We start from the raw sequence: 112,969 nt of genomic DNA, 5'->3' as shown, positions 1-112,969 counted from the left end.
GACCTTGACGTCCGGGTGACGTTCGCCCTGGCCCGCCAGGGCCTCGGCCAGCGCGCGCCGTTCCCGCTGGGCCGCCTCCTCGGCGTCGGCGAGCGCGAACGGCCCGCAGCCCACGATGGGCCGGCTCCAGGCGTGCACCGCGTGCAGCTCCGCGCCCCTGGCCTCGGCCTCGGCGAAGGCGAAGGCCACGGCGTCCGCCCCCGCCGGGGAGCCGTCGACGCCGACGACCACCCGTCCGCGCGGCTGGACGGGCGCACGCCGTACGACGGCCACGGGGCAGGGCGCGTGCCCGGCGACCCCCAGCGCGACCGAGCCCAGCAGCATGCCCTCGAATCCGCCGAGCCCGTGGCTGCCGACGACCAGCAGCCCGGCGTCCGCCGCCGCCTCGATCAGGGCCCGTCTGGGGTCGCCACCGGGCAGCAGCTCCGACGTCACCTCCACGTCGCCGCCCGCCTCGCGGATCCGGCCGAGCGCGTCTTCCAGCGTGGACTCGGCGCCCTCGCGCATCCACCGGCCGACCTCGGCGTGCGGGGTGCCCTCACCCGCCTCCAGGGGCCAGGAGGGCATGACGTGCACGACCCGCAGGCCGGTACGGCGCAGCCCGGCCTCCCGTACGGCCCAGCTCACGGCTTCGAGCGCGGATCGTGACCCGTCGACTCCCACCAGGATCAATGGTCTCTCCTCACACGTGCGGATGGGTCTTCGGGGTTCAGGAACGGACGACCGCGACCGGGCAGCGCGCGTGGTGCAGCACTCCCCTGCTGACCGATCCCAGCAGCGCGGCGGCGACGGCCCTCCTGCCGTGCGAGCCGACCACGACCAGGTCCGCCGTGGCCGAGGCGTCGACGAGGGCGTCGACGGGGTGGGCGCTCTGGACGTCCTCCAGCACGGTCACCTCGGGGAACTTCTCCTGCCAGGCGCCGACCCGGTCCTTGACGACCCGGAACTGCGCGCGGCGGATCTCGTCCATGTCGTAGACGATCTCCGGCGCGAAGGCGTGCACCGGAAGCTGCCAGGCGTGTACGGCGCGCAGCGGGCCGCCGCGCAGCGCGGCCTGCTCGAAGGCGAAGGCCAGCGCGGGCTCGCAGTGCGGATCGTCGTCGACGCCGACGACGACCTCGCGGCGCGCCCCACCGCCGGGGTGGACGACGACCACCGGGCCGTGGGCGTGCACGGCCACCCGGGTGCTCACCGAACCGAGCAGTGCCCCGGTGAAACCGCCGAGCCCCCTGCTGCCGAGCACGATCTCCACCGCGCCCGCGGCCTGTTCGGTCAGGGACCGGACGAGGTCACCCTCGATCAGTTCGGTGCCCACCTCCACCGACGGCTGGCGTTCGCGCGCCTCCCGTTCTGCCTCCTCCAGGATCTTCCTGCCGCTCAGGACCAGGGGTCCCGGCCATTCGAGGGTGGAGAAACGGGGGATGTCATAGGGGCCGCGTTCCACGACGTGCACGATCCGCAGCGGCACGTGCCTGCGGAAGGCGTCGTCGGCGGCCCATGCGACCGCGTCCTTCGCCCCCGCCGAGCCGTCGGCCGCGACGACGACGTCACGGGTACCCCTGGCCGGGAAGTCTGTCATCTCGTCCTCCTCATGGGCGTGCGGATTCCTGCCTCAGGTCAAGTCTCTGCCGGGGGAACGGGACCCCCCCAGAGGCGGCGGACCCGTCCGTCCCGGGACTTTGGACCCGGCCGGGCCTTCGGCGGGTGGGCACGTGGGGAGGCGACGGCCTCAGGGGCGGACCACGGCGACCGGGCAGCGGGCGTGCTGGAGCACGTCCCGGCTGACGGACCCCAGCACAACCGAGCCGACCGCGCCCAGTCCCCGGGAGCCGACGACCAGCAGGGCCGCCCGGCCGGAGACGTCCGTCAGAGCCGAGACCGGATGGCCGTGGGTCACCTCCTCGACGACCTCGATCCCGGGATACATCTCCCGCCACGGGGCCAGCCGTTCCGAGACCACCCGCTGCTGTTCCCGCTGGATCCCGGTGACGTCGTGGGCGCTGTCCGGCATGACGGTGCGCAGCGGCACGTGCCAGGCGCACAGCGCCCGCAGGACGGCGCCGCGCAGCCGGGCCTGCTCGAAGGCGAAGCCGAGGGCCGCCGCGCCGTCGGTCGAGCCGTCGACGCCGACGACGACCTCCTCGCCGGGGCCGTCCTGCCCGGCCCTGACGACCACGACGGCGCCCCTGACGTGCCCGGCCAGCCGCAGGACCGTCGAGCCGAGCAGCGCGCCGGCGAAACCGCCCGTCCCCCGGCCGCCGATGACGAGCTCGGTCGCGGTGGCGGCCCGCTCACGCAGGACGTCGGCGGGCGTTCCCCCGGCCAGCTCGGTGGTCACGTCGATGCCCGGCGTGCGTTCCGTCGCGGCCTGCGCCGCCTCGGTGAGCACCCGGTCACCGGCCTCGGCCATCGCGTCCTGCCACCCCTGCGGGGGAAACGCCGAGATCCCGTACGGCCAGCGTTCGACGACGTGCACGATCAGCACGGGCAGCGCCCTGCGGGCCGCGTCGGCGGCGGCCCATCGCACGGCGGCCGTGGCCGACGGTGAGCCGTCGGTCGCGACGACGACGGGTGCGGTGGGTTCGGGCATGCTCTTCCCCCTTCGTGCGGGCCGGTCCGCCCCGGGTGCCGCTCAGAGGCGGGCCGAGGAGGCGCTCAGCACGTCGTCGCGGTCGTAGGCGATGTCGGCCTCGACGTCGACGACCCCCTCGATCCTGCGGCCCGCCTCCACGAGCGCGGCGATCTGCGAGCGTCTGGCCACACGTCCCTCGACGCGGACCACGGACCCCTCGATCGTGATCGTCAGGCCGCCCGTGTTCAGCCCCAGATCGGCGACGGCGTCGGCCATCTCCGTCAGGATGTCGGCGGCGGGCCTGGTGAAGACCTTCAGCAGGTCGGCCTGGTGCACGGTCCCGGCGATCTTCCCGCTGGCGGCGTCGACCACCGGCAGCTGCTTGATCCGGTTGGCGTGCATCAGCCGGGCCGCCTCCCGCACCGGGGTCTGGCGGGTGACGGTCAGCGCGGGCCTGCTCATGAGCTCCCCTGCGGTCCTGCCCGGCTTCTCGCGAACGTCCTCCCCGCTCGGCGGCCCGCTCTGGGCGGCGATCTCCTTCAGCAGCAGATCGGCCTCGGACACCACCCCGACGGGGCGCCCCTCGGCGTCGATCACCGCGACGGCCCCCACCTTGAAGCGGCGCATCGTCGCGACCAGCTCGGCGAACGTCGCCTCGGGGCGGACCGCGATGGCCACCAGCCCCATGACGTCCATCACCCGCACCGTCATGACCTGTCTCCCCTTCCTGCCATGCTCCCCCGTACCCAGGGAACGGCCGGGCACGTGTGTTCCTTCCCCGGCCTCCCCGGCCTCACCAGGGCCGGGGCGACCGCGGCAGGGCTCGGCGCCGTGCCGCGGGAGCGCCCCGTCCGTCCCGGAGAGGCCGGTGCCGACGACGACATCGTGGTCTCCGGCCATCGTGGTCACCTCCCTCTTCATGGTCGGCGCAGGACCGTGGGAAGCGGCAGGGCGGAAAGTCCCACCCCGCCGGGACCTTCCGCCTGCTTGCCCGGCTCCCGGCCCCCGCCGCCGGTTCCCGTGGGACGTTCGCCCCTACCCCGCAGGTCGGAGGACCGGGGAGCATCTAGGAAGGGGAACACGCGAGCGTGGCACGGACGGAGCAAGGTGATGACCATGACAGAGCCCGTCGTCGCCGGCGTCGACGGTTCCGAGGCCTCTCTCGACGCGACGGCCTGGGCGGCCACGGCGGCCGCGTTGCGGCGGGCGCCGTTGCGCCTGGTGCACGTCACCCTGCGCTGGGCCTACGACGTCCCGCTCGTCCCGCAGCCCGCGCACTGGGGGCCCGCGTCGCAGGCCGCCTGCCGTGAACTGCTCGCCCGGGCCGCCGAACGGGCGCGCGCCGAGGCCCCCTCCACCGAGATCACCACCGAGGTCCTCGACGGCGCCGCCGCGGAGGCGATCGCCGCCGCCGCCGGGACCGCGCAGCTCGTCGTGGTCGGCGGCCGGGGACGCGGCGGGTTCACCGGGCTGCTGCTCGGCTCGGTCAGCCGTGACCTCGCCGTCCGCTGCCCCTGCCCGCTGGTGGTCGTGCGCCCGCGCGAGGAGGGCGGCGGGGAGGTCGTCGTCGGCGCGACCGGGGAACCCGGGCAGGAGCACATCCTGCGCTTCGCCTTCGAGGAGGCGCTGCTGCGCCGCCTGCCGCTGCGGGCCGTACACGCCTGGACCCACCCGGTGGCCGCGTTCCCCGGTGACATGCAGCCGCTGGTCTACGACGTCGAGGGCGTCGGCCGCGAGGAGGAACGGCTGCTGGCCGAGTCGCTGGCGGGCTGGCGGGAGAGGTTCCCCGACGTCCCCCTCGTCGAACAGGTGGTGCACGGGCACCCGGCCGGAGTACTCGCCGAGGCCTCGGCCACCGCGGAGCTGGTCGTCGTGGGTGCCCCGGGACGGGCCGCGCTCCTCGGCTCGACCGTCCACTCCCTGCTCGGCCACGCCCGCGGGCCCGTGGCCGTCGTCCCCCGTCCGCCAGGCCACCGGCCGCCTGGTACGGCGCCGCCGGCATGACCGGTTTGGGATCTTCCCGATAATTGGCCATCTCATGACCGGGACTCGGTCGGATGGGATGGCCGCCCCACACACCGCACATGTTACTCTCTGTCACGATCTGATTACCTTGCGGTGCAACGGGAGTCCATGTGAAGGTCGCCTGCGTCGGCGGTGGACCCGCCAGCCTGTACTTCTCGATTCTGATGAAGCTGGTTGACCCGTCTCACGACATCACCATCTACGAGCGCAACCCCGCCGGTTCGACGCACGGCTGGGGCGTGACCTACCTGGACGAGCTCTTCGGCGACCTGCACAACGTGGACCCCGAGTCGGCGCGCGTCATCGGCGAGAACTCCGTCCGCTGGGACACCGAGGTCGCGTACTTCGACGGCCACACGACGGTGGCGTCGCAGCCCGGGACCAACGGCTACGGCATCGGCAGGCAGCGGATGCTCGACATCCTCACCGAACGCGCCTGCTCCCTCGGCGTCCACGTCGAGTTCGAACGGGAGATCGCCGCCGAGGAGGAGGTCGCCGGCGCCGACCTGGTCGTGGCGGGCGACGGCGTCAACAGCGTGATGCGTGAACGCCACGCCGACCACTTCGGCACCAAGGTCGAGACGGGACGCAACGTCTACATGTGGCTCGGCACGACCAAGGTCTTCGAGACCTTCGTCTTCGCCTTCGTGGAGACCGCGCACGGCTGGATCTGGTGCTACGGCTACCGGTTCGACCGCGGCCACAGCACCTGCGTCGTGGAGTGCTCCCCCGAGACCTGGCGGGGGCTCGGCCTCGACCAGACGAACGAGGCCGACAGCCTCGCCGTACTGGAGAAGCTGTTCGCCGACACCCTGGACGGGCACCCGCTGGTCGGCCGCTCCCAGCCAGGCGGCACCGCGCACTGGCTGAACTTCCGCACCCTGACCAACAGGAGGTGGCAGCGCGGCAACCTCGTCCTGGTCGGGGACGCCGCGCACACCACGCACTACTCCATCGGCGCGGGCACCGCCCTGGCGCTGGGGGACGCCGCCTTCCTGGTCAGGGCGTTGCACAGCGGGTTGCCGCTGCAGCCCGCCCTGGTCCGCTACGAACGTGAGCGCAAGGCCGTGATCCTCCCCGCCCAGCGCACGGCCCGCCGCAGCGCCCGGTGGTACGAGAACCTGCCGCGCTACATCGGCCTGCCCCCGGAGCAGGCGTTCACGCTGCTGTGCCAGCGGCAGTCCGCGCTGCTCCCGTACGTCCCGCCCCGGCTGTACTACCGGGTCGGCCATCTGGCCGAACTGGCCGGCCGGGCCCTCGCGCGGGTACGGCCGGAGCCCGCCGAGGAGTCCGGCCTGCCGCACAGCCCGGCGCGTGACCTGGCGCACGGCCCGGGAGACGACGCCGGGCATCCACACCGCTGAGGCGCCTCCCGTACGCCCGGGGACGCGTTAACCGTTCGCGTCCCCGGGGAAGCCCGGCTACCATGGCCGGACGCGAGGTTTCGCGAATTCCGCGACAAAGACCGAAAGAGTGGACATGGCAGGGGACGACGACATCTCCGGGTGATACCCGGGATGGCAGGCCGCGAGCAGGAGCGCGTGATGCGCCGCCGTGGTCGTGCCGTCGTTTCCTTCGTTCCCCTTTTCTCCCGCCACAGGGCGGCACGGCACGCCCTGCGCACATCTGAGGTCTTCGTCATGTCCGACGCGTCGTTCATCGTCTTTTCCAACGTCTCCTTCTCCTGGCCCGACGACACCCCGCTCTTCGAGGACCTGTCCTTCACCGTGGGCGGCGGCCGTACGGGACTCGTCGCGCCCAACGGCGCGGGCAAGAGCACGCTGCTCAAGCTCGTCGCGGGTGAGCACCGGCCGGCCCGCGGCAGCGTGTCCGTCGAGGGCGTGCTCGGCTACCTCCCGCAGAACCTGCCCCTGACCGGCGGCCTTACCGTGGCCGAGGTCCTGGGCATCGCCCCGGTGATCAGGGCGCTGGACGCCATCGAGTCCGGCGACACGAGCGAGGAGCACTTCACCACCGTCGGCAACGACTGGGACATCGAGGAACGCACCCGCGCCCAGCTCGACCGGCTCGGTCTCGGCGACATCCCCTTCACCCGGCGCCTGGGCACCCTCAGCGGCGGCCAGATCGTCTCCCTGGGCCTGGCGGCGCAGCTGCTCAGGCAGCCGGACGTCCTGCTGCTGGACGAGCCGACCAACAACCTCGACCTCGACACACGCCACCGGCTCTACGGCGTGATCGAGAACTGGAACGGCTGCCTGCTGCTGGTCAGCCACGACCGGGCGCTGCTGGACCGCATGGACCGCATCGCCGAACTCGACCGGGGCGAGATCCGCTTCTACGGCGGCGACTTCACCGCCTACGAGGAGGCCGTACGGGCCGCCCAGCAGGTCGCGGAGAAGAACATCCGCACCGCCGAGCAGGAGGTCAAGCGGGAGAAGCGGGAGATGCAGCAGGCCAGGGAGCGGGCCGAACGCCGGGCGGGCAACGCCGCCCGCAACCTCAAGAGCGCCGGGCTGCCGAAGATCTTCGCCGGGACGATGAAGCGTAACGCCCAGGAGTCGGCGGCACGCTCCCAGGAGACGCACGCCGCGCGGGTCGGCGACGCCAAGGCCCGCCTGGACGAGGCGGGCCGTGCCCTGCGCGACGAGCAGAGGATCACACTGGAGCTGCCCGGGACCGACGTCCCGGCGGGCCGCACCGTCTTCCTCGGCGAGCGGATGCAGGTCCGTTACGGCGAGCGCCCCGTGTTCGCCGGCCACGGCCTGGACCTGACCGTCCGCGGCCCGGAGCGGATCGCCCTGACCGGCCCCAACGGCACCGGAAAGTCCACCCTGCTACGTGTGCTCAACGGCGACCTGGAGCCGGAGGGCGGCACGGTCAGGCGGGCCGAGGGCCGCATCGCCTACCTGTCCCAGCGGCTCGACCTGCTGGACCCGGACCTGACCGTGGCCGAGAACCTGGCCGCCTCCGCGCCCGGCATGCCGCAGGCCGAGCGGATGAACCTGCTGGCCCGCTTCCTGTTCCGCGGCGCCCGCGCCCACCTGCCCGCCGGGGTGCTGTCCGGCGGTGAGCTGCTGCGCGCCACCCTGGCCTGCGTCCTGTACGCCGAACCGGCCCCCCAGTTGCTGCTGCTTGACGAGCCGACCAACAACCTCGACCTGGTCAGCGTCGGTCAGCTTGAGGCGGCGCTCAACGCCTACCGGGGGGCGTTCGTGGTGGTCAGCCACGACGAACGGTTCCTGGCCGAGGTCGGGGTCGGCCGCTGGCTGCGCCTGTCCGAGGGGCGGCTGACCGAGACGGCCCCACCGGCGGTGTGAGCACCGCCTCAGGGCTCGCGTTCCTCCAGGTGCTCAAGCACCGGGGGAACCGGCCCGGGGTGCAGCACGGCCAGGCGTTCGGTGGCGCGGGTCAGCGCCACGTACAGGTCGTTGAGACCGTGCGAGGAGCCGTCGAGCACGGCCTGCGGGTCGGCCAGCACCACCGAGTCGAACTCAAGCCCCTTGGACTGGCGGGCCGTCAGCACCACGACGCGTCGTTCCAGGTCGGGCTCACGCCCCCAGGAGGCGTCGGGGACGGCGGCGCGGACGGCCTCGGCCAGCCGTGCCAGGTCCTCGCGTGGCGTGATCACCGCGACGCTCCCCGTCCCCGCCGCCTCCCGCGCCGCCAGGCCGGCCAGCCTGGCGGGCAGGTCGTCCGCCTCGGCCCGGGCGCGCCACGGCCGGACGCCGCCCGCGCGTACGGCGCGCGCCGGTTCGAGATCGGGATGGATCGCCGTGAGCACCCGGTCCGAGGCGGACATGACCTCGGCCGAGGTCCGGTAGTTGACGGTGAGCCGCTCAAGCCGCCAGCGCGTCCCGAAGAACGGCTCCAGCGCCTGCGTCCAGGAGCGCGCGCCCGCCGTCTGACCGCTCTGGGCCATGTCGCCGACCACCGTGAACGAACGGGTCGGGCAGCGCCGTACCAGCAGGCGCCAGGCCATGGGCGGGACCTCCTGGGCCTCGTCGACGATCACGTGGCCGAAGGCCCACGTCCGGTCGGCGGCGGCCCGTTCGGCGACCGTGCGCAGATCCTGTCCTTCATGGCGGCCGGCGAACAACTCGGCGTCCAGCAGGTCGGCGGCACTGAGGAGTTCGGCCTCGTCGTCGTTCTCGTCCTCGCCGGAGCGCGAGCCGCGCGCGATGTCCAGGACGCCCTGGGCGTACTCGATCTGCCTGGCGCGCTCCCTGGCCTGCCTGGCCCGTTCGGCGCGGCGGTCCTCACCGAGCAGTTCGGCCGCCTCGTCGAGCAGCGGCACGTCGGCCGGGGTCCAGCCGCCGCCGGGTTCGCGCAGCAGCAGTTCCCGTTCGGCGGGCGTCAGCTGCGGCGCGGCCTCGGCCAGCCCCCTGGGATCGGCGAACAGTTCCTCAAGCAGCCGCTGCGGGGTCAGCGCGGGCCACAGCCACTCCAGCAGCGCGCGCACCTGCGGATCGTACGGCAGCGCCTTCAGCCAGGCCCGTTCCGCCTCCTCGAACTCGGCGTGCTCCCGCTCGTGCCGGTCGACCGGCGGCGCGTCCTGCCCGAAGAGCCCGGCCAGGTCCTTGGCCACGGCCTGTTCCAGCGCGGCGGAGTCGATCCGGCCCGCCAGGTCGGCCTCGATCTGCTCCTCCATCCCGGCGACCACGCCCGCCATGCGGCGGGCCAGCTCCTCGATGACGATCCGGCAGAAGACGGGCCTGGCGAGGTTGTGCGGCAGCCCGTCGGCACGGGCCCGTTCGGCCGCGTCGATCAGCAGCTCCGGCTCCAGGCTCAGCGGCTCGCCCTCGACGATCACCTCGACGGGCCCGCCCACCTCCGCCTGGCGTGCCCGTACGGCGGCGGCCAGCACCTCGGCCATCACCAGCCGTCCCTTGACCTCGGCGACCGCGGCGTCCTCCCGTTCGAGGGCCGTGACGCCGGGGAACAGCTCCCCCACCGTGGACAGCAGCACACTGGTCTCCCCCAGGCCGGGCAGGACCTGGCTGATGTAGCTGAGGAACACCGGGTTCGGGCCGACCACCAGCACTCCGCGCTCGTCCAGCCGGGGGTGGCTGTAGAGCAGGTAGGCGGCGCGGTGCAGGGCGACGACGGTCTTGCCGGTGCCGGGGCCTCCCTGCACGACCATCACCCCGGCGTGCGGGGAGCGGATGATCCGGTCCTGCTCGGTCTGGAGGGTGGCCACGACGTCGCGCATGCGGCCGGTCCGCTCGGCCCGCAGCGCCGCCAGCAGCGCGGCCTCCCCGCACAGCTCCATGTCCGCCGGGGCGGGGGCGGTGCCGTCCAGCAGCTCGTCGTCGACCCGGACCACCCTGCGCTCCCGGGTGTGCAGGTGGCGGCGCAGCCGTACACCCTGGGGGGCGGCGGCGGTCGCGGTGTAGAAGGCGCGCGCGGCGGGAGCCCGCCAGTCGATCAGGAGAGGCTCCTCGTCTTCCTCGGCGCCGCGCACCCCGATGCGGCCCAGGTAGCGGCGGCCGCCGTCGACCGAGTCGAGCCTGCCGAAGCACAGTCCGTGCTCGGCCGCGTCGAAGGCGGCCAGCCTCCGGTTCAGACGGCCGACCGCCGCGCCGCGTTCGGCCTGGGCCTGGGCCGTCTCCGCCGGTTCGCGCAGCACCTCGGCCAGTTCCCGCGCGAGTTTCTCACGGTGGATGTTGACCTGGGAGTGCAGCATGGCCAGGTAGGCCTGCTCGCGTTCGATCTCTGACTGCTCTGACTGCACCGGCACGGAAGAGGACAAGACTGCTCCAAGGCCAGGGGACGGGGTTCGGCACCGGGGAATCCTCGGGGTGCGCCCCACAGGTTCGCACGCTTCAGCCATAAATGCGAGCCGCGGGGAACCCCGTCGATCGCCCTGGGAGGGAGGCGGCTGTGGCCTGGGCGGCGACGTCCGTGGCGGAGTGTTCCGCCTCCCGCGCCAAAAGCAGGGAAAACGCAATTCAAAGCCACCCAGGAAAGGCCGGTTAACATTATACCACGCAATTAACGCCGCTTACGGTTTTTGCGCTTCCAGGAAAAGCGCAGAACACATTGCCGCTTTTCGAATTCCCTGCCGCTCCCCGAACGCGACCGCCGGCAGTGGCGCGGACCCTGCCAACGGTTGGGGGGTCCGCGTCGTCGTCCCGGCGGCCGGTGCGCTCGTACGGTTCTGACCGTGGCCGCCAGGCCACCTCCGTACCGTTACGACGAGGAAGAATCGTGCCTCTCTTGTCTTGTCCTCCATGACCCCGTTGGCTCCGTTGCGCCGTACGGCCGCGGCCCTCGCGCTCACCGGAACCTGCCTGGCCGTCCCGCAGGCCATCCACGCCCGCCGGGCTCCCCTGCCGGCCCCGCGTTGACCATGCTCCTCCAGCGGACACGCGGGTGGCCACCGGGGAGGCCCCGCCCCGGCCCCGCTGGGCTGATCCGATTGCCACGGTGACCGCCGGAGACCTCTCACGGGGCGCGTGACGCTCGCGTGTCAGGCGAGATCCCTAGACTCAAAATCGACTGAGTCATTACGAACGGGGAATCGCAGTGATCGATCGTCTTTCGCGTGCTTTAGCAGGGTTTTTGGTGTTATCGGCCCTCGGGGCGTGCTCGGCACCGGTTGCGGACCCGGTGCTGAAGGACCCGGCCCAGTGGCCGCTGGCCAAGCTGAAGCGCCTGCCCGACGACGGGGAACTGCCCGAGGGGGCGGACCGGGTACTGGCGCGGATCAAGGTCGGCTCCCACAAGCTGACCGCGTGGATCCATCCCTCAGGCCAGTGCGGGCTGGCCGGCTCCAGCAAGGACATGGAAGCCGACTGGAGCATGAGCAGCGACATGACCAGGTCCTCCAGGGATCTGATGCGGGAGGAGGGATTCTCCGGGCCGCTTGAACCTGCGACGACCGTCTCCACCGAGAGCACCTTCATCCTGGTCTGCACCCCCACCAGGATGCTGATCACCGTCAAGGGGCAGACGTCGAAACCCTCCGTCGAGGGCAACGCGTCCGCGCAGATCTACGGCGGCGGCCTCAACGCCGTCGTCGGCCCGCCGGAGGTCAGGAAGGAGTCACTGCCCGGAGCGACCGTGACCCCCGGCGGGTAGACGTCAGCGGGCCGGGACCCGGGGAAGCACCGGTACCAGGCGGAACATGCCCGTCATGAGCTCCGGTGGCTCCTGGTGCTCGGGGAGGAGTCCCGCCACGGCCCGCAGCACGTCGGTGACGGTCACCATCCCCGCGAGCCTGGCCGAGTCGTTCAGGACCGGGATCGCGTTCACCCCGGCGCCGACCATGGCCGCGGCGGCGTCGGCCAGGCTCGCGCCGAGTGTGGTGCGCGGGCAGCGGCGCCCGGCCACCAGGGCGCGGACGTGGACGTGTGACTGCTCCATCGGGCCACCGGACCAGTGGGCGGCCAGGTCCTCGCGGGTCAGCACGCCGTACAGGCGGCCGGTGTCGTCGACGACCGGCAGGTGGTGGACGTCGGCGCGGCGCATGATCTCCCAGGCCAGCAGGGGCGACTCGTCCGGCGGGACGGCGACGAGCGTGCGGCTCATGATCTGCGCGACGGTCAGGACGGTGATGTCGTTCATGCCTCACCCCTGGGACGTACGACGGCGACGGGGCAGCGGGCGTGGTGCAGCACGCCGTGGCTGACCGAGCCCAGCACGGCCGCGCCGACCCTGCCCAGCCCGCGTGAGCCGACGACGAGCAGGTCGGCCGTCTGCGACGCCTCGCACAGGACGGCGACCGGGTGCCCGATGACCACCGTCCGCCTGACCTCGACCTGCGGGTAGCGTTCCCGCCACGGTTCCAGCGTCTCGGCGGCCACGCGTTTCTCGGTGACGAAGGCGTCGTCGATCAGCGAGGTGTAGGCCTCGGCGTACGGCCCCAGGACGGGGGTCTGGACCGTGTGGACGACGTGCAGGACGGCCTTGCGCATCACGGCCTCCTCGAAGGCGTACCGGAAGACCGCCTCCGGCGCCGGGGGACCGTCGAGGCCGACGACGATCTCGTCGTGGACGTGCCTGCGGGGTTTCCTGACCACGACGACCGGGGCGGCGACGTGACCGGCCAGGGCGAGCGAGACCGACCCGAGCAGCAGCCCGGTGAACCCGCCGAGTCCCCGGCTGCCCACCACGACCTCCTCGGCGTCCTCGGCCTCGCGCCGCAGGACCTCGCCGGCCTTACCCCGCTCGCGCACGGTCTCGATCTGCAGGCCGGGGGCGTGCGAGCGGGCCTGGGCGAGCGCCGTGTCGAGGATCTCCTGGCAGTACTCGGTCATCGAGTCGCGGAATCCGGGCGGGGTCTGCAGCGGGATGTCGTAGATCCAGGGCGCGCACACGTGAACGATCCGCAGCGGGCGTCCGCGGCGCACGGCGTCGTCGGCGGCCCACTCGACCGCGGCCTGTGAGGCGGGCGAGCCGTCCACGCCCACCACTACATGTGCTGTCATGTCTCCTCCTCGGTTCCCTCCTCCATCCGACCGCTTCGGCCCCGGTGGGCGCAGCGGCCGAAAGACCCGACCGTGAGGGACTTCCGGCCCGCCGGCGCCGCAGGGCCCCGCGGCTCACCCGAAGCCGACGCGGTCCAGCCAGAAGTCGAGCAGCCGTTCGTCGCCGAGGATCTCGACGCCGCCGCCCCGGGCGGGGCGGCGGCGGTAGACGACCAGCAGCAGGGCGGTCAGCGGGCCGTGCAGGGTGACGGCCGCCGCCCCGCGCCCCCTGCGGCAGGTGACGGTGTCGCCGGTGAGGTCGACCAGCCACTCCGTCCCGGCCGACGGCCCGGTGTCGGTGGCGTGCAGGCCGATGGTGCGGCCGGGGCCGAGCAGTTCGCGCTGCCTGGGGTTGACGTCGAGCATCTGCGGCAGGGACGCCAGTTCCATCCACTCGTCGAGGGCGTCGACGACGACCTCCCGCCCGGCGGTGAAGTCCCGCCCGGCGGCCAGGGCGGCGTCGGCCCGGTGCACGAGGGTCTCGTGAGCGAAGCGGCGGGCCCAGAATCCCGAGGTCTCCGTCTCGACGGGCACCCATGTCCGCGCGTCGGGCCCGGCCTCGCGCAGGGTGTCGGCCAGCAGCCGCGCGCCCTCGGCGAGCCAGGCGTCGATCTCCGCGGGGTCCTGTCCGGTGTCGGCGGGCAGGTCACGCAGCTCCGTGTCCGGAGGTGGCGTGGTGGCCCTGGTGCGCACGATCGTCTCGGCCCAGCGGTGGCCGTACCCGACGTGCCGCAGCAGCTGGGCGAGGTTCCAGTCGGGACAGGAGGGCACGGCGGCCGCCAGGTCCGCCCCCGCCACGACCGCTCTGAGCTGGTCGGTCTGCGCGACGATCTCGGCGCAGTGGCGGTCGTGGCCCAGCGGGACCGGCTCGTGGACGGCGGTGCCGCCCAAGGGGGTCGGCTTGTTCATGGGTGTCGCTTTCTGGTCGCCTGCGGTGGGCCGCCCGGACGCCCGTGCCGCGATCCTCGCCGACACTCTGTGCGTCCGTTCGGTGACGCAAAGCTATCGACCGTACCGCCATGACGGCCCGCACCCACGTCACGGCGGCGCGGCGCGGCCGTCGCGACGGTGGTGCTCAGAAAGCGGGAAAGGCCGGGCCCCCGGGACAGAACGGCTCCCCGGCGCCCCGGAAGGCCGCCGACGCGCGGGCCAGCGCGCCGGGCCGCAGCTCTTCGACGCGCCCGGCGCGGGCCAGTGTCTCCAGGGTCGTCCCGCCGAGGAAGGCCGCGCCCAGCTCGGCGGGAGTGAGGCGCAGGTCGGGGGCGGCGGCCGTACGCTCGCAGCCCGCCGTCCCGGTCTCGGCCCACAGCCGCAGACGGCCGGTGTTCCACGGGCAGAAGTCGTCGCGCACGTCCAGCACCACCTCAAGCGGCAGGGCGTAACGCCGTCCGGCCAGCGCCCGGGCGACGTCGACGAGCCGCACCCAGAGCCGGTCCACCTCGTGCGCGCGCACGGCGCGGGGGTCGGCCAGCAGGTACGGCAGGGCCTCGTCGGCCGCCCCCTCGTACTCGATCCACGGCACCAGGTCGATCCCGGCCAGGAAACGCCACAGCGCGGCATAGGCCCGGCGGGTGACCGCGACGAGTTCCACGACCTGTACGGCGCGCCCGCCGTCGCCGTGCCCGTCCTTGATCCGGTAGAGGGCGTATCCGTCGGCCCGGCCGCCGCTTTCGCGATGCACGGCGTGACGCAGGGCGGTGGCGCCCTGCCGGTCCTGCGGGCCGTCCGCCAGCCGTATGTCCCAGCAGTTGCCGGGGCGGTCGGGCCAGCCGACGGCGCCGGGGCGGACGCGCTCGTAGACCTCCTCGACCAGGGGCCGCGCCTCGTCCCGTTCCAGCAGCCGGATCCGCCCGTCCCCGAAGTCGGTGCCCGGCAGGAAGGCCATGGAGCGTTTCTCGCAGCGCAGCAGGGCTCCGCGTGAGGCCGGGCCGTAGCCGTACCGGCCGTAGATCGGGGCCTCCGAGGGGCGCAGCGCGGCGATCGGCTCGCCGCCGCCCTCGTACAGGTCGGTGAGCTGCCTGCGCATCAGGCAGGTCAGGACGCCGCGCCTGCGGTGGGTGGGGGTCACGCCGACCCAGGTGATCCCGGCCGTCGGCAGCACGGCTCCGGGAACGGTCAGCACACGGGTGCAGGCCGCGGTGCCGCCGATGATCCGGCCCTCGTCGAAGGCGGCGAGGGTGCGTTCCAGCTCGGTCGCGGACCGTTCGACGGCGAGGTCCTCCTCGGTCCGGTCCTCACCGTAGGTGTCGGAGACGACCCGGGCCCAGGTCTCGAACTCCTCGCCGGTGACGGGACGGATCGGGTAGGTGTCGGACACCGGACCTGTCTAACGGATCGGGGCGCCGCGGCGCGACCGCTTTTCCCGGGGTACGGCCTCAGGGTGTCCCGGCGGGGCCGGCCAGTCCGTACAGCAGCAGGTCGGTGAGGGTGTCGACGACCGTGTCGTCGCCGACGGGCTCGGCGCGGGTGAGCATCGAGTATCCGAGCATGGCGAGCATGGCGCCCATCGCCGCCGCGACCAGCTCGGGGTCGCCGGGCAGCCGGTGGCCGCGTTCGCGCAGATACTCCAGGTGGTGGCGGAAGACAGCCGTCTCGGAGGTCAGGTCGTCCCATGCCCGGCCGTCGCCGGGACCCGCGCCGACGCGGGACTGGAACAGGGCCACCATGACGGCCCGATGCTCGCGGAAGACGCTCCAGGCGATCCGCAGGTGCTCGCGCAGCTGGTCGCGGTCGGTCAGGTCGTGCTCGCGCGGATGGCCGGCGCGCGCCACCTCCCGGTCGGCGCTGTCCTCCATCTCGGCCAGCAGTGCTCCGAGCAGCTCCTCCCGGTCGGCGAAGTGCTCGTAGAAGGAGCCGGCCGAGCGTCCCGCCGCCGCCGCGATGTCGGTGATCTTGGTGTTGAGGAAGCCGCGCTCGGCGAACAGTCTCCTGGCGGCCTCAAGCAGCGCCGCCCTCGTCTCGGCCGCCTTCGCCTTGCGCACACCCGCCACCGTCACGCTCCGCCGTCTTCCCGCCCGCCCCCTCCGGGCGGGGTTGACAGCGGTCATCCTACCGAACACACTTTCACCAAATTCAGATTCAGTGAATCAAAGTTCAGTGAATGAGTATTCGGAGGTTGACGATGCGTGTCATCGTGATCGGAGCGGGCGTCGCGGGCTCCGCCGCCGCCCTGGCCCTGCGTCACATCGGCGCCGAGGTGACCGTGTACGAGGCCTACGCCGACCCCGCGGGCGACGTCGGCTCCTTCATCAGCCTGGCCGCCAACGGGCTGCGCGGCCTGGAGGCCCTCGGCTGCCTGCCCCGGGTCCAGCGCCTGGGTGTCGCCCTGCCCCGCCAGCGCATGTGGTCGGCCTCGGGCAGGCTCCTCGGCGACGTCCCCCGGGGCCGTCGCGGCGACGACCCGCTGCACAGCGTCACCCTGATGCGCGGCGCCCTGGTGGAGGCCCTGCGCGCCGCGGCCGCCGAGGCGGGCGCGGAGATCGTCACCGGGGAGCGCCTGACCGGCGTCACCGAGGCCCCCGGGGCCGTCACCGCCGGTTTCCTCGACGGCCGCCGCGACAGCGCCGACCTGCTCGTGGCCGCCGACGGCATCTGGTCGCTCGTGCGCGGCGTCCTGGACCCGGCCGCGCCGCGCCCGCGCTACGCCGGCCTGTACTGCGTGTCCGGTGTCTCCGCCGACGCGCGGGGCCTGGGTGTCGAGCCCGGCGTCTTCAACATGACCTTCGCCCGCAACGGGGCCTTCATCCACCTGGCCGCGGGCGACGGCACGGTGTGGTGGTCGGCCCAGATCGCCGACCCGCGACAGCCCCGCCTCGACGACGCCGCCGGAGCCGGATGGCTACGTGAGACCGCCGCGCTGTACCGGCGCGAGCCGGTCCCCTCGGCGGTCCTGGCCGCCGCCGTCGGCACCCACCCCACCGTGCTCATGCACGCCCTCGGCCCGGTCCCCATCTGGCACGGCGGCCGCAGCGTCCTCATCGGCGACGCCGCCCACCCGGTGGGCGCGGGCCAGGGGGCCTCCATGGCCGTCGAGGACGCCCTGGTCCTGGCCGCCGCGCTGCGCGGCCGGGCCCCGTCGGACGTTCCCGGGGCCCTGGCCCGCTACGACGCCGCCCGCAGGCCCCGCGTCACCAGGCTCCTGGGCGCCGCCAAGGACAACCGCGAGGCCAAGAAGGCCGGCCCAGTGGCCCGCCGGGCGCAGGCCGCCGCGATGCGCCTGTTCCTGCCGCTGTTCTACGACAGGAGCACCGCCTGGCTCCACGGCCACGACCCCGCCGCCGTCGTCGTCGGGTGAACGCCGCGTCAGGACGGGGAAGGACGGTGCCGAGGATCGTCTCGCGGAGCCGGCGACCGGGGGTTCGTCTTCGGGTGCCGCGCCGGTCAGCCGAGGCCGGCGTCGTGGACGAGGATGGCCGCCTGTACCCGGTTGGCCAGGCCCAGCTTGGCCAGCACCCGGCTGACGTGCGCCTTCACCGTCGCCTCCGTCAGCCGTAGCTCCCGCCCGATCTCGGCGTTCGACAGGCCACGCGCCACCGCCCTGATCACGTCCTCCTCCCTGGCGGTCAGCGCCGCGAGCCGCCCGCGCGCGGACTCGGCCCGCGAGGGAGCCCTGTCGACGAACGAGCCGATCAGCCGCTTGATGACCGTGGGGGACAGCATGGCCTGCCCCGCCGCGACCGTGCGGACGGCGGCCGCCAGATCACGCGGCGGGGTGTCCTTGAGCAGGAAGCCGACGGCGCCCAGCCGAAGCGCCTCGTGGACGTGGTCGTCCAGGTCGAACGTGGTGAGCATGATCACCTTGGGCGCCTCGGGGGCGGCGAGCACACGGGCGGCGGCGCTCAGCCCGTCGGTGCCCGGCATGCGCACGTCCATCAGGACGACGTGCGGCCTGAGCCGGGCCGCGGCGCCCACGGCCTCGTCACCGTCACAGGCCTCGCCGACGACCGCCATGTCGCCCGCCGCCTCAAGTATCATCCGCAGCCCGGCCCTGACCAGTGCCTCGTCGTCGGCGATCAGCACGCGGATCATGCCGTGGGGATCCCGGCCAGCACCTGGAAGCCGCCCTGCGCCCGCGGCCCCGCCTCCAGCCTGCCGCCGACCAGTTCGACGCGTTCACGCAGCCCGACCAGGCCCCATCCGGAGCCGGGCAGGCCGCCGTCCGCCGTGGAGGGCCGGTTGCGGACGAGGACCTCCAGCTCGGTGGCCCGGTAGCGGAGGCGAACCTCGGTCTCGGCGCCGCCCGCGTGCTTGTGCACGTTGGTCAGCGCCTCCTGGACCACCCGGTAGGCGGTGCGCTCGGCGGTCGGCGCAAGCGGGCGCGCCTCGCCCTCGTCGTGGCGGCTGACCACGATGCCCAGGGCCCGCGACTGGTCGAGCAGCCGGTCCAGGTCGGCCAGCGTGGGCTGCGGGCCGCGTACCGGATCGGATGAGCGCAGCACGCCGAGCACCTCCCGCAGGTTCGTCAGCGCCTGCCTGCCCACTCCGCCGATCAGCGCGGCGGCCTCCGCCGTACGGGCGTCCGGGGCGTTGACCTCCAGCGCGCCCGCGTGCAGGACCATCAGGGAGACCCGGTGGGCGACCACGTCGTGCATCTCCCGCGCGATGCGGGCCCGCTCCTGGTCGCGTGCCTGGCCGGCGCGGAGCACCTGCTCGCGCAGCAGTTGCTCGGACTGCTCGCGCATCGCGTCGAACACCTGCCGCCTGGCGCGCACCCACAGCCCGGCGAACAGCGGCAGCCCCATCATGGCGCCGCCCAGGATCAGCACGTTGACGACCGTGCCCGCGACCAGCGCCCGATACCCCTCGCTCCGGTACGACACGAACCCGCCCAGCGCCTGCAGCGCGACCGCGCCACCGGCGTAGAGCCACAGGCCGCGGCGGCCGAGCCGCGTGCCCGCGTAGTACGAGGCGGCGACGGCGGCGGGCCACATCACCAGCCACGCGTAGGACAGCGCGCCCGCCGCGGCCAGCGGCCACAGCCACCGCCTGGCGAAGGCCGCGGCCACACCGCAGCACGCCGCCACGGCCGTGAGCACCGGCACGGGAAGCGCCGAGCGCACCCCCATCGAACCGGCCGTCGCCGCCATGGACAGCAGGAACACCGCCACGCCGAGCGCCCAGGGCGCGGCCCGGTCGACGATCCTCGATGCCCGGTCAATCATGGTGAGAGGCTACAAGCCCGCCCGGACGGGACACCCCCTACGAAAGTCGCAGACGCCGTGTGACGTTCGCCGGGGACCGTACGGCGGGGCCGCGCGGCACGGTTGACCGCGTGAAGAAGATGCTGGCCGCGAGCGTGCTCGCGTTCTCCGTTTCACCGGCGCCCCTGAGCGCGCCCCCGGCCGGGGCTCCCACGCCCGTGACGGCCCCGCCCTCGGCCGCCTCCCCGGTGACCGCTCTCCCGGCGCCGACCGGCGCCTATCCGGTGGGCGAGACGAACCTGCACCTGATCGACTCCAGCCGCCCTGACCCCTGGGTCGCCGGCCGGGACGTACGCGAACTGATGGTCTCCGTCTGGTACCCGGCGCGCAGGGGCGGCGGCAGGCTCGCCCCCTACGTCACGCCGCGGGAATCGGAACTGATCATCAGGGCGGTGCCGCAGCTCGACGGCGTACCGGGCGACACCCTCGCCAGGACCACCACACACGCCCGCGCCGACGCCCCGGCGCTGAGACGCAAGGGCGGATGGCCTCTGGTGGTCCTGTCGCCCGGCATGTCGCTGCCCCGCGCGACGATGACGTCGCTGGCAGAGGAGTTCGCCAGCCGTGGCTACCTGGTGGCCGGGATCGAGCACACCTACGAGTCGGTGGCCACCACGTTCCCCGACGGGCGGACCGTCACCTTCGAGGCCGGCAAGGCCGGGCAGACCGCCGAGACCGGCGCCAAGGTGGCCCGGGTCAGGGCCGCCGACACCGAGTTCGTCCTGGACCGGCTGAGCAGGAGCAAACGCTGGAACCGGCTGATCGACGAGCGGAACATCGCGATGGTGGGGCACTCGGCCGGCGGCCAGAGCGCCGCCCACCTGCTTGCCGTCTCCAGGCGGATCAAGGCCGCGGTCAACCTCGACGGCACCTACAACCCCAGGACGCCGGCCCGGCCGCTGGACAAGCCCTTCATGATGGTCGGCACCCCGAGGCACCAGCCGCGAGCGGGCGGCCGGGACTCCTCATGGGAGGAGTTCTGGCCGCACGTGACCGGCGGCTGGAAGCGCTGGCTGACCGTGACCGGCGCCGAGCACATGAGCTTCGTCGACTACGCGGTGCTCCAGCCGCAGCTCGGGCTGCCCGGGGCAGCTCTCGACGGCGAACGCGCCGTCACGATCACCCGGAGGTACGTCACCGCCTTCCTGGACCTGCACCTCAAGGGCAGGCGCCAGCCCTTGCTGGACAGGCCGTCGGGAGATTTTCCCGAGGTGAGGATCTGGTAGACGGCCCGGTGACCCGAGACCACACCGGACGGGCCGATAGCCGAAAGTAGCCGGTCGGATACAGACGGCGAACAGCCGTTTACTGCAGGATCCCAAGCGGCAACACCAGCCCCACCGGGAACATCTCAAGGAAAGCGGTTCACATGCGCATCGGCAGCAGGATCGTCACCTTCACCGTCACCGTCGTCAGCACCGGCGGCCTGACCCTGGCCGCCCTGACCACCCCGGCCCTGGCCGCCCCCGCCCCCCACACTCAGGCCGCCGTCGGCGGCGGGTACTGGGCACGCGGGTGCGACGCGGGACGAGCGTGCATCGAGCTCTCGGGCGGACGCCAGGGCGCGGGCGGGTCGTGGTGGAACGTGGACGGCTGCGGCTATCACACGATCAATGACCACTACAGGCGGGGCAGCGCCCACGGAAACGGTTTCGACGTCATCTACGCGGACCAGAGATGGGACCGCGTGCAGCCCTGGTCCAGCCGGCCACTGGACCCCGGCAACCTCGTCACGGGCGTCAACGTCCTCTGCTGAGCCACAAGCCGTCCGGGGCTCGGATCACATGGCCGAGCCTCGGAGGCGCAACCTGGCCGGTCGGCGGTCAGCGCCTCCATCGAGCGGGGCGAGATCAACCGATCTAATAACATAACGGGCGAAATGCACTGATTACCGCAATCTATGCGTGCCGCCTGGGCGGGAGACTCCACCGGCACATGCCCGGGAAAGCGAGCGCACCCATGAACGTCAACGGCTTCACGGCCCCCGGCTACGAAGGCGTCGCCGAGGCCTTCACCCGTAACTTCACCGGTTCCGCCGAGGTGGGCGCCGCGTTCGCCGCCTACCACGACGGGCGGCTCGTCGCCGACCTGTGGGGCGGCAGCGCCGACCCGGACAGCGGCGCCCCCTGGCGGCGCGACACCCTGCAGCTGGTGTTCTCCGGAGCCAAGGGACTCATCGCCGCCTGCGTGCTCCTGCTGGCCGAGCGCGGGCGGCTCGACCTCGACGCCCCCGCCGCCCGCTACTGGCCCGAGTTCGCCGCCGCGGGCAAGTCCGCCATCACGGTCACCCAGATCATGTCGCACCAGGCCAGGCTCCCCGGCGTCCGGGAGAGCTTCACCACCGGCCAGTTCCTGGACCCGGTCTTCATGGCCTCCCTGCTGGCCGCCCAGGAGCCGCTCACCGACCCCCGTGCCGCCTTCGTCTACCACCCCCTGACCTACGGCTGGCTCGCCGCCGAGCTCATCCGCCGCGTCGACGGCCGCAGCGCGGGCACCTTCTTCGCCGAGGAGTTCGCCCGCCCCCTGGACCTCGACGTCTGGATCGGCGTGCCCCGCGAGCACCACCACCGGGTGGCCACCACGCACGTCGCCCCCGGCTTCGTCTTCGCCGACCCCGACGCGCCCCCGACCGGAGACCCGCTGCGCGACCTGGCCCGCAACCCCATCTCCGTTCCCGACGCCCCCGCCCTGTGGAACAGCGCCGGCTTCCGGGCCGCCGAGCTGCCCGGGGCGGGCGCCCACGGCACCGCCCGTTCCATCGCCCGCTTCTACGCCTGCATGGCGCGCGGCGGCGAACTGGACGGCATCCGCGTCCTGAAGGAGACCACCCTCAAAAACGGCCGCAGGCTGCTCAGGCACGGCATCGAGCCCCTCTGGAACAGCCCCATGGCCTACGGGACCGGCTTCGAGCTGCAGACCGCGGCGGCGATCTTCGGCCCGGCACCGGACGCCTTCGGGCACGCGGGCATGGGGGGCTCGCGCCACGCCGCCTGGCCGGCCGAACGCGTCGGGTTCTCCTACGCCACCAACCAGCTCCGGTCGGCGCCCAGCCCCGACCGGCGTCCGCTGCGGCTGCTCGACGCCCTGCACGCCGCCGCGAACTCCCCCGCCGATCCCGCCGGTCGTTGAGCGGCCCGGCCCGGGCCCTTCGCCGGGTCGGCTAAGGTGCCCTGAGGCGACATCTCACAGGGGAGAACACAGCACGTTGTCCGGCGACCACGCTCATCCCAGCCCTACGACCGCGACCGACCCGCGTGATCTGCGCGCCGACTGCGCGAGCTGTTTCGCCCTGTGCTGCACCGTCCCGGCCTTCTCCGCCTCCTCCGACTTCGCCATCGACAAGCCCGCGCACCAGCCCTGCCCCAACCTCGGTGCCGACTTCCGCTGCGGCATCCACTCCTCCCTGCGCCGGCGGGGTTTCGCGGGCTGCACGGTCTACGACTGCTTCGGCGCCGGGCAGCGGGTCTCCCAGGTGACCTTCGGCGGGCGTGACTGGCGTTCCTCCCCCGGTACGGCCAGGCGGATGTTCGAGGTCTTCCCCGTCATGCGTGACCTGCACGAACTGCTGTGGTATCTGACGCAAGCCCTCGCGCTCCCCGGCACCGCCCCCGTCCGCGACGCGCTCACCGAGGCGCGGGCCGCCCTCGAAGCGCTCACCCGGGAGTCTCCGGAGGTCCTCGCGCGGACCGACGTCATGGCGCGGCGCACGCAGGTCAACCCCCTCCTGCAGCGGGCCAGTGAGCTCGCCCGCGCGAACGTCCCCGGCCCCCGCAGGGACCGCAGGGGCGCCGATCTGATCGGCGCGAAACTCAAAGGGGCCGACCTCAGGGGCGCCAACCTGCGCGGCGCCTACCTCATCGGCGCCGACCTGCGCGGCGCGAACCTGACCATGGCCGACCTCACCGGGGCCGACACCCGCGGCGCCGACCTGCGCGGCGCCGACCTCGCCGGAAGCATCTTCCTCACCCAGGCCCAGCTCGACGCCGCCAAGGGCGACGCGGCCACCGGCGTCCCCGCCTCCCTCACCCGTCCCGCCCACTGGTGAGGACCTCCCCCCGGGGGAACAGCGCCCGTACCTGCCCGCGCAGCCAGGCGTGCGCCGGATCGGCGTCGTGACGCCGGTGCCAGGCCTGTGAGACGGCCATCTCCGGCAGGTCGAGCGGGATCGGGAAGGTGACCAGCCCCAGGGCGTCGATCATGGGCGCCGACATGCGGGCGGGCGCCATGCCGACCAGGTCGGACCCGCGTACGGCCAGCAGGACGGCGGTGAACGTCGGCACCGACCCGACGATCCGCCGCCGCAGCCCCCGCTCGGCCAGCGCCGCGTCGACGGGCCCCGCCGTACGGCCCCGGCGGGAGGAGACGACGTGCTCGGCGGCGGCGAAGCGCTCCGGGGTCACCGGGGAGCCGAGCAGCCGGTGGCCCGGCCGTACGACGCCCACCCCGTGGTCGTCGACCAGCGGCTCGACACGCGTCTCCGGTGAGGGGTCGGAGATCACCGCGATCTCCAGGTCGGCCGTCCCCTCGCGCAGCGCCCGCTGGTCGCCGTGCCCCTCCGGGACGAACCGCAGCCGGATCCCCGGCGCGGCGGCGCCGACGCAGGCCAGCAGGGGGGCGCAGACGGTGGTGGCCACCGCGTCCGACAGCAGGACGACGAAGTCGCGCCTGAGGGTGGCCGGTTCGAAGACGGCGGGTGTGAACACCCGCCGCGCCCCCTCGACGAGGCCGCGCACCTCGGCCCGCACGGCCAGCGCGCGCGGTGTGGGAACCATCCGCTGACCGGACCTGACCAGGACGGGGTCGCCCATCGCCTGGCGGATCCGGCCCAGGGTGCGGCTCATGGCCGGTTCGGACAGTCCCAGCCGCAGGGCGGCCCCGGAGACGCTGCACTCCTCAAGCAGGGCGTCCAGGGCGATGAGAAGGTCCAGACTTGGTTGCGTTTGGCGCATATATCTCATGATAAATATGCATTTGAGGTTAGGTTTGGGTCTTTTTACCGTGGCCTCGTGAATCGAACCTCCATCGTGATGTGCGCCGCGTCGGTCCTCGTGGTCTCCCTCGTCGCCGCGGTGAATCTCGCCCTGCCCGCCTTGACCGGTGCCCTGCACCCCACCGAGAGTCAGCTCGTCTGGATCGTCGACGCCTACGTCCTGGTCTTCGCCTGCTTACTGATCCCGATGGGGGCGGCCGGGGACCGTCTCGGCGGCAAGGGCGTGCTGCTGACGGGCCTGGCCGTCTTCGCCGCCGGGAGCCTCGCCGCCGCCCTCGCCCCGCACACCGGTGCCCTGATCGCCGCCCGCGCGCTCAGCGGAGCGGGCGCCGCCATGATCATGCCCGCCTCGTTGTCCATCACCGTGGCCGCCCACCCGCCGCAGCGGCGGGCCCACGCCGTCGGCCTCTGGAGCGCCGCGAGCGGCGCCGCCGGGGTCGTCGGCAACGTCGGTGGCGGGCTGATCATCCAATACCTGCCCTGGCAGGCCCTCTTCGCCGTCCCCGCCCTGCTCGCGCTGCTACTGGCCGGGGTCACCGGCCTGCTCGTCCCGCGTCAGCCCCGCCGTGCGGCCGCCGTCGACCCGGTGGGCACCGGCCTGCTCGTCCTGGGCTGCCTGGCCCTGGTCTTCGCCATCATCGAGGGGCCGGAGGCGGGCTGGACGTCCGCCGTCGTCCTGGGCGCCTTCGCGACCGCCGCCGTCGTGCTCACGGGATTCGTCCTGCACCAGCTGCGGATCCCCCGCCCGCTGCTGGACCCCCGGCTCTTCGCCCGGCGCGAGCTGCGGGCCGGGGCCCTCGGTGTGAGCGTGCTGTTCTTCGGGCTCTTCGCCCTGTTCTTCGTCAACGCCCGCTTCCTGCAGGAGGAGCGCGGCCTGTCGCCGATGGTGACGGGCCTGGCCATCCTGCCCCTCGTGATCCCCATGGTCGCGCTGTCCGGGCGGCGGGCGCCGACGCTGCCCGCCGTGGCCGGCGGCCTGGCGTCCGTGGTGGCCGGGCTGGGGTGGCTGGCCTGGGCGACGACCCTGCCCTACCCTCTCTACGCCGCCGGGCTGGTCCTGGTGGGCGCGGGCATGGGGCTGGCCCTGCCCGCGCTGTCCACCCAGATCATGGCCGGGCTGCCCGCGGGGCGGGCCGGGCTCGGCTCCGGGCTCAACAGCGCGGCACGTGAACTCGGCAGCGCCGTGGGCGTGGCGGTCATGGGCACCGCGCTGGCCACCTCGGGCCTGCGGGCGGGCCTGGTGATCGTGGCACTGTGCGTCGCGGTGGGCGCGGCGCCCGTGGTGGGCTGGCTCAGGACGGGCACGCGCGCGCTCAGCGCCCCAGCAGGTGGTCCACTTCGGCCGTGAAGAGCAGGCCGGGATCGAACCCCATCCCCGCGAAGTGCCCGGCCAGTTCCAGGGACAGGACGCCGTGCAGCCGGGTCCACAGGACCAGGGCCCGGTGCAGGACGGCGGGCGGGGCGGGGTGAGCACCGGCCCATCCGCGGTGGCCGGCCAGATGCTCCTCCAACGGCGCCGCCGGGCCGTCCGGCACGGACTCCGCGCAGGCGTCGAGCAGCATTCCCATGATCTGCGATGAGATGACCGTGATGTCGTCGGGCGCGTGGTAGCCGGGCACGGGGGTGCCGTAGATGAGCAGGTAACGCTGGGGGTCGGCGAGCGCCCAGCCGCGGACGGCGTGCGCCAGCGCCTCCAGCCCGGCCCCCGCCTCGGAGAGCGGGCGCAGGGTGTCGGCCAGGCTCCGGTAGGCGTCGCCGACGAGCTCGGTGATCAGCTCGTCACGGCCGGCGTAGTAGCGGTAGAGGGCGGGCCCGCTCATGCCCATCCGTTTGGCGATGGCGTTGAGCGAGAGCGCGGAGGCCCCCGCCGTGGCGATCTGCTCCCACGCGCACTCCTTGATCTCCGCGCGCACCTGGGCGCGGTAGCGCTCCCTGGGGCTCTTCGCGTCCGTCTCCGCCAAGGCCTCCGCCTTTCCGCCCCACCGACAGGGCTACACCATCAAGGGATAGTTAGAACTTATCACGAATCTCGTTGACACCCTCCTCGCGGCTTGGTTATAACTTCTAACGAAAGCACATGCTTCTAGCCGGTTCGGAGGAACCCGTGTCCCGCGCTCTCGCCGTCCTCGCCGTCCCGCTCACCGTCACCGCCCTGCTGGCGGGCGGCGCCCCCGCCGTGGCCGCCCAGCCCGGCCCCGCCCCCCACTGCCGGGGAGAGGGCCTCGACCCCGCCGCCCGCATCCGCCACCAGGCGGACATCCTCATCAAGGCACCCCTGAGCAGGGTCTTCGCCCTCCAGGCCGACGTGGAGCGCTGGCCCGGCTGGCAGGCCCCCGTCCTCACCGCCGAACGCCTCGACCCCGGCCCCCTGCGCGCGGGCTCGCGTTTCCGGTGGACCACCCCGGCCCCCGCCACCGCCACGACCCCGGCCACCGTCCTGCGCATCACCTCCACCGTCCGGCGGATCCAGCGCGACACCTGCATCCTGTGGAGCGGGCCCGCCGTCGGCGACGGCGTGCGCATCGACCGCGGCACCCACCTGTGGACCTTCACCAGGGTCAAGGGAGGCGTCCGCGTCCACACCGAGGAGACCTGGACCGGCCCCCAGGTCGAAGCCGACGTCCCCACCTCGACCGCGATCCTCGGCGCGGGCCTGCAAGCCTGGCTGCGCGACCTGAAGACCACCGCGGAGAGGCACCGGGTCACCCCGCCCAGTCCCATCCGGTGATCGCCGAACGCATCAGGCGCGCCGCGCCCGACAGATGACCGTCGGCCGCCCAGAACAACGTGAGCGTGCGGCGGCAGTCGGGGCTGTCGACCGCGATCCACACCAGCGGCACACTCCACACGGCCCGCCGCGCGAAAGCCGGGACGAGCCCCACGCCGAGCCCCGCGCCGATCAGATCGGCGATCGCGCCGGACTCGTCCGCCTCACAGGCCACCCTCGGCGTGAGCCCCCTGGCCGCGAAGAGCCGCTCCAGCAGCCGCCGCTGCCAGTGCCCCCCGCGGGCGGCCACGAAGGACTCCCCGGCGAGCTCCTCGATCCCGACCGAGGCGCGTCCCGCCAGCCGATGGCCGGACGGCACCGCCAGCCCGACCTCCTCCTCCAGCAGACGGGCCGACTCCAGCCCGTCGGCGTGGATCGGCTGCGAGGCCACACACAGGTCGACCTCCCGGGCCCGCAGATGGCGCCCCATGTCCTCGGCCGGCATCCAGCGAAGCTCGGTCTCGACGCGAGGATGGGCCCGCTTGTAGGCCGCCAGCGGACCGGTGAGGGTCAGGAACGTCTCCGACGCCAGCCGTACGGCGCCCAGACCCTCACCGGCCGCCTCGGCCACCGCCCGCCTGCCCGCCTCCAGCTCGCCCAGGCACCGCTCGGCGTACCCGCGGAAAAGCCTGCCCGCGTCGTTCAGCCGGAGCCTGCCGCTGCGATCGAACAACGGCGCGCCCAGCTCTCCCTCCAGCCGGGCGATCGTCCGGCTCAGCGACGGCTGGGCGACGCGGAGCTCCTCCGCCGCCCGGCTCAGGTGCTCAAGCCGCGCCACCACCAGGAACTGCCTGAGCGCGTTCAGCTCCATCATGCCCCCCAAGGCATAACACCATAGCAATATTGATCTTGGACAGGATAACCCGCAGCCCATAGTTTCGGGGGCGCCACGACACCCGCGAACAGAACGAGAAAAAACCCATGACCGAAACCGCGCCTCGGACGACCCCCACGGGGTGGGCACTGCGCGTCCTCGCCGGCGCGCACACCGTGGCGATCATCGGCCAGCCGGTGTTCGCCGGAACCTACCTCACCGGCGACTACGACAGCCTCCACCTGCACGCCGTCGGCGCCGACGTCGTCACCTCCATCGGCTACCTGCAGATGATCGCCGCGCTCACGGCCTGGATACGGCTGCGCCGGGCCTGGCCCTTCCTCGCCACCACGGCGGTGGTCGCCGCCGAAACCGTCCAGTACCTCGCCGGGCTCGACGGCGCGCTGTGGCTCCACATCCCCCTGGGGGTCATCACCGTCACCGCGCTCACCGTCCTGTTCGTCGCCCTGTGGCTGCGCCCCCTCACCGGCCCCCGGCCACGGACCGTCCGCCATGCCTGACGACATCACCCGGCGGCGGCTCCTGGGCATCGGCGGGACCCTCGGTCTCGCCGCCGCCGCCGGACTGACGACCTCGGCCGCCCTCGCCCGCCGCCCCGCCGTCACCGGCACCGAACTGCGCAGCGCCCTGCCGCTGCCGCCGCCCTTCCAGGTGCCCCTGCCCGTCCCCGCCACGCTGGCCCCGGCAGGGGCCTCCGGCGGCACCGACCACTACGAGATCACCCAGCGCGAGACGACCGCGGAGATCCTCCCCGGCGTCAGGACCCCGCTGTGGACCTACGAGGGCACCTTCCCCGGCCCCACCATCGAGTCACGCCGCGGCCGCCCCGTCACCGTGACCCACCACAACACCCTGTCCGTACCGACCGTCGTCCACCTCCACGGCGGGCGGACCGCCCCGGAGTCCGACGGATACCCCACCGACCTCGTCCTGCCGGCGCACTGGCCGCAGACCACGCACGCCGCGCACGACGCGGGCGCCCACACCATGCACGACCCGCGGGCGGCCGTCACCAGGCTGAGCCGGGACTACACCTTCCCCCTCGACCAGCGCCCCACCCTCCTGTGGTACCACGACCACCGCATGGACTTCACCGCCCCGGCCATCTGGCGCGGCCTCGCCGGGCTGCACATCATCCGCGACGACGCCGAGGACGACCTCGGCCTGCCCTCCGGAGCCCGCGAACTCCCCCTCATGATCACCGACCGCGCCTTCTCCGCCGACGGCACCCTCACCTACCCCTCCCTCGATCCCACCCTCCGCCTGCGGCCCGGCGTGCGGGACCCCTATCTCGCCGGAGTCCTCGGCGACGTCATCCTTGTCAACGGCGCCCCCTGGCCCGTCCACGAAACCGACACCGCCCGCCACCGCCTGCGCGTCCTGAACGCCTCCAACGCCCGCCACTACGAACTCGAAGCCGTCACCGACACCGGGCGCCGCCTCCCCCTCGTCCAGATCGGCGCCGACCAGGGGCTGCTCGCCGCCCCCGTCACCCACCACGTCCTTCCCGTCGCCCCGGCCGAACGCTACGACGTCGTCGTCGACTTCACCGGCCTGCCGGTCGGCAGCCGCGTCAAACTTCTCAACCGCCTCGGCACCGGCCGCACCCGCGACGTCATGGCCTTCCACATCACCCGCGCCACGACCGACGACAGCCGCGTCCCCCCGGTCCTGTCCACCGACCTGCCGTCCTGGCGGCCCTCGGACGCCGCCGTGACCCGCGAGTTCTCCTTCCGCGCCGGGCGGACGCACGGCGGGCACGGGTGGCTCATCGGCGGCCTCCCCTTCGACCCCGCCCGCTCCGACGTCACCGTCCGCCTCGGCGACGTCGAGATCTGGCGGCTGATCGCCGACGTCCACCACCCCGTCCACCTCCACCTGGTCGGCTTCCGGGTGCTCTCACGCAACGGCCGCCCGCCGCTGCCCCACGACGCGGGCCTCAAGGACACCGTCTCCCTGCGCCCCGGCGAGGCGGTGGAGATCATCACCCGCTTCGACGGCTACCGGGGCCGCTACCTCTTCCACTGCCACAACGCCGAACACGAGGACATGGCGATGATGGCCAACCTCGAGATCGTCTGACCCGCGCACAGGCCGCGGGCGTGACTATCGTTGCGGGGTGAACACCCCCGCGGCCGAGACCGACGTCGACGACGACCTGGTCCGCCGCCTGATCCGCCTGCAGCACCCGGACCTGGAGGGCCCGCTCACCCTCGTCGCCAACGGCTGGGACAACGTCGTCTACCGCCTCGGGGAGGACCTGTCCGTACGGCTGCCGCGCCGCCGGGCCGCCGCCGGCCTCATCGTCAACGAGCAACGCTGGCTGCCGGTCCTGGCCGGCCACGTCGAGGTCCCGCTGCCCGTGCCCGTCAGGACCGGCGTGCCCGGTGAGGGCTACCCGTGGCCGTGGACGATCGCGCCCTGGTTCGAGGGCCGCCCGGCCGCCGACGTGCCGCCGTCCGGCCGTTCCGGCCTCGCCGTCCCGCTGGCCGGCTTCATGACGGGCCTCCACCGGCCCGCACCACCCGACGCGCCGCGCAACCCCGTCCGAGGCGTCCCGCTCGCCGCCCGCGACCAGGTGGTACGGCAACGCCTGTCGTCCATCCCCCGATCGGCCGGGCTCCTTCCCCTGTGGGAGAGACTGGCCGCCCTGCCGCCCTGGCAGGGGCCCGCCCTCTGGCTCCACGGCGACCCGCACCCGGGAAACCTCCTCATCGGCGGGGACGGCCTGGCCGCCGTCCTGGACTTCGGCGACCTCACCGGCGGTGACCCCGCCACCGACCTCGCCGCCGCGTGGCTGGTGTTCGACGAGGACGCGCGTGAGGTCTTCCGGTCAGGCGTGGACGCCGACGAGACGACCTGGGAACGCGCACGGGGCTGGGCCCTCGTCATGGGCACCGCCCTGGCCGCCCACTCCGCCGACAACCCCGGCATGGCCGCCGTCGGCGACCACGTCCTCCACCAGGTGACTCTCCCCTAGGGAATCGAGCCTCACCGGCTCACCGCGGGGACGACGCCCTGCGCGGATACACGGCCGATACACGGCCGCGCGGTCACCGATACGAGGCCGCTGCGGCGTGGAGATCTTCGCCCCCCAGGGTGGGCGGCGTGCGCCCGAAGGCGTGCCCCGCGCGTTCGGAGGCGCGGGCAGGACCGTCGAAAGGTTCGACCGTGTTCAGCATCCGTGCACTACCGGGCAAACGCCTGACACCCGTGGCGATCGCGTGCCTGACCGGCCTGGCGAGTCTCGCAACCGCCGGCGCGGCCGGCGCCCACGCCGCCGAAGAACCTCTGACCTGGCGGAAATGCGCCCAGGCGGCCAAGAACTGGCCCGTCGCCGGCGACACCAGGACCGAATGCTCCACGCTGACGGTTCCCATGGACTACGCCAACCCGCAGGGCCGGAAGATAAAGATCGCCGTGAGCAGGATCAAGGCCACCGACCCGGGCAGGCGCCGCGGTGTGCTGGTCATCAGTCCCGGCGGCCCCGGCGTCACCAACATCGACGCGCCGGCGACGTACGCCGCCGGCGGGCTCGGCACGCTGGCCGCCGACCACGACCTGATCGGGTTCGACCCCAGAGGCGTCGGCTACAGCGACAAGATCAAATGCGACTGGGGGGATCCTCCGCCCGCCACGTCCGCCACCTCCCCCAAGGCGCAGGCGAGGGCCGCCTTCGACCAGGACGCCGCGTACAACAAGCGGTGCGCCGCCAAGGACCCCGGTTTCGTCCGGCAGCTGACCACCACGAACATAGCGCGCGACGTCGACGCGATCCGCGCGGCCCTCGGCGAATCGAAGATCAACTTCTACGGGGTGTCCTTCGGCACCGCGGTGGGCCTGAACTACCGGTCGCTGTTCGACGACAGGGTGAACGCGATGTGGGTGGACTCGGTGATGCCGCCCGTCATCGACCTGGCCGCCATGGACGCCTCGGCGGACGCGCTCAACGAGAGACGCTTCACCGCGTTCGTCCCGTGGCTGGCCCGGCACGACACCGAGTACCACTTCGGGACGACCGACGCCATGGTCCGCAAGACCATATTCACGCTGCGCGACAAACTCCACCGCAAACCCCGCAAAATAGATGAAAACACCGTGATCAACGGTGAATGGGTCAGCCAACTCCTCGGAGGAGGACCGGGAAGCTGGGTCTCCTCCGCCAGAGACCTGGCCACCGTCCGTGAAGGCGGCGTCCCGCTGTCCGCGTCCCCCGGCCCGGGACCCGCGAAGACGTTCGGCTTCGACGACACCTCCCTGGGCCTGAACCTCATCCAGTACCAGGCGATCTTCTGCAACGAAGGCGTCGGCGGCCGCGACTTCGAACAGATGTGGGCGGCCGCGCAGGCCAGGAAGACCACCTTCCCCGCGACCGGCGGCTACTTCGAACGCAGCGGCTGGTGCGGGCAGTGGCCATGGCCCGCACGCCCGTGGAAACCCGTCAGGGGAACCAGCCCGCTGCAACTGTCCGGCCACCTCGACGAGGACGTCACACCGTACGCGTGGGCGGTCGAGGCGTGGAAAGCCGTCGGCGGAACACTGCTGACCGTCCAGGACGGCGCGCACGCCTCACTGCGCCGGCTGCCCTGCGCCTCGAAGGTGATCGACTTCTTCCGCACCGGCCGCACCGCCACGGGCACCTGTCCCGGCGCGTGACGACCGCGACCCCTCCCACGAACGGACCCACGATGCGCACGTTCCGGCGAATCGGCGCGACACTGAGCGCCATCCTCCTCAGCCTCACCCTGCCGACATCCCCCGCCCAGGCGGCGGCCACGGACTTCACCGGCACCGCCGTCGCAGGCGGCTGCTCGGGATCACTGGTACGGGCCCCGGCCACCACGGCCGACGACAAAGCCCTCGTCCTGACCAACGGGCACTGCTACGAGGGCGCGTGGCCGGTGCCGGACGAGGCCCTGGTGGACCAGCCGTCCCATCTCCTGATCGACCTGCTCGGCCGCGAAGGCGAACCGGCGGTCACCCTGCACGCGGCCAGAGCCGTCTACGTGACCATGACCGGCACCGACATCGCGCTGTACCGGCTGGAGACCACCTACCGGCAACTGGAACGCGACCACGGCCTCCGGCCTCTCACGATGTCGACGGACCGTCCCGCACCGGGCACGGACATCCGGGTGATCTCCGCAGGCACGAAGAAGATCTTCTCGTGCGGAATCGACACGCTGGTCTACCGGGTGCTGGAGGTGGGCTACATGACCAAGGACGTCATCCGTTACACCCCGCGGTGCGACACCGGCCCCGGCACCTCCGGATCCCCGATCGTCGACGCCGGAAGCGGCAAGGTCGTCGGCATCAACAACACCAGCAACCGCGACGGCCGCCGATGCACGCTGGACAACCCCTGCGAGATGAACCGCGACGGCGCCGTCAGCGTGCGCAAGGGCGCCTCCTACGGAACCCAGACCTACCAGCTCGCCGCCTGCGTGGCAGCGGGCAACGAACTCGACCTGGAACGCCCCGGCTGCACGCTGCCCAGGCCGGGCACGCGATCCGCGGATCCCCACACGGCTCCGGCCGCCTGACGGGCCGCCTGACGGGCCGCGGAGCGGCCACGAGCGACCCACGACGTGGCCCTGGCGCGGCCCTGATGCGGCCCTGATGCGGCCCTTGGCCGGCCGGGCGGCCAAGGGCCGCGCACCCGAAGCGCGCAGAGACGACGACGGCGGCGCCGGAAGAAACCGGTCAGGCCCGGCGGTCAGCCTGTTCGCTGAAGCAGGAGAGTGACGAAGCCCAGAACCCCCCGGTAGCCGTGCAGCCACATGGCGCGATGCTCCAGGGCGGCCGCCCGGACCGCTTCGGCGTCCGGGCCGGGGTTCTCATTGGCCCAGCGCAGCAACGTCCCCGTCCAGGACCACTCGTAGTCATCCCATTCCGACAGGTCGCTGGTGTACGCGTAAACCGTGTCGAAACCAGCGGACTCGGCGGCGGCGACCGTACCCGGCAGGTCGAAATACTCCGACGGCCCCGCCCCCAGCCGGGCGAGCGCCTCCGGCGTCGGCGCGCACTCCCAGAACCCCTCACCGACGAGCGCCAGCCCGTTCGGCCGCAGATAGCGCCGAACACGTTCGACGGCCGGGCCAAGACCCCCGAACGCGTGCGTCGCCCCGACGCAGATCACCAGGTCGTAGCGCTCGGCCACCGGGAAATCCGCAGCCGGCCTCTCGTGCAGCCGGACACGCTCCCAGACGCCCTGGACCTCGGCGTGCCCCTCGGCCGCCTTGAGCGCGTCGGCGGAGATGTCGACGCCGTCGGCGGTCGCGTCCTCGTAGAGCGCGAGCGCACGCAACGTCCACGCCGCCTCGCCGCAGCCGAGGTCCAGGATCCTCGCCCCCTCGGGCAACCGGGCCCGGCGCAACAGCCGGGTCACCTGCGCGCCGGAGACCGGCGCGGCGATGGGGTGGTCACGATGAGCGAGATGACTGATGAGCTGACGTTCCATGGCACCAATCTGTCCCATCTCCCACAGACGAGACCACACATTTCCGGCCCGACCCCGGAGGGCACCGGCCGGAGGCGGCACTCGAAACACTTCGGAAGACCGCGAACCTCCGGCCCGCCCGCCGCATCCAATCCGTACGTGAACACAATCACGAAGGCACTCACGATCGCCGCCCTGTCCGCGACCTCCGCCGCGACGCTGCTCACCGGCCCCTCCGCCCACGCCGCCGCGGGGAACACCGCCGCCTGCCCCACCCCGAGCAAGGCGGAGATCAAACGCTCCCATGACTCCAGGATCGACAAGCCCGCCAGAGGCGCGGGAGCCATCAAGGGCGTGCGCATCGGCTACATCCCCAAAGGCTTCACCTACGGCGGAGTGGTGGCCGGCAGGCACAACGGCGTCACCGAATACGGCTACCAGTGGGGAGACAACCGGGCCAACGCCGACCCCAAGCAGCGCAGCCTGTGGGTACGCGTGCTCTGCTGGCCGGACGCCAGGAGACTCACCGACCTGAAGCGCCTCCCCGTGACCTACGGAACCTTCGCCGAAGACGCGAAGACCACGACGATCGGCGGCCGTCGAGCACTGACGAAGCAAGGCGACGGCGCGCTCGGCGACGGGCGGTACGTCGGCTGGATCGAACGAGAAGGAACCGTCATCACCGTGATGGCCAGCACGCCGCTCGTCCCCGACCTCAAAAAGATCGTCGCCGGCGTCCGCCTCCCCTGACGCGGTGACCGGCTCACCGGCCGGCTTGGAGGAAGCGCTGGTCGCCGTCCTGACGACGATGCCGACCGGCGCGATCCGCCGGCCCCGTTCGAGCCGCACCTGGGAGCACCGGAAACCCCTCGCCTGCGGCGCACGCCGACCGACGCCCCGCGCGGCCGGAGCGATCTCATCGTCCGCCGATGCCGTGCCACCGCAATCGGCGCCGGCCAGGACGAGGCCGTGCCTTTGGAGATGAGCGCGCCGGGCGCGCTCTCGCCACCGGCTGCCGAGTCTCCAAGCGAGCCGGTCCGCACCGCCGTACGGGCTCTCCTGGCCCGTCACCGAACGCCGATCGGGGGTGCTCGCACACCGCGCCGGGATCCCCGCCAAGGCCACTCGCCTGAGGCTCACGGCGCCCGGCGCCCGCTCACACGTCGGGATAGGCCATGAACACGGTGTTGACGGTGCGGGCGTCCTCGTCTGGCTCCTCACCCGAGTACTTCATCAGCAGCGCCACGTACTCCTCGAAGAACGCCTCCAGCCGGCCCAGCGACACGCGGATGCTCCCCCGCGAGTAAGGGAACGCGTCGTCCCAGCCATCCTGGCCGGAGGTGTCGGCCAGAGCCTGCTGGAACTGCTGGATGTCGGCGGCGAACGCCCGCGTGTTCATCTCGTCCAGCACGGCACGCGTCTTGGCGTCCTGCCGGCTGCGCCGGGGGAACCGGAAGTCGGCCATGACGAAGCGCCACCACCGCTCCCGCCCGTGCCCCCTTGCCGGCGCCTCCTCGACGAAGCCGTGTTTGGCCAGCTCACGCAGGTGGTAACTGGTGGCACCGGTGTTGAGGTCGAGCTCGCGGGCGAGCGTGGCCGACGTCGCGGGCCCGTGCTTGTAGAGGTGGTCGAGGATGCGCCGCCGCCGGGGGTGCGTGAGCGACGTCAGAGCCTCCAGGTCGGTGACCTCATGACGCGCGGGCTCTCCAACCATGGTCGACAAACTAGCTGTGCACAATCCGTTGTGCAACTTTCGCCGCCCTGACCTGGCCGGACGTCCCCAACAGTGCACAACCTGTTTGCACAATCCATTGTGCACAGTCATTGTGTACTCATGAACCTTGCCTGGAAGGCCCTCCTGGCGGCCGGAGCGACCCTGACCGCCCTGCTGCCCACCCCCGCGGCGCACACCCGCTCATGCGCGGAAGCGACAACCCCCTGCCACGGCGAACTCCGCGTCCCCCTCGACTGGTCGAACCCCGGCGCGGAGAAGATCTCCGTCGCCTACCTGTGGATCCCCCGCGGCGACCGCAGCCGCCCACCCCTGACCACCGCGATCGCCAACGGCGGCGGCCCCGGACCACTCGACCCCTCCTACGCCGGGCTCGCCAAGACGCTGCTCGGACCGCTGTCCGACCGGGTCGACATCCTCATGGTCGAACCACGCGGATTCGGCGAATCCTCGCCGCTGTCATGCCGCGGGCTCGACATCACCCGGCCGAACACGATCGAAGCGTGCGCGCACCAGATCGGCGACAGGGGCGGATTCTTCACCTCCGGCCAGGCCGCCGCCGACCTCGACGCCGTCAGAGCCGCACTCGGCGTCCGCGACGTCACCTTCGTCGGATCCTCCTACGGCACACTGCTCGGGCAGGCCTACGCCACCCGCTTCCCCAAGCACCTGCGCGCCATGTTCCTCGAAAGCGTCATCGGCACCGGCGAGGACGGCTACGCCGAACAGGGCTTCCGCAACCAGCAGAAACTGGGCCTCAAAGCCCTGCGAAACGCGTGCCGCCGCTCACCCGCCTGCGCCAGGCACAACCCCGACCCGGCCGCCCTGTGGGACGAACTACTGAAACGACTCCGCGCCCAGCCCGACCCGAAGCTACCCATCGGCCAGACCGGCCACCTGCTCACCGCCGCCGCCAACCCCGACGCCAGATCCACCCTGGCCGCGGCGAACGCCTACCTCAAAGACGACCCGGCCCCACTGCGCCGCCTGATGAACCGCGCCACGCCACCCCCGCCCGACAGATCCCCCGCACCGGCCCTGTTCACCTACTACTGCGGCGACACCAGATTCCCCTTCGACCGCGACGCCCCCACCGCCGAACGCCTCCGGCAACTCAACGCCTACGCGCGACGCCACCACCTCTACGCGCCCTACCGGCCCTCCGAAGTCACCGGACCGGTCGCCGACTGGACGCGACAGTGCGCCCACTGGCCCACCCCACGCCAGAGCCCACCGGCCACCGGCAACCGGCCGAACGTCCCCGTCCTGGCGATCAGCGGCCAGTTCGACTCCGACACCTCCCCGCTCGACGCCACCTCCGTGGCCGCCCGCCACCCCAGGGGACACGCCTACACCGTGCCCTTCGGAGGCCACGGCCAGTTGTTCGGATCCAACCCGCTCGGCGCATGCCTGCAGGGCGTCCTACGCTCCTTCATCGCCGACCCCACCAAGCCGGCGCACCCTGACTGCACCGCGGAGAACTACCGGCTGCTCGGCGACTTCCCCACACAGGCACGCGAGCTGGCCATGCCGTACGGCCACGAACTGAGCGACAGGCAACGCCGGACCGTGGCAGCGGCCTTCGCGACAGCCGCCGACGCGATCGCGCCCCTCAACCCGACCTCCCTCACCCCTGCGCCCCAAACCGAACCCGGCCTGCGCGGCGGCCGCATCCTGCGAACCGAAGGCGGGCCGACCACCCTCCACCAGGTCCGGTACGTCAAGGACGTCCAGGTCTCCGGGACCATCCGCCTCAACCCGAAAACCGCAACCGCGACCCTCACCACCGCGTCCGGGAACCGCCTGTCGCTGAGCTGGCGACCCTTCCGCGCAGAAAACCAGACCGAAGTCCACGGCGAACTCGACAACGAACCGTTCACCGTGCGAATCCCCACCCGGTAACCCCCTCACCCCGCCACTCCACGACAGGTGCGGGAACGCACGAAGCCGCCGCCCAAGACCACGGCCACGGGGGCCGGGCAGCATATCGGGGTGCCGGAGCGCGAGACGCCATCCGATGAGGGCGCCGTCGTCCTGGACATAGAGGGCGTAGCGGTCAAGGCCCAGATGTTCGAGCAGTCCGGAGGTGAGTTCGGCGAGGGCGTCGAAGGTGTAGGCGAACTCCCCCGCGAAAGGGGAGACCGAGTGGCCGAAGCCGAGGTGGTCCGGCGCGATGACAGGGTAGCGGTCGGCCGGCAGCGGGATGAGTTCGCGGAACACGAACGAGCTGGTGGGGTAGCCGTGCAGCAGGACGATCGCGGGGGCGTCGGCGGGGCCGGCCCGGCTGTTGGGACAGACTCAGTGCGATGGTGATGCTCCTGGACGACCGCGACGACCTGGCCACCGTCCCGGCGGTCCTTCATCGTGCGACTATGATCACCAGGTGACGTGCGCGGGAAATTGGGACCATCTGGAACCGGCTACCAAAGAGGCCTACCAGCGCTTCGACGCCCTCACCGAGCAGGGCCTCGACCCCGGCCCTGACACCGACTGGCGCCTCTACGGCACCTACGCCCACACCAAGCTCTGGCTCAGCCCGCAGGGCGGCCACGACTACGACGAGCGCGTCCTGCGCCTGGTCCGCACCGTGGCCGCGCGCGCCGTCGACTGGACGCCCGGCGACGCCTGGAACCTGGCCGAACGCGCCGGATACTGGGCCCGCCAAGGCCACACCCGCCACGAGGAGCTCTATCGGATTCCGCTGTCAGCCGCCCACCTGCTCCATCCGCAACAGCGCCGCGACCTGTTCGGCCACCTGACAGACCTCGGAGAGCTCCAGCCGCTCCTGGAAAGCCTGCTCACCGAAGACGGCCCAGACGGTGCGGTCAGGAACGTGATCGGGGAGGCCGACCCCTTCGCCACGATACTGGCCGAGGAGTACGACCTCCGCCTGGCCGGAATGCTGCCGCTGCTACGTCACTGGGCCACCGCTGACACACCGGCCCCAGGCGACGGCTGGTTGCGGGTCGTCTGCGACCTGCTCACTCCTGAGGCCGTCACCCTGGTCCACGAGCTGGTCACCCGCCTGGCCGCCTACCGGGGCGGCCCGTTCGTCTGCCATCACGCCGACATCAGCTGGAGCGAGGACCGCTTCCTGAAGGGCCAGACCGTTTCGACGGCGTGCGGCCTGATCTGGACCTGCGAGGTCATTGACGAGCCTTGGGTCCCGTCGCTGCTCGCCGACGCCGCCGTCACCTGCGGCACCGGCCACGACGGCCCCGGCTCCACCTGCCGCAGCGAGACCGTCGCCAACGGGGCTGTCGGCGTGCTGGCCCGCCGGGGCGGGCCCGAGACAGTCACACCACTGGCGCTCATTCAGGCGCGGGTGCGGGCGGCGTCCGTACAGGAGAACGCCACTCGCGCACTCGATGCGCTCGCCGACGCGGCGGCGCTGACCCGCGACCAGCTCCTCGACCGCGCTCTGCCCGCCGCCGGCGCCACGCCCAGAGAGGTCGAGCAGGCGCACACGGCCGCGCGCCACCGCCTGGAGCAGGCGCTCATCCACCAGCGTGAATGGACCTGGCGTGAGGTCGGTGAACATCTCCTCGACCACCCCGTCACCGGCCCCGACGCACGCACCCTGGTGTGGCGGACCCCCGGCGGCCCCTCTGGCCTGCCCGTCAGAACCGTCGACGGCTGGGAACTGGCCGGGCACCACCCCGAGGGCCCTGTCACGTTGTGGCACCCGGCCGACGCAAGCGCCGAGGAGGTGAGTGCGTGGCGCGAGAGGGGTCTGGCGCAGCCGTTCGAACAAGTCCTCCGCGAGGTGTACGTGAAAGAGCCGGACCGTGTCGCCGGTCATGTCGTGCGTTACGACCTGGCCCGGACGGAACTGATCCGGCACGGATGGACCGGCGTGTCGATCGGCTACTGGGAGCACGACTGCCACGAGGGGCAGGGCGAGGTGGTGCGCGACCTCGCGGGCTGGCAGGCCCGCTGGCTCCTGCGCGTCGTCGAGGGCATGTCCGACGAGGGCTGGGACCTGGACGCGCTGTGCGCGACCAACCCGATGACCTTCCACCGCGACGGCCAGAAGGTGCCTGCGGCGTCGGTGCCGCCACGGGTGCGGTCGGAGATCCTCCGGGAGGCCGACCTCACAGTCACCGCCGCTTCGGCCGGCCCGGACGCCCAGCACCTGGTTGATTACTACGACGGATATTGGCACTAGAAGTCATGCGGCACCAACACGACGGGCACGTCGTCCAGCCACCTGGCCAGGCGCCCGGGCTGTCGAAGTCGTCGAGCAACCACACGCCCCACTAGGCGATGTCTGATAAATGATCACGGCAGGTGCGGTTAGATGATCGTTCGTGGTGCGACGAGGTGAACTGACCGACAAGGCCTGGCAACGGATCGAGCCCCTGCTGCCCGCGACGGACGGCAGGGGACGCCCCTGGCGCGATCACCGCGAGGTCATCAACGGGATCCTGTGGCGGCTGCGTACCGGAGCGCCCTGGCGGGACATTCCTGAGCGCTACGGCCCCTGGCAGACCTGTTACGAGCGGTTCAAACGCTGGGACGACAACGGCACCTGGGCCAGAATCCTGGAGGATCTGCAGGTCAAGGACGACTCGATCGGCACCGTCGAGCTGATCGTGAGCATCGATTCCACCATCGCCCGCGCTCATCAGCACGCCGCCGGAGCCCGAAAAAGGGGGACGACGGCCAGACGATCGATGCGAAACAGTCCCAAAGACGACAAGCCCTCGGACGCTCCCGCGGCGGACTGACCACCAAGCTCCACCTGATCACCGAAACCCGCGGCCTGCCACTCGCCCTGCACCTGACCGGCGGCAACATCGCCGACTGCACCGCCTTCGACGCGGTCATGGCCGCCTTCCGGCTGCGCCGCCGCATCGGCCGGCCCCGTACCCGCCCCGATCGCCTGCTGGGCGACAAGGGCTACTCCTCCAAGAAGATCCGCCTACACCTGCGGCAGCGCGGCATCCAGGCGGTCATCCCCGAACGCAAGGACCAGATCGCCAACCGCAAGCGCAAGGGCAGCCACGGCGGCCGCCCTCCCGCCTTCGACAGGGCCACCTACAAGAACCGCAACCTCGTAGAACGGTGTTTCGCCAAGCTCAAGCAGTGGCGAGCCATCGCCACCCGCTTCGACAAGCTCGCCAGCCGCTACCTCGCAGGCGTCACCCTGGCATCCGTCATGCTCTGGCTCCGCCACTCCGAATTGTCAGACAGGCCTTAGCGCCAGGGCATGTGCTGAAGGCACCAGGTATTGCCGTCCGGGTCGGCGAAGTAGGCGTAGAGCACGCCGCCGGAGTCCTCGATCTCGCTGATCTCGACGCCACGCCCGACGAGTTGGGCGCGCGATGCCTCGATGTCGGCCACCACGAGGTGCAGACCGCGCAGAGTTCCTGGGGGCATGTCGAGTGTGGGCAGGCCTTCGGTGAGCGTGATCGAGCATGCCGAACCGGGCGGAGTGAGCTGGACGACGCGGACACCGGGCTTGGGGTTGACGTCGACGTCGAGACGGAACCCGAGCTGGTCCTGGTAGAAGGCCTTGGCCCGTTCGATGTCGGTGGTCGGCACCGGCACGAGTTCCAGCAGCAGCGTGCCAGGGGGCACAGGCGGGTTGCCGGAGTCCTCGGGAACTTCCCCGAGGTCGGTCGGGATCTCGGTGACTGGTGCGGATGCGTCGGTCATGGATGGCGCCTTTCGTCAGGAGAGGTGTGGTGGCAGTGTGGCGAGTACAGCGGCGAGGCGGTCGTATCCTTCGTCGGCGCCTCGTTGCATGGAGCTGCGCACGACCATGTCGCGAATTTCGGGCGAGGAGTACTGCGCGGTGACGGTCATGGTGGTGTGTCCGTCTGTCTCGTCCAGAACGGTGGTGACCAGTGCCGCGCCGTCGGCCCAGTCACGGTGGATCTCGGTCTGTGTGAGGCGTACAGGCGGCACGACCTCACGGAACAGCCCGTGTAGTTCCATCTCGGAGCCACCCGGCCCTGTTGAGACGAACCGCCAGACACCGCCTGGGCGTAGGTCGACCTCGCAAACGGTGAGCTGCCAGCCGCGGGCGCCGTACCAGCGGCGGAGCAGTTCCGGCTCGGTGAGCGCGGCGAAGACCAGCGGCGCGGGAGCGGCGAAGGTCCGGGTGAGGACGAGGCCGGTGGCCCCGGACGCGACGACGTGCAGCCCGAGGCCGGGGTGGGGGGAGGTCACGTTTTGCCGTCCTGCAGGTCCTCCAGCAAGGCATCCAGCCGCTGATAGCTCGCTTCCCAGTAGTCGCGGTAGTCGGCCAGCCAGTCCGTGGCCGTCTTGAGCGGCTCGGCCACCAGCCGGCATGGCCGGCGTTGTGCGTCGCGGCCGCGGCTGATCAGGCCCGCCCGTTCGAGCACGCGCAGGTGTTTGGAGACGGCGGGCTGGCTCATCGCGAACGGCGCGGCCAGCTCGGTGACCGTGGCGTCACCCGCCGCGAGCCGGGCCAGGATGGCCCGTCGGGTGGGGTCGGCGAGCGCCGCGAACGTCGCGTCCAGCCTGTCGCTTGCAACCATTTCCATAACCCTCCGGTTCCATAACCTGATGGTTTTATATGTGCTAGCGTCCAGCTTTGTCAAAATCACAGACGCTCGGGGGCAACCATGGGAAAGGTCTTCACACAGGCGTCGGTCTCGCTGGACGGGTACATCTCCGGCCCCGGCCAGTCAGGCTTCGACAAGCTGTTCGCCTGGTGCACGGCAGGCTCCGTGGCCACGCCAACGGCCGATCCGGACCGGCTGACCTACCGCACCTCCGAGGCAACGGCCCGCTACCTGCGCCGACTCCAGGAGACGCTCGGAGCCTGTGTCATCGGCCGGAACCTGTTCGACCTCACCGCGGGCTGGAACGGGCGACACCCGGGCGGCGTACCGGTGTTCGTTGTCAGCCACCGCCCACCACCGTCCGGCTGGACGGCGACGACACCGTTCACGTTCGTCAGCGACGGCGTGGAGAACGCGATCGCGCGAGCCCGCGAGGTGGCCGGGCATCGCGACGTCGGCATCGGTCCCGGCGGCACCGCGGCCGACGCGCTGAAGGCCGGCCTGCTCGACGAGTTGCGGCTGGACGTCGTGCCGGTGGTACTCGGCGGCGGCACGCCTGTGCTGGCCGGGCTCAACGCCACAGCACCGATCGGCTTCGAGCAGGTGGAGATCATCGAGGGAATCGGTGTGACCCACATGATCTATCGCCGCACGCCCCGGACACCGGGGTAATGCAAGAGATCCGCCTCTGTCGCCGACCGCCAACCGACCCGCCCCAGCGACCGATCAAATAGGCCCCCGCTCAGGCCCATGCCACCAGCTGCAAAGCAACGCCACACAACCGATCATGCGTGCCTTGACCCGGCAAGGCGGCAGAGCGCCATGCCACACCAGCGAGCAAAGGACGGGACAGCCGGCCCGAACTCCACCACGCCGCCCCAGCCGCCGCACAACTCCTTCCGCTCCAGCAGGCCGGTCGCGGCGTCGATGACCCGGCGGCGCATCTCACCCCGCGGAACCGACGATCACCGCGCCGAGGCGAGCCGTGGATACGCCGCACCCTCGGAAGTCCCCACACGGCAGCGGAGAAGGCTCCGATCCCCGCCCACCCCGCCAGGACATCGGCCACCGACCCGAACAGGGCCGGGACACAGGTCTCACAGGCCCGCGTCCTCACGCATGTCGAAGGCGTCGCGGGCGTGTTCGATGGCGGGCATGTGCTCCGACGCCCAGGCCAGCAGGACGTCGATGGGCTGCCGCAAGGTCTTGCCGAGCGGTGTGATCCGATACACGATCGCCACCGGCCGCGTGGAGAGAACCTCACGTTCGATCACCCCGTTACGCTCCAGGCGGCGAAGAGTCGTGGTCAGCGACTTCTGCGTGACCGCGGGCATGGCCCGGCGCAACTGGTTGAAGCGGCAGGGTCGCTCGCAGAGCTCGTTGAGCACACCGAGGGACCACTTGTCGAGCACCTGATCGAGGAGCTCGCGGTGCGGGGCGTCGATGCGGAGCCCGCCGTCGGTATCCATGGTGAAACCTGGTCTCGTTGAAGTGCCTTTCTCCTACTAGGTAGCTTACAGATACCTACATTGACAAGGAGAAACAGCCATGACCGTCAAGCACTTCACCCCTGAAGGCCTGCTCCAGCCCACCCCCTACCACCATGTCGCCGTCGGCACGGGCACCACACACGTCCATGTCAGCGGGCAGGTCGCCCGACAGGCCGACGGAACCCCGGTGGCCCCCGGCGATCTGGCCGGACAGGTCGCACAGGCCCTGCGCAACACCGCCGCCGGCCTGGCCGGCGCAGGCGCCTCGTTCGCGGACGTGTTGCGCCTGACGTTCTATGTGACCCGGTGGAGCCCGGAGAAGATCGGCGACCTCATGGCCGGAGTCGAGACCGTCGCCGAGGAGATCGGCCTTCGGCTCCCCATGCCCCCGGCCTCCCTCATCGGCGTCGACCACCTCTTCGAGCCGGACGTCCTCGTCGAGGTCGAGGCGACCGCACTGCTCGACTGATCCGGCGCACGCAGCCGTGCCCGGCCACCGCACGGCCACGCACGGCACGAACTGGTCAACGTGGCGTTCAGCGGCCGATGCTCTCCAGGTCCGCCACATCCTCACCGGAGGGGAGAGCCCGGCACCGACGATGTTCTCCCTCAGATGGGCTGTCGATGATGTGCCGGGGATGAGCAGGATGTTCGGTGAGCGCTGCAACAGCCAGGCCAACGCGACCGACATCGGCGTCGCCCCAAGCCGCGCCGCGACCCTCCAGAGCGCATCGGACTGTAGCGGCGTGAAGCCCCCAGCCGGCGGCGGCGAGCCTGTCGATGAGGTCGTCGTCGTGGCGGTGGGCGAGGTTGTACATGTTCTGCACGCAGACGATTCGAGCGATACCGCGGGCCTCGGCGACCTGCTCGGTGGTGACGTTGCTGACCCCGAGGTGACGGATCAGGCCCTCTCGCTGGAGTTCGACGAGCGTCGCGAACGCCTCGGCGAGCGAACCAGGCTTAGGGCCTTCGGCATCGCCCATGCGCATGTTGACCAAGTCGAGGGTCTCGGCCCCGAGAGACCGGAGGTTCTCGTGGACCTGCTTGCGCAGATCTTCGGGCCGCCGGGCCGTGGGCCAGCCGCCTTGCGCGTCTCGGTTCGCCCCCACCTTGGTGGCGATGAACAACGACTCCGGGTAGGGATGCAGCGCCTCACGGATCAGTTCGTTGGTGACGCGCGGTCCGTACGCGCCGCTGGTGTCAACGTGGGTGATACCGGCCGCGCGCAATACCGCCAGGGCGCCATCGTGGTCGGCGGGAGGCCCCATGACCTCCGGGCCGGCGAGTTGCATCGCGCCGTAACCGAACCGGGTGATGGTCGCGTTGCCCAGTGTCCAGGTGCCGCCGGGAAGTGATGCGGTCGCCGCGTTCATCGTTGTGCCTTTCGCTTATCGCCGTGGGTGGCGTTCTCAACCTCGCCTGCCGCGTCGCCAGCGACTCCAACAACACCGCAGCCTCAGCGGAAATGACCACAGCCGCCAGCGCCTCACGACGCGCAGCCCAGTCACGCACCCGACGCGCCTTCGACCGGCACGCACCGCCGCGCAGCACCCAAAAACGGAAATGTCCCCTACACCCCGGTCACGCCCCGGCCCCTTGCCGAACGGGCTCCGACCTGTCAGTGGGTTGTCACTGTGTTGTCAGCGCGCTTGGCCAGGCTTCACATCATGAGGCACGAGCACGTGACGGACGTGAAGAAGGGCAGGAAGCAATGACTCTCAACGGCAGGACAGCGCTGGTGACAGGGGCTTCGCGGGGCATCGGCCGGGCCATCGCGCGGCGGTTGGCGGCCGACGGCGCGCTGGTGATCGTGCATTACGGGTCCAACGAGACAGCCGCCCAGGAGACCGTCTCCCTGATCGAGAAAACTGGCGGCAACGCCTTCGCCGTCCGGGCGGAGTTGGGCGTTCCCACCGACGTGGACACGCTGTTCACCGGGATGGAAGCCGGGCTGCGCGAACAGACAGGGCAGGTGCGGCTGGACATCGTGGTCAACAACGCCGCCACCGGCGCCCCGGGGCCGATCGAGTCGATCACCCCCGAAGCCTTCGACCAGGTGTTCGCCGTCAACACCAAGGCGCCGTTGTTCATCGCCCAGCGAGCGCTTCCTCTGATGAACGACGGTGGTCGCATCGTCAACGTGTCGTCGGCGGCGACCCGGATCGCGCTACCGGAACTGGCGTACGCCATGAGCAAGGCGGCCATGAACGTTTTCGGCCGCACCCTGGCCAATGCGGTGGGGGCCCGTGGCATCACGGTGAACACGGTTACCCCGGGCCCCACCGAGACCGACGCCAACCCGTGGATGCGCGGCAACCCCCAGGCCCAGAAGATGGTCGCGAGCAGCAACGCGATCCCCCGGGTCGGCCAGCCCGAGGACATCGCCGACGTGGTCGGCTTCCTGGCCTCTGACGCGGGCCGCTGGGTCACCGGGCAGGTCATCGACGCGTCCGGCGGTTGCTTCCTCGGGCCGCACATGTAGTGACCCACTACAAGATCCAGTCCGGTTTCAAAGACAGGAACTCAGGCAGGGCTGTGATAGCGCTCATGACCAGGTGGCGGAGACCACGGCATGCGCAGTGTCACCGCTGCCGCAACGAGCAGGGCTACGAGCAGGACGATCGCCATAAAGACCTGCCCGTGCAGTCCTAGGACGAAGACAGTCCGGTCGGCGAACTCCGGGTCGTAGGTGGCGGTCGCGGGGAACAGGAGCGCACCGATCATGCCGAGCCACGGGATGGCCAGGATGGCGGCGGCGTGCAGCAGCGTGTTCCGGCCTGGCCGTAGCGCGAGGGCCAGGCCGGTGAGGCCGAGGAGCACTGTCATCACCATGTATTGGGCATCGTGGAATTTGGCGTGGGGCGGCCAGGCCGGGTTGAAGGCGTGCTGTGCCGCCAGGTCGGGGATGACCAGGTCGGCGAGCACGGCACCGACCGTCGTGATCGCTGCGACGGCAATGATCAGGATTCGTGGGAGAAGCATCAGATCGTCCAGGTGTAGGCGGGGGTGAGCGAGCGGGCGAAGAACCTGGTGGGCAGTAGGGGAAGAACCGCGTCCCGCAGGATGGTCAGCGGCGTGGAGGTCCAGTGCGCGGCGGCGCCGGCCTGGCGGGAACGGCGGACGATCAGCTGGGTGCGCGGCCTGCGGGTGCGGTCGTACGCCTCCAGCCCTGCGCGTACGCCGAGGGTGTCCACCGCGTGCGCGAGCGTGACCGCATCCTCGAGCGCCTGGCAGGCGCCCTGCCCCAGGTTGGGGGTCATGGCGTGGGCCGCGTCTCCCAGAACGGCCACGTTCCCGCAGACGTACGCGGGCAACATGGGCAGCTCGTGGGTGTCGTGTTGCAGCACCGCCTCCTCTTGCGCGGAGCCGAGGAGCGCGGGGATGGGGTGGTGCCAGCGGGCGAAGCGTTCGCACAGCTCATCCAGGCCGACGCGGGAGCCGGCCGGCGCGTTGGCCATCACGTAGCAGTAGATGCGGCCGTCGGGCATCGGCACGTGCCCGAACCGTTCGCCCCTACCCCACGTCTCCACGCTCCCCTCGACGCGCTGAGGCGGAGCGATGAGACGCCAGGTGGTGTAGCCGACATAGCGCGGACCGGGAAGGTGCGGCCAGAGCGAGCGGCGCGTCACGCTGTGCACGCCGTCGGCGCCCACGACGAGATCGGCGGTGGAGGTGCCGCCGCTGTGGCGGACTGTGCCGTCGCGCTGAACGTGCTGCACGTCGATGCCGGACCGCAGAGCGTCGGGCGGCACGACTGCTCTCAGCAGGTCGACCAGGGCGGCCCGGTGCACGGTCACCCATGATCCGAAGCGGCGCTTGAGGCTGCCCACGTCATTGCGGACCAGCCAGTCCCCGCGCCTGCTGCGGATCCCCGCGAGCGGGTCGGCCAGCCCACCGGCGCGCAGCCGCTCGCCCAGGCCGATGGCGTCCAGAGCGCGCAGGCCATTGGGCTGGATGGTCAGTCCCGCGCCCACCTCGGTGAACTCAGCGGCGCGTTCGAGGACTTCCACCTGCCAGCCTCGCCGATGGAAGGCGACGGCCGTGGCGAGTCCGCCGATGCCGCCTCCTACGATGATCACTTTCATGTTCAGGTCTCCTTGACGGTCAGTGCAGGCCCCGCTTGCCCGGGGCCCAGAACGGCTTGGTCTTGATCGAGGCCCGTGGCCAGTTGCGCTCGCGCACCAGGAAATCGCGCACCAACTGGCAGGTTCTCGCCTCCCCGGCCACGTAGGCGGCTCCGGCATTGCCCGGCAGGTCGAGTTCGGCCACGGCCGCGAGCAGCACCGGGGAGGCGACAGCGGGGGCGCCGTGGCGGTGGACGCGGCGCAGCGGCGGCGTCCCGGGCATGGGCAGGTCGTGCTCGGGGGTTTCGCTCTCCAGGACGCCGTACACCTCGGTCGAGGCTCCCAACGCTCTGATCATCGGTCCGAAGGCGGCGCCGGCGGTCTCCTCTCCGACGAACACGTGGTAGTCGGCCTCGCGGGTGAAGAAGTCACCTTGCGGCCACCAGAAGGTCACCCGGTTCCCGGGCCGTGCCGCCCGCGCCCACTTCAGTCCGATGCCGTCGCCCGCGTACAGGTGGATGCGCAGTTCGATCGCCTTCCTGCCGGGGTCGAGGTCCCAGATCGTGTAGGTGCGCAGCGTCTCGGCCGGGCGCAGGATGCCCGACACCGACAGCGGGTCCTTCAGCTGGATCCTGACGTGCTGGCCGGGGGTGTAGGGGAAGGCGACGGGCTGGTCGGTTTCCAGCCGGATCCGGCGCATGGCGGGGTTGACCTGCTGGGCCACGGTGACGGTCGCCTCCATGGCGTACTTGCCGAACAAGCGGTCGCGCATCGTAGGTGCCATGTCAGGAGTCCTTGCGCCGCCGAAGGTGGGCGGATCTGGACATCCGCCACCACACGGCCGTAACCAGCACCACGACCGCGAGAAGGATCCACCACGCAAGTCCCATGTTCGCCCCTTACGACCTCTAGGTTATTTAGAGGCATTAAGGAAACATAGATGCCCTAAGATGTCAACGGCGCCAAAGAAACAACACAAGGGGTGACGATGTCCGCACACACCAGCAGGCGGGAAAGGCTGCGCCAGGCCACCCTGGAGGAGATTCACGCGGCCGCGCGCAGGCTGCTGGTCGAGCAGGGATCGGCCGCGGTGACCATCAACGCGGTCGCCCGGCAGGTCGGCATGAGCGGCCCGGCTCTCTACCACTACTACGCCGGCCACGACGAGCTGGTCGGCGCGGTGACCGCAGACTTCTTCCGCGAGCTGGCCGCCATCATGGAGCAGGCCCGCGACGCCCGCGCCGGCGCGCCGATCGGCGACCGCCTGCTGGCCGTCTGCCGGGCCATGCGCACCTGGGCCATCGCCCACCCGGCCGAGTTCGGCTGGATCTTCGCCAGCCCCATCGCACCGCCGAACCGCGGTGCCGGCTCGGTGCGTCACCAGGCCGCCCTGAGTTTCGAGCAGGTCCTGCTCGACCTGACGGTCGAGCTGTGGCGGACACGGCCGTTCCCGGTGCCCGACCCGGCCGGCCTGTCCGCCTCCCTGCGCGAGCAGCTGACCGCCTACTCCGCCACCATCGATGGGCGACTGCCGCCCGAAGCCGCCCACGTCTTCCTGTCGTGCTGGATCAGGCTGTACGGCCTGCTGTGCATGGAAGTCCTGCACCAACTGGACTTCGCCTACACCGACCTGGAGCCCGTCTTCGAAGAGTGCCTGCGCGACCTGGCGGTCACCCTCGGCATCGACGACGACGCAGCGGCATGAATCCGACCGGGCGTCGGGAGCGGTACGGAACCGCGGGACTCCGAAGGGGCGGACCACGTACGGAAGAAACTCCAGAGCTGACGATGGCCCAACGCGACGCGCGGGCCATTCGTTGTGGTGGCGGGCCGCCTCACTTCTAAGGGAGGCGTCATGGAGATCCGTACGTTCGCACGGAGTGACCGCGCCGAGCTGCGCGAGCTGTTCGAGCGCGTGGGCGAGGGCGCTCCCACGGCGTCGCTGTGGGGGCACGTGGACTCGGAGGCGGCCGTCTACCTGGATCCCTACATGGAGCTGGAACCGGATTCGCTCTTCGTCGCCGTCGCCGGGGGCGCCCTGGTGGGCTACCTGACGGGATGCCTCGACAGTGCGAGGTTCCCCGGGGAGGACGAGCGCATGGAGAAGGCGATGCGGACCTACCGGCTGGTCTTCCGACCCAGGCCCGCGGCCTTCTTCGCGCGCAGCCTGGCCGATCTGGCGTGGGCCGCGGTCCGCAGGGAGCCTGGCGTCGGCGAGTTCACCGACGCCAGGTGGCCCGCACACCTGCACATCAACGTGGCACCCGAAGCGCGAGGGACAGGTGCCGCCGACGGGCTGATGAGCCGGTGGCTTGACAGACTCAGGAAGGCCGGATCTCCCGGCTGCCACCTGCAGACCCTGGTCGAGAACACCCGGGCGGTGCGGTTCTTTGAGCGCATGGGCTTCGCCGAGCACGGCCCGGCACCACTGGTGCCCGGTCTCCGGCACGACGGCCGACGGGTCCACCAACGGACGATGATCTGGAGTGCCAGCCGCACTGCTGAGGAGGCAGAGGCCGGAGCGCGGACGTCCGCCAAGCCTCAATAACCCCGCCACCATCAGACCGTAGGGACGGCGTGCCCGGGGACCGGCGTGCGCCCACCGACGACAAGCCAAAGCAGTGACGATCAGCGCGCCCTGGGCTGACTGCCGGGCTGGGGCCCCGGGATTCCTCACGGGTCATCTGATTGTTGAACCCTCGACGCTCGGCCCCGGCCCGAGGTCGAGCTGTTTGCTCTTGTCGAGCTCGAACTTGCCGTACAGATTCAGGTGGCTCCAGAAGAGAGCCGACAGGGCGCGCCGGTCGGCCTCGGTGAGTTTCATCCGCTGTTCGTGCCGAGCACGAAGGTGCACAGCAGCAGCCGGCGGCGCAGCACCTTCGCGTCGGTCACCGTGCGCGAGGCCACCGAGGTGAACTCGCCGGTGAACTTCGTGGCGTGGTCGACATTCTTGACCAGGTCCAGCAGGTCGATCACGCCCCAGCGGCGGGTGATCTCCTCTGTGCAGCGTGACCAGCACGCACAGCTCGTACGGGATCCGCTCGACCAGACCGCTGTCAGGGTCGAGGACCGCATCGCGCCAGTCCTCGGGCACCACGTGCTCCAACGGCACTACCTTGACCTGTCCCGCCATGAACTCCACCGCCGGGCGAGGTAGGTCCTCCCGGCGCGAGAACCTTGCCTCAAGCTCGAAGAACTTCAGCATCAGGCCGAAGCCGAGTCGCCCCGGACTTGTTCGCCAGTAGCGCGAACTCCTCCTCATCCAGCGTCCAGCACTCGATCAGGTCCTCGGTCTCCCATTCGCGTCGCATGTCCCGCACCCCTTCTCCCGAACCTCCAACGAAGGCCAGGAGAAACATGGTTTGTAACCACCCGGCTACGACTGGTATGTCGTACCCGTGATGACGACGCAACGCGCCAGAGATATAACGCTTTGCTACTTTGCGGCCAGGCTTACGAAGGAATCCATGACCAAATCCCATAACGCCAGTTACTTAGCGCTACTTTGCGGCTGGTGACACGGACCCGAGCGGGGGCCACCGAGGGCGAGAAGCGGAAGCCCACCAACTGACCGACCGGGGCACCCTGCCCGGCCATCCGCACCAGGCTGCCGGCGGAGGTGACGGCGGGCGGCACTCCGAAGTCCTCAGCACCCACCGCCCGATTCGATGACAGCGGGCAGGTGCGGCACCGGTGCACCGCTTGCCGGACCTGCCCACTGTCGAACCCGCCGAGAGTTGATGCACCCCGACGACTCCGGCCGAGCACCGGGCCGGCTCCTTGCCGCTCACCCGGCCGCGCCACAGGACGGGCAGCAGGACGCGGGCCGCGTAGGCGGAGGCCCGGTCAGCCGCGTCGGCGCAGTTCGGCGTTGATGCGCAGGGCCTCGGCGAGCTGATCTTCCAAGATGATGATGCGGCAGGCGGCCTCCAGAGCGGTGCCCTGGTCGACCAATTCCCGGGCGCGGGCGGCCAGGCGCAGCTGGTAGCGCGAGTAACGGCGGTGACCGCCCTCGGAGCGCTGCGGCTCGATCAGCCTGGCGGCGCCCAGACTGCGCAGGAACGCCGGGGTGACACCGAGGACCTCCGCGGCCCGGCCCATGCTGTAAGCGGGGTAATCCTCATCGTCGAGTTTCCGGCCGGGCCTGTCACCGGCCACGTCGGGGAGCGTCTGAGCCGCCTCCGTCTCCGCCTTCTCGGCGGTGTCCCGGGGGTGAGAGCCCGGGGATGTGACTGCTTGATCCATGCAACCTTCCCTAACGCGGACGAGGGCCCCGGCGCCATGATGCGCCGGGGCCCAGAGGTTCAACACCATCTACCGGCCTTATGGCCGACTCACTGCTTCCGCACTGGCCGCCCGCAAAGGCAGGGGTGCGGGGATCGCGTAAGCGTAACCGTAAACCACCGTCCAATCCGTGGAGGTGCGGTACCCGTGCGACGAACTTCAGCCGACGACGGGCGATCCTGATGGCGTTCAACACTCCCTTCGGTATCTCTACTTCGACTTCATCTGTCACTACTTCGGCAGCGCGTCCACGGCCAGGACCCTTCGATCCTGCTGGCCCCGGCACGTCCGACCTTCTGCCTCTACTTGCACCACTGCTTGGGCAGCGCGTCAACGGTCAGGGCCCTTCAACCACGTTGGCCCTGGCACGTCCGACCTTCTGCCCGTCCACCTACGTCATCTCCTGCTATCCACGTCCGTCCGGGCAGTTCGTCGTGATGCCTACCTACTGCTCTGCCCTCGTGGATCCGTTCCTTGCGATGCCAGAAATCCTAGCCCCCCTTACGGCAGATGTCTACTCTGGCCACTACAGATTTTCGGTAGCGGCGAAGCTAGGACGAGCTCCCACACCGAAAGGGACAGATCGGCAACAGCCCGGTCGATGCTGTCGCACAGCTCAACGCACACCAGCAGGCCGGTTTGGTCCAGCAGATACCGCAGCCCATGAAGCAGACCCACGAGCGACGGACGACCGGTGGCCATGCCCTCGACGCGTCGCCACAGGCGAGCCAGGAACCCCACGGCGGTGGAGTCGCAGAAGAGCCATCATCAGGAGCCCAGACAACCGACACCACCCAACCGCCCTGGCTCAATCGAACTGACACCGACTCAGCAGAAGGCGGTGAACGTGAGGCGCGACTCAGCGAAGGTGTGGCCAACCTCGGCTTCAGCGGCAGCACACTGCTGGACCCGTTCACCGCCCACGCCATGCAGGGCACTCCCGCGGACATGACCAGCGTCAAGACCCGCCGCGCACCGCCTCCTCGAGGCCATCCGCGAGAGACACCCACAAACACCACCCCTGCACCCAATCCAGGAGGACACCCCAGGCCCCCTCGCCCCCGACTTCGACAGCGAGACCTGCGATTCAAGACCACCGGCGATCCAGCCGAACACGCCGCCGACCGACTCACGCCCAACATCATCCGCGACCCAATCACCAAATCGTCGAACAACGCACGGCCGACGACCCCGAACCTGCACTACCTCGACGGCCGCGACCTATATGGCGAGACGGACCACGCCGACCCCGCCGGACACCACCGCATCGGCGAGAACTTCGCGCCCTGAGGCAGGGGCCGGCGCACGGTTCCGGCAGCCCGGACAGCCGATTCGAGCAGCTACCTGCGAAACGCCGAACCACACCCCAGGGCCGCCTGGGTCTCTTTGGAGGAGGGTCTTCAGTCCTTTGTTGTTTTTGATCTTGAGGCCCAAGCGGGCGCCTTTACAATGTAGATCACTAACTTCAAAGAATGGGCTCCCGCCGGAGTGCACATCCGTTTACGCTGGAGGTGAACAGATGTGCACCTCCTGTCCCCCTTCCCATGGAGAGTCGCAGTGCCCCCTCAGCCAGCCGAGGCGCCTCATCCGCGCCTCCTCGTCGCCGTCCTGGCCTTCTGCGGCGTGGTCGTGGCCGTCATGCAGACACTCGTCATCCCTCTCCTGCCGCACGTCCCCGCGCTCACCGGGAGCACTCCGACCGCCGCGAGCTGGCTGGTCACCATAACCCTGCTCAGCGGCGCCGTCTGCACCCCCGTTCTCGGACGGATCGGCGACATGTACGGCAAACGCAAGGTCCTGCTGGCCTCCCTCGGCCTGCTGACCATGGGATCGGTGCTGTGCGCCGCCAGCTCCCAGATCGGCGTGCTCATCGCGGGCCGTGCCCTGCAGGGAGCCGCGCTCGCCGTCATGCCGCTCGGCGTCAGCATCATGCGGGACGAGCTCGCACCCGGCCGGCTGCTCTCCGCGGTGGCCCTGATGAGCTCCACCCTGGGCATCGGCGCCGCCATCGGGCTCCCCCTCGCCGCACTGGTCGTCGAGAACGCCGACTGGCACACCATGTTCTGGGTCTCGGTGGGTCTGGGCCTGCTCGACATCGCACTGGTACTGCGCTACGTGCCCGAGTCACCGCTGCGCGCCGGCGGCCGGCCCGACGTCCTGGGCGTGCTCGGCCTCTCCGCCTCCCTGGTCAGCCTGCTGCTGGCGGTGACCCAGGGCGGCGACTGGGGCTGGACCTCCACTCCCACCCTCGCCCTGCTGGCCGCCGCCGTACTGATCGGGCTGCTCTGGGGAGCCCACGAACTGCGCGCCCCCTCCCCCATGGTCGACCTGCGGGTCTCCGCGCGGCCCGCGGTGCTGCTGACGAACCTCGCCGCCCTGCTGATCGGCTTCGCCTTCTACGCCAACTCGCTGGCCACCGCGCAACTGGTGCAGGAGCCCACGAGCACCGGGTACGGCCTGGGCGCCTCCATCGTCGTCAGCGGCCTGTGCCTGCTGCCCGGCGGTGTCGCGATGGTGTTCCTGTCCCCCGTCTCCGCCAGGATTTCGGCCGCCTACGGCCCCAAGGTCACCCTGGCGGTCGCCTCCGCATGCATGGCCGCCGGATACGTGGTGCGTTTCTTCACCAGCCACCAGCTGTGGACGATCGTCCTCGGCGCGACCGTGGTGTCCGCGGGCACCGCCATCGCCTACTCCGCCCTGCCCGCGCTCGTGATGCGCGCGGTGCCGGTGAGCGAGACCGGCGCGGCCAACGGCCTCAACACACTGATGAGGTCGATCGGCCAGGCGGCGTGCAGCGCGGTCGTCGCCGCGGTCCTCGCCCACGTCACCTTCCAGGTCGCGGGCCGTACCGTGCCGACCCTGGGCGCCTACCTGACGGTCTTCGTCATCGCCGGGGCCGCCGCGCTCCTCGCTCTGGCCGTCACTCTGTGTCTACCGGGCGGACAGGCTCCGGCCCCGTATACCGTCGGGCAGGACCGTACGGCGGGCGCAGCGGAGCGCCCACCGGCGGCGCTCGCCCAGGAGAGCAGCCCATGAGCGTGCACACCACCGGAAGGCAGACCGAGGAATCCCGGGACACCGGAACCCGCAGCGGCCGGGACGCGATCCTGCGCGCCGCCCGGCGGGCCTTCACCCTGCGCCCGTACGCCGAGGTGACCTTACGCGGCATCGCCACGGACGCGGGGGTGAGCGCCTCGCTCATCGTCAAGCACTTCGGCAGCAAGGAACAGCTGTTCAACACCGTCGCCGACTTCGGTCCCGACACCGACGAGCTCTTCGCGGCCCCCCTTGAGGCGCTCGGCAGGCACATGGTGCTGACGCTGGTACGCAGCCGCCGCGAATTCCAGCGGGATCCGATGCTGCGTGTCGTGTTCTCCCTGGGCAACACCGATGAGCGTTCCCTGCTGCGGGACCGCTTCCACGAGCAGGTCACCGCGCGGCTGACCACGCTGCTCCCCGGCCAGGACAACGCCCTGCGGGCGGAACTGGTCGCGGGCCAGTTGCTCGGGCTCGGAGCCACCCTCGCGCTGCACCCCTCGGGCGCAGCAGCGCAGGCCGACGCCGAAGGCATCGCCGACCTCTACGCACCCGCGCTGCAACGCCTGATCACCGGCTGATCCGGCCCGCTGATAGCTTTAGGGCGTAAGGAGACGGGAGGGAGCCACAGGTGGTCGTCTTCGCGGGCCAGGGCGACGCGCGCCGTTCCATGGCTCTGCTGTGGCGTTCCGCCGGTCCCGCCGAGGAGTCCCGGCCCGGTCCGAAACCGGGACTCAGCGTCGATCTGATCGTGGACACGGCGATCGCCCTCGCCGACGCCGAAGGCATGGCGGCGCTGTCCATGCGGGCGGTCGGCGAACGGCTCGGACGTTCGGGAATGGCCCTCTACACCTACGTCCCCAGCAAGGGCGAGCTCGTCGACCTGATGTACGACCGGGTCCTGGGCGAGCTGCCGACCGGCTACGGGCACGAGGAGGGCTGGCGGGCGGCCCTGACGGTGTGGGCCCGCGACACCTGGGAGTTCTACCTGCGCCATCCCTGGGTGCTCCAGGTGTCGCAGGCCAGGCCCGTGCTCGGTCCCAACGAGTACCTCAGCCTTGAGACGCTGGTGCGCATCCTGCGTGAGACCGGCCTCGACGCCCCCCGGATCCGGGGGGTCGTCGGCACGCTGTTCCACTTCCTGCGCGGTTCGGCGGGGACGGTCTCCGAGGTACGGCAGGCCCCCGCCGCCACCGGCGTCTCCGACGAGGAGTGGTGGCTCGCCCGTTCGGCCACGCTGCTGGAGATCGCCCCCGGCCTGACCGAACGGTTCCCCGCCGTGGCCTGGCTCGAAGGCGCGACAGCCGCCACCTCCTCGCACGACGACGGCCTGCCCTACCTCGAACGTGAGGCCAGGAAGAGCTTCGAGACCGGCCTGGCCGTACTCCTCGACGGCATCGAGGCGACCGTCGCGGGCTGACACCGCTGTTCCGGCAGCACGTCCAGCCCTATGGCGAGGTACCGCTGGGCGTCGCCAAGCGCCTGTTCCTGGAGAGCCGCAGGAGGGCGCCGGCCGCCGGGATGCCGGTCAGGCGGCAGCCGGTCGCTCCACGTCCTGGCGCGACGGCGGTTCGTGCTGATCACCACTGCCGCCACGGCCGTTCTCGCACCTGCTCTGTTTCGCCGTGGTGGCAAGCGGCGCGACCGGCGGGCTCAGTTCCAGGTCGCCCGCTTGAGAATCGTGCCGAGCCGGCTGTCGCTCCACCGGTCGAAGATGAGGATCTTCGACGTGGGCAGGTACCAGATCCGCTCCTGGTAGGAGACGCCGGTCCTCTTGGCCGACTGCGTCGTGCAGCCGACGCGCCAGACGCGGTAGGTGGCCTGGTGTCCCGCGCCCACCGGGCGGAGGGCACGTGCGACGAGCTTGCCGGGGAAGTCCTCCACGTAGCGCTTGTCGGGCGCGCAGGCCGAGAGCCCGTTACCCGGGTGGTATTGCTCCTTGGGATCGTAGGGGTTGCCGTGGCGGCCCAGGGAGATGCCCTCCGGCCCGACGAGGTAGAACCCGCGGCACTCGACGGCGAGCCGGTCGCAGCCGCCGGTCTTGACGTGGATGCCCCACGTGTCTTCTTTTCCGACTTTCCAGGTCTTGGGAATCTGGAGCGTCATGCCGCGGAAGGTCAGCGGCTTGGTCGCCACGCTCTGCGCGGGCGCGCCGGTGAACAGGAGAGAGGCGGTCACAACCAGGGTCGTCAACATGATCCCAAGGCTAGGGAAGCCCGCTTGTGGCTCGGCTGCAACGCTCTTGTAGCGCGCTCGAACGGCCGCTCCGGGCTCCCGGCACCGTTCCTTCCGGGCCCTCCGGTCGTTCGCCAAAGGTGAGCGCGTTTCGCGGGAAGCCCTGAAGAGCCTGCGCATCGGGCTGACCGGCCCCGACCTGTTCGCCGTCCTCGGCTCCCTGCCCGGCTGGCTGGTGCCGCCCGGGCCGCCGAGCGAGTTCTCGGTGGACGACCGGCCCGCCGAGGTGCGTGAGCGGTGGCCGGCCGGTGTCGATCGGCTCATCGCTCACCACGGCTTCGGCCCCGACAACGGCATCCGCGAGGCCGCGGTCGAAAGCGGCTACCGGGAGGCGTGCCCCGGGGCGGACCGCAACTACCTCGGCACTCCGGCCGGCATCCGAAACCACCGCAGGAAGGCCCGGCACCAGGACCGTCTCGCCGTGGAGACCGCCGGGCGGGCTTCGGCTCACCCGGCGGTGCCGTGATCGACAACGTCCTGCACCGGCTTACCGCCAACGGCTATCCGATTGATCCAGACGCCCCGGTCAAAGGCCCTTCAGGACACGCTCAAGTGCCGACCGGCCTGCGGGCCCCCAGTTCGGCTTGCCGCCGGGCAGGCCACGGTCCCCGTTCTGGCCCATCAGCATCAAAAACAGGCTCTTCATCGCGGCCAGCCCACGCGCCCGTCGGATCGTCGCCTCATCCGCCTGTGCGTAGCCGTTGAAGAACCGTGAGGCGCCCCCTGTGGGGAGCAACACCCAGGCGGCCGCAAGGTCCCACGCCGGGTCGCCGGCGAACACGTCGCCAAAGTCGACGACGCCCGCCAGTGTGCCGTCCGCCACGACGACGTTCGCGGGATGCAGGTCACCGTGCACCCACACCCGCGGGCCCTCCCACTCGGGAGCCGCGACCGCGTCGTCCCACACGGCCCGGATGTCGTCCTCGGCAAAACGCCCGAGATCCACGGTCCGCAGGAAGTACTCGAAGCCGTCCGTGCACTCCTTGGGGTGGCCGCCACGGTCTGAGGCGTCCGGCGCGTCGGCGGGCGCCTCCACATGCAGCGCCTTGAGGAAGGCCGCCAGCATGTCGGCCGCGTGGTCCCCGCGGGTGATTGAGCCGTGGTCCAGCGGTGTGCCTTCAACCCATGTCATGACGGTCCAGATCTTGGGGAAGCGTTCGGACGGTGCACCGCTCCGCACCGGGGTCGGGATCGGAAGCGGCAGCCGCGAGGCCAGCACCGGCAGCCAGCGCCGCTCCTTGAGCTGCGGATCGGGGCCGTTGTCCATCCGCTGCATCCGGACGACCAACTCCTCTCCCAGGCGCCACATCTGGTTGCCCCAGCCGCCCGCCACCTCGCGGATAGGCAGCTCGGCCAGATCCGGATGCTGTTCCCGCAGTAGGTCACGGACCAGGTCTTCGCTGATCTCAATCTCGGATTCGATCATGCGAAGTCACAGTACTTGAGGTAGGCGGAGCCAGCCCTGCCTTGGGAGGATCCGGCTCCCGGTTCGATCCCCCAGGTTCTCGTGGTGCCCGGTGGTCCCGGGCACGCACCGACTCAAGGGGGTCGCGCCTTCCAGCCCAATGCCCCCGAGCCCGCCTTTCGCCGCCGCTGCGGCGGCGAAAGGCGGCATCCTCGTCGGCTCTCCGTCGGTGACGGGGAAGCCGTCGGCGGCCGGCTGCTTGCCGATCATCCGGGGCCGGTCATCAGCTTGAGGATCTTGGCACCTGACATCCGTGAGTGTCACCGCATGCCGGGCACCGCGGAGAGAACGACGGACCGGACAGGCATCTTGACATGCCGATCACGCCAGCTAAGTTCCCCGATAAGGAAACTTTCCTAACAGTACGAGGTATCGACCTCGCGGAAGGAGCCAGCGCGTGAAAGTAAGACGTGCCGCCGCCACCCTCTCCGGCGGCGCTCTCATCGCCGCTGCCGTCGTCACCGGCGTTGCCACGCCCGCCCATGCCCTGCCCGACTCCTGTTCGATCTCCTACGGGAGCGACGGGTCCATCAGCTCCTACTGTTCCACCGGTACCGGCTACCACCAGATCGTTGTGTCTTACTGCTTCGTCAACCCGTGGGTCAACTACTGTGGCTCGGACTCGGGGCAGAAAGCCCCCGTCGGCGCCACCTCCACCGTCAGGCCTCCCGGCGGCGGGGCGATCAGAGGCGTGACCGTCTTGAAGTCAGAAAGCTGAACAGGCCCCACCGATCTCCAAGGAGGCGGACGTGGCTCGCGTGTGGATCAAGTGTCATCGCCGTGGCACCGGCGCCTCCGCCAGGTGACCGAACACGTCCGTGATCAGCCGTCAGGAGCGGTATCGGCCGGTGTCCCGGTTCCGCCGACGACCGAGGCGGCGCGCCCGACGAAGTGCGCGCCGCTGTCACGTACGCCGCCGGCTCCTGCCAGGCCGGAACCGGTCTTTCCCGAGTACTACGGCAACCCCCCTCCAGCGGTGGGCGAACACGCCGTGACGAGACGGCGGCCGCGGAGCCCTGGCTGCGGTCAGACGTCCCCGAACATGCGGTTCCTGTCGCTCTTCGGAACATCAAGAGCACGAAGTGCCCGGTTCAGGGAGCCTTCCTCAAAACCGAAATGAGCCTTCATCGCGGCCTTGATGTCGTTGATCTGCCGGAAGAGCCGCTGTGGTGACGACTGTGAATCGTCGAGGCTCGCCTGGAAGTCGGCGAGCAAGCGTGCGAGGACCTCATGCTCACGCCCCAGGCGGGCGATCGTGGGCTCCAGCTCGGGCATCTGCTGCAGCAAGGCCGGGAAGAAGTCGCTGTCCTCGCTGCGGTGATGGCTGCCCAGGGCGGAGCAGAAGGTGTAGCAGAAGTCGCGGAGCTCGGGTTTGAGGCTCTGGGCGCGTTCGCCGGAGCGGATGGCCCTGCGGGCGTCCTCCAGCGCCTTTTCCAGGCGGTGGTGGACGTCCTGTAACTCCCGATGCCAGGCGAAGACGCGGTTGCGCAGCATGACGGCCCTCAGCGGAAGTCGTCGGCGTGCTCGTCGGCCCACCGCGCGAAACTCCGGGCGGGCAGCCCGGTGAGTTGCTCGACGACGGGCGACACGGTGGCGGGCGTTCCGGAGGTGGCAGCCCACATGGTCAGGAGTTCGTCGACGACGGAGCCCGGCATGCCGTAGCGGGACATCCGCTCGCGGGCCTGGTCCGGCGTCTCCTCGACGAGGGCGAGTTCACGGCCCAGCGCGCGGGCGAGGACGCCGACCTGCTCGCGGAAGGTCAGCGACCGCGGTCCGGTGAGCGAATACCGCCGGCCCGCGTGTCCACCCCTGAGCACGATCGCGGCGACGGCGGCGAGGTCGGCCTCGTGGACGGGAGCGGTCGCCGCGTCCGGGTACGGGACACGGACCGCGCCCTGGTACCGGATCATGTCGCCCCAGTGCCGCAGCGCGTTGGAGGCGTACGCGTTGGGCCGCAGATGGGTCCATTCCAGCCCGGCGTCGGTGAACGGCCGCTCGACGTCGGCGGGGTCGTCGTCGAGCCCGGAGACCACCACGACCCGCTTGACCCCGGCGCGTACGGCGGACGCGGCGAACCCGCCGGCCGCCCGCCCGGCGGAGAACAGGTACACCGCTTCCACGCCGGTCAACGCCCGCGCCAGCGACGCCGGCTCGCCCAGCTCACCGCCGACCACCTGAACGCCGTGCGGCAGGTTCGCGGTCTCGGGACGGCGGCTGAGGGCGCGCACCTCCGCGCCGTCCCCGCGCAGCGTGGTGAGGAGGTGCCGCCCCACCGGACCGGTCGCTCCGGTCACCAGAATCATTCCTGCCGTCCTTCCGTCGTCGGCGCTTGGCCGCGGTCGTTCGCGGCGAGCAGTTTCGGCAGTTGCTCCAGCAGGCTCTCGTGCCAGGCGATCTCGGCCCGCAGGCGTGCCGTGGTGTGGTCGAAGGTCATCGGCTCCAGCCCGCGCAGGTACGGCTCGGCCTGCTCACGCTGGTGCCGCCAGGCCGTCAGCCGGGCGACCAGCGCCTCACGCCGGTCTCCGATCAGTGCCCGCAGCTTCTCCTCGGTGAGGTCGTCGGCGTAGTGCAACGCGAGATCCACCGGGTCGGGCCGCAGCCGTACCTCACGCAGTGTCCGGTCGCGCAGCGCGATGAACTCCTCGCGCCCGGCCGCGGTGAGCGCGTACACCGTCCGCGCCGGGCCCGCCGCCTGCTCGGTGCGGACCACCTCGATCGCGCCCTCGGCGACCAGCCGGTGCAACGCCCCGTACAGGGACCCCACCTTGACGTCGGTCCACAGTTCGGTGCGGTCCAGTTGCGCCTGCCTGCGGATCTGATGCCCGTGCATCGGACCGCGCAGCAGGGCGCCGAGCACGAACATGCGCGTGTCGCTCACCCGCCTACTCAAACACGAGTAGTCTCAACTAGTCAAACGCGAGTAGTCGTGCCCGCTCAGACCCCGGCACCGGCCGCAAAGCCGGGACGGCACAGCGGAGACGGACCGCGAACCGACCTTCGCCGAGAAGGCCGGCACCCGCGTCGAGGTGCGGCCGGAGTCCGCCAAGGCGTCGGGCCGCACCCGCACCGGCGGCCCGGCCCGCCGGACGGCGCCCACCCGACCGGCACACCGGCGGCTGGAGCCAGGGCCAAGCCCGTCCCCGTCGTCGCGTTCACCCGGAACGGGCGACGAACCCCGAGGGTGGCCCGCGCCTGCCACAGGCCACCTCCAGGACCTCCCCGACCTGCCGTTTCGCTCCTCCCACCGATCTCGGCCCAATCTATGCACTTGATGTTGCACGCACCGCGTGCATAATGAGTGCACGAGTGTACCGGCCGACGTGCCGCGTCCCGCCAGGTCGGTGCGGAGCTCATCCGAGGAAGACGAAAGGTCACATGTCATGACGAACCTGCTGGATCCCGCAAAGCTGAACACCGCCATCGAGAACGTCCACCGGGCCGGGGTTCCGGGCGTGTTCGCCGAGGTGCGCGCCGAGGACCAGGTCTGGCGCGGTGCCGCCGGGGTCGCCGACCTCGCCGTCGGCCGCCCCGTCACCGCCGACATGCGGCACCGTGTCGGCAGCGTCACCAAGACCTTCACCGCCGCCGCGGTCCTGCAGCAGGTCGAGAGCGGTCGGATAGGACTCGACGCACCGATCAGGCGCTACCTTCCGAAACTGGTCCCGGGCGCACGAGGTGATGCGATCACGGTCCGGATGCTGATCAACCACACCAGCGGCCTCGCCGAATACCTCCCCTACGCCTATCCCTCCCTCGGGCCGTTTCCCGCCCTCGCGGACACCAGGCCCCAGAGCCTGGACGACCACCGGTTCACCCGGTTCGATCCCGTCGAACTGATCGAGATGGGGGTCACCGCGCCCGCCTTCAGCGCCCCGGGCGGCACGCCGGGGCTGTACTCCAACACCAACTACCTGCTCCTCGGCCAACTCCTGGAACAGGTGACCGGCACCACGGCCGAGAAGTACATCACTCAGAACGTCGTCGAACGCGCCGGACTCCAGGACACCGGGTTTCCCGACGGGCCGCACCTCGGCGGGCCGCACTCGCAGATGTACGAGGCGTGGTTCGGCATGATCGACCCACCGCGGGACTTCAGCGTCTTTGACATGTCATATGCGGGTGTGGCGGGTTCGCTGGTGTCGACCGTGGCGGATCTCAACCGCTTCTTCGGCCTGCTGTTCGACGGCGAGATCGTCAGCCGGTCGTCGCTGGCGCAGATGCGACGCACCGTCACGGTCATCTCCCAGGAGGGCAGGACGATCGAGTACGGCCTCGGGATGTATCCGATGAAGGCCCCCGGCGGCACCACCTTCTGGGGCGGCGGCGGCACGGTCTGGGGCGCCGGAACGATCTCCATGACCAGCGCCGACTCCAAACGGCAGATGTCCGTCGCGATCAACCTGCAGAGGTGGAGCAGGCTCGACTCCTCGGGCAAGCCGCGGCCCCACGCCATCGACGACGCGCTCACGGCCCTGTACGGCCTGGCGATGAACGGCTGACCGGGCCGGAGAACGCCGCTTTCACGGCGGCACGTCCCACACGGTGACACCGACGAAGGCATGCCACTGCCTCGCCCGCCCCGGCCCGCACCGAGCCGTGGAGACGGCGGCCGGCACGCCCGCACTGCTCCGCGAGACGAACGGCCGCGCAGGCGGAAGGGCCATCTTCGGCCGGCAGGGGCCCGCAGAGAAGACAGGAGAACGATGACCACGACCGACCTCGTGCCGACGAGGGAGCAGCCCCCACCCTCACCGGACGCCGACGACACGGGGGAACAGTCCGTTGCGGGACTGCTGCGCCCCTACCGATGGAGCTTCGCCGCCGTTGTCATCCTGCAGGTGATCGGCGCCGTCGCGGGGCTGGCACCGCTGCTGGCGGTCGTCGAACTGGGGCGCGCCCTGCTGGCGTCTGGCCCGATCGATCACGATCGTGTCTGGTTCGTCGTGATCGCCGGTGCGGCCGGCTTGCTTGTCCGGCTGCTGTTCACGGCCGCGTCGTCCGGAATCGGGCACCTGCTCGACGGTCAGGTGCAACTGGCCCTGCGTCGGCACCTGGCGGAGCGGCTGGGACGTGTGCCGATCGGCTGGTTCTCCCGGCGCCGGACCGGCGAGCTGACCAAGGTGGTGGGCCAGGACGTCAGTGCCGTGCACCCGTTCATCGCCCACTCCCCCGGCGAACTCGTCTCCGCGTTCGTGGTACCGCTGCTCTCGCTGGCCTACCTGTTCACCGTCGACTGGCGGCTCACGTTGATCACGCTGATCCCGGTGGTGCTGGCCTTGGCGCACATCCCGCTGATGATGACCCCGGCCCGGCTGCGCGAGGAGAGGCGGTTCGACGCGGCCATGGGACGGATCGCCGATTCCGTCGTCGAGTTCGTCCAGGGCATCTCCGTGGTCAAGGCGTTCGGCGGTTCCGGGCGCGCCCACCGCAGGTTCCGCACGGCCACCGACGATTTCGTCGACGTCTACCACCGCTTCGTGCGCGGCCTCTCGGTGATCGCCGCCGGAATGCAGCTGGTGCTGTCACCGCCGTTCGTACTGCTGGTCGTCCTGATCGGCGGCACCGTCCTGATCACGACCGGTGGCCTGCCCCCGGCCGACCTGCTGCCCTTCCTGCTGCTGGGACTGGGACTGACAGCTCCGGTTGCGGCCCTCATCGCCCACGGCTTCGACGACCTGCAGGCCGCCAGGCGCGCGGTCGGCCGGATTCGGGACGTGCTTGAGGTTGCGCCGCTGCCGGAGCCCGCGCGCCCGATCGCGCCACAGGGCCACCGGGTGGAACTGCGGGGCGTCCGCTTCGGCTACGAAGACGATCGCGAGGTGCTGCGCGGGATCGACCTGGTCCTCGAACCGGGCACGGTCACCGCGATCGTCGGGCCCTCGGGCGGCGGCAAGTCCACGCTGGTCCGGTTGCTGCCGCGCTTCTTCGACCCGGCCCACGGTTCGATCACCCTGGGCGGCGTCGATCTGCGCCGGATCAGCAGCCATGACCTCTACCGGACGGTCTCCTTCGTCTTCCAGGACGTGCGCCTGCTGCGCGCGTCGGTCGCCGACAACATCATGCTCGCCGTACCGCACGCCGGTCTCGACGAGGTGGTGCGCGCCGCCCGGACGGCGAACATCCATGATCGGATCCTTGAGCTGCCACACGGCTACGACACGGTGATCGGGCAGGAGGCCGGGCTGTCGGGTGGCGAGGCGCAGCGGATCGCGCTCGCTCGCGCGCTGCTCGCCGACACGCCCGTCCTGGTGCTGGACGAGGCGACCGCGTTCGCCGACCCGCAGACCGAGCAGGCGGTACGGCAGGCGCTGAGGGCGCTGGAGGGCGATCGCACGATCCTGGTCATCGCCCACCGCCTTGAGACGGTCGCCGACGCCGACACCGTCGTGATGCTGGACAACGGGTCGATCGTCGAGCAGGGCGGGCCCGCCGACCTCCTGGCGGCGAACGGGAGATTCGCCGCCTTCTGGCGATCCAGGGAGTACCGATGATCCGCATGCTGCTACGCGTCCTGGGCCATGATCACGCCCGGCCGGTGCGCCGCACCGTGGCCTTGATGACGACGACCGCGATCGTCGAGGGTTTGTCCTACGCCCTGCTGGTTCCCGTGCTGCGGGCCCTGTTCGGCGGCGCCCCCGCGGACGCGCTGCCCTGGCTGATCGCGTTCGGCGGCGCGGTAGTGATCTACGCGGTGCTGCGCTATGTCAGCGATCTGCTGGGTTTCCGCGCCGGAATCACGCTGTTGCGCGGGATGTATCACCGCCTCGGCGATCATCTGGCCCGGCTGCCCCTCGGCTGGTACAGCGCCGGCCGGGTCGGGGAGGTGTCCGTCCTGGCCGGCCAGGGCGTGCTGGAGACGATGGGCGCGATCGCGCACCTGCTGGCGCCCTACATCTCCGCCTTCGTCACCCCCGTGACGATCGTCGGCGTGATGCTCGCCTTCAACTGGCAGCTGGGGCTGGCCGCGCTGGCCGCCGTGCCGTTCGTGGCGGCAATCCAGATCTGGACCGGCCGCTCGATGGCCGCGGACGACGCAGGCCGCCACGAACGTGACGCCGAGGCCACCGGGCGGGTCGTCGAGTTCCTTCAGGCTCAGCCGGTGCTGCGCGCCGGCGGGCGGAGCGTCCAACGCTTCGCGTTGCTCGACGACGCGCTGCGGGAACTTCAGCGCGCTTCCCGCCGTACCGTGTTGTCGGTGCTGCCCGGCATGATCGGCTTGACGCTCGTGGTGCAGGCGATGTTCACCGTGTTGCTTGTTCTGGGCGCCTACCTCGCGCTCGGCGGGAGCATCGGTGTGGCGGAGGTGCTGACGATCCTGGTGCTGGCCGCCCGCTGCGCCGATCCGGTCCTGTCGCTGGCCGACATCGGCGGCAAGCTCCGCGCCGCACGCTCCGAACTGGCCAGGCTCGACGCGGTCCTGCGCACCGAGCCGCTGCCGGAGGCACCGCAGCCGATCCAGCCGGTGGGTCACGGTTTGGAGGTGGAGTCCGTCGCCTTCCGGCATGGTGACCGCACGGTGTTCGACGACCTGTCGTTGACGGTGCCCGAGGGGCAGCGGCTCGCCGTGGTCGGCCCCTCAGGCGCGGGCAAGAGCACGCTGCTGCAGTTGCTCGCACGGTTCCACGACGTGGACGCGGGCGCGGTGCGCGTAGGAGGGGTGGACGTGCGCGCCATCGACACCGAGGTGTTGACGGCGCGGATCGCCATCGTCTTCCAGGACGTCCACCTCTTCGACGGCACGATTGAGGACAACGTACGGCTGGGCCGCCCCGAGGCCACCGAGGCCGAACTGCGGACGGCGGCGAGCGCCGCGCGGCTGGACGAGGTGATCAACCGGCTGCCCGGCGGATGGGCGGCGAAGGTCGGCGAAGGCGGCGCACTGCTGTCGGGAGGCGAACGTCAGCGTGTCTCGATCGCTCGCGCGCTGCTGAAGGACGCGCCCATCGTGCTCCTGGACGAGGTGACCTCCGCCCTGGACCCGGTGAACGAGGCGGCCGTCCACGAGGGCATCGAACGCCTGATGGCCGGCCGGACGGTCGTGATGGTCGCTCATCGGATGCGAACCGTCCGGCGTGCCGACCGCATCGCCTTCCTCGACGGAGGCCGGATCGTGGAGGAGGGAGGCCACGACGAGCTGCTCCGCCGCGCCGGCCGCTACGCCGACTTCTGGGGTGCCTCCCTGACACCGGCGGACCACGACTGAGCCGGGCCCGTTCCGGGCGGTCGGCTGGACCGACGACCGCCCGGAACCACCCACGCGTCAGAGCCGAGCCGCGCGCGAGGGCCGGCGTGCGGCGATCGCCGCCCCCAGGGTGAAGGCGGCGTATCCACAGGTCACGGCCAAACCTGCCCATGGCGGGAGTGGGTAGTGGCCCCCCAGCGGTGACGGGTCCACGTCCACATGCGCGAACGTGGGGACGCTCTGTGTGATCGCGAACCCGGCGGCAGGGGTGATCGTCAGCAGCCACGGCGCCACACCAGCGGCCGCCAGCAGGTGGGGCACGACGACAAGCGCGACGGCCAGCCCGACGGCGACGACAGCCCGCCTGACCAGCGCGGCCAGGCCCAGAGCCAGCACGCAGGCGGCCGCGGTCAGCGCCGCGTAGCCGACGATCACCCGTAGTTCGGTACCCAGGGTGATCGGCTGGACCGGGTTCTGGTTGGCGCGCAACATCGCCAGGCCGGCAGGGACCACGACTCCCGAGGCCGCCAGCCCCGTCACGAACGCGGCCACGCCGACCACCGCGGCCCTGGCCGCCAGCGGCCCCGCCGGATGCGGCTCGACCGGCGGGCCGTTCCCGATCGGCCCGCTCCGGTGTCCCGCCGAAAGGAACATGACCGCAGCCACGAGCATCGGGACCAGCCCCACGGCCCCGCCGATCAGCATGAGGTCGGCGCGTAGACCGCCCTCCACCGTGGCGGGCCCGATGTCACCGCCCCCGGTCACGATGAGCTTGTCGCCGGACTCGACGACCCCGCCCGGGTGATGGGGGGTCCTGCCGTCGGACTCCATGACGACGCCGACGTCGTCGTGGCGCCACGAACCGTTCGCGCCCTGCAGCGTGATCCGGTCGAAGGTCGCGGTGGCCTGGGCGAAGGCCTGCGCCATATCCCACAGGGCGCCTGGCGAGGCGGCGAACAGCCCGATCTCGACCGCCTCCGGCAGCCCGGTCAGCGTGACCGTGCCGACCTCGGTCCACGTCCTGCCGTCGTCCGACTCGTAGCCGGTGACGGTGTCGCCCGACCTGGTCAGCCGTAGCCACTGCGGGCCGTTGTGAGGACCGCCGGGCACGTCGTGGACGTAGTTGTACTGCATCCGCACGCCGTGATCTCCGGTGAGCATGACGGCGGCATACGGCGTGCCCTGTTCGAGGCTCTGCCTGACCAGGAGGCCGGCCTTCGCCCACGGCACCACCCCCTCCTTGACGTTGCGCACCCCGGGTACGGCGTCCGGCAGCCGGATCAGCCCGGTCATGTCCGACACCCGGGCGGTGACGCCGCCGTTCCCCTTGAGCGTCTGGTGCACGAAGTAGTACTTGTCCATCACCGCCGTGCCGTCGGGTCCCACCAGGGGCGCGGGGCAGGGGCCCTCGCCCTTCCCGGTCACGCAGGTGCTGCGGGCGCCTGCGGCGATCAGCAGCCCGAGCGAAACGGTGACCAGCACGGAGGCCACCATGGCGAGCACCCGGCCTCGTGTGGAGCGGAACCTCGTCCACTCCGCGCGCAGCGTCCGAAGGAAACCGGCCCGCCGGACGGACCGGTGGGGCGTGAATGAACTCATGCCGACGGTTGTACGCGGCACCCGGTTCCAGCCAGGTCGCAGCCGCTGCGACCTGGCTGCGACCGGGGATCTGGCATCGTTGACCCATGCCTTCCCGACCCGGCGGCCGGACCGGCCGTCCTGCCCGCGCGACGAGCGGCGGTGAGCGGTGAGAGTCCTCGTCGTCGAGGACTTCGAGATCCTCGCCCGCTCCATCGGAACCGGGCTGCGCCGCGAGGGCATGGCCGTCGACGTCGTCCTGGACGGAACCACCGCCCTTGAGCGCCTGGCCGCCACCCGCTACGACGTGGTGCTCCTCGACCGCGACCTGCCCGGCGTCCACGGGGACGAGATCTGCAGGCGACTCGCCCACAGCCGCTGTGTGACCCGTGTACTGATGCTCACCGCCTCCGGCACGATCGAGGACCGTGTCGACGGGCTGGGTCTCGGCGCCGACGACTACCTGCCCAAACCGTTCGCGTTCACCGAACTGGTCGCCCGCGTCCGTGCCCTGGCCCGCCGTGCCACCCCGCCGCTGCCGCCGACCCTGGCATGTGGGGACATCACCCTCGATCCGGCCCGCCGTGCCGCGTTCCGGGCCGGTCGGCGCCTTGAGCTGAGCCCCAGGGAGTTCGCCCTGCTCGAATGCCTGCTCGCCGTACCCGGCCTGGTCGTCTCCGCCGAGGAACTCCTTGAGCGCGTCTGGGACGAGGCCGCCGATCCCTTCAGCAGCGCCGTCAAGCACACCGTGCACCGGCTACGGGCCAAGCTCGGCGACCCGCCCGTGATCGAGACCGTCCGCGAAGGCGGCTACCGCATCGGACCGTCATGACCTGCCTGCGGCTCGCCGGAAGGTCCTTGCAGACGCGGCTCGCGCTCGCCTACGCGGCGGGCATCTACGCCGCCGGAGTCCTCGTGCTCCTGTTCGTCGCCGTCCCGCTCGCCAGCGTCGACGCGGCCACGTCCGCAGGCCGTCCTTCGCCGGGTGCGATCGCCGAAGCCGGGCCCGGGATCGGCCCTCCCCGACTTCTCACGGGGTCCGCCGTCGCCCTGGCCCTTCTGATTCCCGTCGCCCTGACCCTCGGCTGGTTCGTCTCCGGCCGGTTCCTGCGTCCGTTGCGCGCCATCACCGCCACCGCCAAAATCATCTCCGCCGGCGACCTCCACCGGCGCCTTGACCTCGGCGAGCCCATGGACGAGCTGACCGAACTCGGCCATACCCTCGACGACCTGTTCGCCCGCCTTCAGGCCTCCTTCGACGCCCAGCGCCACTTCGTCGCCAACGCCTCCCACGAGTTGCGCACCCCGCTCGCCGGCCTGCGCACCCTCCTTGAAGTCGCCCTCGCCGACCCCGACGCCGACACCCTGCGCTCGGCCTGCCAGGAGGCCCTCGCCCTCGGCGAACACCAGGAGCGGCTCGTCCAGGCACTGCTCGCCCTGGCCACCGGCGAGCGCGGCGTCACCCGCCGGGACGCCCTCGATCTTGCCCACATCGTCGAAGGAGTGCTCGCCTCCCGCCGTCACCAGGTCGCGGAGAAGGGCGTCGACCTCACCGAACACCTGTCGCCCGCGGTGACGGCCGGGGACCCGGGACTGATCGAAAGCCTCGTCGCCAACCTCATCGACAACGCCATCCGCCACAACCGCCCGGACGGGCACGTGAGGGTCGCCACTCAGTCCTGCGGCACCCAGGTGGCCCTTACGGTCGCCAACAGCGGACCGGTCATACCCGGCGACCAGATCCAGCGCCTCTTCCAGCCCTTCCAGAGACTGGCACCCGATCGTCACGGCCACCACGACGGCTACGGCCTCGGCCTCGCCATCGTCAACGCCGTCGCCCAGGCGCACCGCGCCACCCTCATCGCCGGCGCACGCCCCGAAGGCGGCTTGTCCATCACCGTCTGGTTCGCCTCCGAAGCTCATCCGAACCATCCCTGACGTCGGGGAACGACCACGCGAGGGCGGCCGTTCACGCGCCGGACCAGAAGGCGGTGAGCAGCGCGTTGAGCCGCTCCGGCGCCTCGACGTGCGGGTAGTGGGCGCTGCCCGGCACCTGCTCGTGCCGTGCTCCGATCCGCTCGGCGGTGACGCGCGCGCAGGCCATGAGAGGGGCACCGCCGCGCTCCCGGTACGGCCCGGGGGCCTCCTCCCAGGTGCCAGAGACGACCAGCTTGGGGAAGGCCGCCGCCCGCAGCGCCGGCAGCGGGAGACCCGCCTCCCAGCAGACGCGTTCGCGCAGCGCCGTGGCGGCCGCGCGCAACCGCCGATCGCCTGTCTCCGGCTCCGGCGTGCCGACCGAGTCGGCGGCGGTCCGCAGCCACTCCTCGGGTGTGAGGTCGGGAAGGTCGGCGTAGGCGGCGCGGTTGGCGCGCAGCGCCTCGGCCACGGCGGGGTGGTCGGCGGCCGCCTGGTAGCAGCCTGGCTCGACCAGGGTGAGCGAGCGCACCGCCTCCGGCCTGCGCGCCGCCGCGATCATGGCTCCGACGGCGCCGTAGGAGTGGCCGACCAGGTGCGCGCCCTCGCCGAGGAGTTCGGCGACGTCGTCGGCGTCGGCCAGGTAGTCGCCGGGGAACCTGTCCCCGGCATCCGGGCTGCCGCCGTAGCCTCGGCGGTCCATCAGGAGCAGCCGGAACCGGCCGGCCAGCGGGCGTTGCGCCGCGAAACCGTACACCGGGTCGTCGCCCCAGCTCGTGGAGCCGTGCACGAGGACCGCAGGCGGCCCGGACTCAGGGCCGAGCACGCTCACGTGCACCTCACCCGTCAGCGGGCCGTTCGCGCGGAACAGCGGGGTGGGAGCGGACATCCGACTCCTCCTTAAACATCGTTTAATACTATTGAACGTTGTATAAGGGAATCGGAAGGCGACGTCAAGGCGGGTAGGGTGATCGCGTGCCGTCGTCAGAGTCCTCCGGCGGGTCCGTGTGGCTGCGTCCCGAGCGGCCGCCGCGCGACCGCCAGCTCACCCGCGAGCGGATCGTCGACGTGGCGGTCGCCGTCCTCGACGCCGAAGGCCACCGCGGCCTGTCGATGCGTCGCGTCGCCACCGCCCTCGGGGTGACCGCCGGGTCGCTGTACTGGTATGTCCACACCAAGGACGACCTGCTGGAACTGGCCCTCGACCGCGTACTGGCCGAGGTGAGCGCCGGCCCCGGCACGTCCGGCTGGCGGGACGCCCTGGCGGCGCTGGCCCGCAGCAACCGCGCCATGCTGCTGCGCCACCGGTGGGCCCTGTCCGAACTGACCGTCAGGCCCAACCTCGGCCCGAACGCGCTCGCCCTGGCCGAGACCGGGCTGCGCCTGCTGGAGCACGCCGGGTTCACCGGCTCCGACCTCGACGCCGCCATGGCCGCCGTCAACGACCACGTGGTCGGCGCGGTCATCGCGGAGGTCGCCTGGCGCGACACGCTGGCCCGCATGAGCGGGACCGGGTCCGAATGGGACGAGCGGGCGGCCGAGTATCTACGCCGGGTCGCCGAACGCCACCCGACGCTGGCCGGCCGGATGGCCGCCACGGGTGAGATCGACGTCGAGCATGAGAGCGAGCGGCGCTTCGCGTTCGGCCTCGGTTGCCTCCTGGACGGCCTCGCCACCCGGTGCGCGGCCCCGTCCCCGTCATAGCGCCGGCGACGTACGGCACCGCGACGGCTCTCGCGCGAGGGCGCCTGGGCGAGCCGTCGGCCGCGCCCCCGGCGGCGTGGGCCGCGGCGGGCGCCGCCATCCTGAGGTTGCACGACACGCCGTCGCCGCCCAGGCTCGGCCGGGCGGACCGGGGCTGCGGGACCAGCTCGGCTTCGGAAACCGACACCTGCTCATTGGTCAGGAATGGTGGGGAATCCCGGCGCGAGACGCGGTGGAGCTGTGGGATCGTGGGGGCTTTGACGCCACATCCTGCCCGCCGTACCCGGGGATTTGTCATGGAATTTCGGATTATGGGGGCATTGTCGATACGTGACGGCGCAGAGGATCGCACTCCCACCGCTCCGAAGCACCGTGACCTGCTGGCGATGTTCGCGCTCAACGCCCGCCGACCGCTCACCGTCGAGCGGCTGCGACAGCTGCTGTGGCCGCTGGAGGAGGGTGACCGGTCGGACTCGCTGATCCGCGGCTACGTCGGCCGGCTCAGGCAGCTGATCGGCCAGGACGTCATCACCACCGTGTCCGGCACGTACACGCTGGCCATCGACGACGACCAGCTCGACGTCGGCCGCTTCCGCCGGCTCATACAGGAAGGGCTGTCCGGGCGTGACAGCGGGAAGTTGCGGGAGGCGCTGGACCTGTGGCGCGGACCGGTTCTGGCGGACGTGGACCCTGACGCGCGGCGCTGGGCCGAGACCGGGCGGCTGCGCGAGGAGCTCGAAGAGCTTCGCCTGCTCGCCCTGGAGCGCCGGATCGAGCTCGACCTGGACGCGGGCCGGCACCGCGAGCTGCTGTCCGAGGTGCGGATGCTGGTCGCGCAGCACCCGCTCTGGCAGCGTTTCCGCGGCCAGTTCATGCTGGCGCTCTATCGCAGCGGGCGGCGCGTGGAGGCGCTGGCCGCGTACACGGCGCTGCGCGACGAACTCGACGGCGGGCACGCCATCGAGCCCGACCCCGAGCTGCAGCTTCTCTACCACCGCATGCTGCACGACGATGTCATGCTGCACGTCTCCGCGGGCCCGCCGGTGCTGTTGCCGCGGGACGTCGCCCACTTCACCGGCCGCGCCGACCTGCTCGATCAGGTGTTCTCCGGCCTGGTCGTCGTGCACGGCCCGGCCGGGGTGGGCAAGTCGGCGCTCGCCGTACACGCCGCCTGGCGGCACAGGGAGCGTTTCCCCGACGGGATCCTGTACGCGGACCTGCGCGAGACCACCCGGCCCGGCGCGATCCTGGAGGACTTCCTGCGCTGGCTCGGCTGCCCGGCCCAGGCGGTACCGGCGTCGGAGGGCCGGCGGCAGCGGCTGCTGCGCACCTACACCGCCAACCGCCGCATGCTCGTCGTGCTGGACGACGCCACCGACGAGTCCCAGGTACGGCCGCTGCTCACCTCATGCCCCACCGTGATCACCAGCCGGTCGGCGCTCGGCGGGCTGACCGGCGCCGTACGGCTGCCGCTGGGCGTCCTGGACGACGGCGAGGCCCGTGACCTGCTCGTCAGGCTCATCGGCGAGGAGCGGGCGGATGACGGCGGGGTGCGGGAGCTGATGCGGTTCTGCGGCGGGCTGCCCATCGCGTTGCGCATCGCCGGATCCCGCCTGGCCACCAGACCGGGCTGGACCCCTGGTTACCTCGCGGGCCTGCTGGAGGACGAGCGCGTGCGGCTGGACCGTCTTCACTCGGGCGACCAGACGATCCGCAGCGTGTACGCGGTCGGCTACGAGGGCCTGCCCATGTCGGCGCGCCGAATGACGCGGCTGCTGGGCGCGCTGTCGGCCCCCGACGTCGCCGACTGGGCCGTCCAGGTCTTCGGCGACCAGGCCGACGCGCTCGTGGACGCCGGCCTGCTGGAGGCGCACACCGTGGACGTGGCGGGTCAGGTCCGTTACCGCATGCACGACCTGACCCGGCTCTACGCCCGCGAGCGGCTGGTCGAGGAGGAGGGCGTGCATGCGGTACGGGAGGCGCTCGCGCGGCTCCAGGCCGTCGTGATCGCCCGGGTGCAGGCGTCCCGGTTCCCGCTGGTCTCCGGTGAGCCGAGCATGCGCGGCTTCGTGACCGGGGACATCAAGGAGTCGGTCGAGTGGCTCGTCGCCGAGCGCGCGTTCCTCGCCGCCCTCGTCGGTGATCTGTACGGGGCCGGCCTCGACGAGGGCGCGTGGCGGCTCGCGCATCTGCTGGGCCCGTTCCTGGAACGGCGGCGCTTCCTGGACGACTGGCGGCCGGTCGCCGAGACCGGCCTCGCGGCGGCACGGCGCACGGGTGACGCCCGCGCCGAGGCCCTGCTCCTGCGCGACCAGGGCGACCTGTACCGGGCCGAGGGCCGGTGGGCGGAGGCGCTGGACCTGCTCACCCGGGCGCTCGGGGTGTTCACGGGTCCCGGTACGTCCAGCGGCAAGGAAGCCGCGCAGGTCCGGCGCAGGATCGGCCAGGTTCACCTGGAACAGGGCCACCTGGACGAGGCGGAACGCCAGCTGACCTCCTCTCTGCGCGCCTTCGGCGGCGGGAGGGCCGGCGCCGAGGCGCAGCAGGCGCTTGGCGCGGTGCTACGGCGGGCAGGCCGCCCCGGCGAGGCGGCCGACCGGCTCACCGCCGCCGCGGGCCTCTTCGATGACCGGGGCGACCGGCACCGGCACGCCGACACCCTGCTGGAGCTGGCCGCGGCACGGCTGGCGCAGCGGCGGGTGCCCGACGCCAGGGACTGCGCGCAGCGGGCCAGGTCCATCGCCGTACGGCTCGGCGACCGGCTGCTGGACGCGCACGCGCTGCTGGCGCTGGCCCGGGTCAACCGGGCTGAGGGCGACCGCGAGGCGGCGCGCAAACTGGCCGAGGACGCGTTCAAGATCTTCGACGGCATCGCCGACGAACCCGGCAGGGCGACCGCGCTGGACCTCCTCGCCGCCCTGATCTAGCGACCTGCTCTGACGGCTCAGCACCGCCCCTGTTGGCTTCCTGTCGTCAGTCCAGAGGAAGGACGCGCTCGTCGCGTTGGACGCGGGAGCTCGGCCCGGACGCCTCGAACTTGACTGAGCGGATCAGTACCGTATGGAGCATGGTTGCCCCTCTTGCCCCTGAGGATCCTCCGCGTCTGGGTGAGTTCGAGCTGCTGGGCCGCCTCGGGGAGGGCGGACAGGGAATCGTCTACCTGGCCCGCGACCCGGTCGGGCAACGGGTGGCGGTGAAGGTGCTGATCAGGGCCGACGCCGAGGCCCGCGCCCGTCTGGCCCGCGAGCTGGCGGCGGTGGAGAGCGTGGCGCCCTTCTGCACCGCCCGCGTGCTCACGGCCGTGCCGGACGGGCCACGGCCGTACGTGGTGAGCGAGTTCGTGGACGGGCCGACGCTGGCGGAACGGGTGCACGAACACGGCCCCCTGCGCGGCGGCGAGCTGGAACGGCTGGCCGTCGGCACCACGACGGCCCTGGCCGCCATCCACGCGGCCGGCGTCGTGCACCGCGACTTCAAACCGAGCAACGTACTGCTCGGCCCGGACGGTCCCCGGGTGGTCGACTTCGGCATCGCCCGCGCGGACGGTGTCACCACCATGACCAGCGGGCTCATCGGCACCCCCGCCTACCTCGCGCCCGAACAGCTGGGCGGCTCCCCCGCCTCACCCGCCTCGGACGTCTTCGCCTGGGCGGGCACCATGATCTTCGCCGCCACCGGCACCTCCCCGTTCGCCGCCGCGAGCGTCGCGGACGTGCTGAACCGCATCGTCACCCACGAACCGGATCTGTCAGCGGTCCCGCCGCCGTTGCGCGACTCGGTCGCCGCCGCCTTGGAGAAGGACCCTTCGCACCGGCCGACGGCGGGCGAGCTGCTGTCCCGCCTGATCGACCCGGTCTCCGGCGGCCGCGGCAGGTCGATCGTGGAACTCACCAGCCTGGGCAGCCGCCTCGCCGCAGAACCGGCCGGCGATCGGGGAACGCCGGACCCGGCCGGCGGCCGGGATCCTGCCGGGACGGCCGGTCATGAGGACACCGCGGGACCCACCGGGGAGCCCACGGCCCCGCCCTCGGCACGGGCCCCGGTGTTCATCGGGTGGGCCGCCGGGCGGGGCCGCCGTAGGGCGCTCGCCGTGGCGGCGGCACTGGTCGCGGTCGTGGTGGGGGCGCTCACCTGGTTACGGCCGTTCGGCGGGGCGGGGTCCCAGGCGTCCTCAGGCACCGGCGGGCCGGGCACCTCGTCCGCCTCCGCTCCCACCTCCGGGCCCCCGTCTGCCTCGCCGTCGAGCTCAGGAGAGGTCTCGCCCAGCGGGTCGGCGAGTCCGGGTGCGTCGGTGGCCCCGGGCGGGGGGCTGCGGGTGTCCGACACGTTCGGACGCACGGTCAGCACCGGATTCGGCACGACGGACGACGGGAAGCGTCACTGGTCGGTCGGCGTTCCGGAGAGCGACTACTCGGTGGGCGGTGGGAAGGGCCGGATCACGACGTCCTCCGGAACCGGCTCCAGCGCCTACCTGGACGGGGTGAAGGAGACCGGAACCGACCTCGGCTTCACCTTCGCCGGCGACAGGCCCCCCACCGGGGGCGGGATCTACGTGACCGCCGTGGGGCGCAGGGTCCCGGCGGTGGGGAGTTACCGGGCGCACGTGAGCCTGCGGCCCAACGGCAAGGTCCTGCTCCAGCTGATCCGCTACGAGGCGGGCCGCGGTGAGATCGACCTCGCACAGCCGCTGTGGGTCCCCCGGCTGACAGCGGGCGCGGGCATCGCGATGCGAGTACGCGTCCAGGTCACCGGCACGTCGCCGACCACGATCCGCGGCAAGGTCTGGGCCGTCGGCGCGGCCGAGCCGGACTGGCTGCTCTCCGTCACGGACGCGACCTCCGGGCTCCAGGTCCCGGGTGGGGCCGGCCTGCTGACCTTCTTGTCTCGCAAGGCCACCGACACCTCCGTCACGGTGACGGTGGACGACCTCGCCTTGGCCGCGACACCGGGGTGACCTCCTGGGACGTGACCGGCCGAGCAGGACGTCGAGGGCCTCGACGTCCTGCTGCTCCCGTTCATGCCGTCCACGATGCCGGGTGACCCGGAAACCGGGAGATGAGCGTCGCCGGCTGGCCGGGCCGGCCGGTTCTCCGGTGGGCGCGGGGTCAGGAAGGGCGGCTGACGGCGGTGATGCCGGCGAGGATGAGGTCGATGCCCGTGAGGAACTGCTCCCGGTCGTCGTGCCCGCGCATCTGGTCGGCGATGTCGTGGAGGAACGGGTGGTCACCGGCGTCGAGGCTCTTCCACGCCTTGGACACGGAGTCGAGGAATTCGGCGCGCCGCGCGCCGGACCGCGGGACCCCGACGTCGTCCGCGGTGTCGGAGGGCTGGGCGTTCTGGCTGGTGGCGCCAAGGATGTAGTGCACCAGCGTCGAGGTCGTGGCGAACCAGTCGCTCCGTGGAACGCCCAGCGTGCGCACGCACCCGCCGATGCTCTCGAAGATCCGGGGCGTCACCGCTCCCCAGGGGCTGCGGGTGACCTGCACGGCGAGCTGGACGGCGAGCCAGGGGTGTTCGGCGACCGCGTCGTACAGGCCGAGGGCGGCGGCGCGGATCCGCTCGCGGCCGGTGTCCTCGGTCCCGGGATCCGTCGTGGACTCCTGCGGGGCGGGAAGGGCGGCGACGACGACGCTCTCGGTCGCGGCCTGCAGCAACTCGCCCATGTTTCCGACGTGGTGGTAGATGGCCCCGGATCCGGTGGACAGGCGCTCCGACAGCGCGCGGACCGTCAGAGCCCCGGCCCCCGCCGTGTCCAGCAGCCCGACCGCCGCCTCGATGATGCGCTCACGCGAGAGCACCTGCCTGCGCCTTCGTGACTGGGGTGTCGGTGTGGTCATGCCCTCATCCTGTCAGTTTTGGTGCAGCGCTCCAAAATGGAGTACGGTTCCAAAATTGGAGCGTTGCTCCAATCTTGCCGCTTCGAGCTTCACGGAGCACGGTCCCGGCCCGTCGAGCCCCGGCCGATCCGGAAACTCGCGACTGGAGGAGAACCGACATGCGCGACGTGGTGATCGTGGGGGCCGGGCCGGTCGGCCTGTTCCTCGCCGGTGAACTCGCCCTGGCCGACTGCTCGGTCCTGGTACTGGAGAAGAACCCACAGGCCGCCTCGCCGTACTGGGCGCTCCCGCTGGGGATGCGGGGCCTGAACGCCGGGTCCGTCGAGGCGTTCCACCGCCGCGGGATGCTCACCGCCCTCCTGGACGCCTCACGCGTCGACGCGCGGCAGGTCGGCGCGCGCGAGGTGTCCGCCCCGCGCGACGTGAGCCATTTCGCGGGCCTGCGCCTGGACGCCGCCGACGTCGATACCGGTGCCCTCCCGCCCCGGCTGCCCGGCCCCGCGTCGGAAGGGATCATGACCAGTCTCGAAGCGGTCACCGGCGTCCTGGAGGAGCGGGCGGTCGCGCTCGGCGCGCGGATCGTGCGCGACGCCCCGCTCGAGGCCGTCGACCAGGACGGTGACGGCGTCCTGGCCCGGGCCGGCGGGCGTGAGTACCGGGCGCGCCGGCTCGTGGGATGCGACGGCGGACGCAGCGCGGTGCGCCGCCTGGCGGGCTTCGACTTCGTCGGCACCGAGCCGCTGTTCACCGGCTACGTCGCCCACGTCACCTTCGAGGACCCGGACAAGCTGCGCCCGGGTTTCAACTCGACGCCGACCGGCATGTACCTGCGCACACCCTTCGAAGGGCACCTGGGCATGATGGACTTCGACGGCGGCGCCTTCGACCGCTCCCGGCCGCTGACCCGCGACCACCTCCAGACGGTCCTGCGCCGCGTCTCCGGCACCGACGTGACGATCGACGAGGTCCACCTCGCCTCCAGTTTCACCGACCGCGCCATGCAGACCAGCGGCTACCGCAACGGCCGCGTCCTGCTCGCCGGTGACGCCGCCCACATCCACTCCCCGCTCGGCGGTCAAGGACTCAACCTCGGCATCGGCGACGCCATGAACCTCGGCTGGAAGCTCGCCGCCACCCTCCACGGCACCGCCCCCGAGAACCTGCTCGACACCTACACCGCCGAACGCCACCCCGTCGGCGCCGCCGTCCTCGACTGGTCGCGCGCCCCGGTCGCCACGATGAACCCCGGCCCCAACACCCCTGCCCTGCGCCGGCTCGTCCACGACCTGCTGCGCACCGCCGACGGCACCACCCATGTCTTCCGCGCCACCTCCGGGCTCGCCCACCGCTACGACCTGGGCGGCGACCAGCGGGTCGTCGGCTTCACCGCCCCGGACTTCCGCTTCCGCGACGGCACCCACCTTGGAGACCTGCTGCGTGAAGGCCAGGGCGTCGCCGTCGACCTCACCGCCGCGCAGAGCCTGCGGGAGACCACGGCCGGCTGGCAGGGCCGCGTCCGCCACGCCCCCGGCCCGGTCGCCGACGACCTCGGACTCGGCGCCCTGCTGATCCGGCCCGACGGCGTCGTGGCCTGGGCCGAGGGCCCCGACCCCGCCCCCGAGGCGTTCCGGCGCGCCGCCACCCGCTGGTTCGGCGCCCCCACCGCCTGAGCGGCACGCGCCGGCACCCGTACTGGTCCGCCGCCTCCACGACGAGGCCCGGTGTCCCGTTACCCCGGCCTCCTCCCCCGGATTGATGCATTCCGATATAGGCATATGATGATGGTCATGGCACGAGCAGCGACGACGTCGGACGTCTTCAACGCGATCGCCGAACCGCAGCGCCGGGAGATCCTGGCGCTGCTGCGGACGGGCGAGCGGCCGGTGACCGAGCTGGCCCAGGAGCTGGGGATGACCCAGCCGCAGGCGTCCAAACACCTGCGGGTGCTCCGGGAGGTCGGGCTGGTGCGGGATCGCAGGGCGGGCAAACAGCGCCTGTACGGCCTCGACGCCCGGGGGCTGCGGCCGGTCCACGAGTGGACCGGCGGGTTCGAACGGTTCTGGAACGAGGGCTTCGACCGGCTGGACACCTACGTGCAGGACCTCAAGCAGGCAATTCAGGAAGGAGACAACCGATGAGCGAGACGGGGCGGGGAGCGCCGGAGCGGTCCGCCACGGCCGACCGCGAGATTGTGATCTCCCGGGTCATCGACGCCCCCGGGAGCTGGTGTTCGAGGCGGAGCAACCAGGGCAGCCGGTTCACCGCAGGTCAAACAATCTGACATCCAAATGTAACGGGCCGAATATGATTCCCCCATGAGTCAAGGCAGCGCACGCAGGGACGACGGCGGCCGCGGGGACGCCGTGGACGCCGCCCTCGCCCAGTGGCGGCACGAGCGCCCCGACCTGGACCTGGCCGCGATGGGCATCTTCGGCAGGCTCACCCGGCTTTCCCGCCTCATCGTCCCCGCGGTCGAGGAGGCCTCCGCCCGGTACGGCATGCGCCGCGGGGAGTTCGACGTGCTCGCCTCACTGAGACGCTCCGGCCCGCCGTACACGCTGACCCCCTCCGAGCTCTCCTCGGCGCTGATGATCTCGCGGGCCGGTATGACCAACCGGCTCGACCGGCTCGAACAGGCGGGGCTGATCGAGCGCACCCTCGCCCCCGACGACCGCAGGAGCGTGCGGGTCACCCTCACCCCGAAGGGTCGTGAGACCGCGGACGCCGCGCTCACCGAGCACGTGGCCAGCCTCACCCTGCTGCTGTCCGGGCTCACCGCCGAGGAGCGCAGGGTCCTCGACCGGACCATGCGCGTCCTGCTGCGCAGCGTCGGCAGGTCCGCCGCACGGGGCCGGGCCGCCAGGAGCCGTCAGACCGGTCCCGGGCCCCGTCCCCGCACGTGAGACGGTGAAACCGTTCCAGGGCTGACGGTCACCCCCGGTGGCGCCGTGTCGGAGCGTCCCGCGCGGCGAGGCCGTCCGCCGTGGACGCGAACCGACGACTGGACTCCCCCGGACCAGGGTCGGGGCTACCGTCGCCGCTGGTTCACCAGATAGGAGAGGGCCTTGGCGAAGGCGGTGTCGTGGTCGCCGTTCAGCTCCTCATCGCTGAGAACGCCGGGAACGGACAGGTGCGGCGGGATACCGGTCACGTCGAAGGAGGTCCCGTCCCGGGTCAGGAAACGCTCGTTGGGCAGCGCGAAGCTCCACCCGTTGGGCAGCCTCCGCCACAGGAAGTCGGAGAAGGCCCCCTGGGTGCTCTCCCCGATCCGCTCAGGCCGGGGTGTTCGTCCCGTCATGGCCTGGGTGAAGGTCTCGCCCGCGCTGATGGTCAGGCCACCGGTGAGCACGGCGATGGGGCCCGTGTACACCGGCGCGGTCGCCGGCCGTACCGGCACCTTGCGGGGGCGGGTGAACCGGAGTGGGTCGTCCGGGGTGTTACGGGCCTGCTTGGCGTAGGCCGGGTACGGTCTGCCGGTGAGCCTGGAGGCGAGCCGCAGGCCGAGCGCGTCGTAGCCGCCCAGGTTGACCCGGACGTCGATGATGAGGCCGCGTAGCCGGTCGGGACCCGAGGTGCGGGACGCGGTGAAGATCTCGTCGAGTGCCCGGTCCAGCTCGGCCGCGTTGGGTTCGAAGCCACCGTCGGCGTAGCCGTCGAACGCGCTCAGCCGCAGGTAGCCCAGCCCGTCCGGGAGGTCGGCGTACCCGATCACGCCCCGCCCCCACCGCTTCAGGGGTCCGCGGGTGTCGTTTTTCTCGACGAACTCCTGGACCCGTCTGTCGAAGGCCACGAAGGCCGGTATTCCGTCCAGCCGCCTGGTGCCCGGCCGCAGCGGCCTGGCGAACCGCCTGTCTCCCGCGAGGAGGGCGGTGTGCGCGTCGCCGAGTTCCCTGAGGATGTCACGCAGCACGGCGAACAGTTCCTCGTCCCCGGTGCTCGGGCTGATCCTGGATCGGTACCGGTCCCGGACGGCTCGCCAGTCGACGCCCTTGACGGCGAAGAACGGGTAGTTCTCGGCGAAGGTCGTCCAGAAGACGTCGAACACCTTCACCGGATTACCGGGCGTGGGGGTGGAGCAGGCCCCGGGCAGGCGGGGCAGCCTCCGCAACTCGATGGCGCCGACGCTTCCCGAATACCGAAGCCGCGCCCTGCCGGGCCCCCGCGTCCGGACGGTGATCCCCCGGCCGCCTTCCCGTGCCGTGAAGGACGCCGAACCGCCCGTCCCCGCCGTCTGTTCCGCCGAAAGCACTCCTGGCAGGCAGCTGATCGCCGTCGTGTCGAAGGTGGTGAGCCGTCCCCGGCCGATGCTGAAGATCGTGCCGTAGCCGTCGGCCCGCCAGAGCCCGTCCAGCGGCCCCCGCCCCGCGGAGGCGGCGCCGGCGGCCGGTGCCGCGACCTGTCCCGCTACGGCGATACCCAGGGCGGCCAGTACGGCGGCCGGCCGGCGGGATGTCCTTCCGCGCTTCGTGTCCCTGTCGTCGTTCACGGGACCCGACGCTAGGCGGCGGCCCCGGCGGGGCACGTCACACCACGGAGCCGTCCGGACCCGTCATACCTTGGAGCCACCCGGCCCGCGGGTCATACCCGGGTGGGAGGCCTGAGGTCGGCTGTGAGAAGGAGCTCTTCGCGAAGGCCGAGGACTACCGTGATGGCATGTCGCGCGCCTTCGCCCCGGCCGGAGCCACGGTCCTGCCCACGCTCCGGTTCGCGAGAGTACGAGCCGTCGCGCCCTGGGCGATCACCTGCTTCATGTTCGTGATGAACGTGGGGATGCTCGCCACCGTCTACGACGCCCCGGTCGCGCTGACGGTGCCGCTCGCCGCAGCCTGCGCGGCTCCGGTGATGATCTGCGGGCACCGGCCGGTGGCCGCCTGGCTGATGATCTACATCGGGATGCTGGTCACGCCGCCGTTGGTCTCGCCGCCGCCGGTGAGCAACCCGTGGCCGTGGCCTCCGATGCCGGTGGTCGCCTACCTGGTCGTGCTGTTCGCGCTGGCTCGGCACCGGCCGCGACGGACGCTGGCGGCCGTCTGGGCGCTTTCCCTCCTCGGCGCCCTGGTGGACGTCTCCCTGGTGCCCGTGTCGTCCACGAACCCGGCCGTGGTGCTGCAGCTCGTGGCGGCCATCGTGCCGGTGCCGCTGTTCGCCGGCGACAATCTGCGCTGGCGCCGCCTGGCACAGGCGCGTGTCGCCGAGCAGGAGCAGGTCAGTGCGGCCGAGCGGGCCCGGCGCGAGCTGCTGGAGGAGCGGACCAGAATCGCCAGGGAGATGCACGACGTGGTCGCGCACCACATGTCGGTGATCGCCGTACAGGCCTCCAGCGCGGCGCGCAGGCTCGGCGGGGTGCCCGCCGACGCCGAGCGGGAGTTCGACTCCATCGGGGCGGCGGCCCGGCAGTCGCTGGCCGAGATGCGGCGTCTGCTGGGCGTGCTGCGCAGCGACGACGCGACACCGCGGCGCTCCCCGTTGCCGGGCCTCGGCCAGATGGACGCACTGGTGGAGAGCGCCAGGCGGGCCGGAGTCCCCGTCGAGCTGACGGTGACGGGCCTGCCCGCGCGCATGCGGCCGGAAACGGAGCTGCCGGTCTACCGGATCGTGCAGGAGGCGCTCAGTAACGTGATCCGGCACGCGCCGGGCTCCGCCACGACCGTGGCGGTCACCGGGAACGGGACCGGGCTGCGGGCCGTGGTGGAGAACGCGCCGCCCGCGGGTGCGGGACGCGCCCTCGCCGAGCCCGCGGGCACCGGCCACGGGCTGGCCGGGATGCGGGAACGTGCCGCCGTGGTGGGCGGGGTCCTGCTGACCGGGCCGACGCCCCGGGGCGGGTTCCGGGTCGAGCTGACGCTGCCCCTGGTGCGGGCCGAGCACGAGGAGGGGCGCCCGTGACGATCCGGGTGCTCGTCGCCGACGACCACGCGATGGTCCGGGCGGGTTTCGGCGCGCTGCTGGCCGCCGAGCGAGACATCGAGGTCGTCGGCGACGCGGCCGACGGCGAGCGGGCGGTGGCCGAGACAAGGCGGCTGCGGCCCGACGTCGTCCTCATGGACGTCCGCATGCCCGGGATGGACGGCCTGCGGGCGGCCCGGCTGCTCCTGGCGCCGCCCGGCGGGGAGTACAGGCCGCATGTGCTGATGCTCACCACCTTCGACCTGGACGACTACGTGTACGAGGCGCTGCGCGCGGGCGCCAGCGGGTTCCTGCTGAAGGAGGCTCCGCCCGCGGACCTGGTCTCGGCCGTACGGGTGGTGGCGGCCGGGGACGCCCTGCTCGCCCCCTCGGTGACCCGGCGCCTCATCGAGGAGATCGCCCGGTGCAGGCCCGCGCTGCCCGGCGCCGCGCCCCGGGTTCGGTCACTGACCGAACGGGAGTCGGAGGTGCTCCTCCACATCGCCCGAGGCCTGTCCAACACCGAGATCGCCGAGGCCCTCATCGTCGCCGAGCAGACCGTCAAGACGCACATCAGCCGCATCCTGGCCAAACTCGATCTGCGGGACCGTGCCCAGGCGATCGTCTTCGCCTACGAGAACGGCCTCGTCGTGCCCCGTTCCGGCCTTCCCGGCCGGACGGGCGGTCGTACGGCCTGATGGCCGCCGCCGAGAACGAGGACGGTCGGAGGCATCCGCTCACGGCGCGTCCTGCTCATCGGTTCTCGCGGTCGCCCGAGCCCGCGATGCCGGGCCGGCGCCGTGCGGAGAAGGGTGTCAGGGCTGGAGGATCCGCCGGAGCAGGGTGGCGTAGCCGCGGGGGTGCGCGGTGTTGCCGTTGTGCCCGCCGGGGAAGCGGACGACCTGGGTGCCGAGGAGGGCGGCCAGCGCCTCGGCGCACCGGTAGTCGAAGACGTGGTGCGGGGTGGTGGCTCCGACGGCCGGGACGATCCGGGTCCGGGTGTGGGCGATGCGGGCGACCGGGAGGGTGTCGGTGATGACGGCCGAGAAGTCGTGCCGGATGAAGTAGTCGAAGTTGGCGATCCGGTTCGGTGTCATCGGCTGCGGGGTGAGGCCGGGCTCGGCGTCGGGGTTGGCCGGGTCGATGCCCAGGACGTCGGCGATGGCCTTGAACGCGGCGGTCAGGCCCTCGCGCTCGTAGAGCGCCTGGACCTCGGCCAGTTCGCGCTCGTGCCGGGCCCGCCGGTCGTCTGGGAGCAGACGGGGCGCGACCGGCTCGTGGGCGACGAGTGTGCCGATCTGATCCGGGTGCCTGACCGCCACGTGCAGGCCGATGACCGCGCCCAGGCTGCAGCCGAGCATCCGGACGGGCTGGTCGGTGAGCTCGGCGAGCAACCGGTGCACGTCGTCGGCGTGCTCGGCCATCGTCGCGCCGCGCGCCGGTTCGTCGAGCGCGCTACGGGACAGACCACGCCGATCGTAGGTCACCACGGTGAAATCGCCGGCGAGGTGCTCCACCAGGTCGACGGTGCGGTCGGCGTCGCCCTCGCCGCTTTGCGAGATCAGCAGCATCGGGCCGGTTCCACGCACCTGGTAGTGCAGGGTGGCGCCGGGAACACGCAGCTCGCTCATGTGAGGGGTCCTTTCGGATGGTTCGTATGGCTTGTTCGCCCGGAGTCGACCATAAAGCATCAACCTTGATACATCAAAATTGATGCATCAAGGTTGATGTATCGTCTACCGGGTGAATGGAATCGAGCTGTTCGTGCTGGGCCGTACCTTGATGAAGCTCGGTGAGCGGGCGCTTCCGGCCGAGGGGGTCGGCGACCACGCGGCGAGCACCCGTACGGTCTTGATCGTGGTCAACGACCTGCGGGACCACCCGGGTAGCGCGGTGGGTGAGATCGCCGTCCGCACCGGCCTGCCGCAGAGCGCCGTCTCGGCCGCGGTCGCCCGGCTGCGCGAGGCGGGAGCGGTCGTCACCGAGCCCGACCCGCGCGACCGCCGCCGTTCCCTGGTCCACCCACGTGTGTCGGAGCGCGTCCAGGAGGTGCGCGCCGTCTCCGTCGACGCCACCCTCGCCGAGGTCCTCCCCGACGACACCGCCCTGGCCGAAGTGCGTTCAGCCCTGGAGACCCTGGCCCGCCATCTCACCCCCCGGGGCCCTGACAGGTGACCCTGGCCGAGGAGCCGCGTCTCGCCCGCCCGTACGGCCGAGCGGAGCCGGTTCGGTGCCGCGCCGTGCCGGCGGGCCGGACGTCGGGGTTGTTCACCGGGCGGGAAGCTCCCGCCTCCTCACCGGCCGCGTCAGCGGTGCGGCTCAGAACCGGTTCCTGAGGCGGTCGAGGACGTTCGGCCTCCGGAGGCCGTGCTGCCCCGGCGGGCGCTCAGGGGAGAGCGGCCGCAGCGTGGGCCAGCGATCGAGCATGCGGTCGCGCATCGTCGCCGTGAGGTCGCCGACACCGGCCAGGGCGGTGTCCGCGGTGACCTCACCGACGACGCCGAGGCGGTGGAGCAGCCGTTGCCGGGCGGTGGCCGTACCCCAGGTCCAGTCGTCCTTGACGAGCGCGGCCAGGTGGTCGGTCCCGTCACGGCGGGCCCGTTCGACGAGTGCGTCTCCCCGCAGCAACCACCCGACGCACGCGTTGGCCAGGTCGCCCCGGGGCTCGGTGCCCGTGGTGGTGTTCCAGGCGGCGTGATAGGCCTCCTCGGCGCGACGCAGCAGCGGCCCGGGCAGGGCGGTGGCGCACCAGCAGGTCGGGAAGGCGACGCGCAGATAGGCCAGTTCGACCAGGCCGTTCCCCAGGGCGGCCTGCTCGAAGTCGACGAAACGCGTTCCGCCGCCGGTGTACAGGTCGTTACCTGGACAGGGGTCTCCGTGCAGCAGGGCGTGGCCCCTCTCCCGCCCCAGCCGGTCGAGCACGCCGTCGAGCTCCGCCCTGACTGTCGGCGCGACCGCGATACCGAGCCGAGCAGCCAGCCGGAAGAAGGCGTCCAGGACGTCGGGGCCGGGCGGGGACCAGCGTGGCAGCGCCCCGGCGTCACCGGCGTCCGTCGTCGCGTGCAACCGGGCCAGCGCGGTCGCGTAGCCGACCGCCCAGTCGGCGGGCGGTTCACCGGAGTCGAGCCACTCCATGACCATGATCCGGTGGCCGGGGTCGGCGCCGAACAGTACGGGAACCAGGGGCGGATCGGCCCGTGCGGCCAGCCGCAGCGCGGTCACCTCGCGGCGGAAGCGCTCGTCGGCGTCCGCACCGCCGACGATCTGCTTGATCACCACGGCGGTCCCGCCCATGTCGGCGCGCCATACCCGTGAGCGCGGGCTGCTGACCAGGCGACGCGGCCGGGTCACGGGGCCGTGGTGGGAGACCGCGTCACCGGCCAGGGAGGCGATCGTGCCGCGTACGATCTTCATTCCGCGAGGATACGTTCCCTCGGGACGCGCCGCCCGGCCCGATGACCGTGGCGTCCCCCGCGGGAATCTCCTCGGCGACGGCGTCACGACCGGCTCCATGCGGGCTTCCCGGCCCGCCGCGGGGCGGGCCGGTGTCACCCGGTGTGCACGGCCGTACGGCCGGCGGATACGACATGTCACGCACCAGAACCAGGGTGATGTCAAAGCCGTAAAGGAATCTTGTTAACCGACCCGGCGCCACCGATATTGCGGATGTCTCTCTCGACCCCCCGGAGGCTCCGCGTGCCACAGGCAGTGCCACAGTTACGAGCAGTCCTCATCGCCCTGGCGGTGGTCGCGGCGGGCGTCACGCCCGCCAACGCGGCCCCGACCGTCCCCACCGGCACCTCTCCCGCCATCACCGTCGAGCGGGGGCGGAGCCAGCCGGTCTTCTCCTACGCCGACGCCGTCCGCGAGCACGTCTACGTCGAGTCGGGTGCCGACAGCGACGCCGACGGCCGCCCCGACCGCATCCGCGTCGACATCATCAGGCCGAGGGAGTCGGGCCCGAGGCTCAAGGTCCCGGTGATCATCGACGAGAGCCCGTACTACGACAACGCGGGCCGGGGCAACGAGGGCGAGCGGAAGGTCTACGACGCCGCCGGAAATATCACGAAATTCCCCCTCTTCTATGACAACTACTTCGTCCCACGTGGCTACGCCGTCCTCAACGTCGACATGAACGGAACCACCAGGTCCGACGGCTGCCCCGACGGCGGCGGCCGGGCCGACGTGCTGGGCGGCAAGGCCGTGGTGGACTGGCTGAACGGCCGCGCCGTCGCCCGCCGGGAGGACGGCACCCCCGTCGCCGCGGACTGGACCACCGGCAAGTCCGGGATGATCGGCAAGTCCTACGACGGCACACTGGCCAACGCCGTCGCGGCGACCGGGGTCCGGGGGCTGGAGACCATCGTCCCGATCTCGGCGATCAGCTCCTGGTACAGGTACCAGCGATCCAACGGGGTGGTCTACAACTACGACTACATGTCCTGGCTGGCCTCCTACGTCGACACCGACCCGGACGCCAAGTGCGCCGCGGCTCGGGCGCGGATGGACGCCGAGGACGGCGACGCGACCGGCGACTACAACCCCTTCTGGGCCGAGCGCGACTATCTCGCGGGCTCCCTCGCCGACGTCTCCAAGGTGCGCGCCAGCGTCTTCGCCGTGCACACCGTCAACGACCTCAACGTCAGGCCGGACAACTTCTCCACCTGGTGGCGGGCCCTCGCGGCGCGGAACGTGCCCCGCAAGATCTGGGTCGGGCAGTACCAGCACGTCGACCCCTTCGACTTCGCCGGGCGCCGTGACGTCTGGGTCGACACCCTGCACCAGTGGTTCGACCACTGGCTGCTCGGCGTGGACAACGGCGTCATGCGCCGTCCCCGCGCCGACGTGCAGGTCGGCGTCGATCGCTGGATCACCCAGCGTGACTGGCCGGAGCCGTTGTCCCTCAAGGTCCCCTTCCATCCGGCGGCCGACGGCTCGCTCGGCCTCGTCCCGGCGCGCAGGGGGCAGACGGCCTCCTTCACCGACCTGCGCCAGTCCGAGGAGACGATGGTCGCCGACGTCGGCACCGGGGCACCGGGCAGGGTGGCCTTCACCACCGGGAGCCTGCCCCTGGACCTGCGCCTGTCCGGGACGCCCGTCGTCGACCTGCGGGTAGCGCTCGACCGGCCGACCTCGAACCTGACCGCGCTCCTGGTCGACTTCGGGGAGGACACCCGGGTCGACTGGCGCCGTGGCCAGGGCGTCTCCACCCTTCCCGAGGAGAGCTGCCACGGCGAGAGCACGGCCGCCGACGACGCCTGCTACCGGAAGGTCGCCACCAACCTGGCCACCCGCCCGCTGGAGATCGTCGCCCGCGGCTGGATCGACGTGCAGAACCGCGACTCCCTCAGCGCGCCCACTCCCCTGCCGCCCGGCACGTACGGCAGGGTCCGCTGGGAGACCCTGCCGCAGGAGTACACCTTCAAGAAGGGCCACCGGCTGGGCTTCGTGATCGCGGGCACGGACGCCACCTACAGCTCGGAGAGCCCGACCGGGGCGGTTGTCACCGTCGACCTGGCCAGGAGCAAGGTGGTGCTCCCGCTGGCGATCGGCGCGCTGCACATCGGTGACGTGCCCAAGGAACTGGGCCCCTGGCGCGGCCCCGGCAGGGTGACCCTGCCGGTTCCCGAGCCGAACTTCTCCTGACCCTCCCGGGGAGGGGCGCTCGCCGCCCCTCCCCTGACCGGCACGAACGGGGACACCCCACCCCATATTGCACCGACCGATGCAAAACGGGTAGCGTGCTCTCATGGCGAGGCCGAGATCATTCGACGAGGACCGGGTCCTGGACACCGCGATGCGCACGTTCTGGGCGAACGGCTACGAGTCGACCTCGACCAGAGACCTGTGCGAAGCGCTCGGCCTGGACCGCAGCAGCGTGTACAACGCCTTCGTCAACAAGCGTGAGCTGTTCAAGCGCGCGCTGACCCGTTACATGGACGCCACCACCGCCGACCAACTGCGGATTCTCGACAGTCACGAACTGCCGGCGATCGAGCGGATCCGCGCGCTGTTCGCCGGGATCCTCAGGACGGAGGCGGAGAACCGGCGCGACGGCCACGGCCTCGGCTGCCTGACCGTCAACACCACGATGGAGCTCGCAGGCCGCGACCCGGAGATCGCCCTGATGCTCGGCCGCGACACCGAACGGCGGATCGCCGACCTGAGCGCCGTCATCGAGAGCGGGCAGCGCGCGGGCGACATCGGCTCCACCCGCGACCCCGCCGAACTCGCCAGGTTCGTCAACGCCGTGATCGCCGGGATCCGGGTGGCCGCCCAGGGGGGCGCCGACGACGCCACCGTCGCGGCCATCGCGGCCACGGCCATGGACGCCCTGGCCTGACCCCTGCTTTTTCACGCCCAAGTTCTACACCGATCGGTGCAAAAAGGAGCTCCCCTTGCCCAGAGCCGTCTACGTCCTGGCCATCGGCATCTTCGCCATGGTGACCAGCGAGTTCGCCGTCGGAGGCCTGATGCCCGAGATGGCGGGCGGACTCGGCGTGACCATCTCCCAGATCGGCTATCTGATCACCGCCTTCGCGGTGGCCATGTCGGTCGGCGGACCGCTGATGACCGTCGCACTGGTACGGATACGCCCGAAACCCGCGCTCATACTGCTGTTCGCCGTCTTTCTGGCGGGCAACGTGCTCGCGGCCGTCGCGCCCTCCTACCCGATCATGATCGTCGCGCGTGTCGTCACCGGTGTCGCCTCCCAGGCCTTCTTCGGGGTCGCCATCTCGGTCGCGGTCCGGCTGAGCCGCCCGGAGGTGCGCGGCCGTGCCCTCGCCGTCGTCCTGAACGGGTTGATGCTCGGCACCCTGCTCGGGCTGCCGCTGTCCACGCTGATCGGCGGGCGGCTCGGCTGGCGCGCCGCCTTCTGGGCCGTCGGCGCCCTGACCGTCGTCGCCGCGCTCGCCACGACGGCGGGCGTCCCCCGGCTCGGGCGTGCCGACGGTGGCGGTCTCAGGCGGGAGATGGCGGTCTTCAGGAACGGCCGGCTGTGGCTGGCGCTGTCGACCAGCACCCTCATCATCGGCGCGACCTTCGCCGCCTTCAGCTATCTCAGCCCGATCCTCACCCAGGTCACCGGGTTCGCCTCGGAGACCGTTCCCCTCCTGCTCGTCGCGTACGGCGCGGCCACCGTGGCCGGCAATCACGTCGTCGGGCGCCTGGCCGACAGGCACACCGTCGGCGTCCTGCTGTCCGGGCTGGTTCTCAACACGGTCTTCCTGGCCGGGTTCGCGGCGTTCGCCCACCTCAGCGTTCCCGCGGTGATCGCCATGCTGGGCGTCGGGCTGGTCGGAGTGACCATGAACCCGGCGATGGCCGTACGCGTCCAGCGGGTGGGCAACCCTGGGCCGCTGGTCAACACCGTCCACGCCTCCTTCATCACCCTCGGGGTGATCATCGGCTCCTCGGCCGGTGGGCTGGTCATCGACGGCTTCGGGCTGCGCGCCCCCCTCTGGCTGGGCGCCGGGCTGGCCGTGCTCGGGGTGGTGTCCCTCCTGCCCGAGCTCGGCCGTGCCAGGGGGCGGTCGCCGGCGGAGAGCCTCGCCCAGGAGCGCGCCGGAGCCGCCGCCACCTGCTGACACGCCGTCCAGGCCGGACCGGGAGAACGGCCCCCTTCAGACTCGGGCGCCACGGACGTTGCCAGCACGACGCCGCACGGTTCGCCCGGCCTTCGGGGGCCGTCCGGGATCAGCAGACGCCGAGGTCGGCCCACACCCACCAGGCGTTGGCCGGGTCCTCAAGCCGGGTCCACCACCGGGCCTGGTAGATGTGCCCCTTGCGGGAGACCCTGTCGCCCTGGCTGTAGCTGTCACGGCCACGCCAGACGGGCGAGGTGCACGCGGGCGGGTACGGCCCGCCGGTGGTCGCGGGCAGCTCGAACCCCCAGCCGGCCTGCTGCCACTGCGGGATCAGCTGCCCGTAGGCGGCCACGGTCGCCGAGCGGTCGCCGCCGCCGTCGTGGGAGAGCGAGACGGCCGTCGGGTAGATCTGCGAGCTCAGCCGCTGGACGAGCACGTCCGCCGGGGAACCGTCCCAGTCGGAGGGGTCCATCGTCCAGGCCAGGGCCGACATGCCGAGGGAGGCCGCGACCTGCGGCGAGGCACCCCAGGCGGCGTAGGGGGCCCTGAAGTACCTGATGGGCAGGTTGGGGTCGCCCGCCGCCGTGCGGATCGCGTCGTTGGTCGCGGTCAGGTCGGCGCGGATCGCCTCGGGGGTCCAGCCGGCGAGCGAGTCGTGGTTGACGGTGTGGTTGCAGACGGCGTGGCCGTCGGCGACGATGCGGCGCACCAGCTCGGGGTGCGCCTTGACCTGGTTTCCGAGCAGGCAGAAGGTGGCGCGGATCTGCCTGCTCCGCAGCAGGTCGAGGACCTTGGGGGTCCAGTCGGGAGAGGGGCCGTCGTCGAAGGTGAGGGCGACGACCTTGCCGCCGTTACGGGTGGCGTAGACGATGTCGCCGGTCGGCCCGTCCGCCAGGGCGGGGGCGGCGGTGGCCATCGCCGCCGTTAACGCCACGATCATGCTCAGGACACGCGAACGCAGTCGCATAGGGGGCCTTTCGATGGGGGGAGGTCGAGGCGCCTTACTGGAAACCTTCTTTACCATAAGAGTGATCAAGGCAACAGTCCCGGAAGTTCAGGCTCCTCGGACGGCTTCGCCGAGCCAGCGGCGGGCCACGGCGAAGAGCAGGGAGGGCGGTACGGTCCCCGCCCCGAGCCCCACCTCGACCAGCAGGTCGAACACCTCCCGCCGCCGGGCGGCGACACCGATCGCGGCGTCGATGAACCGGGGGGAACGAGCGGCCAGGGCGAGCGCGTCGGTGGTCCTCAGATGCCGCCCGAGCGCCCTGCCCAGTTCTCCCCGGTACCGGGGCAGCGGGTCGTCCGGCGCCTGCGTCGCGGCCTCGCCCGCGAGCCTGCCCGACAGCAGGGCGTAGTAGATGCCCTCCCCGGTCAGCGGGTTGATCAGCCCGGCCGCGTCGCCGGCGAGCATCACCCTGCCCACCCCGGCCCCCGGCCTGCCCGGGGACAGGGGGAGGTGGTGGGCCCGCAGGTCGCGGGCGGGCAGGTGGGGCAGCAGTTCGGCGAGCCTGTCGTGCAGGACCCGGCGTCCGGGCAGGCCGGTCGCCCGCAGCCGGGGAAGCAGCATCCCGAAGCCGACGTTGGCGCTGCCGTCCCCGACGGGGAACGACCAGGCGTAGGCGGGCCATCCCTCCCCCTGCATGACGATGCGCTGGACGTCGTCGTCCAGGGGCACGTCCGCGTAACCGCGCACGGCGATCGCGGTGTGCCTGCCCGGGGAGGCCGGCATGCCGATGAGGCGCCGTACGACGGAGTTGGCCCCGTCGGCGCCGACGACGGCACGGGCCGTCACGGTGCCGTCGAGGACGACGTGCCCGTGCCGTACGGCCAGGGCGCGGACCCGGTGGCGCCGGACCTCCACGCCCCGTTCCCTGGCGGCCTCCACCAGGCGGGCGTCGAAGACCGCGCGGGGGACGACGTGGTTCGGTCTGGCGACCGTGGCGTCGACCCGCGCTCCCCCGGGCGAGACGATCGACAGGCGTCGCGTCGGCCGATGGTCGGCGATCAGGTCCGGCAGGCCCAGCAGGGCGAGTTCGTCGTGCCCGTGGGCGGCGATGCCGTCGCCGCACGCCTTGTCGCGGGGGAAGTCGGCCTTGTCGAGCAGCAGCACCCGGGCGTCAGGACGGAGTTGCCTGGCCCGCAGGGCGGCGGCGGATCCGGCGGGACCACCGCCGACGACCACAAGATCCCATATGTCGTCCACGCCGATGAGCCTCCCACCGTACGGCCCGGCGAAAACCCCTCGGCGCCTCCCTCCCGGCCCGGAAACCGGCCGCCGGGAAACCCGCGGCCGGTCATCGGAATTCCATTGTTTCGGTTGGAATCGGCCTTTCACCTCATCGGTTTCTCACAGCATCGGAAAGGCGGCGAAGACCGTCTCCGGCGTCAAGAGGGAATTCTCCTTGACGCCGGAGACGCCCCCCGGAGAACGGATGGCGTACGGCCTGGAGGCCGTCCCCCCTGCCCGGCGGGCGGCCGTGTGGCCTCGACCGGCCGGAGGGACATCCGGGATGTGCGGAGAGTTCGGGCGGGATCAGCCGCCGCCACCTCCACCACCTCCACCACCGCCGCCACCGCCGCCACCGCCGCCACCGCCGCCACCGCCGCCACCGCCGCCTCCGCCGCCTCCGCCGCCGCTGTGGTTACCGCCGCCACCGCCTCCGCCGCCGCCACCGCCTCCGCCGCCTCCGCCGCCGCCTCCGCCACCGCGGTGGCATCGGCCGTGACGGCAGGGCCGCAGGACGAGACTGCTCTGGGTGAGGCGCACGGAACCGGCCGACAGGGCCTGAGGCGCCGTCGAGGCGTTGGCGATCTCAGCCGGCATCGTCACGGGGGCGGCGAGAGCGGAAGCCACCATCGCACCGGCCGCGAGAATCTGCTTGACCATGAGTGATCACTCCATGTCGTGATGGATGCGCCCTGGTGGTCCCAGGTCGCCGGGAACACCGTTCAGGCATCTCAAAAAGACGCCGACACGGCGTGGACTTAAAGACCACGCTAATGAGAAAGACCTTGAAAGGGTCACCCCAGAGAGGCAAAGGCATCGATTCCGTGCCATTACTCCAAACAATGTAATAACAATGAGTAATGAACATGCCACTCTCCGCGATCGACACGACGAGGGGCGCACACCTTGAGGGAGGCAACCCCGTGGGGGTATGTTATGGTCATTCCAGTACCCCCCCAGGGTATCAACCGGGAACCGGAATCCCGAGAGTCCGGAATACGGTAGGGGGGTACCGTGTTGTGAAGGGTGAAGCGACCACCGGAGAGGAGAGGGAGATGAGCGGCTACACCGCGAACAGGGAGGACCACCTCCGGCGGCTGCGCAGGATCGAGGGCCAGGTCCGCGGCCTGCAGCGGATGGTCGACGAGGACAAGTACTGCATCGACATCCTCACCCAGGTGTCCGCGGCCGACCACGCGCTGAGGTCCTTCGCCCTGTCCCTGCTGGAGGAGCACATGGCCCACTGCGTGGCCGACGCGGCCGCCAAGGGCGGGGCCGAGGCCGACAGCAAGGTCAAGGAAGCCACCGACGCCATCGCGCGCCTGGTCAGGTCCTGACCGGGCACACGAGAGAAGAACGGAAAGAGAAGACGATGAGCACCACCACATACACCGTCAAGGGCATGACCTGCGGCCACTGCGTCAGCTCCGTCAAGGAGGAGGTCGGCGAGGTCCCCGGCGTCACCGGCGTCGAGGTGGACCTGGCGACCGGCCTGGTGACGGTGAGCGGACAGGGCCCGGTCAGCGACGACGCGGTCAGGGCCGCGGTGCGGACCGCCGGATACGAAGTGGTCGATCCGGCATGAACACCCCAGCCAGGCTGGGGGCCTACCTTCTCGGCCTCGCCGTTCTCTTCGGCGGAGCCCTCGGCGCGGGCAGGGCGGCGGACACCGCCGGCCTCACCCCCCAGGCCACACCCCACACGACCGCCTCACCCGCCCCCGGCGAGACGTCCGTACCGGAAGGACTTCAAGTGTCGAACAACGGCTACACCCTGACCCCGCGGACCACCACCGTCGAGCCCGGCCAGGAGACGGACTTCCGTTTCACCGTCACCGGCCCCGACGGCAGGCCCGTCACCGGATACCAGGTCCAGCACGACAAGAAGCTGCACTTCATCGTCGTCTCGCGCGACCTCGGCGGTTTCTGGCACCTACATCCCCGGGAGGCCGGGGGCGGCGAGTGGTCGGTGCCGCTGACGCTGCCCGCCGCGGGCGCCTACCGGGCGTTCGCCGACTTCGCCCCCGAGGGCGGCGACGCGCTGACCCTGGGCGTCGACCTGCTGGCCCCCGGTGACTACAGGCCCGCGGCGCTGCCCGCGGCGAGCCGTACGACCACCGTGGACGGCTACACCGTCACCCTCGACGGCGACCTGACCCCCGGCGCGTTGAGCAAGCTCACCCTGAGCGTCGCCAAGGACGGCAGGCCCGTCACCGACCTGCAGCCCTACCTGGGCGCCTACGGCCACCTGGTCGCGCTGCGCGACGGGGACCTGGCCTACCTGCACGTTCACCCCGACGGGGAGCCCGGTGACGGCAGGACCGCCGCGGGCCCCGGGATCACCTTCTACACCGAGGTGCCCAGCCGTGGCGCCTACCGGCTCTTCCTAGACTTCCAGCACGGAGGGGTCGTGCGCACCGCGAGCTTCACCGTGCGCACCGGCCAGGCCGCCGCCCCGGCCTCGGGGACCGGCGAGCAGGCCGGACACGGCGGCCACGGAGGACACGCCCACTGACGAGGGCGCGAACCGAGAACCGAGAAAGGAGAGACGATGTCCCCCCTCACCGATGACAGGGCCCCGGCTTCCGGCGGCGCGGTCGAACTCTCGATCGGCGGCATGACGTGCGCTTCCTGCGCCAACCGCATCGAACGCAAGCTGAACAAGCTCGACGGCGTGACCGCGACGGTCAACTACGCGACCGAGAAGGCCAAGGTGACCTACTCCGGGGACATCAGTCCCGAGGACCTGGTCGCCGAAGTGGCCAAGGCGGGCTACACCGCCAAGCTGCCCGACCCGCCCGCCGCGCCGTCGGCGGGCGAGAGCCGGGACGAGGAGGCGGAGGCGGCCGAGGAGCTTCGGCCGCTGCGTGACCGCCTGATCACCTCCGTGGCGCTCGCCGTACCGGTGATCGCGATGGCGATGGTCCCCGCGCTGCAGTTCCCGAACTGGCAGTGGCTCTCGCTCACGCTGACCGCGCCGGTCGTGGTCTACGCGGGCTGGCCCTTCCACCGGGCCGCCTGGACCAACCTGCGCCACGGCACGGCGACCATGGACACCCTGGTCTCCATCGGCACCCTGGCGGCCTTCGGCTGGTCGTTGTGGGCGCTGTTCTTCGGCAGCGCGGGCACCACCGGCATGACCCACCCGTTCGCGTTCACCATCGAGCGCACCGACGGGTCGGGCAACATCTACCTGGAGGCCGCGGCGGGGGTGACGGCGTTCATCCTCGCGGGCCGCTACTTCGAGGCCCGTTCCAAGCGCCGCGCCGGCGCCGCGCTCCGGGCCCTGCTCGAACTCGGCGCCAAGGACGTGGCCGTGCTGCGTGAGGGACGCGAGGTCCGTGTCCCCGCCGACCAGCTCGCCGTCGGCGACCTGTTCGTCGTACGGCCCGGCGAGAAGATCGCCACCGACGGCGTGGTCGAGGACGGCTCCTCCGCGGTCGACGCCTCGATGCTGACCGGCGAGTCCGTCCCGGTCGAGGTGCGGCCCGGCGACGCGGTGACCGGCGCGACCGTCAACGCGGGCGGCCGGCTGCTGGTCCGCGCCACCCGTGTCGGCGCCGACACCCAGCTGGCCCGGATGGCCAAGCTCGTCGAGGAGGCCCAGACCGGCAAGGCGCAGGTGCAGCGCCTGGCCGACCGCGTCTCCGGGATCTTCGTGCCGATCGTGATCGCGCTGGCCGTGGCCACGCTCGGCTTCTGGCTCGGCACCGGGGGCGGCGCCTCGGCCGCCTTCACCGCGGCGGTCGCGGTGCTGATCATCGCCTGCCCCTGCGCGCTCGGCCTGGCGACCCCGACCGCCCTGCTGGTCGGCACGGGACGCGGCGCCCAGCTCGGCATCCTGATCAGGGGCCCCGAGGTCCTGGAGTCGACCCGTACGGTCGACACCGTGGTGCTCGACAAGACCGGCACCGTCACCGAGGGCCGGATGACCCTCACCGACGTGCACCCGGCCGAGGGCGAGGACCGTGACGAGGTGCTGCGCCTGGCCGGAGCCCTCGAACACGCCTCCGAGCACCCCATCGCCAGGGCCGTCGCCCGCGCCGCCGCCGAACGGGTGGGCGAGCTGCCCACGCCCGAGGACTTCGCCAACGTCGAGGGACTCGGTGTCCAGGGCGTCGTGGACGGCCACGCCGTGGTCGTCGGCAGGCCCAGGCTGCTGGCCGACTGGGCTCAGCACCTGCCCGCCGAGCTGGAGCGGGCGGTGGAGGCGGCGCACGCCGCGGGCCGTACGGCCGTCGCGGTCGGCTGGGACGGCAGGGCCCGCGCGGTCCTCGTCGTGGCCGACACCGTCAAGCCGACCAGCGCCGAGGCGATCGAGCGGCTGCGCGGCCTCGGCCTGACCCCGGTGCTGCTGACCGGAGACAACGAGGCCGCGGCCCGCGCGGTCGCCGCCGAGGTCGGCATCGACGAGGTGATCGCCGAGGTGCTGCCCGAGGGCAAGGTCGAGGTGGTCAGGCGGCTGCAGGCCGAGGGCCGCTCGGTGGCCATGGTCGGCGACGGGGTCAACGACGCCGCCGCGCTCGCCCAGGCCGACCTGGGCCTGGCGATGGGCACCGGGACCGACGCGGCGATCGAGGCCGCCGACCTGACCCTGGTCAGGGGGGATCTCCGGGCTGCGGCCGAGGCGATCCGGCTGTCGCGCCGTACACTGGCGACGATCAAGGGGAACCTGTTCTGGGCGTTCGCCTACAACGTGGCCGCGCTGCCACTGGCCGCGCTCGGACTGCTCAACCCGATGATCGCCGGAGCCGCGATGGCGTTCTCCTCGGTGTTCGTGGTGAGCAACAGCCTCCGGCTCCGCCGCTTCAGATGAAGTTCCGATGACATCGGGGCGGGTGCGGCACAGCGGTGCCGTACCCGCCCTCCGTGGGAGACGGGGACGCCATGGAATCTGGTTTCGGATATTTCGCTACGCATGACGCGGTCCGCCCGGGTGTGCTGGCCCAGCTGGTCGAGCAACGGGGCCACGACGCCCTTTTCTTCACCGAGCACACCCACATCCAGGCCTGGGGGGAGCCTCCCGTGCCGCCGGAGGGCGGGACGCTGCCGCGCAAGTACGCGCACACCTACGACGCCCTGACCGCCTGTACGGCCGCGGGCGTGGTCACGACCCGGCTGCGGGTAGGGACGGGCGTCTGCCTGGTGCCGCAGCACCACCCGATCAGCCTGGCGAAGACCGTGGCGAGTGTGGACCACCTCACCGGCGGCCGGTTCGAGCTCGGCGTGGGGGCTGGCTGGAACGAACCCGAGATCCGCAACCACGGGGTCGACCCGGCGCGGCGTTTCGCGGTGATGAAGGAGAACATCGAGGCGATGCGCCGCATTTGGACCCAGGACGAGGCCGAGTACCACGGGGAGTTCGTCTCCTTCGACCCGATCCTCTCCTGGCCGAAGCCCGCGCAGCGCCCTCATCCCCCCGTGCTGGTCGGCGGCACCGGCCCCCGGGTGCTCGACCGGGTGCTCTCCTACGGCGACGGCTGGCTGCCGAACTACGCGCCGGACGTCCTGGACCGGGTGGGTGAGCTCCGGCGCAGGGCCGAGGACGCGGGACGGACGGTCGTGACGGTGGTCATGGCCGCACCGGCCGACCCCGCCGTGCTGGAGGCGTGCGAGCGTGCGGGGGTCGCCCGGGTGATGGCCTGGCTGCCGTCCGCGGGCCTTGACCGCCTCCAGCGGGAGATGGACGCCTTCGAGGCGGCGCTGGCCAAGGCGCGCGGAGAGTGACGCGCCGGACCTCCTGAACACGCCGGACGGCCCCGGCCGGGTTCTCCCCGGCCGGGGCCGTTCCGCGTTCGCTCACAGGTCCGCGCGGGACCGGTCACCGCACGCCGCGCCTGCCGTACAGGCCCGCGGCCGCTATGACGCCGACGGCCGCCAGGGCGATCTGGATGAGCAGCTCGATCCAGTCGACCCCCCGGGTGCTCGCCACGCCCAGCGCACCGGCGATCGCGGTGCCGATGAGGGCCGCGACGATGCCGATCACGATGGTCAGCCAGATGGGGATGCCCTGCCGCCCCGGGACGACCAGCCGGCCCAGCGCGCCGATGATCGCTCCGATGACGATGGCGGTGATGATGCCGGTGACTGTCATGGTCCACACTCCCTCTTGCTTGGCTGCCATCCGTATGCCCTTGAAAGTGAGGACAACACATGAAAAATCACGACCTACGGTGGCGATCGTCCTGTCCGGCGGAACGGACACCGGGGCGGGCCTCGGGTGACAGGGCCGGAGGGAGCTCCTAAGGTGGACAACGTAAACGTAGTTGTCGAATCGGCGAACCAGGTTACCGACCGTGCCCAGTGATCCTCCCGGCTTCGAGCTTCCGCTCAGGCTCCTGATCGGCTTCCGGATGCTCATCGACGACCTCCACGCCGAGCTGGCCCGCCGGGGGCACCCGGGCATGCGGCCGATGCACGGCTTCGTCATGCAGGCGATCGGCGTCGAGGGCACCACCGCCGTCGAGCTCGGCAGACGCCTGGGGATCACCAAGCAGGCCGCGGGCAAGACCGTCGCCACCCTGGAGCGGCTGGGCTACGTCGAGCGTGCCTGCGACCCCGGCGACGCCAGGCGCAAGATCGTACGGCTCACGCCCCACGGCCTGGAGAGCCTGGCGCTCTCGGCCCGCATCTTCGACGACCTGCGCGAGCGCTGGGCGCGAACGCTGGGACGGGAACGCATGGGGGCGTTCGAGGCGGATCTGCGCGCGCTCACCGCGGGCCAGGTGTTCCGGCTCGACGTGCCCGGCTGGTTCGGCGACTGACCCCGTCCCCGCGGCCGGTCCTCAGCGCGCCTCCGCGGCCAGGCGGATGCCGAAGCCGATGAACACCAGGCCGGTCAGCCGCTCGGTGAGGCGGCGCACCGACGGCCGGGAGAGCCCGCCGCGCAGGGCGTGCGCGGCCCAGACCACGAGCACGAACCACGCCGCGCCCAGCAGGCCGTGCACCGTGACCAGCAGCAGGGTCGTCGGAAGCACGGCCGCGTCGTGGGGGACGAACTGCGGCAGCAGCGTCATGTAGATGACCCCGACCTTGGGGTTGAGGAGGTTGGTCACGAACCCGGTCCGCATGACCTTCCACGCGCCGGTCACGGGTTCCCCCTCGGGTTGTTCCCGGCGCGTCGCGGAGCCGGAACGGCTCTTCCACAGCGCCCGCGCGCCGAGCCAGGTCAGGTAGACGGCGCCCGCGATCCTGACGGCGGTGTAGGCGAGGTCCGAGGTGGCCAGCAGCGCCGTCAGGCCGAGCGCGGTCGCGATCCCCCACACGTAGCAGCCGAGGATCACCCCCGCCCCCGCGAGCGACCCGGCCCCCCGGCCCGAGGCGATCGTCGTGCGCAGCACGATCACGGTGTCCGGGCCCGGGGAGACGGTGAGAACCAGTGCGACGGCGATGAAGGCGAGCACGGCGGTGAGCACGACAGCAGTGTCCCATATTCCCCGCTTCGCCCAAGATCGTCGCTACGGTACGGCGACCAGGACACGCGAGCGGTCGGTCGCGACCCGCAGGGCGATCCCCACCAGGGCGGTGGCCATCAGATAGCGCTGCACCCGCGACCACAGCGGCCTGCCCGTCAGGAAGGAGGCGACGGACCCGGCGCCCAGGACGATCAGGGCGTTGACCGACAGGGAGACGACGACCTGCACGAGACCGAGGGTCAGGCCCTGGGCCGCGACGTCGCCGTGCGCGGGATCGAGGAACTGCGGAAGCAGCGACACGTACATCACCGCGATCTTGGGGTTGAGCAGGCTGGTGACCAGCCCCATCGAGAACAGCCTGCCCGGCGGGTCGAAACGCGTCTCACCGGGGGTGAAGACGGAGCCGCCCCCGGGGCGCACCGCCTTCCAGGCCAGCCACAGCAGATAGGCCGCGCCCGCGAGCTTGATCGCGGTGTAGACGGCGGGCACGACCGCGAAGAGCACCGCGATCCCCGCCGCGGTGGCGGCCAGGTAGACCAGGAAACCGGCGGCGACACCCGCCAGGGAGATCATGCCCGCCCCCCGGCCCTGCGTCACCGACCGTGAGATCAGGTAGAGCATGTTGGGGCCGGGGGTGAGGACCATTCCGAGGGCGATCACCGCGACGGCGGCGAGGGAGCTGAGCGATACCGTCAATGTCATGACCGCATCCTGTCCTGCGCCCCTTCCCGCGGAGAACGGCCAATTCCACGAAGTGGCCCGGTCGCCTCAGCCGGCGGAGAACGGCGCCAGGGCCGCGACCGGGCGCAGGCGCATGCCGAGCCGCTCGTAGACGCCGATCGCGGCGCGGTTGTCGGTGTCCACGACCAGCGCGACCCTGCCGTGCGCGGCGATCAGCGACCGGAAGACGAAGGCGCACACCCGCCGCCCGTATCCCCTGCCGCGCAGCGCGGAGACGGTCGCCACCCCGGCGACGAACCCCACCTCCGGGCAGGACCAGGCGTCGGCGGCCGTGGCGACCAGGCTCCCGTCCGCCGCGCGCACCCCCGCCCAGCGGCGGATCCCCGGCAGCCCCGGTACGGCCCACGCCGCGGGGGCCGCCTCGGCCAGCAGGGCGGCGACCTCCGCGTCCCTCTCCTCAAGCCATCCGGTCTCCTCCTCCCCGGAGTCCTGCGGTGAGGGCGGGGTCGCGGTCTCCATCCACTCGAACGGCCGGACCGGGCCCGAGCCGGGCAGCAGGCCCACCAGTTCCCCGGCCAGGTCCCGTTCCGCCATGACCCGGTAGGAGGGGGCCAGTTCCGGCAGCACCCGCCGTACGAGAACGGCGACCTGACCGGCGGGGCCCCGGACGGTGAGCCGGTCGCGGCGGTTGAGGTCGGGGCTGGCGACCGCGACCGCCTCCCCGTGCGCCCACGCCCGGATCCCGGGGCGCATTCCCTGCGCCGCCCACATGACGATCGTGTCGTCCTGGCAGGCGGCGGCCACGTCCTCGGCGGAGGTCAACTCCATGGGGGGCTCCAGAAAGGTCCAGAAAAATCCGGAAAGGGTAGAGCTACAGGATCGCGCCCGGGGTGTAGGCGGCCGCGGCCGGGTGACGGGCGACGACCTCCTCGATCCTGGCCACGACCGTCGCGACCTGGTCGGCGGCGGCGCCGGTGAAGGACAGCCGCTCCTGGAGCAGCTCCCGCAGCTCGGCCTGGCCGAGAGGGAAGCGCTCGTCGGCGGCCAGGCGCTCAAGCAGCTCGTTGCCCACGCCGCGCTCGCGCATCGCCAGCGCGGAGGCGACCGCGTGCTCCTTGATCACCTCGTGGGCGCTCTCCCTGCCCATCCCGGCGCGCACCGCGGCCATCAGCATCTTGGTCGTGGCCAGGAACGGCAGGTAGCGGTCCAGCTCGGCGGCGATGACCGCGGGGAAGGCCCCGAACTCCCCGAGCACGGTCAGCATCGTCTCGACCAGCCCGTCGAAGGCGAAGAAGGCGTCGGGCAGGGCGACCCGCCGTACCACCGAGCAGGAGACGTCGCCCTCGTTCCACTGGTCGCCGGCCAGCTCGCCCGTCATGGAGGCGTAGCCCCGCAGCACCACGGTCAGCCCGTTGACCCGCTCGCAGGAGCGGGTGTTCATCTTGTGCGGCATGGCCGAGGAGCCGACCTGCCCCTCGGCGAAGCCCTCGGTGACGAGCTCGTGACCGGCCATCAGCCGGATGGTCTTGGCCAGCGAGGAGGGGGCGGCGGCCAGCTGCACCAGCGCCGTGACGACCTCGTAGTCCAGCGACCGGGGGTAGACCTGCCCGACGCTGGTCAGCCGGTTCGCGAAGCCCAGGTGCCCGGCGACGTGGTCCTCAAGGGCGGTCAGCTTCGCCCGGTCGCCGCCGAGCAGGTCGAGCATGTCCTGCGCGGTGCCGACCGGCCCCTTGACGCCGCGCAGCGGGTAACGGGCGATGAGCTCCTCAAGCCGGGCCAGGGCGACCAGCAGCTCGTCGGCGGCCGAGGCGAACCGCTTGCCCAGGGTGGTGGACTGCGCGGCCACGTTGTGCGAGCGCCCGGCCATCACGGTGCCGGAGTGCTCGGCGGCCAGCGTGCCCAGACGGGCCAGCAGCGCCACGCACCGGTCGCGCACCAGCAGGAGGCTGTCGCGGATCTGCAGCTGTTCGACGTTCTCGGTGAGGTCGCGCGAGGTCATGCCCTTGTGCACGTGCTCGTGCCCGGCCAGCGCGTTGAACTCCTCGATGCGGGCCTTGACGTCGTGGCGGGTGACCCGTTCGCGCTCCGCGATGGAGGCCAGGTCGACCTGCTCGACGACCTTCTCGTAGTCGGCGACGGCCTCCTCGGGCACCGCGATCCCCAGCCGGGCCTGCGCGGCGAGCACCGCCAGCCACAGGCGGCGCTCGGCCACCACCTTGTACTCGGGGGACCACAGGCGGGCCAGCTCCGCCGAGGCGTAGCGGGCGGCCAGAACGTTGGGGATGCGAGGCTTGGCAGTCACGTTGCCTCAGTCTATTGCCGCCCGCGTTCCGGACCCGCCAGGGGGTAGGCGCGCCGCCGCCCGCCGTCCCCCTCCTGCGGGGTACGGCGGGCGGCGGGTGGTGAGGCGGAGGTCAGCCGACCGGGGTCAGCCTGTCGTCCTCGACCTTGGCGTCGGCCTCGTGCCTGCCCGCCCTGGACCCGCGGCTCAGCCGCTCCTTGGTCCGTTCGAGGATCACGTACAGCGTCGGCACCAGCACCAGCGTCAGCAGCGTCGAGGACACCAGGCCGCCGATGACCACGATGGCCAGCGGCTGGGAGATGAACCCGCCGGAGCCGGTCAGGCCGAGCGCCATCGGGATCAGCGCGAAGATCGTGGCGACCGCGGTCATCAGGATCGGCCGCAGCCTCCTGCGGCCGCCCTCGATCACCGCCTCGACCACGCCCAGGCCGCTCTCACGGTACTGGTTGATCAGGTCGATGAGCACGATGGCGTTGGTCACGACGATGCCGATCAGCATCAGCATGCCGATCAGGGCCGGCACGCCGAGCGGGGTGCCGGTGGCCAGCAGCAGGCCGATGGCGCCGGTGGCGGCGAACGGCACGGAGACCAGCAGCACCAGCGGCTGGGCGAGGCTGCGGAACGTCGCCACCATGATCATGAAGACGATCGCGATGGCGGCCAGCATCGCCAGGCCGAGCTGTCCGAACGCCTCGCTCTGGTCGGCGCTCACGCCGCCGATGGTGTAGCGCGCGCCGTCGGGCAGCTTCAGGTCCTTCAGCTTGGCGGTCAGCGTCGTGGTCAGGGCGCCCAGGTCGCTGGCGGTCGAGGTACCCGAGACCGTCGCGCTGCGCTCCCCGTCGACCCGGGTCACCTGGGTGGGGCCGTCGACCCTGGACACCCTGGCGACCTCGGACAGCTTGACCGTGCCGGTCGCGGTCGGCAGCTTCAGCCTGCCGATCTCGGCCATGTCCTCGGGGGCGTCGCCGCTGCGCAGGATCAGATCGCTCGCCCGGCCGTCCAGGGTGACCTGGCCCAGCGTCGCGCCCCGGAAGGACTGCGCGACGAACTGCCCGATCTGGCCCTCGGTCAGGCCCTTCTCCGCGGCCTTCCTCCGGTCGACCCGGACCTCGATGCGCTTGGCGCTGGCCTCCAGGTTGGAGGAGACGTCCCGCAGGCCGCCCATGTCCGCCATCGCGCCGCGCACCGTCTCGGCCGCGCCGCGCAGCGTGTCGATGTCCGGCGCCTGCACGAGCACCTGGAGCTGGTTGGTCGAGCCGCCGCCCGGACCGCCCTGGGAGCCGCCGACGGTGATCTCACCGGCGTCCGTGAGCCCCTTGAACCGGTCGCGCAGCGTGTTCTCCAGCGCCGCGGTGTCGGTGCCGTCGGCCACCGTGATCGAGTAGGAGGCGCGGTCCCCGCCGCCGCCACCGGAGGCGGCGCCCATGAAGCCGCCACCGCCGCCCACGTTGACCTGGTAGGTCTCCACCTCCTTGACGGAGGAGAGCACCTGCTCGACCTTCTTGGCCGCCGCGTCGGTGGTGGCCAGGTCGGTGCCGGGAGGCATCTTCTGGGTCAGGGAGACGGTGTTCTGGCCGGAGGAGTCCAGGAAGTTGGTCTGCAGCTGCCCCGCCAGGCCCATCGTGCCCACGAAGATCACGACGCCGACCAGGACGGTGATCAGCCTGCGCTTGGTGGCGAAGCGCAGAACCGGCAGGTAGATCCGCTGCAGCGGGCTGCGCAGTTCCTTGGCCTCGGCCTCCTCGCGCATCGCGCGCGCCTGCTCGGGGCTGAGCACGGGGGCCTTGAGGAACCAGTACGCCAGGACCGGGATGACCGTCAGCGACACCAGCAGCGAGGCCAGCAGCGCGACCGTCACGGTGACGGCGAACGGGGCGAACAGCTGCCCGACCATGCCGCCGACCACCGCGATCGGCAGGAAGACCGCGACGGTCGTCAGGGTCGAGGCCGTGACCGCGCCGCTCACCTCGCGCACACCCGCCAGCACGGCGTCCCGCTTGGCCTCGCCGTACCCCAGGTGACGCTTGATGTTCTCCAGGACCACGATCGAGTCGTCGACCACGCGGCCGACGGCGATGGTCAGGGCGCCCAGGGTCAGCATGTTCAGCGAGTAGTCGCCGAGCCACAGCGCGATCAGGGCGATGACGACCGACAGCGGGATGGACATCGCCGTCACCAGCGTCGAGCGCACCGACAGCAGGAAGATCAGGATGACCAGCACCGCGAAGGCCAGGCCGAGCAGGCCCTCGGTGGTGAGGTCCTCGATCGAACGCTCCACGTACGGCGCCTGGTCGAAGATCACGCTCACCTTGGCGGAGTCGCCGATCTCCTTCTTCAGCTCCGGCAGCTTCTCACTCACCGCGTGGGAGATGGCCACCGCGTTGCCGTCCGGCTTCATGGTGACCGAGACGCCCAGGCTCGGCTCGCCGTCGGTGCGGGTCAGCGAGGTGCTGTCGGCCTGCGAGCGCTCGATCGTGGCAACGTCGCCGAGCTTGACGGGCTTGGGCGGCTTGGGGGCCGCCACGGCGACCGGCGGCCGCTGCGCCCCCGCGCCACGGGCGCCCTGAGCCTGCGCCGCCTGGGCCTGCGCCGTACGGCTCTGCTGAGCCCCCTGCTGCTGGAGCTGCGCCGGGGCGGCGGGCTGCAGGTAGAGGTTCTCCAGGTCCTCGATGGAGGTGATCCGGTCGCCGACCTGGACGGTCAGGGACAGGTTGTCCTCGGTGAGACTGCCCGCGGGGATCGGCTGGCCGTTGGCGCGCAGCACGTCGGCGACCGCGGTCGGCGCCAGGCCGTGCTTGGCGAGCTTCTTGGTGTCGGGGGTGACCACCACGGTCTCGTCCCGGGTGCCGGTGACCGTGGCCTCGCGCACCCCGTCGACGCCCTGCAGCGCGGGCACCATGATCCGCCTGATCCTGTCCGCCGTGGCCCGCTGGTCACCGCCCGCGGACACCGCCAGCACCAGCACCGGGATGTCGTCGGTGCCGCCTGCCAGGACCTGCGGGTCGACGCCGTCGGGCAGCTGGGAGCCGATCCGGGAGATCGCCTGCTGCATCTCGCTCACCGAGGCGTCGATGTCGGTGCCGTACTCGAACGACACCTGGACCTGCGCCATCCCCTCGCGGGAGGTCGAGGTCACCTCGGTGACCCCCTCAAGACCCTGGAAGCTGTCCTCGATGGGCTTGGTGACCTGCTCCTCGACGATCTCGGGGGAGGCTCCCAGGTAGGGGGCGACCACGAAGGCGCCGGGAAACGAAAGCGAGGGCAGCAACTGTTGTTTGAGCGAGGGGATCGCGAAGGCGCCGAACGCGCTCAACACGACCGCGATCATTATGACAAGGCTGCGGTTGGCAAGACTCAACCTGGCCAGGGCGGTCATGGGGGCGGACTCCTAAGGGCCTGAGGGGTACGACACAGTAAGTTCTCTCCAGCCTAACACTTCGCATTATGCGAATATTTAACGCTGTCTAGCTTTCCTGATAACCTTCTCAGGAAGCGAGAGGGTGAGTGTGGACGACGAACGCGACCGACTGATCAGCCGCATCGGTGAGCTACAGCGCGACCTGGGACGATTCCTCGCCCAGCGCAGGGCGCCCTCTCCGCTCTTCGACACCAACCTCACGATGCGCCAGCTCAAAGTGGTCATGCTCCTCGCCTACCGGGACTCCGCCTCGGGCCAGGACCTCGCGCACCACCTCGACGTCGGCCTCGGCACCGTCACCGGCATCGTCGACCGCCTCGTCGGCCACGGCCTGGTGACCCGCCGGGAGGACCCCAACGACCGCCGCGTGCGGCGGGTCGAGCTGACCTCCGCGGGCCGCACCCTCGTCGAGCGGATCGCCGACGCGGGCCTGGCCGACTTCCGCCACCTCCTCGGCTTCCTCGACACCCAGACCCTCCGCGACGCGCTCAGCGTCATGACGAGGATCGAGGCGGCCACCGCCGCCTTCGACCGTCAGGACTCCCTCTGAACCGCGAACGGGGAGCCGCCCTCACCGCTCCCCGCCTGGCCGTGTCCTTCTTCTTCCTGGCGCTGGGCACCGTCTCCGGCGCCTGGGCCGCCCGCATCCCCGCCGTCAAGAGCGACCTCGGTCTCAGCAACGGGCAGCTCGCCTACGGCCTGTTCGCCCTCACCACCGGCCTCATCGTCGGAATGCGCTTCGCCGGACGCCTCACCGACCGCTTCGGCAGCGCCCGCGTCATCACCCCCGCCGCCGTCGTCACGGCCCTGGCCGTCATCCCGCCCGGCTACGCCCCGACCCTGCCCCTGCTCATCGCCGCCCTCTTCCTGTACGGCGTCGTCAACGCCTCCCTCGACGTCTCCATGAACGCCCACGGCGTCGAGGTCGAGCGCGCCTGCGGCCGCCCCCTCATGTCCGGCTTCCACGGCATGTACAGCGTCGGCGGCCTCCTCGGCGCGGGAATCGGCGGCCTGTTCGCCTGGTTCGGCGCCGGAGCGGGCCCCACCCTGGCCACGACCGGCGTCACCCTCGCCCTGGCGTCGCTCCTGGCCGGACGCCACCTGCTGCCCCCCGCCCCGCCCGCCGCGCCGTCACAGGACCAGGCCACCGCCGGGACACGCAGAAACGGCTGGATCGTCCTCATCGGCGTGGTCGCCTTCGCCGGGCTCGTCGGAGAGGGAGCCGCCGTCGACTGGACCGCCGTCTACCTCTTCGAGGACCTGCGCTCCTCGCAGGGCGTCGCCGCCCTCGGCTTCGCCGCCTTCTCCACCGCCATGACGATCGGCCGCCTCGCCGGTGACCGGCTGGCCCTGCGCTTCGGCCCGGTCCGCCTGGTCCGCGTCTCCGGCCTGCTGGCCGCCGCAGGCCTGGGGGCCGCGCTGCTCGTCGGCCAGGTCCCCGTCGCCGTCGCGGGCTTCACCCTGTTCGGCCTCGGCCTGTCCACGATCGTGCCCCAGGTCTTCTCCGCGGCCGGCAACCACGACCCGCAGCGGGCCGGAGCCTCCATCGCCCAGGTCGCCACCATCGGCTACGCGGGCCTGGTCGCCGGGCCCGCCCTCATCGGCGGGGCTGCGGAGATCGTCGGCCTGCCCGCCGCGCTGGGCATCCCCGTACTGCTCGCCGCGTTCATGTCCGCCTCGGCAGGCGCCCTGCGCCCGCCCCGCTGACCCCCTCCCGGAAAACTCCCCATATGGCGGGAAATGCCGCCAGAGTGATTTCCACAGGACGGAACGCATCGGGAAACCCCGAATTGCTCTTCCTTCACAGAAACGCGTCACCCTCAGTGAATCAACAGATTCAATATGGTGCGCAATCTATTTTGTCAAGCCGGTGGACAGCCAATCTCCCATAACAAGGGCCGGCACAATGACGCTGCGCATCCACCTGGAAGCCAACCGTGTAAATCAAATTCACAGTTGATTTTCACACATGTGATCGGCCTATGCTGACCCGTCGGCTCCCTTGGTTTCACAACAAACACCCATCGCGTGGGAAACGCGCCATTCGGCGTGCCCGCATGCCCAAAGTCACGAACACCGGGCGGCACCCACGCACCACAGAGGACGACGAGCAAGAAAAGAGGAGAATTCGGTGCCAGATCACTCCGCCACCCGGGGTCACGCGGGATCTCCCCCACAACGGCGAACCGGACGACGACTCGCCGCCGCTCTACTCGCCATAGCCGTCGGCGCACTGTCCGGCGTGGTCACCGCGGGCCCCGCCTCGGCCGAACCCGCCCCCGCCTACGACCACAGCAAGGACAAGGCCACCGCCCCCGGAACCCACGCCCCCCTGCCCAAGGGCTTCTCGACCACCCAGCTCACGGTGAAGTTCAAACCCGGCCTCACCGTACGGCTGCGCGGGCAGGGCCTGGTCGCCAAGGACTCCGGAGACACCGCGGACATCCAGAAGGTCCTGGCCAAGTACAAGGACGCCTCCATCAGGCCCCTGTCCTCGGCCTCCGAGACGAAGACCACCGAACGGCGCCTCCAGCTGGAGAGGAAGACCGGCAGGCAACTGCCCGACCTCAACTCCTGGTTCGTCGTCACCGCCCCCAAGAGCGGCGTCGAAGGCCTGCTGAAGGACCTCAACGCCCTGCCCTCGGTCGAGATCGCCCAGGCCAGGCCCAACCTCGTCTCCCCCACCGAACCCCTGGCCTCACACCAGAAGTACCGCAACGCCACCGGCTCCCCGGCCGGCGGCGGCGTCGACGCCGACTACGCCAACGCCCAGACCGGCGGCAAGGGCGACGGCATCACCGTCACCGACATCGAGGTCCAGTCCCCGGTCATCCCCTCCTACGGCGCGCAGACGATCGCCGCGGGCGAGGACCACTCCCTGATGGTCTCCTGGTCACCGACACTCGGGCAGGTGTGGGCCTGGGGCGACAACGGCCAGGGCCAGCTCGGCCTGGGCAACACCACGGCCAAGACAGTCCCCTCCCAGGTCCCCGGCCTGACCGACATCTCCTCCGTCTCCGCCGGCGCCGCCTACTCACTCGCGCTCAAGAGCGACGGCACCGTCTGGGCCTGGGGCGACAACAGCCAGGGCCAGCTCGGCAACGGCACCCTGACCGACAGCACCGTCCCGGTACAGGTCGCCGGAATCTACAACGCCGTGGGCATCAGCGCCGGCATCGGCCACTCCCTCGCCGTCCTGTCCGACGGCACCGTACGCGCCTGGGGCGACAACAGCCAGGGACAACTCGGCTACGCCGGCTCCGACTCCCCCGTCGCCATCACCGTCCCCGGCCTCACCGGCGTGGCCGCCGGACCGGGCACGATCGCCGCGGGCGGCGTCCACTCCCTGGCCCTGATGGCCAACGGCACCGTCAAGGCGTGGGGCAACAACGGCGCAGGCCAGCTCGGCGACGGAACCACCACCAACCACACCACCCCCGCCACCGTCACCGGCCTGACCAACGTCGGCCAGGTCAGCAGCCGCGGCGACCACAACCTGGCCCTCATCACCGGCGGCACCGTCAAGGCCTGGGGCGACAACAGCGAAGGCCAGCTCGGCGACGGAACCACCACCACCCGCACCACCCCGGTCTCCGTCACCGGCCTGACCAACGTCAACGGCGTCTCCGCAGGAACCAAGCACAGCGTCGCCACCACCTCCTCGGTCTCCTCGACCACCTACACCTGGGGCGACAACAACCAGGGACAGCTCGGCGACGGAACCACCACCGACAGACACTCCCCCACCGCCACCACCGCCAACAGCGAGGCGGCCGTGGCGGGCCTGGCCCACACCATCACCAAACTCGGCCAGTGGTTCTACGTCTGGGGCATGAACAGCAGCGGCCAGCTCGGCGACGGAACCACCACCAACCGGCACAGCCCCGTCGAACTGAACGGGCTGACCAACCAGTGGAACCTCTGCCACGAGGACCTCGCCGGACGCGTCGCGACCGGCGAGATCGTCCAGGTGCCGTCCCTGTTCGGCGACCCCTGCTCGCATGACTCCTCCGTCGCCCACGGCACCGCCGTCGCCGGAGTGATCGCCGCCCAGGACGACAACGGCGTCGGCATGGCCGGCATCGCCCCCAACGCCACCCTCCACGTGTCCGGCACCGCCGTACCCGACAGCGTCGCCTACGCCACCGCCCACTCCGGACCGGGCGACGTCATCCTGTACGAGGTCGCGGTGACCCCGTCCGGCGGCGGCGGCCCCTGGTACCCGTGGGAGGTCGACGGCAGCGTCTACGACCAGACCGTCCTGGCCGTCGCCGCCGGAGTGACCGTGGTCGAGGCCGCGGGCAACGGCGGCAACAACCTCGACGACACCACCGACACCTACGCCACCACCATCATGGGCCGCCCCGACTCCGGCGCCATCATGGTCGGCGCCGGAGCGCCCCCCAGCCCCGGCGGAACCAACTGCACCGGCTCAAGCCCGGCCGCCGAGCGGACCGCCCTGTCCTTCTCCACCTACGGCTCCCGCCTGGACGTCCAGGCCTACGGCGCCTGCGTGGCGACACTGGGCGTCCCCGGCTGGCAGGAACTGACCCCCTCGGAGACCAACCCGAACAAGCTCTACAACGGCTCCTTCAACGGCACCTCCAGCGCCAGCGCCGTCATCGCCGGAACCGTCGCCGCCCTGCAGGGCGTCGCCAAGGCCAACAGCGGCGTGCTCACCCCCGCCCAGGTCCGCGACACCCTCAAGCTCACCGGAACGGCCCAGCCCACCGGCGACCCCCACCACATCGGCCCGCAGCCCAACCTGCACGCCGCCATCGACGACATCCTGACCCCCTGACCCACTGACCTTCTGGCCGGAACCGAAGGCCGGTGAACGCGCGGGCCACGGGACGACCCCGTGGCCCGCACCTCACTCCGCGACATGCCCCCCGTAGGTACCGAACGACCACCGGTTGCCCTCAGGATCGGCGACGACGAAGTCACGGGAACCGTAGTCGGTGTCCGTGAGCTCGCGAACCGGACGCGCCCCCGCGGCGACCGCCCTGGCGAACAGCTCATCGGGCGCGTCCGTCACGACATAGGCGCCGAACGTACCCGGCACCAGCCCACACGGATCGTCCGCGACGTCGCGCGCCCCGCCGAGCATGACACCGCCGCCGAGCGGCCAGGAGAGC

Annotated in this window: 105 protein-coding genes and 3 pseudogenes (2 of these 108 only partly in view); 58 read left to right on the top strand and 50 right to left on the bottom strand. The window is 71.6% G+C overall.

The window, feature by feature from the left end:
• The 4 genes from ABT340_RS25800 to ABT340_RS25785 form a co-directional block, all read right to left on the bottom strand.
• A protein-coding gene (locus ABT340_RS25800) for a universal stress protein (RefSeq protein WP_352013495.1) crosses the window boundary here: on the bottom strand, positions 1 to 663 show its 5' portion. It extends 243 nt beyond the left edge of the window; only the first 663 of its 906 coding nucleotides appear in the window; its start codon is at positions 661 to 663; its stop codon lies beyond the left edge, outside the window.
• A 46-nt stretch (positions 664 to 709) separates the two neighbouring features.
• Positions 710 to 1,579: a universal stress protein gene (locus ABT340_RS25795; RefSeq protein ID WP_352013403.1), complete on the bottom strand. Its 870-nt coding sequence runs from the start codon at positions 1,577 to 1,579 to the stop codon at positions 710 to 712.
• Between the two features lie 150 nt (positions 1,580 to 1,729).
• Positions 1,730 to 2,590, bottom strand: a complete 861-nt coding sequence (locus ABT340_RS25790) for a universal stress protein (RefSeq protein ID WP_352013402.1) — start codon at positions 2,588 to 2,590, stop codon at positions 1,730 to 1,732.
• A 42-nt stretch (positions 2,591 to 2,632) separates the two neighbouring features.
• Positions 2,633 to 3,283 (bottom strand): CBS domain-containing protein, encoded by a 651-nt coding sequence (locus ABT340_RS25785; protein ID WP_352013401.1) that lies wholly within the window; start codon positions 3,281 to 3,283, stop codon positions 2,633 to 2,635.
• Positions 3,284 to 3,688: 405 nt separating this feature from the next.
• On the opposite strand from ABT340_RS25785, the gene ABT340_RS25780 reads away from it, so the two are divergent.
• The 3 genes from ABT340_RS25780 (at position 3,689) to ABT340_RS25770 (ending at position 7,875) form a co-directional block, all read left to right on the top strand.
• Positions 3,689 to 4,576 carry a universal stress protein gene (locus ABT340_RS25780; RefSeq protein ID WP_352013400.1) on the top strand — a complete coding sequence of 296 codons (888 nt, stop codon included), beginning with the start codon at positions 3,689 to 3,691 and terminating at the stop codon, positions 4,574 to 4,576.
• Between the two features lie 131 nt (positions 4,577 to 4,707).
• The gene (locus tag ABT340_RS25775; protein WP_352013399.1) at positions 4,708 to 5,961 is read left to right on the top strand and encodes an FAD-dependent monooxygenase; all 1,254 of its coding nucleotides are present in this window, start codon (positions 4,708 to 4,710) and stop codon (positions 5,959 to 5,961) included.
• Between the two features lie 276 nt (positions 5,962 to 6,237).
• The gene (locus ABT340_RS25770) at positions 6,238 to 7,875 is read left to right on the top strand and encodes an ABC-F family ATP-binding cassette domain-containing protein (protein WP_352013398.1); all 1,638 of its coding nucleotides are present in this window, start codon (positions 6,238 to 6,240) and stop codon (positions 7,873 to 7,875) included.
• An 8-nt stretch (positions 7,876 to 7,883) separates the two neighbouring features.
• Here the strand turns inward: ABT340_RS25770 and ABT340_RS25765 are convergent, their stop codons facing one another.
• Entirely contained in the window at positions 7,884 to 10,295 is a 2,412-nt protein-coding gene (locus ABT340_RS25765; protein ID WP_352013397.1) for a HelD family protein, read from the bottom strand.
• 827 nt (positions 10,296 to 11,122) lie between these two features.
• Here ABT340_RS25765 and ABT340_RS25760 point away from each other — a divergent pair.
• Positions 11,123 to 11,638, top strand: a complete 516-nt coding sequence (locus tag ABT340_RS25760) for a hypothetical protein (RefSeq protein ID WP_352013396.1) — start codon at positions 11,123 to 11,125, stop codon at positions 11,636 to 11,638.
• A gap of 3 nt (positions 11,639 to 11,641) precedes the next feature.
• Here the strand turns inward: ABT340_RS25760 and ABT340_RS25755 are convergent, their stop codons facing one another.
• The 5 genes from ABT340_RS25755 to ABT340_RS25735 form a co-directional block, all read right to left on the bottom strand.
• The gene (locus ABT340_RS25755; protein ID WP_352013395.1) at positions 11,642 to 12,124 is read right to left on the bottom strand and encodes a CBS domain-containing protein; all 483 of its coding nucleotides are present in this window, start codon (positions 12,122 to 12,124) and stop codon (positions 11,642 to 11,644) included.
• Positions 12,121 to 12,987, bottom strand: coding sequence for a universal stress protein (locus ABT340_RS25750; RefSeq protein WP_352013394.1), 867 nt, complete (start codon positions 12,985 to 12,987; stop codon positions 12,121 to 12,123). The genes ABT340_RS25755 and ABT340_RS25750 overlap by 4 nt, the downstream gene beginning before the upstream one ends.
• A gap of 114 nt (positions 12,988 to 13,101) precedes the next feature.
• Positions 13,102 to 13,935: a maleylpyruvate isomerase family mycothiol-dependent enzyme gene (locus tag ABT340_RS25745; protein WP_352013393.1), complete on the bottom strand. Its 834-nt coding sequence runs from the start codon at positions 13,933 to 13,935 to the stop codon at positions 13,102 to 13,104.
• Positions 13,936 to 14,101: 166 nt separating this feature from the next.
• Positions 14,102 to 15,343: a GNAT family N-acetyltransferase gene (locus tag ABT340_RS25740; protein WP_352013392.1), complete on the bottom strand. Its 1,242-nt coding sequence runs from the start codon at positions 15,341 to 15,343 to the stop codon at positions 14,102 to 14,104.
• Positions 15,344 to 15,401: 58 nt separating this feature from the next.
• Complete coding sequence (locus ABT340_RS25735) at positions 15,402 to 16,073, bottom strand: TetR/AcrR family transcriptional regulator (RefSeq protein WP_352013391.1); 672 nt, start codon at positions 16,071 to 16,073, stop codon at positions 15,402 to 15,404.
• Between the two features lie 74 nt (positions 16,074 to 16,147).
• Between ABT340_RS25735 and ABT340_RS25730 the strand changes: the two genes are divergently transcribed.
• Positions 16,148 to 17,320 (top strand): FAD-dependent oxidoreductase, encoded by a 1,173-nt coding sequence (locus ABT340_RS25730; RefSeq protein ID WP_352013390.1) that lies wholly within the window; start codon positions 16,148 to 16,150, stop codon positions 17,318 to 17,320.
• Between the two features lie 86 nt (positions 17,321 to 17,406).
• Here the strand turns inward: ABT340_RS25730 and ABT340_RS25725 are convergent, their stop codons facing one another.
• Entirely contained in the window at positions 17,407 to 18,054 is a 648-nt protein-coding gene (locus ABT340_RS25725) for a response regulator (RefSeq protein WP_352013389.1), read from the bottom strand.
• Complete coding sequence (locus ABT340_RS25720; protein WP_352013388.1) at positions 18,051 to 19,187, bottom strand: sensor histidine kinase; 1,137 nt, start codon at positions 19,185 to 19,187, stop codon at positions 18,051 to 18,053. The genes ABT340_RS25725 and ABT340_RS25720 overlap by 4 nt, the downstream gene beginning before the upstream one ends.
• Before the next feature lie 119 nt (positions 19,188 to 19,306).
• Between ABT340_RS25720 and ABT340_RS25715 the strand changes: the two genes are divergently transcribed.
• The 4 genes from ABT340_RS25715 (at position 19,307) to ABT340_RS25700 (ending at position 23,271) form a co-directional block, all read left to right on the top strand.
• A complete protein-coding gene (locus tag ABT340_RS25715) occupies positions 19,307 to 20,452 on the top strand; it encodes an alpha/beta hydrolase family protein (RefSeq protein WP_352013494.1) in 1,146 nt (381 codons plus the stop codon).
• Between the two features lie 143 nt (positions 20,453 to 20,595).
• On the top strand, positions 20,596 to 20,982 hold the full coding sequence (locus ABT340_RS25710; protein ID WP_352013387.1) for a hypothetical protein: 387 nt from the start codon (positions 20,596 to 20,598) through the stop codon (positions 20,980 to 20,982).
• A gap of 203 nt (positions 20,983 to 21,185) precedes the next feature.
• Positions 21,186 to 22,355, top strand: coding sequence for a serine hydrolase domain-containing protein (locus ABT340_RS25705; protein WP_352013386.1), 1,170 nt, complete (start codon positions 21,186 to 21,188; stop codon positions 22,353 to 22,355).
• 76 nt (positions 22,356 to 22,431) lie between these two features.
• The gene (locus tag ABT340_RS25700) at positions 22,432 to 23,271 is read left to right on the top strand and encodes a pentapeptide repeat-containing protein (protein ID WP_352013385.1); all 840 of its coding nucleotides are present in this window, start codon (positions 22,432 to 22,434) and stop codon (positions 23,269 to 23,271) included.
• Here ABT340_RS25700 and ABT340_RS25695 read toward each other — a convergent pair.
• Positions 23,249 to 24,175 carry a LysR family transcriptional regulator gene (locus ABT340_RS25695; protein WP_352013384.1) on the bottom strand — a complete coding sequence of 309 codons (927 nt, stop codon included), beginning with the start codon at positions 24,173 to 24,175 and terminating at the stop codon, positions 23,249 to 23,251. The two genes, ABT340_RS25700 and ABT340_RS25695, sit on opposite strands and share 23 nt — an antisense overlap.
• Positions 24,176 to 24,232: 57 nt before the next feature.
• Here ABT340_RS25695 and ABT340_RS25690 point away from each other — a divergent pair, with 57 nt between their 5' ends.
• Positions 24,233 to 25,564: an MFS transporter gene (locus ABT340_RS25690; RefSeq protein ID WP_352013383.1), complete on the top strand. Its 1,332-nt coding sequence runs from the start codon at positions 24,233 to 24,235 to the stop codon at positions 25,562 to 25,564.
• Here ABT340_RS25690 and ABT340_RS25685 read toward each other — a convergent pair.
• Complete coding sequence (locus tag ABT340_RS25685; protein ID WP_352013382.1) at positions 25,530 to 26,177, bottom strand: TetR/AcrR family transcriptional regulator; 648 nt, start codon at positions 26,175 to 26,177, stop codon at positions 25,530 to 25,532. The genes ABT340_RS25690 and ABT340_RS25685 overlap by 35 nt on opposite strands.
• Before the next feature lie 143 nt (positions 26,178 to 26,320).
• Here ABT340_RS25685 and ABT340_RS25680 point away from each other — a divergent pair, with 143 nt between their 5' ends.
• On the top strand, positions 26,321 to 26,944 hold the full coding sequence (locus ABT340_RS25680) for an SRPBCC family protein (RefSeq protein WP_352013381.1): 624 nt from the start codon (positions 26,321 to 26,323) through the stop codon (positions 26,942 to 26,944).
• Here the strand turns inward: ABT340_RS25680 and ABT340_RS25675 are convergent.
• On the bottom strand, positions 26,919 to 27,797 hold the full coding sequence (locus tag ABT340_RS25675) for a LysR substrate-binding domain-containing protein (RefSeq protein WP_352013380.1): 879 nt from the start codon (positions 27,795 to 27,797) through the stop codon (positions 26,919 to 26,921). The genes ABT340_RS25680 and ABT340_RS25675 overlap by 26 nt on opposite strands.
• 107 nt (positions 27,798 to 27,904) lie before the next feature.
• Here ABT340_RS25675 and ABT340_RS25670 point away from each other — a divergent pair, with 107 nt between their 5' ends.
• The 5 genes from ABT340_RS25670 (at position 27,905) to ABT340_RS25650 (ending at position 33,361) form a co-directional block, all read left to right on the top strand.
• A complete protein-coding gene (locus ABT340_RS25670; protein ID WP_352013379.1) occupies positions 27,905 to 28,318 on the top strand; it encodes a hypothetical protein in 414 nt (137 codons plus the stop codon).
• Positions 28,311 to 29,900 (top strand): multicopper oxidase family protein, encoded by a 1,590-nt coding sequence (locus tag ABT340_RS25665; RefSeq protein WP_352013378.1) that lies wholly within the window; start codon positions 28,311 to 28,313, stop codon positions 29,898 to 29,900. Before ABT340_RS25670 ends, ABT340_RS25665 begins: the two co-directional genes overlap by 8 nt.
• Before the next feature lie 37 nt (positions 29,901 to 29,937).
• The gene (locus ABT340_RS25660; protein ID WP_352013377.1) at positions 29,938 to 30,798 is read left to right on the top strand and encodes an aminoglycoside phosphotransferase family protein; all 861 of its coding nucleotides are present in this window, start codon (positions 29,938 to 29,940) and stop codon (positions 30,796 to 30,798) included.
• 191 nt (positions 30,799 to 30,989) lie between these two features.
• The gene (locus ABT340_RS25655; protein ID WP_352013376.1) at positions 30,990 to 32,474 is read left to right on the top strand and encodes an alpha/beta fold hydrolase; all 1,485 of its coding nucleotides are present in this window, start codon (positions 30,990 to 30,992) and stop codon (positions 32,472 to 32,474) included.
• A gap of 32 nt (positions 32,475 to 32,506) precedes the next feature.
• A complete protein-coding gene (locus tag ABT340_RS25650) occupies positions 32,507 to 33,361 on the top strand; it encodes a S1 family peptidase (RefSeq protein WP_352013375.1) in 855 nt (284 codons plus the stop codon).
• Positions 33,362 to 33,534: 173 nt separating this feature from the next.
• Here the strand turns inward: ABT340_RS25650 and ABT340_RS25645 are convergent, their stop codons facing one another.
• On the bottom strand, positions 33,535 to 34,278 hold the full coding sequence (locus ABT340_RS25645; RefSeq protein WP_352013374.1) for an SAM-dependent methyltransferase: 744 nt from the start codon (positions 34,276 to 34,278) through the stop codon (positions 33,535 to 33,537).
• A gap of 138 nt (positions 34,279 to 34,416) precedes the next feature.
• On the opposite strand from ABT340_RS25645, the gene ABT340_RS25640 reads away from it, so the two are divergent.
• Complete coding sequence (locus ABT340_RS25640) at positions 34,417 to 35,007, top strand: hypothetical protein (RefSeq protein WP_352013373.1); 591 nt, start codon at positions 34,417 to 34,419, stop codon at positions 35,005 to 35,007.
• Between the two features lie 406 nt (positions 35,008 to 35,413).
• On the opposite strand, the gene ABT340_RS25635 is transcribed toward ABT340_RS25640, so the two are convergent.
• A complete protein-coding gene (locus ABT340_RS25635) occupies positions 35,414 to 35,971 on the bottom strand; it encodes a winged helix-turn-helix domain-containing protein (protein WP_352013372.1) in 558 nt (185 codons plus the stop codon).
• Between the two features lie 120 nt (positions 35,972 to 36,091).
• Here ABT340_RS25635 and ABT340_RS25630 point away from each other — a divergent pair, with 120 nt between their 5' ends.
• Complete coding sequence (locus ABT340_RS25630) at positions 36,092 to 37,891, top strand: alpha/beta fold hydrolase (protein ID WP_352013371.1); 1,800 nt, start codon at positions 36,092 to 36,094, stop codon at positions 37,889 to 37,891.
• A gap of 144 nt (positions 37,892 to 38,035) precedes the next feature.
• On the opposite strand, the pseudogene ABT340_RS25625 reads toward ABT340_RS25630, so the two are convergent.
• Positions 38,036 to 38,209, bottom strand: a pseudogene (locus ABT340_RS25625) (alpha/beta fold hydrolase); the annotation flags it as partial.
• Between the two features lie 163 nt (positions 38,210 to 38,372).
• Between ABT340_RS25625 and ABT340_RS25620 the strand changes: the two are divergent.
• Together ABT340_RS25620 and ABT340_RS25615 are read left to right on the top strand one after the other, a co-directional pair.
• On the top strand, positions 38,373 to 40,157 hold the full coding sequence (locus tag ABT340_RS25620) for a DUF4132 domain-containing protein (protein ID WP_352013370.1): 1,785 nt from the start codon (positions 38,373 to 38,375) through the stop codon (positions 40,155 to 40,157).
• 145 nt (positions 40,158 to 40,302) lie between these two features.
• Positions 40,303 to 41,192: pseudogene (locus ABT340_RS25615) on the top strand (IS5 family transposase).
• Here the strand turns inward: ABT340_RS25615 and ABT340_RS25610 are convergent.
• From ABT340_RS25610 to ABT340_RS25600, 3 genes are read right to left on the bottom strand one after another with little or no spacing between them, the layout of a single operon-like run.
• A complete protein-coding gene (locus ABT340_RS25610; protein ID WP_352013369.1) occupies positions 41,189 to 41,650 on the bottom strand; it encodes a VOC family protein in 462 nt (153 codons plus the stop codon). The pseudogene ABT340_RS25615 and the gene ABT340_RS25610 overlap by 4 nt on opposite strands.
• A gap of 15 nt (positions 41,651 to 41,665) precedes the next feature.
• A complete protein-coding gene (locus ABT340_RS25605; protein ID WP_352013368.1) occupies positions 41,666 to 42,166 on the bottom strand; it encodes an SRPBCC family protein in 501 nt (166 codons plus the stop codon).
• The gene (locus tag ABT340_RS25600) at positions 42,163 to 42,498 is read right to left on the bottom strand and encodes an ArsR/SmtB family transcription factor (protein ID WP_352013367.1); all 336 of its coding nucleotides are present in this window, start codon (positions 42,496 to 42,498) and stop codon (positions 42,163 to 42,165) included. Before ABT340_RS25600 ends, ABT340_RS25605 begins: the two co-directional genes overlap by 4 nt.
• Before the next feature lie 87 nt (positions 42,499 to 42,585).
• On the opposite strand from ABT340_RS25600, the gene ABT340_RS25595 reads away from it, so the two are divergent.
• Positions 42,586 to 43,197 (top strand): dihydrofolate reductase family protein, encoded by a 612-nt coding sequence (locus ABT340_RS25595; protein WP_352013366.1) that lies wholly within the window; start codon positions 42,586 to 42,588, stop codon positions 43,195 to 43,197.
• A gap of 425 nt (positions 43,198 to 43,622) precedes the next feature.
• Here ABT340_RS25595 and ABT340_RS25590 read toward each other — a convergent pair whose 3' ends face one another.
• Positions 43,623 to 43,994, bottom strand: coding sequence for a winged helix-turn-helix transcriptional regulator (locus ABT340_RS25590; RefSeq protein WP_352013365.1), 372 nt, complete (start codon positions 43,992 to 43,994; stop codon positions 43,623 to 43,625).
• Positions 43,995 to 44,073: 79 nt separating this feature from the next.
• Between ABT340_RS25590 and ABT340_RS25585 the strand changes: the two genes are divergently transcribed.
• Positions 44,074 to 44,484 carry a RidA family protein gene (locus ABT340_RS25585; protein ID WP_352013364.1) on the top strand — a complete coding sequence of 137 codons (411 nt, stop codon included), beginning with the start codon at positions 44,074 to 44,076 and terminating at the stop codon, positions 44,482 to 44,484.
• A gap of 289 nt (positions 44,485 to 44,773) precedes the next feature.
• On the opposite strand, the pseudogene ABT340_RS25580 reads toward ABT340_RS25585, so the two are convergent.
• A pseudogene (locus tag ABT340_RS25580) lies at positions 44,774 to 45,388 on the bottom strand (oxidoreductase); the annotation flags it as partial.
• 338 nt (positions 45,389 to 45,726) lie between these two features.
• Here ABT340_RS25580 and ABT340_RS25575 point away from each other — a divergent pair.
• Positions 45,727 to 46,497: an SDR family oxidoreductase gene (locus ABT340_RS25575; RefSeq protein WP_502992529.1), complete on the top strand. Its 771-nt coding sequence runs from the start codon at positions 45,727 to 45,729 to the stop codon at positions 46,495 to 46,497.
• 41 nt (positions 46,498 to 46,538) lie between these two features.
• On the opposite strand, the gene ABT340_RS25570 is transcribed toward ABT340_RS25575, so the two are convergent.
• Genes ABT340_RS25570 through ABT340_RS25560 form a run of 3 tightly spaced genes read right to left on the bottom strand, consistent with a single transcriptional unit; the run spans position 46,539 to position 48,863 of the window.
• Positions 46,539 to 46,997 (bottom strand): DUF6640 family protein, encoded by a 459-nt coding sequence (locus tag ABT340_RS25570; protein ID WP_352013362.1) that lies wholly within the window; start codon positions 46,995 to 46,997, stop codon positions 46,539 to 46,541.
• Positions 46,997 to 48,100 (bottom strand): FAD-dependent monooxygenase, encoded by a 1,104-nt coding sequence (locus ABT340_RS25565; protein ID WP_352013361.1) that lies wholly within the window; start codon positions 48,098 to 48,100, stop codon positions 46,997 to 46,999. The genes ABT340_RS25570 and ABT340_RS25565 overlap by 1 nt, the downstream gene beginning before the upstream one ends.
• Before the next feature lie 19 nt (positions 48,101 to 48,119).
• Complete coding sequence (locus ABT340_RS25560) at positions 48,120 to 48,863, bottom strand: siderophore-interacting protein (protein ID WP_352013360.1); 744 nt, start codon at positions 48,861 to 48,863, stop codon at positions 48,120 to 48,122.
• A 204-nt stretch (positions 48,864 to 49,067) separates the two neighbouring features.
• On the opposite strand from ABT340_RS25560, the gene ABT340_RS25555 reads away from it, so the two are divergent.
• Both ABT340_RS25555 and ABT340_RS25550 read left to right on the top strand, forming a co-directional pair.
• Complete coding sequence (locus ABT340_RS25555; protein WP_352013359.1) at positions 49,068 to 49,784, top strand: TetR/AcrR family transcriptional regulator; 717 nt, start codon at positions 49,068 to 49,070, stop codon at positions 49,782 to 49,784.
• 150 nt (positions 49,785 to 49,934) lie between these two features.
• Positions 49,935 to 50,627, top strand: coding sequence for a GNAT family N-acetyltransferase (locus ABT340_RS25550; protein ID WP_352013358.1), 693 nt, complete (start codon positions 49,935 to 49,937; stop codon positions 50,625 to 50,627).
• A gap of 132 nt (positions 50,628 to 50,759) precedes the next feature.
• On the opposite strand, the gene ABT340_RS25545 is transcribed toward ABT340_RS25550, so the two are convergent.
• The 3 genes from ABT340_RS25545 to ABT340_RS42495 all read right to left on the bottom strand — a co-directional run bounded on the left by ABT340_RS25545 (position 50,760) and on the right by ABT340_RS42495 (position 52,180).
• Entirely contained in the window at positions 50,760 to 50,903 is a 144-nt protein-coding gene (locus tag ABT340_RS25545) for a hypothetical protein (protein ID WP_352013357.1), read from the bottom strand.
• Positions 50,900 to 51,154, bottom strand: coding sequence for a hypothetical protein (locus ABT340_RS25540; protein WP_352013356.1), 255 nt, complete (start codon positions 51,152 to 51,154; stop codon positions 50,900 to 50,902). The genes ABT340_RS25545 and ABT340_RS25540 overlap by 4 nt, the downstream gene beginning before the upstream one ends.
• A 771-nt stretch (positions 51,155 to 51,925) precedes the next feature.
• Positions 51,926 to 52,180 (bottom strand): MerR family transcriptional regulator, encoded by a 255-nt coding sequence (locus tag ABT340_RS42495; protein ID WP_362912143.1) that lies wholly within the window; start codon positions 52,178 to 52,180, stop codon positions 51,926 to 51,928.
• 846 nt (positions 52,181 to 53,026) lie between these two features.
• Here ABT340_RS42495 and ABT340_RS25530 point away from each other — a divergent pair.
• The 4 genes from ABT340_RS25530 (at position 53,027) to ABT340_RS25515 (ending at position 56,819) form a co-directional block, all read left to right on the top strand.
• Positions 53,027 to 53,653 carry an SGNH/GDSL hydrolase family protein gene (locus ABT340_RS25530; protein ID WP_352013354.1) on the top strand — a complete coding sequence of 209 codons (627 nt, stop codon included), beginning with the start codon at positions 53,027 to 53,029 and terminating at the stop codon, positions 53,651 to 53,653.
• A 267-nt stretch (positions 53,654 to 53,920) separates the two neighbouring features.
• The gene (locus ABT340_RS25525; RefSeq protein WP_352013353.1) at positions 53,921 to 55,399 is read left to right on the top strand and encodes an MFS transporter; all 1,479 of its coding nucleotides are present in this window, start codon (positions 53,921 to 53,923) and stop codon (positions 55,397 to 55,399) included.
• A complete protein-coding gene (locus ABT340_RS25520; protein WP_352013352.1) occupies positions 55,396 to 55,980 on the top strand; it encodes a TetR/AcrR family transcriptional regulator in 585 nt (194 codons plus the stop codon). The genes ABT340_RS25525 and ABT340_RS25520 overlap by 4 nt, the downstream gene beginning before the upstream one ends.
• 50 nt (positions 55,981 to 56,030) lie before the next feature.
• Entirely contained in the window at positions 56,031 to 56,819 is a 789-nt protein-coding gene (locus ABT340_RS25515; protein WP_352013351.1) for a TetR/AcrR family transcriptional regulator, read from the top strand.
• A 233-nt stretch (positions 56,820 to 57,052) separates the two neighbouring features.
• Here ABT340_RS25515 and ABT340_RS25510 read toward each other — a convergent pair whose 3' ends face one another.
• A complete protein-coding gene (locus ABT340_RS25510) occupies positions 57,053 to 57,595 on the bottom strand; it encodes a hypothetical protein (RefSeq protein WP_352013350.1) in 543 nt (180 codons plus the stop codon).
• A gap of 244 nt (positions 57,596 to 57,839) precedes the next feature.
• Between ABT340_RS25510 and ABT340_RS25505 the strand changes: the two genes are divergently transcribed.
• Positions 57,840 to 58,100, top strand: coding sequence for a hypothetical protein (locus ABT340_RS25505; RefSeq protein WP_352013349.1), 261 nt, complete (start codon positions 57,840 to 57,842; stop codon positions 58,098 to 58,100).
• 60 nt (positions 58,101 to 58,160) lie between these two features.
• Here the strand turns inward: ABT340_RS25505 and ABT340_RS25500 are convergent, their stop codons facing one another.
• Positions 58,161 to 59,060: an aminoglycoside phosphotransferase family protein gene (locus ABT340_RS25500; RefSeq protein ID WP_352013348.1), complete on the bottom strand. Its 900-nt coding sequence runs from the start codon at positions 59,058 to 59,060 to the stop codon at positions 58,161 to 58,163.
• A gap of 436 nt (positions 59,061 to 59,496) precedes the next feature.
• Between ABT340_RS25500 and ABT340_RS25495 the strand changes: the two genes are divergently transcribed.
• Complete coding sequence (locus ABT340_RS25495; protein WP_352013347.1) at positions 59,497 to 59,817, top strand: hypothetical protein; 321 nt, start codon at positions 59,497 to 59,499, stop codon at positions 59,815 to 59,817.
• A gap of 308 nt (positions 59,818 to 60,125) precedes the next feature.
• Here ABT340_RS25495 and ABT340_RS25490 read toward each other — a convergent pair whose 3' ends face one another.
• Genes ABT340_RS25490 through ABT340_RS25480 form a run of 3 tightly spaced genes read right to left on the bottom strand, consistent with a single transcriptional unit; the run spans position 60,126 to position 61,977 of the window.
• Positions 60,126 to 60,593, bottom strand: coding sequence for a hemerythrin domain-containing protein (locus ABT340_RS25490; RefSeq protein ID WP_352013346.1), 468 nt, complete (start codon positions 60,591 to 60,593; stop codon positions 60,126 to 60,128).
• Positions 60,594 to 60,601: 8 nt separating this feature from the next.
• Complete coding sequence (locus tag ABT340_RS25485; RefSeq protein WP_352013345.1) at positions 60,602 to 61,402, bottom strand: NAD(P)H-binding protein; 801 nt, start codon at positions 61,400 to 61,402, stop codon at positions 60,602 to 60,604.
• Entirely contained in the window at positions 61,399 to 61,977 is a 579-nt protein-coding gene (locus ABT340_RS25480) for a PadR family transcriptional regulator (protein WP_352013344.1), read from the bottom strand. The genes ABT340_RS25485 and ABT340_RS25480 overlap by 4 nt, the downstream gene beginning before the upstream one ends.
• A gap of 502 nt (positions 61,978 to 62,479) precedes the next feature.
• On the opposite strand from ABT340_RS25480, the gene ABT340_RS25475 reads away from it, so the two are divergent.
• From ABT340_RS25475 to ABT340_RS25465, 3 genes are all read left to right on the top strand, one after another.
• Positions 62,480 to 63,598 carry a serine hydrolase domain-containing protein gene (locus ABT340_RS25475; RefSeq protein WP_352013343.1) on the top strand — a complete coding sequence of 373 codons (1,119 nt, stop codon included), beginning with the start codon at positions 62,480 to 62,482 and terminating at the stop codon, positions 63,596 to 63,598.
• Between the two features lie 204 nt (positions 63,599 to 63,802).
• Positions 63,803 to 65,590 (top strand): ABC transporter ATP-binding protein, encoded by a 1,788-nt coding sequence (locus tag ABT340_RS25470; protein WP_352013342.1) that lies wholly within the window; start codon positions 63,803 to 63,805, stop codon positions 65,588 to 65,590.
• Positions 65,587 to 67,302, top strand: a complete 1,716-nt coding sequence (locus tag ABT340_RS25465) for an ABC transporter ATP-binding protein (RefSeq protein ID WP_352013341.1) — start codon at positions 65,587 to 65,589, stop codon at positions 67,300 to 67,302. Before ABT340_RS25470 ends, ABT340_RS25465 begins: the two co-directional genes overlap by 4 nt.
• A gap of 57 nt (positions 67,303 to 67,359) precedes the next feature.
• Here the strand turns inward: ABT340_RS25465 and ABT340_RS25460 are convergent, their stop codons facing one another.
• A complete protein-coding gene (locus ABT340_RS25460) occupies positions 67,360 to 68,880 on the bottom strand; it encodes a DUF1349 domain-containing protein (RefSeq protein ID WP_352013340.1) in 1,521 nt (506 codons plus the stop codon).
• A 148-nt stretch (positions 68,881 to 69,028) separates the two neighbouring features.
• Here ABT340_RS25460 and ABT340_RS25455 point away from each other — a divergent pair, with 148 nt between their 5' ends.
• Both ABT340_RS25455 and ABT340_RS25450 read left to right on the top strand, forming a co-directional pair.
• Positions 69,029 to 69,691, top strand: a complete 663-nt coding sequence (locus ABT340_RS25455; protein WP_352013339.1) for a response regulator transcription factor — start codon at positions 69,029 to 69,031, stop codon at positions 69,689 to 69,691.
• A 26-nt stretch (positions 69,692 to 69,717) separates the two neighbouring features.
• Positions 69,718 to 70,797, top strand: coding sequence for a sensor histidine kinase (locus ABT340_RS25450; RefSeq protein ID WP_352013338.1), 1,080 nt, complete (start codon positions 69,718 to 69,720; stop codon positions 70,795 to 70,797).
• A gap of 31 nt (positions 70,798 to 70,828) precedes the next feature.
• Here the strand turns inward: ABT340_RS25450 and ABT340_RS25445 are convergent, their stop codons facing one another.
• Positions 70,829 to 71,662 carry an alpha/beta fold hydrolase gene (locus ABT340_RS25445; RefSeq protein ID WP_352013337.1) on the bottom strand — a complete coding sequence of 278 codons (834 nt, stop codon included), beginning with the start codon at positions 71,660 to 71,662 and terminating at the stop codon, positions 70,829 to 70,831.
• Positions 71,663 to 71,748: 86 nt separating this feature from the next.
• On the opposite strand from ABT340_RS25445, the gene ABT340_RS25440 reads away from it, so the two are divergent.
• The 3 genes from ABT340_RS25440 to ABT340_RS25430 all read left to right on the top strand — a co-directional run bounded on the left by ABT340_RS25440 (position 71,749) and on the right by ABT340_RS25430 (position 77,431).
• Positions 71,749 to 72,477 carry a TetR/AcrR family transcriptional regulator C-terminal domain-containing protein gene (locus tag ABT340_RS25440; protein WP_352013336.1) on the top strand — a complete coding sequence of 243 codons (729 nt, stop codon included), beginning with the start codon at positions 71,749 to 71,751 and terminating at the stop codon, positions 72,475 to 72,477.
• A 296-nt stretch (positions 72,478 to 72,773) separates the two neighbouring features.
• The gene (locus tag ABT340_RS25435; protein WP_352013335.1) at positions 72,774 to 75,404 is read left to right on the top strand and encodes an AfsR/SARP family transcriptional regulator; all 2,631 of its coding nucleotides are present in this window, start codon (positions 72,774 to 72,776) and stop codon (positions 75,402 to 75,404) included.
• Between the two features lie 140 nt (positions 75,405 to 75,544).
• Complete coding sequence (locus ABT340_RS25430; protein WP_352013334.1) at positions 75,545 to 77,431, top strand: serine/threonine-protein kinase; 1,887 nt, start codon at positions 75,545 to 75,547, stop codon at positions 77,429 to 77,431.
• 151 nt (positions 77,432 to 77,582) lie between these two features.
• Here ABT340_RS25430 and ABT340_RS25425 read toward each other — a convergent pair whose 3' ends face one another.
• Complete coding sequence (locus ABT340_RS25425) at positions 77,583 to 78,314, bottom strand: TetR/AcrR family transcriptional regulator (RefSeq protein ID WP_352013333.1); 732 nt, start codon at positions 78,312 to 78,314, stop codon at positions 77,583 to 77,585.
• A gap of 158 nt (positions 78,315 to 78,472) precedes the next feature.
• On the opposite strand from ABT340_RS25425, the gene ABT340_RS25420 reads away from it, so the two are divergent.
• From ABT340_RS25420 to ABT340_RS25405, 4 genes are all read left to right on the top strand, one after another.
• Positions 78,473 to 79,984, top strand: coding sequence for an FAD-dependent oxidoreductase (locus ABT340_RS25420; RefSeq protein WP_352013332.1), 1,512 nt, complete (start codon positions 78,473 to 78,475; stop codon positions 79,982 to 79,984).
• 117 nt (positions 79,985 to 80,101) lie between these two features.
• Positions 80,102 to 80,452, top strand: a complete 351-nt coding sequence (locus ABT340_RS25415; protein ID WP_352013331.1) for an ArsR/SmtB family transcription factor — start codon at positions 80,102 to 80,104, stop codon at positions 80,450 to 80,452.
• The gene (locus ABT340_RS25410; protein WP_352013330.1) at positions 80,449 to 80,595 is read left to right on the top strand and encodes a hypothetical protein; all 147 of its coding nucleotides are present in this window, start codon (positions 80,449 to 80,451) and stop codon (positions 80,593 to 80,595) included. The genes ABT340_RS25415 and ABT340_RS25410 overlap by 4 nt, the downstream gene beginning before the upstream one ends.
• Positions 80,596 to 80,629: 34 nt before the next feature.
• Entirely contained in the window at positions 80,630 to 81,217 is a 588-nt protein-coding gene (locus ABT340_RS25405) for a MarR family winged helix-turn-helix transcriptional regulator (RefSeq protein WP_352013329.1), read from the top strand.
• A gap of 125 nt (positions 81,218 to 81,342) precedes the next feature.
• Here the strand turns inward: ABT340_RS25405 and ABT340_RS25400 are convergent, their stop codons facing one another.
• The gene (locus ABT340_RS25400) at positions 81,343 to 82,800 is read right to left on the bottom strand and encodes a S41 family peptidase (RefSeq protein ID WP_352013328.1); all 1,458 of its coding nucleotides are present in this window, start codon (positions 82,798 to 82,800) and stop codon (positions 81,343 to 81,345) included.
• Between the two features lie 167 nt (positions 82,801 to 82,967).
• On the opposite strand from ABT340_RS25400, the gene ABT340_RS25395 reads away from it, so the two are divergent.
• Positions 82,968 to 84,200: a sensor histidine kinase gene (locus tag ABT340_RS25395; protein ID WP_352013327.1), complete on the top strand. Its 1,233-nt coding sequence runs from the start codon at positions 82,968 to 82,970 to the stop codon at positions 84,198 to 84,200.
• Entirely contained in the window at positions 84,197 to 84,898 is a 702-nt protein-coding gene (locus ABT340_RS25390) for a response regulator (protein ID WP_352013326.1), read from the top strand. Before ABT340_RS25395 ends, ABT340_RS25390 begins: the two co-directional genes overlap by 4 nt.
• Positions 84,899 to 85,015: 117 nt before the next feature.
• Here ABT340_RS25390 and ABT340_RS25385 read toward each other — a convergent pair whose 3' ends face one another.
• Positions 85,016 to 85,831: an alpha/beta fold hydrolase gene (locus ABT340_RS25385; RefSeq protein ID WP_352013325.1), complete on the bottom strand. Its 816-nt coding sequence runs from the start codon at positions 85,829 to 85,831 to the stop codon at positions 85,016 to 85,018.
• 112 nt (positions 85,832 to 85,943) lie between these two features.
• On the opposite strand from ABT340_RS25385, the gene ABT340_RS25380 reads away from it, so the two are divergent.
• Positions 85,944 to 86,375 (top strand): MarR family winged helix-turn-helix transcriptional regulator, encoded by a 432-nt coding sequence (locus ABT340_RS25380; protein WP_352013324.1) that lies wholly within the window; start codon positions 85,944 to 85,946, stop codon positions 86,373 to 86,375.
• A 144-nt stretch (positions 86,376 to 86,519) separates the two neighbouring features.
• Here ABT340_RS25380 and ABT340_RS25375 read toward each other — a convergent pair whose 3' ends face one another.
• A complete protein-coding gene (locus ABT340_RS25375) occupies positions 86,520 to 87,614 on the bottom strand; it encodes an aminoglycoside phosphotransferase family protein (RefSeq protein WP_352013323.1) in 1,095 nt (364 codons plus the stop codon).
• Between the two features lie 282 nt (positions 87,615 to 87,896).
• Between ABT340_RS25375 and ABT340_RS25370 the strand changes: the two genes are divergently transcribed.
• The 3 genes from ABT340_RS25370 to ABT340_RS25360 all read left to right on the top strand — a co-directional run bounded on the left by ABT340_RS25370 (position 87,897) and on the right by ABT340_RS25360 (position 91,789).
• Entirely contained in the window at positions 87,897 to 89,846 is a 1,950-nt protein-coding gene (locus ABT340_RS25370; protein ID WP_352013322.1) for a Xaa-Pro dipeptidyl-peptidase, read from the top strand.
• Between the two features lie 103 nt (positions 89,847 to 89,949).
• On the top strand, positions 89,950 to 90,543 hold the full coding sequence (locus ABT340_RS25365; protein ID WP_352013321.1) for a TetR/AcrR family transcriptional regulator: 594 nt from the start codon (positions 89,950 to 89,952) through the stop codon (positions 90,541 to 90,543).
• Positions 90,544 to 90,598: 55 nt separating this feature from the next.
• Complete coding sequence (locus tag ABT340_RS25360) at positions 90,599 to 91,789, top strand: MFS transporter (RefSeq protein WP_352013320.1); 1,191 nt, start codon at positions 90,599 to 90,601, stop codon at positions 91,787 to 91,789.
• Between the two features lie 109 nt (positions 91,790 to 91,898).
• On the opposite strand, the gene ABT340_RS25355 is transcribed toward ABT340_RS25360, so the two are convergent.
• The 3 genes from ABT340_RS25355 to ABT340_RS25345 all read right to left on the bottom strand — a co-directional run bounded on the left by ABT340_RS25355 (position 91,899) and on the right by ABT340_RS25345 (position 94,676).
• Positions 91,899 to 92,729, bottom strand: coding sequence for a polysaccharide deacetylase family protein (locus ABT340_RS25355; protein WP_352013319.1), 831 nt, complete (start codon positions 92,727 to 92,729; stop codon positions 91,899 to 91,901).
• 114 nt (positions 92,730 to 92,843) lie between these two features.
• Positions 92,844 to 93,992: an NAD(P)/FAD-dependent oxidoreductase gene (locus ABT340_RS25350; protein WP_352013318.1), complete on the bottom strand. Its 1,149-nt coding sequence runs from the start codon at positions 93,990 to 93,992 to the stop codon at positions 92,844 to 92,846.
• A gap of 330 nt (positions 93,993 to 94,322) precedes the next feature.
• On the bottom strand, positions 94,323 to 94,676 hold the full coding sequence (locus ABT340_RS25345) for a hypothetical protein (protein ID WP_352013317.1): 354 nt from the start codon (positions 94,674 to 94,676) through the stop codon (positions 94,323 to 94,325).
• A 395-nt stretch (positions 94,677 to 95,071) separates the two neighbouring features.
• Between ABT340_RS25345 and ABT340_RS25340 the strand changes: the two genes are divergently transcribed.
• The 5 genes from ABT340_RS25340 to ABT340_RS25320 all read left to right on the top strand — a co-directional run bounded on the left by ABT340_RS25340 (position 95,072) and on the right by ABT340_RS25320 (position 99,742).
• The gene (locus ABT340_RS25340) at positions 95,072 to 95,353 is read left to right on the top strand and encodes a metal-sensitive transcriptional regulator (RefSeq protein WP_352013316.1); all 282 of its coding nucleotides are present in this window, start codon (positions 95,072 to 95,074) and stop codon (positions 95,351 to 95,353) included.
• A 35-nt stretch (positions 95,354 to 95,388) separates the two neighbouring features.
• Positions 95,389 to 95,601: a heavy-metal-associated domain-containing protein gene (locus tag ABT340_RS25335; RefSeq protein WP_352013315.1), complete on the top strand. Its 213-nt coding sequence runs from the start codon at positions 95,389 to 95,391 to the stop codon at positions 95,599 to 95,601.
• On the top strand, positions 95,598 to 96,530 hold the full coding sequence (locus ABT340_RS25330) for a DUF8832 domain-containing protein (protein WP_352013314.1): 933 nt from the start codon (positions 95,598 to 95,600) through the stop codon (positions 96,528 to 96,530). Before ABT340_RS25335 ends, ABT340_RS25330 begins: the two co-directional genes overlap by 4 nt.
• A 36-nt stretch (positions 96,531 to 96,566) precedes the next feature.
• Positions 96,567 to 98,831 carry a heavy metal translocating P-type ATPase gene (locus tag ABT340_RS25325; protein WP_352013313.1) on the top strand — a complete coding sequence of 755 codons (2,265 nt, stop codon included), beginning with the start codon at positions 96,567 to 96,569 and terminating at the stop codon, positions 98,829 to 98,831.
• A gap of 71 nt (positions 98,832 to 98,902) precedes the next feature.
• The gene (locus ABT340_RS25320; RefSeq protein ID WP_352013312.1) at positions 98,903 to 99,742 is read left to right on the top strand and encodes an LLM class F420-dependent oxidoreductase; all 840 of its coding nucleotides are present in this window, start codon (positions 98,903 to 98,905) and stop codon (positions 99,740 to 99,742) included.
• 94 nt (positions 99,743 to 99,836) lie between these two features.
• Here ABT340_RS25320 and ABT340_RS25315 read toward each other — a convergent pair whose 3' ends face one another.
• Positions 99,837 to 100,109, bottom strand: a complete 273-nt coding sequence (locus tag ABT340_RS25315) for a GlsB/YeaQ/YmgE family stress response membrane protein (RefSeq protein WP_352013311.1) — start codon at positions 100,107 to 100,109, stop codon at positions 99,837 to 99,839.
• A 202-nt stretch (positions 100,110 to 100,311) separates the two neighbouring features.
• On the opposite strand from ABT340_RS25315, the gene ABT340_RS25310 reads away from it, so the two are divergent.
• On the top strand, positions 100,312 to 100,779 hold the full coding sequence (locus ABT340_RS25310; protein WP_352013310.1) for a MarR family winged helix-turn-helix transcriptional regulator: 468 nt from the start codon (positions 100,312 to 100,314) through the stop codon (positions 100,777 to 100,779).
• A gap of 21 nt (positions 100,780 to 100,800) precedes the next feature.
• Here the strand turns inward: ABT340_RS25310 and ABT340_RS25305 are convergent, their stop codons facing one another.
• The 5 genes from ABT340_RS25305 to ABT340_RS25285 form a co-directional block, all read right to left on the bottom strand.
• A complete protein-coding gene (locus tag ABT340_RS25305; protein WP_352013309.1) occupies positions 100,801 to 101,430 on the bottom strand; it encodes a LysE family translocator in 630 nt (209 codons plus the stop codon).
• 42 nt (positions 101,431 to 101,472) lie between these two features.
• Entirely contained in the window at positions 101,473 to 102,132 is a 660-nt protein-coding gene (locus tag ABT340_RS25300) for a LysE family translocator (RefSeq protein WP_352013308.1), read from the bottom strand.
• Between the two features lie 66 nt (positions 102,133 to 102,198).
• Positions 102,199 to 102,939 (bottom strand): GNAT family N-acetyltransferase, encoded by a 741-nt coding sequence (locus ABT340_RS25295; protein ID WP_352013307.1) that lies wholly within the window; start codon positions 102,937 to 102,939, stop codon positions 102,199 to 102,201.
• Between the two features lie 43 nt (positions 102,940 to 102,982).
• A complete protein-coding gene (purB, locus tag ABT340_RS25290) occupies positions 102,983 to 104,413 on the bottom strand; it encodes an adenylosuccinate lyase (protein WP_352013306.1) in 1,431 nt (476 codons plus the stop codon).
• 112 nt (positions 104,414 to 104,525) lie between these two features.
• Positions 104,526 to 107,789, bottom strand: coding sequence for an efflux RND transporter permease subunit (locus ABT340_RS25285; protein ID WP_352013305.1), 3,264 nt, complete (start codon positions 107,787 to 107,789; stop codon positions 104,526 to 104,528).
• Positions 107,790 to 107,913: 124 nt separating this feature from the next.
• On the opposite strand from ABT340_RS25285, the gene ABT340_RS25280 reads away from it, so the two are divergent.
• The 3 genes from ABT340_RS25280 (at position 107,914) to ABT340_RS25270 (ending at position 112,632) form a co-directional block, all read left to right on the top strand.
• Positions 107,914 to 108,381 carry a MarR family winged helix-turn-helix transcriptional regulator gene (locus ABT340_RS25280; protein WP_352013304.1) on the top strand — a complete coding sequence of 156 codons (468 nt, stop codon included), beginning with the start codon at positions 107,914 to 107,916 and terminating at the stop codon, positions 108,379 to 108,381.
• Between the two features lie 41 nt (positions 108,382 to 108,422).
• On the top strand, positions 108,423 to 109,538 hold the full coding sequence (locus tag ABT340_RS25275; RefSeq protein ID WP_352013303.1) for an MFS transporter: 1,116 nt from the start codon (positions 108,423 to 108,425) through the stop codon (positions 109,536 to 109,538).
• Between the two features lie 424 nt (positions 109,539 to 109,962).
• Positions 109,963 to 112,632: a S8 family serine peptidase gene (locus tag ABT340_RS25270; protein WP_352013302.1), complete on the top strand. Its 2,670-nt coding sequence runs from the start codon at positions 109,963 to 109,965 to the stop codon at positions 112,630 to 112,632.
• Between the two features lie 72 nt (positions 112,633 to 112,704).
• On the opposite strand, the gene ABT340_RS25265 is transcribed toward ABT340_RS25270, so the two are convergent.
• On the bottom strand, positions 112,705 to 112,969 hold the 3' portion of the coding sequence (locus ABT340_RS25265; RefSeq protein WP_352013301.1) for a VOC family protein. Its footprint extends 143 nt past the window's final position; only the last 265 of its 408 coding nucleotides appear in the window; the start codon falls outside the window, past its right edge — the gene reads right to left on this strand; the stop codon is at positions 112,705 to 112,707.

The organism is Streptosporangium sp. NPDC000239, assembly GCF_040300765.1.
In the GTDB taxonomy this organism is placed as follows: Bacteria; Actinomycetota; Actinomycetes; order Streptosporangiales; family Streptosporangiaceae; genus Streptosporangium.
The sequence above is the reverse complement of the archived record's forward strand: the minus strand, read 5'-3'. Positions and strand labels throughout refer to the sequence as shown.

Coding starts and splice junctions, on each gene's coding strand:
- ABT340_RS25750 (WP_352013394.1), bottom strand. CDS start 12,987: ATGACAGCACATGTAGTGGTGGGCGTGGACGGCTCGCCCGCCTCACAG.
- ABT340_RS25295 (WP_352013307.1), bottom strand. CDS start 102,939: ATGGAGTTGACCTCCGCCGAGGACGTGGCCGCCGCCTGCCAGGACGAC.
- ABT340_RS25555 (WP_352013359.1), top strand. CDS start 49,068: ATGTCCGCACACACCAGCAGGCGGGAAAGGCTGCGCCAGGCCACCCTG.
- ABT340_RS25365 (WP_352013321.1), top strand. CDS start 89,950: ATGGCGAGGCCGAGATCATTCGACGAGGACCGGGTCCTGGACACCGCG.
- ABT340_RS25320 (WP_352013312.1), top strand. CDS start 98,903: ATGGAATCTGGTTTCGGATATTTCGCTACGCATGACGCGGTCCGCCCG.
- ABT340_RS25385 (WP_352013325.1), bottom strand. CDS start 85,831: ATGAGCGAGCTGCGTGTTCCCGGCGCCACCCTGCACTACCAGGTGCGT.
- ABT340_RS25665 (WP_352013378.1), top strand. CDS start 28,311: ATGCCTGACGACATCACCCGGCGGCGGCTCCTGGGCATCGGCGGGACC.
- ABT340_RS25715 (WP_352013494.1), top strand. CDS start 19,307: ATGCTGGCCGCGAGCGTGCTCGCGTTCTCCGTTTCACCGGCGCCCCTG.
- ABT340_RS25540 (WP_352013356.1), bottom strand. CDS start 51,154: ATGCGGTCCTCGACCCTGACAGCGGTCTGGTCGAGCGGATCCCGTACG.
- ABT340_RS25570 (WP_352013362.1), bottom strand. CDS start 46,997: ATGCTTCTCCCACGAATCCTGATCATTGCCGTCGCAGCGATCACGACG.
- ABT340_RS25435 (WP_352013335.1), top strand. CDS start 72,774: ATGGAATTTCGGATTATGGGGGCATTGTCGATACGTGACGGCGCAGAG.
- ABT340_RS25785 (WP_352013401.1), bottom strand. CDS start 3,283: ATGACGGTGCGGGTGATGGACGTCATGGGGCTGGTGGCCATCGCGGTC.
- ABT340_RS25600 (WP_352013367.1), bottom strand. CDS start 42,498: ATGGTTGCAAGCGACAGGCTGGACGCGACGTTCGCGGCGCTCGCCGAC.
- ABT340_RS25410 (WP_352013330.1), top strand. CDS start 80,449: ATGAGCGAGACGGGGCGGGGAGCGCCGGAGCGGTCCGCCACGGCCGAC.
- ABT340_RS25300 (WP_352013308.1), bottom strand. CDS start 102,132: ATGACATTGACGGTATCGCTCAGCTCCCTCGCCGCCGTCGCGGTGATC.
- ABT340_RS25345 (WP_352013317.1), bottom strand. CDS start 94,676: ATGGTCAAGCAGATTCTCGCGGCCGGTGCGATGGTGGCTTCCGCTCTC.
- ABT340_RS25790 (WP_352013402.1), bottom strand. CDS start 2,590: ATGCCCGAACCCACCGCACCCGTCGTCGTCGCGACCGACGGCTCACCG.
- ABT340_RS25530 (WP_352013354.1), top strand. CDS start 53,027: ATGAAGCAGACCCACGAGCGACGGACGACCGGTGGCCATGCCCTCGAC.
- ABT340_RS25545 (WP_352013357.1), bottom strand. CDS start 50,903: ATGAAACTCACCGAGGCCGACCGGCGCGCCCTGTCGGCTCTCTTCTGG.
- ABT340_RS25670 (WP_352013379.1), top strand. CDS start 27,905: ATGACCGAAACCGCGCCTCGGACGACCCCCACGGGGTGGGCACTGCGC.
- ABT340_RS25325 (WP_352013313.1), top strand. CDS start 96,567: ATGTCCCCCCTCACCGATGACAGGGCCCCGGCTTCCGGCGGCGCGGTC.
- ABT340_RS25725 (WP_352013389.1), bottom strand. CDS start 18,054: ATGATCCGCGTGCTGATCGCCGACGACGAGGCACTGGTCAGGGCCGGG.
- ABT340_RS25335 (WP_352013315.1), top strand. CDS start 95,389: ATGAGCACCACCACATACACCGTCAAGGGCATGACCTGCGGCCACTGC.
- ABT340_RS25590 (WP_352013365.1), bottom strand. CDS start 43,994: ATGGATACCGACGGCGGGCTCCGCATCGACGCCCCGCACCGCGAGCTC.
- ABT340_RS25420 (WP_352013332.1), top strand. CDS start 78,473: ATGCGCGACGTGGTGATCGTGGGGGCCGGGCCGGTCGGCCTGTTCCTC.
- ABT340_RS25755 (WP_352013395.1), bottom strand. CDS start 12,124: ATGAACGACATCACCGTCCTGACCGTCGCGCAGATCATGAGCCGCACG.
- ABT340_RS25635 (WP_352013372.1), bottom strand. CDS start 35,971: ATGGTTGGAGAGCCCGCGCGTCATGAGGTCACCGACCTGGAGGCTCTG.
- ABT340_RS25565 (WP_352013361.1), bottom strand. CDS start 48,100: ATGAAAGTGATCATCGTAGGAGGCGGCATCGGCGGACTCGCCACGGCC.
- ABT340_RS25425 (WP_352013333.1), bottom strand. CDS start 78,314: ATGACCACACCGACACCCCAGTCACGAAGGCGCAGGCAGGTGCTCTCG.
- ABT340_RS25695 (WP_352013384.1), bottom strand. CDS start 24,175: ATGCGCCAAACGCAACCAAGTCTGGACCTTCTCATCGCCCTGGACGCC.
- ABT340_RS25585 (WP_352013364.1), top strand. CDS start 44,074: ATGACCGTCAAGCACTTCACCCCTGAAGGCCTGCTCCAGCCCACCCCC.
- ABT340_RS25315 (WP_352013311.1), bottom strand. CDS start 100,109: ATGACAGTCACCGGCATCATCACCGCCATCGTCATCGGAGCGATCATC.
- ABT340_RS25650 (WP_352013375.1), top strand. CDS start 32,507: ATGCGCACGTTCCGGCGAATCGGCGCGACACTGAGCGCCATCCTCCTC.
- ABT340_RS25375 (WP_352013323.1), bottom strand. CDS start 87,614: ATGAAGATCGTACGCGGCACGATCGCCTCCCTGGCCGGTGACGCGGTC.
- ABT340_RS25415 (WP_352013331.1), top strand. CDS start 80,102: ATGGCACGAGCAGCGACGACGTCGGACGTCTTCAACGCGATCGCCGAA.
- ABT340_RS25745 (WP_352013393.1), bottom strand. CDS start 13,935: ATGAACAAGCCGACCCCCTTGGGCGGCACCGCCGTCCACGAGCCGGTC.
- ABT340_RS25465 (WP_352013341.1), top strand. CDS start 65,587: ATGATCCGCATGCTGCTACGCGTCCTGGGCCATGATCACGCCCGGCCG.
- ABT340_RS25550 (WP_352013358.1), top strand. CDS start 49,935: ATGGAGATCCGTACGTTCGCACGGAGTGACCGCGCCGAGCTGCGCGAG.
- ABT340_RS25795 (WP_352013403.1), bottom strand. CDS start 1,579: ATGACAGACTTCCCGGCCAGGGGTACCCGTGACGTCGTCGTCGCGGCC.
- ABT340_RS25485 (WP_352013345.1), bottom strand. CDS start 61,402: ATGATTCTGGTGACCGGAGCGACCGGTCCGGTGGGGCGGCACCTCCTC.
- ABT340_RS42495 (WP_362912143.1), bottom strand. CDS start 52,180: ATGGGCCGGGCCGCGGAGGTCCTCGGTGTCACCCCGGCGTTCCTGCGC.
- ABT340_RS25510 (WP_352013350.1), bottom strand. CDS start 57,595: ATGTTGACGACCCTGGTTGTGACCGCCTCTCTCCTGTTCACCGGCGCG.
- ABT340_RS25630 (WP_352013371.1), top strand. CDS start 36,092: ATGAACCTTGCCTGGAAGGCCCTCCTGGCGGCCGGAGCGACCCTGACC.
- ABT340_RS25780 (WP_352013400.1), top strand. CDS start 3,689: ATGACAGAGCCCGTCGTCGCCGGCGTCGACGGTTCCGAGGCCTCTCTC.
- ABT340_RS25520 (WP_352013352.1), top strand. CDS start 55,396: ATGAGCGTGCACACCACCGGAAGGCAGACCGAGGAATCCCGGGACACC.
- ABT340_RS25560 (WP_352013360.1), bottom strand. CDS start 48,863: ATGGCACCTACGATGCGCGACCGCTTGTTCGGCAAGTACGCCATGGAG.
- ABT340_RS25610 (WP_352013369.1), bottom strand. CDS start 41,650: ATGACCGACGCATCCGCACCAGTCACCGAGATCCCGACCGACCTCGGG.
- ABT340_RS25285 (WP_352013305.1), bottom strand. CDS start 107,789: ATGACCGCCCTGGCCAGGTTGAGTCTTGCCAACCGCAGCCTTGTCATA.
- ABT340_RS25445 (WP_352013337.1), bottom strand. CDS start 71,662: ATGTCCGCTCCCACCCCGCTGTTCCGCGCGAACGGCCCGCTGACGGGT.
- ABT340_RS25460 (WP_352013340.1), bottom strand. CDS start 68,880: ATGAGTTCATTCACGCCCCACCGGTCCGTCCGGCGGGCCGGTTTCCTT.
- ABT340_RS25710 (WP_352013387.1), top strand. CDS start 20,596: ATGCGCATCGGCAGCAGGATCGTCACCTTCACCGTCACCGTCGTCAGC.
- ABT340_RS25575 (WP_502992529.1), top strand. CDS start 45,727: ATGACTCTCAACGGCAGGACAGCGCTGGTGACAGGGGCTTCGCGGGGC.
- ABT340_RS25430 (WP_352013334.1), top strand. CDS start 75,545: ATGGTTGCCCCTCTTGCCCCTGAGGATCCTCCGCGTCTGGGTGAGTTC.
- ABT340_RS25470 (WP_352013342.1), top strand. CDS start 63,803: ATGACCACGACCGACCTCGTGCCGACGAGGGAGCAGCCCCCACCCTCA.
- ABT340_RS25645 (WP_352013374.1), bottom strand. CDS start 34,278: ATGGAACGTCAGCTCATCAGTCATCTCGCTCATCGTGACCACCCCATC.
- ABT340_RS25355 (WP_352013319.1), bottom strand. CDS start 92,729: ATGATCGTGGCGTTAACGGCGGCGATGGCCACCGCCGCCCCCGCCCTG.
- ABT340_RS25730 (WP_352013390.1), top strand. CDS start 16,148: ATGCGTGTCATCGTGATCGGAGCGGGCGTCGCGGGCTCCGCCGCCGCC.
- ABT340_RS25675 (WP_352013380.1), bottom strand. CDS start 27,797: ATGATGGAGCTGAACGCGCTCAGGCAGTTCCTGGTGGTGGCGCGGCTT.
- ABT340_RS25490 (WP_352013346.1), bottom strand. CDS start 60,593: ATGCTGCGCAACCGCGTCTTCGCCTGGCATCGGGAGTTACAGGACGTC.
- ABT340_RS25395 (WP_352013327.1), top strand. CDS start 82,968: ATGTCGCGCGCCTTCGCCCCGGCCGGAGCCACGGTCCTGCCCACGCTC.
- ABT340_RS25405 (WP_352013329.1), top strand. CDS start 80,630: ATGAGTCAAGGCAGCGCACGCAGGGACGACGGCGGCCGCGGGGACGCC.
- ABT340_RS25500 (WP_352013348.1), bottom strand. CDS start 59,060: ATGATCGAATCCGAGATTGAGATCAGCGAAGACCTGGTCCGTGACCTA.
- ABT340_RS25735 (WP_352013391.1), bottom strand. CDS start 16,073: ATGACCGCTGTCAACCCCGCCCGGAGGGGGCGGGCGGGAAGACGGCGG.
- ABT340_RS25770 (WP_352013398.1), top strand. CDS start 6,238: ATGTCCGACGCGTCGTTCATCGTCTTTTCCAACGTCTCCTTCTCCTGG.
- ABT340_RS25720 (WP_352013388.1), bottom strand. CDS start 19,187: ATGATTGACCGGGCATCGAGGATCGTCGACCGGGCCGCGCCCTGGGCG.
- ABT340_RS25475 (WP_352013343.1), top strand. CDS start 62,480: ATGACGAACCTGCTGGATCCCGCAAAGCTGAACACCGCCATCGAGAAC.
- ABT340_RS25595 (WP_352013366.1), top strand. CDS start 42,586: ATGGGAAAGGTCTTCACACAGGCGTCGGTCTCGCTGGACGGGTACATC.
- ABT340_RS25340 (WP_352013316.1), top strand. CDS start 95,072: ATGAGCGGCTACACCGCGAACAGGGAGGACCACCTCCGGCGGCTGCGC.
- ABT340_RS25705 (WP_352013386.1), top strand. CDS start 21,186: ATGAACGTCAACGGCTTCACGGCCCCCGGCTACGAAGGCGTCGCCGAG.
- ABT340_RS25330 (WP_352013314.1), top strand. CDS start 95,598: ATGAACACCCCAGCCAGGCTGGGGGCCTACCTTCTCGGCCTCGCCGTT.